The 115343-nt window shown below is 36.7% G+C and carries 101 protein-coding genes, 2 tRNA genes and 1 pseudogene (1 of these 104 running past the window's edge); 52 read left to right on the forward strand and 52 right to left on the reverse strand.

Going from position 1 to position 115343, the window contains the following annotated elements; all coding sequences use genetic code 11:
* Together GZ212_RS15060 and GZ212_RS15065 are read left to right on the forward strand one after the other, a co-directional pair.
* The coding region (locus GZ212_RS15060) for a T9SS type B sorting domain-containing protein (RefSeq protein WP_166959098.1) at positions 1-144 on the forward strand (144 nt) is incomplete at its 5' end.
* Positions 145-148: 4 nt separating this feature from the next.
* Positions 149-1171 carry a type IX secretion system membrane protein PorP/SprF gene (locus GZ212_RS15065; protein ID WP_166962061.1) on the forward strand — a complete coding sequence of 341 codons (1023 nt, stop codon included), beginning with the start codon at positions 149-151 and terminating at the stop codon, positions 1169-1171.
* Between the two features lie 41 nt (positions 1172-1212).
* On the opposite strand, the gene GZ212_RS15070 is transcribed toward GZ212_RS15065, so the two are convergent.
* The gene (locus GZ212_RS15070; protein WP_240923831.1) at positions 1213-2166 is read right to left on the reverse strand and encodes a hypothetical protein; all 954 of its coding nucleotides are present in this window, start codon (positions 2164-2166) and stop codon (positions 1213-1215) included.
* Positions 2167-2572: 406 nt separating this feature from the next.
* Here GZ212_RS15070 and GZ212_RS15075 point away from each other — a divergent pair, with 406 nt between their 5' ends.
* Genes GZ212_RS15075 through GZ212_RS15085 form a run of 3 tightly spaced genes read left to right on the forward strand, consistent with a single transcriptional unit; the run spans position 2573 to position 5987 of the window.
* On the forward strand, positions 2573-4729 hold the full coding sequence (locus GZ212_RS15075; protein WP_166962067.1) for a histidine kinase: 2157 nt from the start codon (positions 2573-2575) through the stop codon (positions 4727-4729).
* Positions 4730-5464 (forward strand): LytTR family DNA-binding domain-containing protein, encoded by a 735-nt coding sequence (locus GZ212_RS15080; RefSeq protein ID WP_166962070.1) that lies wholly within the window; start codon positions 4730-4732, stop codon positions 5462-5464.
* A 4-nt stretch (positions 5465-5468) separates the two neighbouring features.
* Positions 5469-5987: a gamma carbonic anhydrase family protein gene (locus GZ212_RS15085; RefSeq protein ID WP_166962073.1), complete on the forward strand. Its 519-nt coding sequence runs from the start codon at positions 5469-5471 to the stop codon at positions 5985-5987.
* Here GZ212_RS15085 and murI read toward each other — a convergent pair.
* The 8 genes from murI to GZ212_RS15125 all read right to left on the reverse strand — a co-directional run bounded on the left by murI (position 5984) and on the right by GZ212_RS15125 (position 14228).
* On the reverse strand, positions 5984-6763 hold the full coding sequence (gene murI / locus GZ212_RS15090; RefSeq protein ID WP_166962076.1) for a glutamate racemase: 780 nt from the start codon (positions 6761-6763) through the stop codon (positions 5984-5986). The two genes, GZ212_RS15085 and murI, sit on opposite strands and share 4 nt — an antisense overlap.
* A 67-nt stretch (positions 6764-6830) precedes the next feature.
* Positions 6831-7340, reverse strand: a complete 510-nt coding sequence (locus GZ212_RS15095) for an OmpH family outer membrane protein (protein ID WP_053969858.1) — start codon at positions 7338-7340, stop codon at positions 6831-6833.
* A 37-nt stretch (positions 7341-7377) separates the two neighbouring features.
* Positions 7378-8379 (reverse strand): OmpH family outer membrane protein, encoded by a 1002-nt coding sequence (locus tag GZ212_RS15100; RefSeq protein WP_206080465.1) that lies wholly within the window; start codon positions 8377-8379, stop codon positions 7378-7380.
* 158 nt (positions 8380-8537) lie between these two features.
* Positions 8538-11177, reverse strand: a complete 2640-nt coding sequence (locus GZ212_RS15105) for an outer membrane protein assembly factor (protein WP_166962402.1) — start codon at positions 11175-11177, stop codon at positions 8538-8540.
* Complete coding sequence (locus GZ212_RS15110) at positions 11149-11889, reverse strand: isoprenyl transferase (protein ID WP_166962079.1); 741 nt, start codon at positions 11887-11889, stop codon at positions 11149-11151. Before GZ212_RS15110 ends, GZ212_RS15105 begins: the two co-directional genes overlap by 29 nt.
* Before the next feature lie 4 nt (positions 11890-11893).
* On the reverse strand, positions 11894-12583 hold the full coding sequence (locus GZ212_RS15115; RefSeq protein ID WP_053969857.1) for a DUF6089 family protein: 690 nt from the start codon (positions 12581-12583) through the stop codon (positions 11894-11896).
* Positions 12584-12683: 100 nt separating this feature from the next.
* Positions 12684-13568, reverse strand: a complete 885-nt coding sequence (locus GZ212_RS15120) for an NAD kinase (protein WP_166962082.1) — start codon at positions 13566-13568, stop codon at positions 12684-12686.
* The gene (locus GZ212_RS15125) at positions 13569-14228 is read right to left on the reverse strand and encodes a CBS domain-containing protein (protein ID WP_166962085.1); all 660 of its coding nucleotides are present in this window, start codon (positions 14226-14228) and stop codon (positions 13569-13571) included.
* Positions 14229-14314: 86 nt separating this feature from the next.
* Here GZ212_RS15125 and GZ212_RS15130 point away from each other — a divergent pair, with 86 nt between their 5' ends.
* The 6 genes from GZ212_RS15130 to clpX all read left to right on the forward strand — a co-directional run bounded on the left by GZ212_RS15130 (position 14315) and on the right by clpX (position 19640).
* Positions 14315-15028 (forward strand): pyridoxine 5'-phosphate synthase, encoded by a 714-nt coding sequence (locus GZ212_RS15130; RefSeq protein ID WP_166962088.1) that lies wholly within the window; start codon positions 14315-14317, stop codon positions 15026-15028.
* Positions 15029-15793: an alpha/beta fold hydrolase gene (locus GZ212_RS15135; protein ID WP_166962091.1), complete on the forward strand. Its 765-nt coding sequence runs from the start codon at positions 15029-15031 to the stop codon at positions 15791-15793. It abuts the gene before it with no gap.
* A gap of 32 nt (positions 15794-15825) precedes the next feature.
* A complete protein-coding gene (locus GZ212_RS15140; protein ID WP_053969852.1) occupies positions 15826-16173 on the forward strand; it encodes a phage holin family protein in 348 nt (115 codons plus the stop codon).
* A gap of 109 nt (positions 16174-16282) precedes the next feature.
* The gene (gene tig / locus GZ212_RS15145; RefSeq protein ID WP_166962094.1) at positions 16283-17611 is read left to right on the forward strand and encodes a trigger factor; all 1329 of its coding nucleotides are present in this window, start codon (positions 16283-16285) and stop codon (positions 17609-17611) included.
* A gap of 96 nt (positions 17612-17707) precedes the next feature.
* On the forward strand, positions 17708-18382 hold the full coding sequence (clpP, locus tag GZ212_RS15150) for an ATP-dependent Clp endopeptidase proteolytic subunit ClpP (RefSeq protein ID WP_053969850.1): 675 nt from the start codon (positions 17708-17710) through the stop codon (positions 18380-18382).
* Between the two features lie 25 nt (positions 18383-18407).
* A complete protein-coding gene (clpX, locus tag GZ212_RS15155) occupies positions 18408-19640 on the forward strand; it encodes an ATP-dependent Clp protease ATP-binding subunit ClpX (RefSeq protein WP_053969849.1) in 1233 nt (410 codons plus the stop codon).
* Between the two features lie 222 nt (positions 19641-19862).
* Here the strand turns inward: clpX and GZ212_RS15160 are convergent, their stop codons facing one another.
* The gene (locus GZ212_RS15160; protein ID WP_166962097.1) at positions 19863-21377 is read right to left on the reverse strand and encodes a GH3 auxin-responsive promoter family protein; all 1515 of its coding nucleotides are present in this window, start codon (positions 21375-21377) and stop codon (positions 19863-19865) included.
* Positions 21378-21419: 42 nt separating this feature from the next.
* Here GZ212_RS15160 and GZ212_RS15165 point away from each other — a divergent pair, with 42 nt between their 5' ends.
* Both GZ212_RS15165 and GZ212_RS15170 read left to right on the forward strand, forming a co-directional pair.
* A complete protein-coding gene (locus tag GZ212_RS15165; RefSeq protein ID WP_166962100.1) occupies positions 21420-22217 on the forward strand; it encodes a DUF2797 domain-containing protein in 798 nt (265 codons plus the stop codon).
* A gap of 51 nt (positions 22218-22268) precedes the next feature.
* Positions 22269-22490: a hypothetical protein gene (locus GZ212_RS15170; protein ID WP_053969846.1), complete on the forward strand. Its 222-nt coding sequence runs from the start codon at positions 22269-22271 to the stop codon at positions 22488-22490.
* Here GZ212_RS15170 and GZ212_RS15175 read toward each other — a convergent pair.
* The 9 genes from GZ212_RS15175 to GZ212_RS15215 all read right to left on the reverse strand — a co-directional run bounded on the left by GZ212_RS15175 (position 22487) and on the right by GZ212_RS15215 (position 32372).
* Positions 22487-23560, reverse strand: coding sequence for an alanine racemase (locus GZ212_RS15175; protein WP_166962103.1), 1074 nt, complete (start codon positions 23558-23560; stop codon positions 22487-22489). The two genes, GZ212_RS15170 and GZ212_RS15175, sit on opposite strands and share 4 nt — an antisense overlap.
* Before the next feature lie 3 nt (positions 23561-23563).
* Positions 23564-24709 (reverse strand): alanine racemase, encoded by a 1146-nt coding sequence (alr, locus tag GZ212_RS15180; RefSeq protein ID WP_166962106.1) that lies wholly within the window; start codon positions 24707-24709, stop codon positions 23564-23566.
* Positions 24702-25844, reverse strand: a complete 1143-nt coding sequence (locus tag GZ212_RS15185; RefSeq protein ID WP_166962109.1) for an amidohydrolase — start codon at positions 25842-25844, stop codon at positions 24702-24704. Before GZ212_RS15185 ends, alr begins: the two co-directional genes overlap by 8 nt.
* A 4-nt stretch (positions 25845-25848) precedes the next feature.
* Positions 25849-27252, reverse strand: a complete 1404-nt coding sequence (locus GZ212_RS15190) for a sodium:solute symporter (protein ID WP_166962112.1) — start codon at positions 27250-27252, stop codon at positions 25849-25851.
* 6 nt (positions 27253-27258) lie between these two features.
* Positions 27259-27702: a GNAT family N-acetyltransferase gene (locus GZ212_RS15195; RefSeq protein ID WP_166962115.1), complete on the reverse strand. Its 444-nt coding sequence runs from the start codon at positions 27700-27702 to the stop codon at positions 27259-27261.
* Between the two features lie 2 nt (positions 27703-27704).
* The gene (rpsU, locus tag GZ212_RS15200) at positions 27705-27899 is read right to left on the reverse strand and encodes a 30S ribosomal protein S21 (protein ID WP_053969841.1); all 195 of its coding nucleotides are present in this window, start codon (positions 27897-27899) and stop codon (positions 27705-27707) included.
* Positions 27900-27931: 32 nt separating this feature from the next.
* The gene (locus GZ212_RS15205; RefSeq protein ID WP_053969840.1) at positions 27932-28795 is read right to left on the reverse strand and encodes an RNA polymerase sigma factor RpoD/SigA; all 864 of its coding nucleotides are present in this window, start codon (positions 28793-28795) and stop codon (positions 27932-27934) included.
* A 148-nt stretch (positions 28796-28943) separates the two neighbouring features.
* Entirely contained in the window at positions 28944-31580 is a 2637-nt protein-coding gene (locus GZ212_RS15210; protein WP_166962119.1) for an AsmA-like C-terminal region-containing protein, read from the reverse strand.
* A gap of 87 nt (positions 31581-31667) precedes the next feature.
* Complete coding sequence (locus tag GZ212_RS15215) at positions 31668-32372, reverse strand: queuosine precursor transporter (protein ID WP_166962122.1); 705 nt, start codon at positions 32370-32372, stop codon at positions 31668-31670.
* A gap of 69 nt (positions 32373-32441) precedes the next feature.
* On the opposite strand from GZ212_RS15215, the gene folK reads away from it, so the two are divergent.
* Positions 32442-33575, forward strand: a complete 1134-nt coding sequence (folK, locus tag GZ212_RS15220; protein ID WP_166962125.1) for a 2-amino-4-hydroxy-6-hydroxymethyldihydropteridine diphosphokinase — start codon at positions 32442-32444, stop codon at positions 33573-33575.
* Complete coding sequence (locus GZ212_RS15225; protein ID WP_166962128.1) at positions 33565-34053, forward strand: GyrI-like domain-containing protein; 489 nt, start codon at positions 33565-33567, stop codon at positions 34051-34053. Before folK ends, GZ212_RS15225 begins: the two co-directional genes overlap by 11 nt.
* Before the next feature lie 20 nt (positions 34054-34073).
* Here the strand turns inward: GZ212_RS15225 and GZ212_RS15230 are convergent, their stop codons facing one another.
* The 3 genes from GZ212_RS15230 to GZ212_RS15240 are packed head-to-tail and all read right to left on the reverse strand — an operon-like array spanning position 34074 to position 35956.
* Positions 34074-34733 carry a hypothetical protein gene (locus tag GZ212_RS15230; RefSeq protein ID WP_166962131.1) on the reverse strand — a complete coding sequence of 220 codons (660 nt, stop codon included), beginning with the start codon at positions 34731-34733 and terminating at the stop codon, positions 34074-34076.
* Positions 34734-34772: 39 nt separating this feature from the next.
* Entirely contained in the window at positions 34773-35426 is a 654-nt protein-coding gene (locus GZ212_RS15235; RefSeq protein WP_370520500.1) for a class I SAM-dependent methyltransferase, read from the reverse strand.
* A complete protein-coding gene (locus GZ212_RS15240) occupies positions 35426-35956 on the reverse strand; it encodes an RNA methyltransferase (protein WP_166962134.1) in 531 nt (176 codons plus the stop codon). Before GZ212_RS15240 ends, GZ212_RS15235 begins: the two co-directional genes overlap by 1 nt.
* A 120-nt stretch (positions 35957-36076) precedes the next feature.
* Between GZ212_RS15240 and mutS the strand changes: the two genes are divergently transcribed.
* The 3 genes from mutS (at position 36077) to GZ212_RS15255 (ending at position 38960) form a co-directional block, all read left to right on the forward strand.
* On the forward strand, positions 36077-38686 hold the full coding sequence (gene mutS, locus GZ212_RS15245) for a DNA mismatch repair protein MutS (RefSeq protein ID WP_166962136.1): 2610 nt from the start codon (positions 36077-36079) through the stop codon (positions 38684-38686).
* A 95-nt stretch (positions 38687-38781) separates the two neighbouring features.
* Positions 38782-38853, forward strand: a tRNA-Gly gene (locus GZ212_RS15250).
* Between the two features lie 23 nt (positions 38854-38876).
* Positions 38877-38960 (forward strand) — tRNA-Leu (locus GZ212_RS15255).
* 77 nt (positions 38961-39037) lie between these two features.
* Here the strand turns inward: GZ212_RS15255 and GZ212_RS15260 are convergent.
* Both GZ212_RS15260 and GZ212_RS15265 read right to left on the reverse strand, forming a co-directional pair.
* Positions 39038-40060, reverse strand: coding sequence for a YafY family protein (locus GZ212_RS15260; protein WP_166962139.1), 1023 nt, complete (start codon positions 40058-40060; stop codon positions 39038-39040).
* Positions 40060-40677, reverse strand: coding sequence for a hypothetical protein (locus GZ212_RS15265; protein WP_166962142.1), 618 nt, complete (start codon positions 40675-40677; stop codon positions 40060-40062). The genes GZ212_RS15260 and GZ212_RS15265 overlap by 1 nt, the downstream gene beginning before the upstream one ends.
* Before the next feature lie 157 nt (positions 40678-40834).
* Here GZ212_RS15265 and GZ212_RS15270 point away from each other — a divergent pair, with 157 nt between their 5' ends.
* The 16 genes and pseudogenes from GZ212_RS15270 (at position 40835) to GZ212_RS15345 (ending at position 63574) form a co-directional block, all read left to right on the forward strand.
* The gene (locus GZ212_RS15270; RefSeq protein WP_166962145.1) at positions 40835-42220 is read left to right on the forward strand and encodes an RtcB family protein; all 1386 of its coding nucleotides are present in this window, start codon (positions 40835-40837) and stop codon (positions 42218-42220) included.
* Positions 42217-42645: a hypothetical protein gene (locus tag GZ212_RS15275; protein WP_166962149.1), complete on the forward strand. Its 429-nt coding sequence runs from the start codon at positions 42217-42219 to the stop codon at positions 42643-42645. The genes GZ212_RS15270 and GZ212_RS15275 overlap by 4 nt, the downstream gene beginning before the upstream one ends.
* A gap of 321 nt (positions 42646-42966) precedes the next feature.
* Positions 42967-43644, forward strand: a complete 678-nt coding sequence (locus GZ212_RS15280) for an NUDIX domain-containing protein (RefSeq protein WP_166962152.1) — start codon at positions 42967-42969, stop codon at positions 43642-43644.
* A 157-nt stretch (positions 43645-43801) separates the two neighbouring features.
* Positions 43802-44779: an SPFH domain-containing protein gene (locus tag GZ212_RS15285; RefSeq protein ID WP_240923832.1), complete on the forward strand. Its 978-nt coding sequence runs from the start codon at positions 43802-43804 to the stop codon at positions 44777-44779.
* A 6-nt stretch (positions 44780-44785) separates the two neighbouring features.
* The gene (locus GZ212_RS15290) at positions 44786-45709 is read left to right on the forward strand and encodes an NAD(+)/NADH kinase (protein WP_166962158.1); all 924 of its coding nucleotides are present in this window, start codon (positions 44786-44788) and stop codon (positions 45707-45709) included.
* Between the two features lie 20 nt (positions 45710-45729).
* Entirely contained in the window at positions 45730-46272 is a 543-nt protein-coding gene (locus tag GZ212_RS15295) for an RNA 2'-phosphotransferase (RefSeq protein WP_166962161.1), read from the forward strand.
* 3 nt (positions 46273-46275) lie between these two features.
* Positions 46276-47004, forward strand: a pseudogene (locus GZ212_RS15300) (metallophosphoesterase).
* 131 nt (positions 47005-47135) lie between these two features.
* Positions 47136-48134 carry an L-glyceraldehyde 3-phosphate reductase gene (gene mgrA, locus GZ212_RS15305; protein ID WP_166962408.1) on the forward strand — a complete coding sequence of 333 codons (999 nt, stop codon included), beginning with the start codon at positions 47136-47138 and terminating at the stop codon, positions 48132-48134.
* A 57-nt stretch (positions 48135-48191) separates the two neighbouring features.
* Positions 48192-51005, forward strand: coding sequence for a LuxR C-terminal-related transcriptional regulator (locus tag GZ212_RS15310; protein ID WP_240923833.1), 2814 nt, complete (start codon positions 48192-48194; stop codon positions 51003-51005).
* A 243-nt stretch (positions 51006-51248) separates the two neighbouring features.
* Entirely contained in the window at positions 51249-54326 is a 3078-nt protein-coding gene (locus tag GZ212_RS15315; protein WP_166962164.1) for a TonB-dependent receptor, read from the forward strand.
* 14 nt (positions 54327-54340) lie between these two features.
* A complete protein-coding gene (locus tag GZ212_RS15320) occupies positions 54341-55801 on the forward strand; it encodes a RagB/SusD family nutrient uptake outer membrane protein (protein ID WP_053969868.1) in 1461 nt (486 codons plus the stop codon).
* Positions 55802-55812: 11 nt separating this feature from the next.
* A complete protein-coding gene (locus tag GZ212_RS15325) occupies positions 55813-57888 on the forward strand; it encodes a PKD domain-containing protein (RefSeq protein ID WP_166962166.1) in 2076 nt (691 codons plus the stop codon).
* Positions 57889-57899: 11 nt separating this feature from the next.
* Positions 57900-58784 carry a glucan endo-1,3-beta-D-glucosidase gene (locus tag GZ212_RS15330; protein ID WP_166962169.1) on the forward strand — a complete coding sequence of 295 codons (885 nt, stop codon included), beginning with the start codon at positions 57900-57902 and terminating at the stop codon, positions 58782-58784.
* Between the two features lie 56 nt (positions 58785-58840).
* Positions 58841-59959: a family 16 glycosylhydrolase gene (locus GZ212_RS15335; RefSeq protein WP_166962172.1), complete on the forward strand. Its 1119-nt coding sequence runs from the start codon at positions 58841-58843 to the stop codon at positions 59957-59959.
* 6 nt (positions 59960-59965) lie between these two features.
* A complete protein-coding gene (gene bglX, locus GZ212_RS15340; protein WP_166962175.1) occupies positions 59966-62287 on the forward strand; it encodes a beta-glucosidase BglX in 2322 nt (773 codons plus the stop codon).
* 273 nt (positions 62288-62560) lie between these two features.
* Positions 62561-63574, forward strand: coding sequence for a LacI family DNA-binding transcriptional regulator (locus GZ212_RS15345; RefSeq protein ID WP_166962178.1), 1014 nt, complete (start codon positions 62561-62563; stop codon positions 63572-63574).
* Between the two features lie 76 nt (positions 63575-63650).
* Here the strand turns inward: GZ212_RS15345 and GZ212_RS15350 are convergent, their stop codons facing one another.
* Both GZ212_RS15350 and GZ212_RS15355 read right to left on the reverse strand, forming a co-directional pair.
* A complete protein-coding gene (locus GZ212_RS15350) occupies positions 63651-63950 on the reverse strand; it encodes a hypothetical protein (RefSeq protein ID WP_166962181.1) in 300 nt (99 codons plus the stop codon).
* Positions 63951-64347: 397 nt separating this feature from the next.
* Positions 64348-65580 (reverse strand): 3-deoxy-D-manno-octulosonic acid transferase, encoded by a 1233-nt coding sequence (locus tag GZ212_RS15355; protein WP_370520501.1) that lies wholly within the window; start codon positions 65578-65580, stop codon positions 64348-64350.
* Between the two features lie 89 nt (positions 65581-65669).
* On the opposite strand from GZ212_RS15355, the gene GZ212_RS15360 reads away from it, so the two are divergent.
* From GZ212_RS15360 to GZ212_RS15370, 3 genes are all read left to right on the forward strand, one after another.
* Positions 65670-66827 (forward strand): DegT/DnrJ/EryC1/StrS aminotransferase family protein, encoded by a 1158-nt coding sequence (locus tag GZ212_RS15360; RefSeq protein WP_166962187.1) that lies wholly within the window; start codon positions 65670-65672, stop codon positions 66825-66827.
* The gene (galE, locus tag GZ212_RS15365) at positions 66820-67842 is read left to right on the forward strand and encodes a UDP-glucose 4-epimerase GalE (RefSeq protein WP_166962189.1); all 1023 of its coding nucleotides are present in this window, start codon (positions 66820-66822) and stop codon (positions 67840-67842) included. The genes GZ212_RS15360 and galE overlap by 8 nt, the downstream gene beginning before the upstream one ends.
* Before the next feature lie 174 nt (positions 67843-68016).
* A complete protein-coding gene (locus GZ212_RS15370) occupies positions 68017-68208 on the forward strand; it encodes a hypothetical protein (protein WP_166962192.1) in 192 nt (63 codons plus the stop codon).
* Between the two features lie 32 nt (positions 68209-68240).
* Here GZ212_RS15370 and lspA read toward each other — a convergent pair whose 3' ends face one another.
* From lspA to GZ212_RS15390, 4 genes are all read right to left on the reverse strand, one after another.
* Positions 68241-68732, reverse strand: a complete 492-nt coding sequence (gene lspA / locus GZ212_RS15375) for a signal peptidase II (protein ID WP_166962195.1) — start codon at positions 68730-68732, stop codon at positions 68241-68243.
* The gene (gene fabD, locus GZ212_RS15380) at positions 68732-69625 is read right to left on the reverse strand and encodes an ACP S-malonyltransferase (protein WP_166962198.1); all 894 of its coding nucleotides are present in this window, start codon (positions 69623-69625) and stop codon (positions 68732-68734) included. The genes lspA and fabD overlap by 1 nt, the downstream gene beginning before the upstream one ends.
* 68 nt (positions 69626-69693) lie before the next feature.
* Positions 69694-70596 carry an alpha/beta fold hydrolase gene (locus tag GZ212_RS15385; protein WP_240923834.1) on the reverse strand — a complete coding sequence of 301 codons (903 nt, stop codon included), beginning with the start codon at positions 70594-70596 and terminating at the stop codon, positions 69694-69696.
* 4 nt (positions 70597-70600) lie between these two features.
* The gene (locus tag GZ212_RS15390) at positions 70601-71524 is read right to left on the reverse strand and encodes a dihydrofolate reductase (protein WP_166962201.1); all 924 of its coding nucleotides are present in this window, start codon (positions 71522-71524) and stop codon (positions 70601-70603) included.
* Between the two features lie 288 nt (positions 71525-71812).
* On the opposite strand from GZ212_RS15390, the gene GZ212_RS15395 reads away from it, so the two are divergent.
* Complete coding sequence (locus GZ212_RS15395; protein WP_166962204.1) at positions 71813-72115, forward strand: isoamylase early set domain-containing protein; 303 nt, start codon at positions 71813-71815, stop codon at positions 72113-72115.
* 62 nt (positions 72116-72177) lie between these two features.
* On the opposite strand, the gene GZ212_RS15400 is transcribed toward GZ212_RS15395, so the two are convergent.
* The 6 genes from GZ212_RS15400 to GZ212_RS15425 form a co-directional block, all read right to left on the reverse strand.
* Positions 72178-72981 (reverse strand): hypothetical protein, encoded by an 804-nt coding sequence (locus GZ212_RS15400; protein WP_166962207.1) that lies wholly within the window; start codon positions 72979-72981, stop codon positions 72178-72180.
* A 9-nt stretch (positions 72982-72990) separates the two neighbouring features.
* Positions 72991-73815, reverse strand: a complete 825-nt coding sequence (locus GZ212_RS15405) for a thymidylate synthase (RefSeq protein ID WP_166962211.1) — start codon at positions 73813-73815, stop codon at positions 72991-72993.
* Between the two features lie 92 nt (positions 73816-73907).
* Positions 73908-75335, reverse strand: coding sequence for a NupC/NupG family nucleoside CNT transporter (locus GZ212_RS15410; RefSeq protein ID WP_053969790.1), 1428 nt, complete (start codon positions 75333-75335; stop codon positions 73908-73910).
* A gap of 12 nt (positions 75336-75347) precedes the next feature.
* Positions 75348-75959, reverse strand: a complete 612-nt coding sequence (locus GZ212_RS15415; protein ID WP_053969789.1) for a bifunctional nuclease family protein — start codon at positions 75957-75959, stop codon at positions 75348-75350.
* 121 nt (positions 75960-76080) lie between these two features.
* Positions 76081-77040: an electron transfer flavoprotein subunit alpha/FixB family protein gene (locus GZ212_RS15420; RefSeq protein ID WP_166962214.1), complete on the reverse strand. Its 960-nt coding sequence runs from the start codon at positions 77038-77040 to the stop codon at positions 76081-76083.
* 25 nt (positions 77041-77065) lie between these two features.
* A complete protein-coding gene (locus GZ212_RS15425; protein WP_166962217.1) occupies positions 77066-77812 on the reverse strand; it encodes an electron transfer flavoprotein subunit beta/FixA family protein in 747 nt (248 codons plus the stop codon).
* 262 nt (positions 77813-78074) lie between these two features.
* Between GZ212_RS15425 and GZ212_RS15430 the strand changes: the two genes are divergently transcribed.
* The 5 genes from GZ212_RS15430 (at position 78075) to GZ212_RS15450 (ending at position 83755) form a co-directional block, all read left to right on the forward strand.
* On the forward strand, positions 78075-79082 hold the full coding sequence (locus tag GZ212_RS15430; protein ID WP_255349982.1) for a pyruvate dehydrogenase complex E1 component subunit beta: 1008 nt from the start codon (positions 78075-78077) through the stop codon (positions 79080-79082).
* A gap of 71 nt (positions 79083-79153) precedes the next feature.
* Complete coding sequence (locus GZ212_RS15435; protein WP_166962220.1) at positions 79154-81655, forward strand: DUF5686 and carboxypeptidase-like regulatory domain-containing protein; 2502 nt, start codon at positions 79154-79156, stop codon at positions 81653-81655.
* 219 nt (positions 81656-81874) lie between these two features.
* Positions 81875-82471, forward strand: a complete 597-nt coding sequence (locus tag GZ212_RS15440; protein WP_166962222.1) for a DUF6705 family protein — start codon at positions 81875-81877, stop codon at positions 82469-82471.
* Between the two features lie 38 nt (positions 82472-82509).
* Complete coding sequence (locus GZ212_RS15445) at positions 82510-83118, forward strand: DUF6705 family protein (RefSeq protein WP_166962225.1); 609 nt, start codon at positions 82510-82512, stop codon at positions 83116-83118.
* A gap of 40 nt (positions 83119-83158) precedes the next feature.
* Complete coding sequence (locus GZ212_RS15450) at positions 83159-83755, forward strand: DUF6705 family protein (protein WP_166962228.1); 597 nt, start codon at positions 83159-83161, stop codon at positions 83753-83755.
* 39 nt (positions 83756-83794) lie between these two features.
* Here the strand turns inward: GZ212_RS15450 and GZ212_RS15455 are convergent, their stop codons facing one another.
* Positions 83795-86017 (reverse strand): M1 family metallopeptidase, encoded by a 2223-nt coding sequence (locus GZ212_RS15455; RefSeq protein WP_166962231.1) that lies wholly within the window; start codon positions 86015-86017, stop codon positions 83795-83797.
* 219 nt (positions 86018-86236) lie between these two features.
* Here GZ212_RS15455 and GZ212_RS15460 point away from each other — a divergent pair, with 219 nt between their 5' ends.
* From GZ212_RS15460 to GZ212_RS15470, 3 genes are all read left to right on the forward strand, one after another.
* A complete protein-coding gene (locus GZ212_RS15460; RefSeq protein WP_053969780.1) occupies positions 86237-86764 on the forward strand; it encodes an inorganic diphosphatase in 528 nt (175 codons plus the stop codon).
* A 120-nt stretch (positions 86765-86884) separates the two neighbouring features.
* The gene (locus GZ212_RS15465; protein ID WP_166962234.1) at positions 86885-89278 is read left to right on the forward strand and encodes a sodium-translocating pyrophosphatase; all 2394 of its coding nucleotides are present in this window, start codon (positions 86885-86887) and stop codon (positions 89276-89278) included.
* Positions 89279-89341: 63 nt separating this feature from the next.
* Entirely contained in the window at positions 89342-90346 is a 1005-nt protein-coding gene (locus tag GZ212_RS15470) for an App1 family protein (RefSeq protein WP_166962237.1), read from the forward strand.
* On the opposite strand, the gene GZ212_RS15475 is transcribed toward GZ212_RS15470, so the two are convergent.
* The 4 genes from GZ212_RS15475 to GZ212_RS15490 are packed head-to-tail and all read right to left on the reverse strand — an operon-like array spanning position 90347 to position 93940.
* A complete protein-coding gene (locus GZ212_RS15475) occupies positions 90347-90961 on the reverse strand; it encodes a deoxynucleoside kinase (RefSeq protein ID WP_053969777.1) in 615 nt (204 codons plus the stop codon).
* A gap of 2 nt (positions 90962-90963) precedes the next feature.
* On the reverse strand, positions 90964-91743 hold the full coding sequence (locus GZ212_RS15480) for a hypothetical protein (RefSeq protein WP_166962240.1): 780 nt from the start codon (positions 91741-91743) through the stop codon (positions 90964-90966).
* A 33-nt stretch (positions 91744-91776) separates the two neighbouring features.
* Positions 91777-92460, reverse strand: a complete 684-nt coding sequence (locus tag GZ212_RS15485) for a response regulator transcription factor (RefSeq protein WP_166962243.1) — start codon at positions 92458-92460, stop codon at positions 91777-91779.
* Complete coding sequence (locus GZ212_RS15490) at positions 92453-93940, reverse strand: sensor histidine kinase KdpD (RefSeq protein ID WP_166962246.1); 1488 nt, start codon at positions 93938-93940, stop codon at positions 92453-92455. Before GZ212_RS15490 ends, GZ212_RS15485 begins: the two co-directional genes overlap by 8 nt.
* Positions 93941-94068: 128 nt before the next feature.
* Here GZ212_RS15490 and GZ212_RS15495 point away from each other — a divergent pair, with 128 nt between their 5' ends.
* The 3 genes from GZ212_RS15495 (at position 94069) to GZ212_RS15505 (ending at position 98640) form a co-directional block, all read left to right on the forward strand.
* Positions 94069-94911, forward strand: a complete 843-nt coding sequence (locus tag GZ212_RS15495; RefSeq protein WP_166962248.1) for a GLPGLI family protein — start codon at positions 94069-94071, stop codon at positions 94909-94911.
* Positions 94912-95002: 91 nt separating this feature from the next.
* On the forward strand, positions 95003-95878 hold the full coding sequence (locus GZ212_RS15500; RefSeq protein ID WP_166962251.1) for a GLPGLI family protein: 876 nt from the start codon (positions 95003-95005) through the stop codon (positions 95876-95878).
* A gap of 32 nt (positions 95879-95910) precedes the next feature.
* Positions 95911-98640 carry a carboxypeptidase regulatory-like domain-containing protein gene (locus GZ212_RS15505; protein WP_166962254.1) on the forward strand — a complete coding sequence of 910 codons (2730 nt, stop codon included), beginning with the start codon at positions 95911-95913 and terminating at the stop codon, positions 98638-98640.
* Between the two features lie 53 nt (positions 98641-98693).
* Here the strand turns inward: GZ212_RS15505 and metK are convergent, their stop codons facing one another.
* From metK to GZ212_RS15520, 3 genes are all read right to left on the reverse strand, one after another.
* A complete protein-coding gene (gene metK, locus GZ212_RS15510) occupies positions 98694-99947 on the reverse strand; it encodes a methionine adenosyltransferase (protein ID WP_166962257.1) in 1254 nt (417 codons plus the stop codon).
* A 230-nt stretch (positions 99948-100177) separates the two neighbouring features.
* The gene (locus GZ212_RS15515) at positions 100178-101416 is read right to left on the reverse strand and encodes an ammonium transporter (protein WP_053969769.1); all 1239 of its coding nucleotides are present in this window, start codon (positions 101414-101416) and stop codon (positions 100178-100180) included.
* A 9-nt stretch (positions 101417-101425) separates the two neighbouring features.
* Complete coding sequence (locus GZ212_RS15520) at positions 101426-101764, reverse strand: P-II family nitrogen regulator (protein WP_053969768.1); 339 nt, start codon at positions 101762-101764, stop codon at positions 101426-101428.
* A 423-nt stretch (positions 101765-102187) separates the two neighbouring features.
* On the opposite strand from GZ212_RS15520, the gene gltB reads away from it, so the two are divergent.
* Together gltB and GZ212_RS15530 are read left to right on the forward strand one after the other, a co-directional pair.
* Complete coding sequence (gene gltB / locus GZ212_RS15525; protein ID WP_166962417.1) at positions 102188-106693, forward strand: glutamate synthase large subunit; 4506 nt, start codon at positions 102188-102190, stop codon at positions 106691-106693.
* Between the two features lie 7 nt (positions 106694-106700).
* A complete protein-coding gene (locus GZ212_RS15530) occupies positions 106701-108167 on the forward strand; it encodes a glutamate synthase subunit beta (protein WP_166962260.1) in 1467 nt (488 codons plus the stop codon).
* A 133-nt stretch (positions 108168-108300) separates the two neighbouring features.
* Here GZ212_RS15530 and GZ212_RS15535 read toward each other — a convergent pair whose 3' ends face one another.
* The 8 genes from GZ212_RS15535 to GZ212_RS15570 form a co-directional block, all read right to left on the reverse strand.
* Entirely contained in the window at positions 108301-108678 is a 378-nt protein-coding gene (locus GZ212_RS15535) for a hypothetical protein (protein ID WP_240923835.1), read from the reverse strand.
* Positions 108679-108837: 159 nt separating this feature from the next.
* Positions 108838-109695, reverse strand: coding sequence for an alpha/beta hydrolase (locus tag GZ212_RS15540; protein WP_240923836.1), 858 nt, complete (start codon positions 109693-109695; stop codon positions 108838-108840).
* A 118-nt stretch (positions 109696-109813) separates the two neighbouring features.
* The gene (locus GZ212_RS15545; RefSeq protein ID WP_166962263.1) at positions 109814-110989 is read right to left on the reverse strand and encodes a P1 family peptidase; all 1176 of its coding nucleotides are present in this window, start codon (positions 110987-110989) and stop codon (positions 109814-109816) included.
* A 51-nt stretch (positions 110990-111040) separates the two neighbouring features.
* Entirely contained in the window at positions 111041-111481 is a 441-nt protein-coding gene (locus tag GZ212_RS15550) for a VOC family protein (RefSeq protein WP_166962266.1), read from the reverse strand.
* A 182-nt stretch (positions 111482-111663) separates the two neighbouring features.
* The gene (locus GZ212_RS15555) at positions 111664-112302 is read right to left on the reverse strand and encodes a nitroreductase family protein (RefSeq protein WP_166962269.1); all 639 of its coding nucleotides are present in this window, start codon (positions 112300-112302) and stop codon (positions 111664-111666) included.
* 11 nt (positions 112303-112313) lie between these two features.
* A complete protein-coding gene (locus GZ212_RS15560; RefSeq protein WP_166962272.1) occupies positions 112314-112736 on the reverse strand; it encodes an organic hydroperoxide resistance protein in 423 nt (140 codons plus the stop codon).
* A 2-nt stretch (positions 112737-112738) separates the two neighbouring features.
* Positions 112739-113167 carry a MarR family winged helix-turn-helix transcriptional regulator gene (locus tag GZ212_RS15565; protein WP_166962275.1) on the reverse strand — a complete coding sequence of 143 codons (429 nt, stop codon included), beginning with the start codon at positions 113165-113167 and terminating at the stop codon, positions 112739-112741.
* Positions 113168-113356: 189 nt separating this feature from the next.
* A complete protein-coding gene (locus GZ212_RS15570) occupies positions 113357-113824 on the reverse strand; it encodes a GNAT family N-acetyltransferase (RefSeq protein WP_166962278.1) in 468 nt (155 codons plus the stop codon).
* A gap of 344 nt (positions 113825-114168) precedes the next feature.
* Here GZ212_RS15570 and GZ212_RS15575 point away from each other — a divergent pair, with 344 nt between their 5' ends.
* A protein-coding gene (locus GZ212_RS15575; protein ID WP_166962281.1) for an aminotransferase class V-fold PLP-dependent enzyme crosses the window boundary here: on the forward strand, positions 114169-115343 show its 5' portion. It continues 328 nt past the right edge of the window; only the first 1175 of its 1503 coding nucleotides appear in the window; the start codon lies at positions 114169-114171; the stop codon falls past the right edge of the window.

Genomic DNA, 115343 nt, shown 5'->3' on the forward strand with positions numbered 1-115343 from the left:
CCCACTGGCGAGGGATGGGACGGTACCTACAACGGGGAGCTGATGCCATCGAGCGACTACTGGTTCACGGTCGAGTATACCGAACCGGGAGAAAGCAACGGGGAAACAAAGATCTTGAAAGAGCATTTTACCTTGAAACGATAAACCTATGAATATTAAGAAACTTTTATTAGTAGCAGTAACGACTTTTATTACATATTATAGTACCAATGCCCAAGAAGGTCTACCTATTTACTCTGATTATTTAACTGATAATTATTATTTAATACATCCTTCTATGGCGGGGGTTGCTAACTGTGCAAAAGTTAGGGTTACCGGGAGACAGCAATGGTTTGGTCATGAAGATGCTCCGAAGCTTTTGACGGTAAGTGCCAATAGTAGATTAGGGGAGTCACCTTCTGCACTAGGGGCTATATTTTATACAGATGAAAACGGGTACCACTCTCAAACAGGAGGATATTTAACGTATGCTTACCATATTCAATTCTCTAGAAGTGAATTGGATTTAAGTATGTTATCGTTCGGTTTAAGTGCAGGATTTATACAATACCGTTTGAATGAATCTGCTTTTCAAACTGATTTGATTAGCCATCCTGATAGAATTATGTCAGGGGTAGATCAAAGTGCTACCAATTTCAATATTGATTTTGGGTTTTCTTACCACTTTGATGAGCATTATATTCATGCTACTGCAAGAAACATTTTGAGAAATGATGGTATCAATTTTAATGAAAATGGAATTTTTGCTTATGATAATCCAAGACAATTCTTGGTAAGTGCTGGTACTATTTTAGCTAAATATGGTAGTGAGTGGAGTTTTGAGCCATCACTTATGTTTATGTATAAAGACGGAACCAAAGAATCTTCTATAGATATTAATATGAAGGCTTACAAAGAAATGGAATTTGGTAAAGTTTGGGGAGGTTTATCATATAGAAGAAGTTTGGACGGTGCTGAATTTCAAGATGGAACAGGTGTAAGTAGTCAAAAGCTTCAATACATTACTCCGATTTTAGGTATCAACTTCAATCAGTTTATGTTTGCTTACAATTATTCGTATCAAGCAAATTCTGTAGTGTTTAACAATGGTGGTTTTCACCAAATCACATTAGGATTTAATTTCAATTGTCGTAGAGAGCGTTACCATTGTAACTGTCCAGCGATTAACTAAATAAAAAAAAAGAGCCTTGAAATTTTCAAGGCTCTTTTTTTTTATTGATTATTTTCCCACTCGTAATTCTTAAGTGCAGCTTGCTTTTTTATACTGTTAATCATCGCAGATTGTAATTCGGTTGTGTTTTCTTTTTGTTGTGATTTAAGGTATTCCATTCTTTTTTGATTGATTGACTGAATTTCCTTGTTTATCTGTGCTCTCTCTTCAGCTTTTTTATTCAAGTATGTTTCAATTTCAGTTTTAGACTTAGTTTTTAATTCTTTTGGTAAGTCATCCTTGTTTAGATTTTGGAGATCGATAGTTTGATTCTTAATGGCATCAACTAAGTCCCATGTTGAATTGTCATATAAATAAGAGCTTTTACTAATACTTCTTGTGACTGCATTAGTTTTACCTATAGAAGCAGCTTTGTCATCTTGTTCATGTTGCATTAGTTTTTTTTCTTGACCTTTTTGTCCATAGGTGATATAGGTCTCATTAAGTTTTTCATTTAATTTTAAAATGTCATCATCAAATGGGGTTGATGCATAATGGGTTTCATTATTTTGATTTATGGCCATATAGGTGCCATGAGTTAAGTTTGCCCCTTCTTCCCAATAACTATTTATACCTTCCTGATAGTCTCCACAATAAATGGTGTTGATGGTTATTTTTTTCTCCTTAGCATATAAACTTGCCTGTTGAAATGGAATTGGTCCCTGTGTGAAAGGTTCATTTCCTGCAATAAATATTAAATTAAGATCATTATTTTCTTTACCCCAGCCAAGTTCTCTCGTTGATGTTGAGATGACCTGACCACAAAATTCGTTACCTCCATTAGTGGTGAGAGAAAATAGGTTATTTGAAATATCATCGAGATCAGAATTAAAAGGCATCACTTGTCTTATGTAGCCATTTTTTACATCTAATTGGTCATTGCCATACTCATAAATAGCAATTTTTAGGCTGGGTTTTAAATCCTTGAATTTTGCTTGAGATAATTCATTTACCATAGACCAAAGTTGAGCTTTTGCTTGATCTAGTAAGCCATCCATACTATTGCTGGTATCCAAAAGAAGAGCGACGTGAATTGTTGGTTTCTCGAGCAAAGGTTTTATTTGGCTAATCTCGGATTGAGCTAATTGTTTTGTTTGATTGTTTTTTTTGCATCCCATGAGGGCCAAAGTGACTAGAATAAACAGAATTTGTTTCATGATATAAATAAAAAAGATTTCAGAAATGTAAATTGAAAGTATTTTATATAAAAGGGAGAATGAGCCAGATGGGCATTACAATTAGTTAATGTGCATGCTGCTTGAGTAAAACCCTATAAAATACCCTGTAAGTCCTTTGGACTTAATATAAATGGTTTTAGAATAAGATGAAAAGTATGTATGTTTACTATAATATTATTTTTTTATGAAGCGTGAAGCAACATATTATATTATCATCTTCTTTACATTCATGAATTTCTATGGGTTCGCTCAGAATAGAACTGATTTGAACGAGGTCAAACAGTATGAAATTAAAGGGCAGGTAAGGGAAAGTGATAGTAAAAAAGCCATCAAAGATGTTACCGTCGAAATTTTAGCTGGTGCTCGAACCACTACAAACCAATCTGGTAGATTCAAGATAAAAGCTAAGGAAGGTGATCAATTAGTCATTAGTCATGACGATTTCCAAACGGTTTATTACGTTATTTTAAATGATGATGACATTATTGTGGAAGTACAGCCTGAGTTTAACAGGAAACCTAATCAAAGAAAATCATTCGAGCAATATTCAAGATTTTTGGATTCATCCAAAAAATATTTGAAGCTGGATGTTGAAAAAGGGCTTCAATTTGCTACAGATGCTTTAGCAGAAAGCAATTCAAAAGAACAGAATGCTAAGGCCTATGACCTTATAGCCGATATTTATATGCATTGGAAGCAGTATGATCTAGCAGTGTCTAATTACCGTATTAGTTTGCAAAATATGGCTTCTTTAGATGTGAAGCTTAAATTAGGAAGAGCTTATCAATTGAATAAGGATTTGGAAAATAGTATCAAAACTTTCTTGTCTATAAATGAATCCCAATTGTCTAGCTACCAACAAACCCTATTGTTTGAAGGTTTGGGTGATGCTTATATGGATTCAAGAAACTATTCAAAGGCAATTGCAGTATATAAAAAGGGGCTTCAGGTTGCAAAAGCACATTTAATAACGCCGAAAATAATTGATTTAAATTCCAAAATAGCCAATAGTTATAATGAAAGTGGCGAAATAACGATTGCAGAAGATTATTATGACAACTCTTTAAATTTGGCTTCAAAGGAGAATAAAGAAAGGGCTTTAAAGGAAAAGGTTACAGTCGCCGATTTTCAAGGGAGTAACCGAGCTTATGATGAGGAAATTGAGCTTCGCAAAGAAGTGTTGGAAGATATCAAGGAAGTTGAAAGGGATTCTATAATCGACAATGACAGTCCGTATACACCACAAAAACAAAATTATAAGATAGGGAATGCTTTTTACCTTCAGAAGGATTATGACAGTGCTATAAACTACCTAGAGAAAAGTATTAAGCAAGCTGATACTAAATCTGATTTGGTTGTGAAAAAGGATGCAACTAGGAAGCTTTCAGAAGTATATAATAGTTCGGGAGATTCAGAAAAGGCCTTAAAGACGTATCAAGATTATACTGAATTGGTCGAACAATTATATGTGAAAAAGGAACAGGAAATTGTTAGGGCTGCTAAATTTAGCAGGGATATAGCCAACCAGCAGAATCGTATTAAGAGTTTGGAGAGTGAAAGGGAACTTTCTGAAAGTAAATATCAATTGACTACCGAAAGAAACAGAAATCAACAGATTGTTATTTATTCCTTGGTGTTTGGGATGACTTTATTAATTGTTGTGGCTTATTTGATGTATAAGTATATAAAACAACAAAGATTAGCCAATAATTTATTGGCTTTAAAATCGCTTAGAAGTCAGATGAACCCGCATTTTATTTTTAACGCCTTGAATTCAGTCAATAGTTTTATTGCAACTAATGATGAGCGAACTGCCAATAAGTATTTGTCGGATTTCTCTACGCTTATGCGAGCCGTTTTGGAAAACAGTGAAGAAGACTTTATTCCATTAGAGAAGGAAATTGAATTGTTAGAGTTATATACCAAATTAGAGCATTTCAGATTTCAGGATAAGTTTGATTACAACATTGAAGTAGATCCAAAAATTAAGATAGATGAGTTTCAAATCCCTCCTATGCTATTGCAGCCCTATATTGAAAATGCGGTGTGGCATGGGCTTAGGTATAAAGAAGAAAAGGGATGGCTTCAAATAGACATTTCTTATATCAATAGGAATGAAATAGCCATCACAATTTCAGATAATGGAATAGGGAGGGAACGATCAAAGGCCTTAAAAACTCAAAATCAAAAGAAACATAATTCAAAAGGACTGAGTAATATACAAAAGCGGGTGGTCATTTTGAATGATATGTACAAGGACAAAGTAGATGTTCAAATAGAAGATATTAATAAGGGCGAAGAAACGGGAACTAAGGTTGTTGTAACCATTAAAAAAGATTAAATGAATTTAAAAGCAATTATCGTTGAAGACGAACAAGCAAGTAGAGATATTTTAAAAAAGTATTTGGATAAGTATTGTCCTCAGGTTTCGGTAATGGGCGAAGGATCAAATATCAATGAAGGTCTTGAATTGATTAGAAACCATGAGTTGGATTTAGTGTTTTTGGATGTTGAGATGCCTTATGGTAATGCTTTTGATCTTTTGGAAAAAGTAGGAGACAGAACTTTTGAAACCATATTTGTGACCGCCTATAATCATTATGCTATGGAAGCTCTAAATGCGCATGCTTCTTATTATTTAATGAAACCGGTTTCTATAGATGAGTTGATTAAGGCAGTCGATTATGTTGCCGATATAAAGGAAAAGGAAAATGCACTTCAAGATCAGGTATTGGTTCCCAAACAGCCAGGAGTTATTGGAAAAATAACCATTCCGCAACAAGATGGTTTTGAGGTTCTTGAAACTTCAGACATTCTTTTTTGCAAAGCTGATGATAATTACACAGAAATCCATTTAAAAAACCATAAGAAAAAAGTGGTTAGTAAAACCCTAAAGTACTTTGATGAAACCTTGGAAGCTTCTAATTTTGTAAGGGTGCATAAATCCTACCTTGTCAATGTTAACGAAATTGTCAAATACCTGAAAGGAAAAGGGGGAAGTGTTGTATTGAGTAATGGGCAAGAGATTATGGTTTCTGCCTCAAAAAAATCTGGATTATTATCTTATTTTCAATAGAATTATGGCTTTAATAAAAGAAGTGAATGGAAAATCTCCTGAAATAGGAGTCGATTGTTATGTGGCGGAGAATGCAACCATTGTTGGAGAGGTGAGTATGGGAAAACAATGTAGTGTTTGGTTTAATGCGGTGATACGTGGAGATGTGCATTATATAAAAATGGGGGACAAAGTAAATGTTCAGGATGGCGCCGTCATTCATTGTACGTACCAAAAGCATCCTACGACAATTGGGAATAATGTATCCATCGGTCACAATGCACTTGTTCATGGATGTACCATTCATGATAATGTTTTAATAGGTATGGGAAGCATTGTCATGGACAATTGTGTCGTAGAGAGCAATAGTATTGTTGCCGCAGGAGCAGTTGTCACTCAAAATACACGGGTAGAAGCCGGCAGTATTTATGCAGGTGTGCCAGCCAAAAAAGTAAAGGATATCAGTCAGGAATTAATATCAGGTGAAATAGATAGGATAGCCAACAACTATGTGAAATATTCTGGTTGGTTTAAAGAGGACTAAAAGTCCAGATATGTGGCATTGAATTTGTCCCCTATTAACTGGTTCATGACCTCGGGGTTAGAATTACTATAAAATTCTAATTTTGGGTTTGTAGGTAGTGAGTTGAGAAGGTTATTTTTTTCAAGAATAGCCTTGGTCTGTTTGGCTACAGCCTCTCCTGAATCAATGATTTTTACGTGTTTTGGAAGTATTTTCAAAAGCTGAGGAATGAGATAAGGGTAATGGGTGCATCCTAGCACCAAATAGTCAATATCGGCCTCAATCATGGGTTTTAAATAGGTGTTTAATAATTGATGCATTTCTTTGGAATCCAATTTCCCATGTTCTATCAGTGGTACAATACCATCACCATCCTGCTCCAGAACTTTAATCCCTCGCGCAAACAAATCAGAAGTTTGATTGAAAAGTTCACTTGCCAAAGTGCCTTTAGTGGCTAAGATGCCCACTGTTTTGGTTTTAGTATTTAAGGCGGCAGGTTTAATGGCGGGTTCGATTCCAATAAAGGGGACATCAAATGTACTTCTCAGTACTTTTATCGCATTGGTGGTTGCAGTATTACACGCCACAACAATGAGTTTGGCTCCTTTATTAAGCAATAACTTGGTATTCTTAATACTCAGGTCAATAATCTCTTGTTTGGTTTTATTTCCGTATGGAGCATATCTACTGTCAGCAAGGTAAATAGTGCTCTCGTTGGGCAACATGGCATGTATTTCTTTCCAAATAGAAGTGCCTCCCACGCCAGAATCAAAAATACCTATAGGTTGTGTGCTCATTGTTACAAAAATAAAAAAGCTGCCTTGTTGAAGGCAGCTTTTGTAATTATTTTATGAAAGGAAATAATTAAATTCCCAATTCTTTTTTTACGTCATCTAATAGGTTTTTACCGTCGGCCATGATAACACCTCCACCTTGGGTTGAATCTAAAACGTAATCAAAACCTTGTGCTCTGGCAACTTTTAAGATAGCAGCTTTGGCTTTTTCAGTAATTGGCTTTAAAAGGTCAATTTCTTTTTTCTGCATTTCTTGTTGTGCAGTTGCTCTATATTGCTGAATGTTTTGTTGCATAGTCATAAGCTCATTAGAACGCTTTTGGTTCTCTTCATCAGTCTTGGTTTGAGCTTCTGCCTCATATTGCTTAGCCTTATTTTGGTATTCAGTAATAGAGGCTTGGATGTCTGCTTCGTAAGTTTTTGCTAATTTATCCAACTCACTTTGGGCATTTTTCATATCAGGCATAGCTTCTATCAAACTTTGAGTGTTGATATGAGCAACTTTGCTTTGAGCCTGAGAGAAATTGATAGCTCCAAAAAATAATGCGGTTGCAAATAAAATGGTTTTCAATTGTTTCATTTTTACTAGTATTAATGTGTGTTATAAATTAAAATTGTTAATTATCTTCATTGTCCTCTTTCGGACTCTCTTCTTGTTCTTGCGCCTTTTGGCGTTCTTCTAATATTCTTTGTTTTCTAGCCTCAAGTTCTTGCTTTCTTCTTTCTCTATCTTCTAGTTTCTTTTGACGTCTTTCTTCTAGAATTTCCTCTCTTGTTTTTGTTTCTGTAGCTTCTCCATTGGCTTGTGTTTTACTTTCTGTATCCTCCGTAATGTTGTCAGATTCATCTGTATTTTCCGCTTCACGAGCATCAATTTTATCTTGTCTCGCTTTTTCACGTGCCGCAATAATACTATCTCTTCTCTGTTGAATTTCTAGTTTTCTTTGTTCCCGAGCATTCATAATGCTATCTCTCCTTTGATCCTGAGCATTTTCTCTTGCTTCTAATTCTTCGTTTATTTCGGGTAAAAGTTCTTCTTCATCGGCTGCTTTTCTTTCGGCTCTTGAAGTAGCTTGTTGACGCTTGTTACTTCTGGTGATACTTCTTATAACTTCATCACTAAAATCAAATCTATCTGCGGAATAGAGCATGACTACATCAGCGGCTTTGTCAAAAACAAAGTCATACTTTCTTTTTTCAGCCATATCTTGAACAGCGGCAAAAATTTGATCTTGTATGGGTTGGATTAATTGCTTCTTTTGAATCATTAAATCACCATTAGGACCAAAACGCTTTTGTTGGTAATCAAGGATCTCTTTCTCTTCAAAGGCTATGTCTTCTTCTCGTTCCTCAATCAATTCTTTAGTTAAAAGCACTTTCTCGTTGCTCAGATCTTTTCTTTTTTGTTCAATCTCACTTAGTTTGGTTTCAATTTCTTGCTTCCATTGCAATACTTTCTTGTCTAATTGTGAGGTAGCTTGTTGATATTCTGGGACGTTTTGGAGAATATATTCGGTATCAATGTAACCAATTCTTACGCCTCGTTGAGCGTAAGAGGATACACCAATGGTGGAAATCACTATCAGTAAAAAAAGAACTTTTAATTTGATCTGCTTCATGTTTAATGATTTATGGTTTCATAAATTCTAAAAACAACAGATGCAGAAACTCCTGCTTTCTTTAGAATTAACGTTTTCAAAATTAACGAAATTTAACTTTAAAAATTTTAATTCCCAATGTAAATAATCTATTTGGTATTAGAAAATATCGTGCCAAACTAAAATTGTTGTCCAATAATGAAATGCGTTTGCCATCTACTAGGATTAAACTCACCAGGTACCGGATCAAATCCATACCCGAAATCAATACCTAACAGACCAAAGGCGGGCATAAAGATTCTTACACCTACACCTGCAGATCTTTTAAGATCAAAAGGATTGTAGTCATGAAAATCATTGTAGGTGACACCTCCTTCTAAGAAGGTTAATCCGTAAATTTTAGCTGTTTGACTTAAAGTAATAGGGTATCGTAATTCTAAAGAGAATTTATTATAAATCGTTCCTCCATCATTTGTTGGGTTTCCATTTTCATCTAAAGGTTGAATGGATTGGTTAGGATAACCTCTTAGGGCAATGGTTTCCCTTCCATCCAAGGTGTAATTGGCTAAACCATCACCTCCAAGGAAAAATCTTTCAAATGGTATTACACCTCTATTTGGATTATATGCCCCTAAGAAACCAAATTCTAAACTAGGTTTTAAAACGAGCTTTTTTGCTAGTTCTGAATACCAGTCTACTCTAAATTTAATTTTGTAGAATTCTAACCATTTAAAACGTTCTTGATCTATCTCAGCAATTCTGTCTACAGCTTCTACACGATCTGCTTCAGGATTGTTGGTGTCTGAAACAAACTCATCTAATTCGTTTCTTTCATCTCTCAAAGCTCTATAATCTACACCATTTACCAAAGAGTAAGGGAAGGTAACTTTAGCACTTACTGTAAAGTTAGATCCTCCTGTAGGGTAAATAGGATCGTTATAAGTATTATTTCTACTTAAACCTATGGTATATGCCAAGTTATTTGAATACCCATCTCCAAAAGTAAATAAGCTCGTATTATAATTGTTTAAGTTATAATGTTGAAAAGTCAAGGCATGTGAAATTGAGAAATAATCATCTGGGATGGTTAATCTTTTTGCCAGTCCTAGGGTTACACCAGTGACATTGAAACTTCTACTTCTGTCAGGTCTTCCAGTTCTGTAATCATATGAAAATTGCTTGGAATGAGAGAATGACGTTGAAAATTGAACTGGTTTTTTTCCTCCCATCCAAGGTTCTGTAAATGAAAAACTATAGGTCTGGAAGAATTGACTGGCTTGCAATCTTAAAGCTAGTTTCTGTCCGTCACCTCTTGGAACAGGTGTATATGCATCCTTATTAAGGATATTCTTTAGTGAAAAGTTGTTAAAGGAAAGGCCCAGTGTTCCAATGAAACCGCCACCACCGTAACCACCTTGTAATTCTACTTGGCTTGAACCTGTTTCAACCACAGAGTATTCCAAATCGATGGTTCCTTCATTAGGTTTTGGGTTTTTAAAATTAGTTCCAATTTGTTCGGCATCAAAGAATCCTAATTGACTTAATTCCCTGATGGTTCTTATTACATTAGACTTTTTGTAAAGTTGACCTGGTCTTGTATAAAGCTCTCTGTAAATTACCTTATCATTGGTAACTTCATTTCCAACAATGGTGATATCATTAAAATGAACAGGTTTACCTTCTGAAATTCTAATCTCTAAATCAATGACGTTGCCTTCAGCACTAACTTCAACTGGATTAATGGTAGAAAAAAGATACCCGTTGTTTTGATACATGTTTGTGATATCCAATGCATCAGGAGATGTATTATCTGCAATACGTTTTTCTAGCATAACACCATTGTATTCATCACCTTTTTCTATCCTTAAAACACGTTTAAGTTGTTCATCTGAATAAACGGTATTACCAATGAAAGAAATATCTCCAAAAGTGTATAATTCTCCTTCTTCAATATGAATACCAATGGCTACATTTTTATCATCAACAACCGTAATAGAATCTGCCACTATTCGCGCATCTCGATAACCATTTTCTTTATACTTGTCGATGACAGCTTTTAAGTCTTCCTTATAATCGGCTTCTATATATTTAGACCGCTTGTACACGCGAATGAAATTCTTTTGTTTCGTCTTTTTCATCGCAGCTTTCAATTTATTGTCGGTAAAAACTTCATTACCAGTAAAATCGATGTCTTTGACTTTTACCTTACTGCCTTTATCAATCCTGACAACCATATTGACTCTTGCCTTTTGAATTGAATCTTGAACTTCAATTGTATTAATGGCTACTTTAGAATTATAGTAACCATCTTTTTTATACGTATTAATAAGGTAGTTTTTTGTAGTAGTAATAAGGTTTTCGGTCACCTTTACACCTTTATCAAGTTTATTTTCCTTGATGATTTTTTCCCTCTTTGATTTTTTAACACCTGTAATTTTAACCTCATTCAGTTCTGGTAAATCAGTTAATCTAATTTCCAAATAAGCCTGGTTGCCATTTTTAACATCCTTAAGGTAAATTTCTATGTTGTTGAAAAGATTGGAATTCCAAAGCTTGGTAATGGCTTTGCTAATTTTTTCTCCAGGAATAGCAATTTCTTCTCCTTTTCTTAATCCCGAATAAGCAATAATGGTTTGTTCACTAAAGGAGGTTTCACCATTTACAGTAATCTCAGCAATTGTATATGTTTTACTGTCTTGAACCATTAATTCTTGGGCGACAGCCGATGGAATACTTAAAATTAAGGTAAGTAATAATGTAAAAAGTAATTGTGTTTTCAATAGCTTGCTATCAATTAATTTGTTCACTTGTTTTCCCAAATCTTCTCTCTCTATTTTGATAATCAATGATGGCCTTAAATAAATCCTCCTTGGTGAAATCTGGCCAAAGAACTTCCGTAAAATATAATTCAGCATAAGCAATTTGCCACAAAAGGAAATTGCTTATCCTGCGTTCTCCGCTCGTTCTAATAAGCAAATCCACATCGTGTAAATTTTGCGTGTAAAGATGCTTATTAATAACCGATTCGTCAATATTTTCGGGAGAAATTATGTTATTTTTAACTTTATGGCATAAATCCTTGATAACCTGAGTGATTTCATCCCTAGAGCCATAACTTAAGGCAAGGGTTAGTATCATTCGGTTATTGTTTTTGGTTTTTTCCATGACCTCCAAAAGCTCTTTATTTATTTTTTTTGGAAGCGCATCTAAGTTGCCTATGGCATTTAATTGGATGTTATTCTTCTGGAGTGTTTCCAGTTCGTTCTTCAAGGAAGATACTAATAACCTCATAAGGGCCTGAACCTCTGGTTTTGGTCTGTTCCAGTTTTCTGTAGAAAATGCATACAAGGTTAGGTTTTTAATGCCTAATTCTGCTGAGGCTTCTACCACTTGTCTTACCGATTTGGTGCCATTTTCATGCCCTATGGCTCTTATCAAACCTTTCTGTTTGGCCCATCTGCCGTTACCATCCATGATAATGGCAATGTGATTTGGTAACTTTTCGGTATGTATTTGATCTTTTAAGTCCACTTGCCTAAAAATTGCAGTAACATGGTTTTCGGCCAAAGGTATAGGTAATGGTTAAACCAGAAAACACATACCAGTCATTGTTATTAACATTTCCAATGCTCATAGTGTCTTTAATTTGATGGGAATCTGGTTCACTTCCATCTATTTCATCTGAAAAAGTATATCGTGCTCCAATTTCAAAAGACAAAATAATATGCTCGGTTAGTCTTCCTTTTACTCCTAGTGCCATCGGAATCCCGAAGGCTAAGCTTTCAGTGTCTTCATCAATAATTCTGTCGTTTCTATAGTAGAAGTTATCGTGGTAGGCAACTGCAATACCTGAAAAAAGATATGGGGTGAAATTACGTCGGCCATCGTGTAAACTGTAATCGAAAAAGGTAAATTCCAAACCAGCGGCCAATTCCACAACGCCATTTTTAAAACTATAATTTCTTTCTTGTCGTCTGGGATCATCAGACTCACTGTCTCTTCCTTCTAATTCAGAAAAAATTGCAGAAAACCTGAAGGAGTGTCTATTGCTACGATTCCATTTCCAAACGGCTCCAATAGCCGGTTTGTTAGGGGCGATGTATTTGGTCGAGCCAATATCTCCTATAAAGTTGCTACCCCCCAAAAAGACACCCAACTCATGGGTTTGCGAATGGCAAATTTGGACGGTAAAAAATAATATGATTAAAGTGGTTAAATACCTCATAAACACTTAAAAGTTTGCAAATATAATAAATCTAAATTCCCAATAACAAATTGTAGGGGTTTGTGTTAGGTTTAAAACAAGATTTATTCACTTTTATTGTTTAATTACGCTTATCTTCTCCCCAAAGAAGTTTTTTTCTAAGGGTGTCTAGAAAACTTTCATCTAAGAGCTCTATCATTTTTATTTTGAAAGGTGCTTTGGAGATGGTTATGAGTGTTTCATTATCTAAAGTTGCTATTCTAGAGTCTAGGGAGATTAAATGTTGGTGTTCTCTTCCGGATACTTTCAATTGAATTTCTGTAGTGTCTTTAATAACAAGAGGTCTTGCGTTTAAATTGTGTGGCGCAATAGGGGTGAGCACAAAACTTTCAGCATGGGGGTCAATTACTGGGCCACCGCAACTTAGAGAATATCCTGTAGAGCCCGTGGGGGTAGAAACAATCAAGCCATCACTCCAGTATGATGTAAGGTATTCTCCATTTAAATGAGTGTCGACTGTAATCATGGAAGTGGTGTTTTTTCGACTTACCGTAATTTCGTTTAATGCGAAATTTAGGTTCTCCATATTTTTATTGGAGGGTGTTGTTTTGACTTCCAATAGACTACGTTCTGAAATCTTGTATCTCCCTTCAAAAATGTGGTCCATCGCAGTTTCAATGCGATTGTTTTGAATGGTTGCTAAAAAACCTAATCGTCCTGTATTGATTCCAACAATGGGAATGGATTTATCTTTTACAAAGGTAATTGCTCTTAAAATGGTGCCGTCGCCACCGATACTTATTAATAAATCAAAACTGTCATCTAATGTTTTGAAGGTATTAAAATGGTAAGCATTTTCATCGGGATTGATTTGACTGTTGATGATTTGCAAGAAAGTTTCTTCAATGAAGAAATCCCCATTTTTCTTTTCGAGATAATCAAAAAGAATCTTTATAGCCTCCTCGGCATTTTGGTGGTAAAATTGCCCAAAAATTGCTACCTTCATCTATATATTCAGGTATTTATTGAGGTAATCAGAACGTTCTTTGAGGCTTTCCATATAACTGTCCTCCTCATGTCCAGAAATAATATTGTAGCTATATCTTCTAAAGGTTTGCATAATGTCGTTAAGTCCTGTATTGCCCACTTTCAGGGTGATTTGAACTAGGTCATTTTCAATTTTTGAAATAAAAGCTCCTAAAAGTTTCCCGTTGTTTGATTCTACAATTTGACTCAACTCACTAAAGGAATAGTCATTAATACCCTTTTCTATGATTAAAATACCACCAGCTTCAGCAAAAAATGGAGTTTCGTTAAATAAGGTGATAATATCATTGAGCTCGTAGTAACCTAAATAGGTGTTTTTGACATCAAGGACAGGCATGATATTGGTCGAGTTTTGAGCAAAAGATTCCAAAACATCAAGCCATACTGTGGTATCTCTAACGAAAAATCCTTCAATAGTATGTCCGTAATCGGAAATAAGTTTTTTACCATCAAGGCAATGAGCGTCATTTTCAGAAATACAGCCTAGATACTGGTTCAAGTCATTTACAACTGGAATGTGAGAGTAAGTCAGCTGATTGAACATAACCTGAACATCGCCAATATGGTCCTTGATGTTCAAGGGTTTGATGTCGTTTATGATAAATTCAGCAATGTTCATACACTTTCTTTTATCTGCAAATTAATCAAAAAAATGCTACAATAAGCCTGATTCAGTTTGTATTTTTGTTCAAAGAAACGTTAAAAATGACCAAGCTAAGTGTTAATATAAATAAGATCGCCACTCTAAGAAATTCAAGAGGAGGGGATGTTCCAAATGTAGTTCAATTCGCAAGAGATGTTCAAAGATTTGGTGCTGAGGGTGTCACTGTTCACCCAAGGCCAGATGAACGCCACATTACCTATCGAGATGTTTATGATTTAAAATCAGAAGTCTATACCGAGTTTAATATTGAAGGGAATCCTATAGATAAGTTCAATAAAATGGTGCTTGAGGTAAAGCCCACTCAAGTAACCTTAGTTCCCGATGCAGAGGACGCTATTACAAGTAACGCAGGTTGGGATACCATTAAGCATAAGAGCTTTCTTCAGGATGTCATCGCCCAATTTAAAGAAAGTGGGATTAGAACTTCCATTTTTGTTGATCCAGTTGAGGCTCAAATTGAAGGTGCTAAAGAGACTGGTACAGATAGAATTGAATTATATACCGAAGCCTTTGCGCATCAATACGGTTTGGGTAATAAGAATGGAATTAAACCTTATTCGGCATGTGCAGAACTGGCCAATCAATTAGGGTTGGGAATCAATGCTGGACACGATTTATCCTTGGATAACATCCAATTTTTTAAAGAACACATTCCTGGGTTATTGGAAGTCTCAATAGGGCATGCTTTAATTTCTGAAAGTCTTTATTTGGGTATTGAGAATGTGGTTCAAATGTATTTAAACAAGTTGAAGTAAATGGAATTATATTCAAATGTTATTGGTGAAGGTCGCCCGTTTATCATTCTACATGGGTTTTTGGGTATGAGTGATAACTGGAAAACCCTTGGAAAGGCTTTTGGCGAGCAAGGATTTGAAGTACATCTTTTAGACCAAAGAAACCATGGACGAAGTTTTCATGATGAGGCCTTTAATTATGAAGTGTTGGTAGCAGACCTCAAACATTATTGTGAAATCAATAATTTGCGAGATATTATCCTTTTAGGGCACTCCATGGGTGGTAAAACAGCCATGTTGTTTGCCACAGAGTATCCAGAATTGGTTTCTAAATTGATGGTGGCAGATATCTCTCCTAGGTTTTATCCAGTACATCATGATCGAATACTAGAAGGCCTAAGTAGTTTGGATTTTTCAGAATTAGGGTCAAGAGGAGAGGCAGATGATCAATTGGCCAAATATGTTTCCGATTTTGGTACAAGACAGTTTTTATTGAAGAATCTTTATTGGGTAGAAAAAGGGCAGCTAGGTTTGAGAATGAACTTACCGGTCTTAAAAGCGCAGGTTGAAGAAGTAGGTGAGGCTTTGCCGATGCATGCGAAATTTGATGGTGACACCTTGTTTTTAAGAGGTGATAAAAGTGAGTATATTTCCCTTGAGGATGAGTCAATCATCCAAAGACACTTCCCAAAAGCTAAAATTGAAACAGTAAGTAATGCGGGACATTGGTTGCATGCCGAGAATCCGGAGGAATTTTATAATTACGTCATAGATTTTATCAAGTAGTTTTTTGTACTTTTAAGAAAAACGATTACGATATGAATCTTATCCTCAAAATTTTATTAAATGCCGTGGCCGTCATTATTTTGGCCTACATCCTTCCGGGAGTATCTGTAAGCGGCTTTGGAACAGCCATTTTGGTGGCTTTGGTTCTTGGAATTTTAAACCTTTTGGTCAAGCCTTTATTGGTTATCTTGACCTTGCCCATTACCATTTTAACCTTGGGGTTATTTTTATTGGTGGTTAATGCGATTATTATTTTGATTGCCAGGGAAATGATAGGCGGTTTTGATGTTAGTAGCATCTGGACAGCCATACTTTTTAGCATTCTTTTATCCATTCTAGAATCTATTCTACATTCGCTTTTGGATAAGGATAAAAAGTAAGTGAATTTCAGACCGTTAAAAACTTTGTGGGGTTGCGAAAAAGTTATACTTTTGCAACCCTTTTTAATTACAATAAGTTTTATTACCCTTAGGGTTTATTACATTCCATATGAATATTACAAGAGAAAACATTGATGAGTTAAATGCTGTAGTAAAGGTAGATATCGAGAAATCGGATTACAGCGACAAAGTTGAAAAGATCTTATCGGATTACCGTAAAACTGCTTCTGTACCTGGATTTAGAAAAGGTCACGTACCTATGGGGATGGTTAAAAAGCAGTATGGTAAAGCAGTTTTGGTTGATGAAGTGAACAAGCTTTTACAGGATGCACTTAACAAATATTTGACTGAGGAAAAATTGGATGTTTTAGGTCATCCACTTCCAAAGCCACAAGATAACCTTGATTGGGATGCAGAGCAATTGTCTTTTGAATTTGAATTAGGATTAGCTCCTGAATTTTCAGTTGATTTAAGTCCTAAAAAAGCAATTACCCATTATACTATCATAGCGGATGACAAAATGATCAACGAACAAGTTGAAAGCATCCAAAAGCAATATGGTAAATTAGTTTCTCAAGAAGAAGTCTCTAAAGACAGCGAGGTTACTGGTGTTTACAGTAACGAGGAGAAAGGTATCGAAAATAGAGTTACTTTAACCCTAGATAAATTCAAAGGAAAAGCGACTGAAAAGAAATTTATTGGTGCAAAAGTTGGTGATGTTATTACTTTAAAAACTAAAGGTTTGTATAGCGATGACCACGAATTAATGCATGCCTTGAAGGTAAGTCATGATGAAGTTCATGATTTGGATATTGAAGTGAGCTTTACAATTTCTGAAATTAACAACCGTGAATTGGCAGATTTAGATCAAGACTTGTTTGATAAATTATTTGGTAAAGACGTAGTGAAGTCAGTAACTGATTTGAAAGAAAAAATCAAAGAAGATGCTGAGAAACAATTTAAGCAACAAGCTGATCAAAAATTGTTGAATGACGTAACTGAATATTTAGTTGACAGTACCAAATTTGAATTACCAGCAGAATTCCTTCAAAAATGGATTCAAACATCTGGAGAGCAACCTTTGGATGAAGTACAAGCTAAAGAAGAGTATGAAAAGTCTGAGAAAGGATTGCGTTATCAATTGATTGAAGGAAAGTTGGTGGGTGATAATAACATCCAGGTGACTATGGAAGATGTGACTGGTCATACTAAAGAAATGATCAAAGCACAAATGGCTCAATTTGGTCAAATGAATCCTTCTGAAGAGGAATTAGATGGAATCGCTTCAAGAGTTTTGACTAACCAAGAAGAAGTTCGTAGAATTTCTGAGCAAATCATTAGTCAAAAATTACTATCCTTTTATAAGGAAAATGTAAAGCTTAAAGAGAAGGAAGTGACTTACGAGAACTTTGTGAAAGAAGTTTACGGAGACAAGTAATTAAGATTCTTTTAAAGAATAAATGCTTATATTTAGGCGTTGGAAATTAAGCTTTCAACGCCTTTTTAATTGGTTAATTTTTATTAGAATATATTTATGGATTACGCTAAAGAATTTGAAAAATTCGCTATAAAAGATCAAGGGATTAGCAGTACTTACTACAACAAGATAATGAGTAGTATGTATCCTGTTGGTTTAACTCCCAATATTATTGAAGAACGTCAAATGAACATTGCGATTTTTGATGTGTTTTCACGTCTAATGATGGACCGAATTATCTTCTTGGGAACGGCAATTAATGATCAAGTTGCCAATATCATTCAGGCCCAATTGTTGTTTTTGGAAAGTACAGACTCTTCTAAAGACATTCAGATTTATATAAATTCTCCAGGTGGGGGTGTATATGCTGGTTTGGGTATTTATGACACCATGCAGTTTATTAAGCCAGATGTGGCTACTATTTGTACTGGTATGGCAGCATCAATGGGAGCAGTATTGTTATGTGCTGGTAAAGAAGGTAAACGTAGTGGATTGCCACACTCAAGGGTAATGATTCATCAGCCTTTAGGTGGCGCTCAAGGTCAGGCTAGTGATATTGAAATTACGGCTAGGGAGATTTTAAAATTAAAAGAAGAATTATATCAAATTATCAGTAAGCACTCGGGTCAACCTTACGACAAGGTATATGATGACAGTGATCGTGATTACTGGATGAAAGCTGAACAAGCTAAAGAATATGGAATGATTGACGAAGTATTGATGCGCAGTTAATCATAGAAGTAAGTAAAAGTAAAGTATGGCAAAAGAAGAATTAGAATGCTCGTTTTGTGGTAGAAAAAAGCCAGAAACTAATTTATTGATTGCAGGTTTAGATGCTCACATTTGTGATCGTTGTATCGAACAGGCCCATGGTATTGTATTGGAAGAATCCAAGCAAAGCCATAACACCGAGTTGTCGGCCGAATTGATGTTGCGTAAGCCTCAAAAAATCAAACAATTTCTTGATGAATATATTATAGGTCAAGAAGCTACTAAAAAAGTGATGTCTGTGGCTGTTTATAACCACTACAAAAGGTTATTGCAATCACCTACTGATGATGATATTGAAATTCAAAAAAGTAATATCGTTATGGTGGGGCAGACTGGTACTGGTAAAACCTTAATGGCGAAAACCATTGCCCGTATGCTTAATGTGCCGTTGGCTATTGTTGATGCCACTGTTTTAACAGAGGCAGGCTATGTGGGTGAAGATGTGGAAAGTATTTTAACCCGATTGTTGCAAGCGGCTGATTACAATTTGGAAAAGGCAGAAAAAGGAATCGTTTTTATCGATGAGATAGATAAGATTGCGCGTAAAAGTGATAATCCATCCATTACAAGAGACGTATCTGGAGAGGGAGTACAACAGGCCTTGTTGAAATTATTGGAAGGTACAGTGGTTAATGTACCGCCCAAGGGAGGTAGAAAGCACCCTGATCAAAAATTCATAGAAGTCAATACCGAAAACATTTTGTTCATTGCAGGAGGAGCTTTTGATGGTATCGAAAAAATCATCTCCAAGCGTTTAAATATGAAAGCTGTTGGGTATAGTGCTTCCATGTCTGATGACCAAATTGACAATGATAATTTATTGCAATATATCATTCCGAAAGATTTAAAGGACTTTGGATTGATTCCTGAAATTATTGGACGTTTGCCGGTTCTTACGTATATGAATCCGTTGGATGATAAAACGTTGAGAGCTATTTTGACAGAGCCGAAAAACGCTATCATCAAGCAATATAAAAAGTTGTTTGAAATGGATGATATCGATTTCAGTATCACCGATGGCGCTTTAGACTTTATTGTTGAAAAAGCCGTAGAATACAAACTTGGAGCACGTGGACTACGTTCTTTATGCGAGGAGATTTTAACGGATGCTATGTTTGAAATGCCAGGTACAAATGACAAAGAGCTTAAGGTCACTAAGGCCTATGCCGAAGATAAATTGACAAAAACTACATTAAAGAAACTGAAAGCGGTTTCCTAATTAGCTTTACTGCATAAAAAAAGCCTCCTAAGTTTAGGAGGCTTTTTTATTTCTATGGATTGAAGTAATTAATAATGCAATATTATAATTCGTTTTCTTCTAATATTGAGGTAAATCTAATAGAATTATCCTTTTTAAAAAAGGAGATAAAATGCCTTTTAGACCAACCTTAAAAAATACTCGATAAAAATTTTCTTACAGTCAATTTCTCCGATTAAGTACCTATTGGTTCATGCCTAACAAATCGTCAAGGTACATTCTTGTATTTGAGAGCCTAGGGACCTTGTGTTGACCTCCCAATTTACCATGTTGTTTTAACCAATCATAAAACAGTTTGGGTCTAGCCATGTGAATTTTGGGCTTATTCAGAGTCATATTGTTGTACCTTTTGGCTTCATAGTCTGAATTTAAGGCCTTCAGGGCATTGTCAAACAATTCGTTAAAATAATCAATGTCTTGAGGTGGTATTTTAAATTCAATGAGCCACTCGTGGGCCCCTTTTTCCTTGCCTTCCATGAAAATAGGAGCTGCCGTATAATCTACAATTTGTGCTCCTGTTTTTTGACATACCTTTCTTAGGGCATCTTCAGCATTTTCAATGATCAATTCTTCACCAAACACATTAATATGATGCTTGGTTCTACCAGAAACTTTGATCCGGTAAGGTTTTATGGAGGTGAATTTTACCGTATCACCAATTTTATAACGCCATAGACCTGCATTTGTTGTAATGACTATGGCATAGTTTTTACCCAGCTCTACCTGATTAAGAGGAATGACGTGTTCAGATTCTGTTCCGTAGCTATCCATTGGAATGAATTCGTAGAAAATCCCATAGTCCAACATGAGCAATAATTCACTGGATTTGTTCCTGTCTTGAATAGCAAAAAAACCTTCCGAAGCATTATAGATTTCATAATACCTGAAATCTTTTTTGGGAAGGATTGATTTGTATTGGTTTTTATATGGAGTGAAACTAACGCCACCATGGAAGTAAACTTCCAAGTTGGGCCAAATATCCAATAAACTATCCTTATTAGTATAGTCTAAAACATTGTTCAATAACACCAACATCCATGAAGGAACGCCAGCTAAACTTGTCACATTCTCTTCAACGGTCTCTTCTACAATGGCCTGCATTTTTTCTTCCCAATTGCTCATCAATGAAACACGGTTACTCGGCGTGCTGCTGAACTCTGCCCAAAAGGGCATATTATCAATTAGAATGGCTGATAAATCGCCAAAAATGGTTCCATTTTCTCTATACAGTTCTTTGCTTCCTCCCAGTCTTAAACTCTTTCCAGTAAAAAGTTGGGAATCTTCATTATTGTTTAAGTACATACACAGTAGATCCTTGCTTGCCGCATAATGGCAATCTTCCAAGGAATCTCCACTTACAGGAATGAATTTACTTTTACTGTTTGTGGTACCACTTGATTTGGCAAACCATTTAATAGGTTCTGGCCAGAATATATTGGTTTCGCCTTGACGAGAACGTTCAATGTCTGGGCTTAAATCTTCGTAGTGGGAAATAGGAATGCGTTGTGCAAAAGTTTCATAATCCCCAATGGATTGGAAATCATAGCGTCTACCAATTTCTGTGTCTTTGGCTTTCTCCAATAAATGGGAAAGCAGTTCCATCTGCACTTCATTGGGGTACTTTAAGAAAAGTTCTATCTGGTGAAATCGTTTCTTTAAAAACCAAGAAGCAATAGAATTTACTATTGGAAATGGCATATTTGCATTATCTTTAAAAAACTAAAAATAATACTTTTTTTTATGACCTACCAAGGTGTCTTGACAAAAATGGAGACTGAGTTTTTAAACCCGATTCAATACTATTTGGTGTTTGAAAATGACTTTATCAATCTGAATCAATTGTTGGGTAAAACAATCACTATGCAATTTGTTAAATACCAGTGTTTAAACTGTGGTTTAGATAAGCCCATCTACCGCCAGGGATTTTGTAAAAGCTGCTTTTTTGAAGTTCCTCAAGCAGCAGATTGGGTGATGAAGCCTGAATTGAGTAAGGCACATTTGGATCAGGAAGAACGTGATTTAGTATATGAAAAGAAAGTACAATTACAGCCCCATATCGTTTATTTGGCGAATTCCAGTAGCGTGAAAGTTGGGGTCACTAGAAAAACTCAAGTGCCAACTAGGTGGATTGATCAAGGCGCACATGAAGCTATTGAAATTGTTGAGGTTCCCAATAGATATTTGGCAGGGATTACCGAAGTAGCTCTAAAGGAGCATGTGAGTGATAAGACCAATTGGAGAACCATGCTCAAGAATGATGTGGTTGATGAAAATCTGGTCGAGTGGCGTGAACGATTAAAAGAGTTTATTCCTGAGGAAGCAAAGGAATATTATATCGAAAACAACACTGAAACCGAGCTTGATTTTCCTGTTTCAAAATATCCTGCAAAACCCAGTAGTTTGAATATTGAAAAGCAAAAAAGTTTTGAAGGTAAATTAGTTGGGGTTAAGGGGCAATACCTGATTTTTGAAGATGATACAGTCTTTAATGTCCGGTCCAACGAAGGGCTTGTTGTGGCCATCGAAATTAAAGTTTAACAGCTCTTTAATAGAGGTACGTTTTCTTTTTGAGTACTTTAAGAAGAAAACATGAAAATCCCAGTAATGTTCTATGTGGTGTTTACCACCTTATGTCTAGTAGCTTTAACTGTTATGGTAGGTATGGGGTTGCCATTCCATTGGGTTTATTATGTGATGATTTTTGGGCAGCTAATGATGTTGATTATGGTGTATAAAGTTTTAAGGGATAACTACAGGACCAATAAAACCTTTAAAGACTTTTATGAAGACCATCCTATCACAAATGATTAAATCAGTCTTTTTTCAATATATTCTGAATTCATAATTCTCAAAGCTCCCATATAATCTGTTCTAAAGCTAATGATGTCACCTATCTTGTAATCAATTTCAGTTTGTGAAATATCAAGGACCAACATGTCTGAGCTCGCGCCTACAAAATTGACGGACTCATCCAAACATCTTAAAAAATCAATTTTAGAAACATCCAGTAAACCGACGTCTAGAATGGCTCGTTTCTGTATTTCTGTCCATTTTGACTCATCTACTTCAAACATGTCGCCCGAAGGGTTTTTTTCCAATTCGCCATATGGAACGCTTGGTTTTTCTGTAATTTCTATGATTTCACAATGCAGGGTGAAAACATCATCTTTCATGCCCTCTATGGTGGTGTTTTCAAAAAGATCGCTCCCGAAGAATAGGGTTTCACCCACTCTAAAATGATTGATCCCTTTCGGAACAATGCCTTTTAATAGTAAGGGGACCATTACAGATGATCCACCAGAAACACCATCTATTTTTTGATCAAATTTGGCTTCAATAAGTTGTTCGTAAAGACAAAGCTGAATGAGTTTGTCCTTACTAGGCATGACACCACTTAGGCAATTCAAGTTGGTGCCTATACCAGCAACTTGTATGTTTGGAAGCTCAAAAATAGCCTTATAGAAATCCATCAAATGATCTCCCATGATCCCTTCCCTTAAGTCTCCTAATTCAATCATGATGACAACTCGGTGTACTTTATTTTGTCTTTTGGCTTCCTCAGATAGCCATTTAATCGTGGTGAATTCGGTATTAAAACTTACATCAGCAAAGGTGACAATGTCCTTAATGATATGCTTGGAAGGTGGCTTGATATAAATAGTGCCTACTTCAGGTTTTATTTTCCTAATGGTTTTGAGGTTTGTCAACCGCGCATCGCAAACTTGTTCATCACCTAAACTCAAAACAAATTCCAGAAAAAGTTCATTGCCGCAAAGCATTTTTAGAACTGGAGCCCATTCTACTTGGTGGCTATCAAACAGATTCTTTAAAAATTGGTAATTATGAACAAGCGAAGCTTTGTTTAAAGTAAAATAGGCCATGGTTTAGTTTATAATTCTTGGTATGTCTTTATCGATTCTTGAAAGGACTTCATAATTAAGTTGATCGGTCATATTTCCGAAGGAAGATACTGTAATTTCCAGGTCACCTTGTTTGCCTATCAAAATGACCTCATCATTTATTTTAATGGTTGGGTCACTTGTAATATCGATTAGAAGCATGTTCATGTTTACAATACCAGTGACACCATATCTTTGATTGTTAATGATAACACGGCCTTGGTTGCTTAGACTCCTGCTATAGCCATAACCGTATCCTATAGGAACAGATGCTATAGTCATATCCTGTTCTGCAAGGTACGAATTTCCGTAACCAATATATTGACCTTTAGGAACCTCTTTGATGTCCATGACATAGGATTTCCAACTTAAAATAGGTTTTAGAGGATCTTTATGCACATGTTTCTGGGTAATATGTGAGATGAAATTTTCTCTACTTGGCCAAAGGCCGTATTGAAGAATTCCGACACGCACCATGTCATAATTATCCTTAGGAAATGATAGAACTGCAGCGCTACAAGAGGCATGTATTCTTTCAGGTTTAATACCCTTTTTCTTAAAAAACTTGATGGCTTTTTTAAAGATTTGTCTCTGATTTTTTACTCTTAGATAGTTGCTGATGCTCTCTGCCCCCGCGTAATGGGTGCAAATTCCCTGTATGCCTAAATGTTCGTTATTCAGTAGGAGGGTATCCGCTAAGTTTTTCCATTCATTCTGATTAAACCCCGTTCGATTCATACCAGTTTCAATTTCTAAATGAACACGAGCTTTTCGGTTCATGGTTTTTGCTAATTGAACCATGTAATCCAATCGTTGGATATTAAACACATAAAACTCAATGTTATTCTCCAATACCCATGAAGCATGCTCCTCGCTGATATCTCCCATAATCATTATGGAAAAATCGCCTTTTGCTTTTTCAAAAACTTGTTTGGCTTCTAGGGAGCTAAACACTGCAAAATGATTGATACCCAATTCTTGTAGTAAGGGAACCATAATGGAGATTCCATGCCCATAAGCATTCCCTTTTAAAACCGAAGAAATAATGGTTCCTTCATCCAACAAGGTTTGTATGTATGTGATGTTTTTAGCTAATGCTTTTTTATTTATTTCAAGAATCGAATTAGGCATGTATTTGTTTTATTATTTGATGGAACATGTTTATTCCGTTAGTTATGATTTCATCTGGGAAATCATAATCGGGGTTATGTAAAGCTGGAGCATTTTGTCCTGCACCAAGCCCAAACATGGCGCCTTTGAATTTTTGGGTAAATAGACCAAAATCCTCTCCCCATTTAAAAGGGAACTGTTTGTTGACGTATGAAAATCCAAGAGTATTAGCAGCTTCTTTAATGTGAGAAACTGCTTCTGGATGGTTGTTGTTTGAAAGGAATTCATCAAACCATTGAATGGTATAGTTGAGTTTGTAAATATGACAGGTCTTTTTGACTATCGTTATGACATCCTTTTTTAAGTATTCCAATTGAGTGGCGGTCCAACATCTCAAAGTAAAATGAACTTCCCCATCTCCCGCAGAAATACCGTAGTCTTTTGATCCTATTCTGCTGTAAACTGTTGCAATCGTTGAAAAATTGGGATTCGTTTCTTCAGGATTTGATAGTCCTTTGATTCGCTGGATTAATTCTGAAATAGCTAAGTCAGGGTTGATGCCCTTGTCTGGTTCAGCGGCATGCGATGTTTTACCAGTCAAAGTAATCGCAAGACTAATGACCGAAGGGGTAAAGGTATTTTCTCTACATATAATCTGTCCTATATCAAACCCAGGAACATTGTGAAGAGCGAATGCAAAATCAGGCTTCTTTTCTAAAAGGAGCGGTTCATTCAGTATGGCTTTAGCTCCGGTACCAATTTCTTCAGCCGGTTGGAAGAGTAGAATCACTTTTCCAGATGAAATGGGATGGTTGTATATTTCTCTTGCTAGTCCTATCAAAATAGTGCTATGTCCATCATGGCCACATTTATGGGAAATGTTGTCATATTCAGAAGCATGATCAAATGTATTTATTTCTTTAATTGGAAGAGCGTCAAGTTCAGCTCGATATAAGCTAGTTGGACCTTCTTTGTCGGCTTCAAAAATAGCAGCTACGCCAAATCCGCCTAGTTGGGTTATGATTTGTGACGGATTGAAATATTTTAGGGTTTCAGAAATTTTTTTGGCTGTTTTTACTTCATAGCCTGAAAGTTCTGGATGTTTGTGTAGCTCTTTTCGAAACGCAATCAAATCTTTCAATCCATGTATTCCCATAAGGTTAGTTTTTCACTAATATATAAATAGTTAATGATAAGGTGATTCCTATCAAAATAGGATCAAAACCATAAGGGATTTGCACCTCCAAGAACATAAGAATGAGGGTAGAAAAACCTCCAAATAACATAGAAAGAAGTGCAGCCAAAGGTTTTTGCTTTTTAGAATAGAGCATTCCTAGGACTGGAATTAAAAGCCCAGAAACCATAAAAGCATAGGAGCTTAACATCAAATCTAAGACACTTGTCATGGCCGTTGCTATTAAAATAGCTACAAATCCTATTATAAAGGTAATAATTTGTGAGATACGGATAGTTCTAGGATTTTTATCATTGAGACCTAGAATATCTGTAGTAAAGTTACCCGAAGCAGCTAGTAGACAACTATCTGCTGTGGACATAATGGCTGAAAAATAGGCAGATAACATCAACCCCATGAGTCCCACTGGTAGGATATTTTTTAACAACATGGGAAGGCCTATTTCTGGATCCAATCCAACCTCAGATGTAAAACCATCGGCAGAAAATAAACCTTGAGCGGCAGCTACTCGTGCCATCAAGCCTAAGGCAACTCCCATAAACGCCATGATGGGGTATTCAAAGAGACCAGCAATATACCAAGCCTTTTTGGCGGTTTTTTCATTCTTACATGCGTAAATTCTCTGGTATAGGGTCATGCCTACAAACCAAATAGGAATGATTGTGATGGCCCAGTTAGCTAGTTCTACCCAAGAGAGATTTGATAAACTAAAAAATTCAGCTGGTAACGTTTTACTGATGGTTTCATAACCTCCTAAGGTAATGTAAGAAATGGGTATGCCTATGAAAATAAGACCAACCATCAGTATAATCCATTGAAAAGTGTCTGTATATATAACAGCCTTTATTCCTCCAAAAACGGTATAAATCATAGCGATACTTCCCATAATAATCAATGCTTTGGTTAAGCCTAATTCAGGGAATGTTCCTACAGCTAGTTTGGCTCCTGCTAGAAGCTGTGAGGAGGTAAAACCTAAGTAGCCAATAAAGGAAATAATTCCAGCTACTAGGGCTACCTGTTTTCCATAATGTCTTTTAAGAAGTTCAGGGAAGGTAAGAAGATGAAATTGGTGTCCATCTTTAATCACTTTTGGAATAAGAAGAACAGCACTCAACCAAGCTCCTACTAATCCAGTGAATAACATCCATGAGCCGGAAAGTCCCATCACAAATCCAAGACCTCCAAGTCCGATGGAGAATCCGCCTCCTACATCTGTGGCTACAACTGAAAGCCCTACGTGCCAGCTATTCATACTGTTGCCACCTACATAATAATCCTTCGCACTGTTATTTTTTCTGTAATAATAGAAACCAATGCCCAAAACAATAATCATGTAGACGGCAAAAACAAGAATGTCTATAACGTTCATGGATTGCTACTTTTGAAGTCGCATTTCAAGATATTTGTTCTCGAAACCCAATTTTTCGTAAAGAAGTTTGGCAGGATTGTCTGGTTCGACATGCAACGCTATACTGCCTTGTGCCAATTCTATGGCTTTTTCCATGAGTTGCTTGCCAATTCCTTGGCCTCTGGCATCATGATGAACAGCAATATATACCAAAATGTTCTCAGGAATATAACCTTGCATCCCAGTTTCATTGATGATGGTGATGCCCTTGATACCTTCTTTATCTTTGATTACCAAAACAAAACCACCCTGTGCCGAGATATTGTCTTTTACTGCATAATCTAGGCATTTGGCAATATCTTCCTTTTTATCCCCATATTGTTCAAGATGGGTATGTAAAAAGCCAATGATGGTTTCTTTTTCTTCGTCTGTTGGTTTGGTATTGGGGTTATATAATTTGAATACATTCATAATTATACCGCTTCCTCATCCCTAATCTGCTGAATGTAAGCAGCCTTTTGGATTTCTCTGCGTCGTCTTACCGATTTTTTGGTGTAGTATTGATTTTCTCTTAAGTTTTGCATAATTTTTACGTTACGGTGTTTCCTCTTGTAACGTTTTAATGCTCTTTCAATTTTTTCTCCTTCTTTTACTTCGATTTTAATCATGTATAGATTTTAATTGTTTATGAATCTTAGGTCTATCCCAAGTAAGTTTTTAATATTTTGTTTTTTGAGGTATGTCTTAATCTTCTGATACCTTTTTCTTTGATCTGTCTAACTCGTTCCCTTGTAAGCCCAAAGGTTTCTCCAATTTCTTCCAAACTCATAGGTTGTTCATTGCTGATGCCATAATAAAGTCTAATGACGTCTGCTTCTCTTTGAGATAAGGTGTCTAATGCTCGGTTGATTTCCACATTTAAGGAATCTCTCATTAAATCTTTATCTGGGTTGGGCGATTCTCCAGATTTTACAACATCATATAGGCTGGAATCTTCACCTTCTTTAAGCGGCGCGTCCATAGATAAATGGCGCCCCGAGTTTTTGATGGATTGCTTAACGTCTGTAACAGTCATATCCAGCTCCTTGGCAATCTCCTCAGCGCTTGGAGGTCTTTCATGCACTTGCTCTAAGGTAGAGAAGGCTTTATTGATTTTGTTGATGGAGCCGATTTTATTTAATGGCAATCTAACGATTCTCGCTTGTTCGGCAAGAGCTTGAAGAATCGATTGCCTAATCCACCACACAGCATAAGAAATGAATTTAAATCCGCGAGTTTCATCAAAACGCTTCGCTGCTTTTACAAGTCCTGCGTTTCCTTCATTAATTAAATCTGGGAGTTTAAGTCCTTGGTTTTGATACTGTTTGGCTACTGAAACTACAAATCGCAAGTTGGCTGTGGTTAATTTTTCCAAAGCAATCTGGTCTCCTTCTTTTATTCTTTGGGCCAGTTCTACTTCTTCTTCGGCGGTAATCATTGGGATTTTGCTAATATCCTGAAGATATTTATCCAATGATTTTGATTCCCTGTTTGTAACTTGCTTGGTAATTTTTAATTGCCTCATGTAAAAGATTTAGATATTTAAATGTTTCTCTAGCTTTACATGATAACCTTTTTATTGAAATATCCAAAGAAAAAGGCAATTCTTTAATAAAAATGACCAAAATTCATGCTAAATCAATTGAGTTTTGGTCATTTTCATGAATTTTATCCTATTTTATAGAGTCAGATTCTTTTTTCTGTTTGTTTAAGAGACCACCTAAGACATTTTTGATTCCTTGTTGAACGGTGTTCGAATTATTTGTTGTTGTCTCCGTACTGTCGGCAGCACTTTCTTGATGTGCAGATTCTTGTGCCTGACCAATTCCTGATAATAAATCTTTAATGGCGCCCGCACCTTCATTCAATAGTTTTTCTTTTTGAATCTCAATAAGCTGTTGTGTCAATTTAGAAACTGAAGCATTGAGATCTGTCGAAATAGCTGGATTGGAAATGGCTCCTGTTATGTTAGCGGTAACTGGGATACTGATGTTGTTTACCTCATTATCATTGATTTTACCAATAAGTCTGTTGACTTCACTTCCTAAATATTTGGCTGGAACGTCTAATACTGCCTTATAATTCATGTTTTGATCAAAACCATGGGAACCTGAAATTTCAATATCAATATCCTTATAAGCTAGTTTAAATGGTTTCACATTTACCTGTCCGTTGTCAAATACCAAATCAGTCTTTAAGTCTTTGTCTGATAGTGCATCAAAATCTATAAAGTTGAAAGTGTTGTCCAATTGATTTAATAAAGGACTATTACTGGTATTGATTTCCCTTGTCAATAATTCGGCAAAGGCAGATCCAGAGATTGAATTTAAACTCGGTGTCATTTGTTCGTCTAGATTCCCGTTTAAGCTAATCGTTGTGTTCAATTGCCCTTCTAGAAATTTGGCAATAGGAGCAAGAGCTTGCAGTAATTCTAAATCCTTAAATGATTTAGAGATATCAAAATCTTCAGCACCTAAGTTCATATTAAACGTAGGGGTGTCATTTTTGGTGGAAACCGTTCCCATTAATGCCAGAGTACCATCAAAGATATTAGCTGTCATATTTTGTAGATTGGCTTCTTGATCTTTAATGCTAAGCGTCCCGTTCAGATTTTTTAATTCAAGATTGTCGTAGACCACGGTATTGGCTTTGGCTTGAATGGTGCAATCCAGAAAATCAGGAATTTTGGTCGGGGAGCTTTCTGCATTGTTTGCTGAGGTCTCTTCTTCATTTTCAACTTCCGAAGTCATAAAATCACTAACTACCAAATTGTTTGAATTTAAGTTGAAGTTTCCTTGTAGTTTATTTTTACCGAAAATAAAGCCCATGAAGTTTTTCAATGATCCGTTCATTTGTAGATCAGATTGTCCAGTTCTTGCTTTAAAGTTGGTAACGTTGACAATACTTGGATTGAAGTCGAGGCTTGCTGTTTCTATTTGAATAGGATTTTGAAATCCTTCAGAAGAATAAACGAGATTGGTCAAAGTTAAATTACCACTAGTTTTAATTCTTTCATATCGGTTGTTTTCAACGGCATCCATATCAAAAGAAGTATTGATATTTCCTTTTAGTATACCGCTCAATTCATTATCTAAAGTTATTGGGTAGGCCTTTGTTAAATTACTTAGGTTTAAAACACCATCCACAAATGCTTGCACCTGCATATTTGAAGTGAGGTTTCTGATAGTGGCTGATGACTTAAATTTATCTTGATCAATTGCAAAATTTAAAGTTTTAATATCAACATAGGTGTCATCTTTTTCCCCGGTTTCATTTTTGATGATTGTATTAATAGTAATGTCATTGATGCCTTTGGGAAGGTCTGGATATTTAAATGCCGCATTATTTGAGGTGATAGCTATATCAAAGGTTGGGATGGTTTCTTCTGAAAGCAAACCTTTGACGGCACCCGAGATTTTAAAATCACCATTAGTTTCTACCTTATCAAGATCTTTGGAATAGGTCTCTGGGATGAGCGCTAAAAAGTCTTTAAACGAAGATCCAGGATTTTGGAACGTTAAATCAATGTCCTGTCCTTCATCCATTAATTGCACGTAACCATCAAACTCCAGTGGCAATTGATTAATAAGAGCTTTATTTTCTTTAAAGGTGTATTTGCTGTTTTCCAAATCCAACGCCAAGAGAGCATCCAATTTGAAATGGTTATTGGTTAAATAGTTGGTGCTATCCATGCTAAAACTTACATTGGTCTCAGTTTCAGTATCCAGTTCTGACGTTTCTGCAGAGAAAACACCTTTGCCCGAATGGTTCAATTCCGTTATATAAACCTCCATATTTGAGGTCTCATCCAAATAGGTAATAGCACTGTTGCTGATGCTGTAATCTTCAATTTCAAACGCAAAACCATTTTCAGTAGAATCCTCTGTAGTTGGAGTTTCTGGACTTTCTTTGGTAATGTCATAATTGTGGTTCCCTAACTTATCTGTTTTTAAAGTGACCATCGCTTCATTCACATGAATGCTATTGATAACCATAGGTCCTTCACTAGTGTTTTTAAAAAGTTCAGGGAGTGGCATAGAAAAGGAAATAGACTTAACTGTGGCAAAGGTTTCATCTTTAAAAGGCGCATTATTAGTGATGACTAAATTGTCTACACTCACATGAGCTTTAGGGAAGTTTTGTATGAGACTTAAATCAACATCTGTAAATTCTACCTTGGCATTCAGATTATCATTGATATAGTTTTTTACTAAATCTTTGATTTGCGATTGAAATGCAAATGGGGCAATAAGTAAAATAAGAAAAAGGGTAATGATTATTCCACCTAGTATTTTTAGTGCTTTTTTCATGAAATGGTTTTTGGTTGTGTAGGTATGTACGTATTAAAATAACGGGCTAGTTGGCGGTTTGCAAAAGTTTAATAAAACTTTAATATTCTATAACAGACTGATTTCTTCGTTTTCTTTGAGTTTAAATTTCCTTTTAAAAAGATAGACGCCTAAATATAGAAACGGGGTGTCGAGGACTGCAATAATTATTTTGAAAATAAAACCGCTTACTAAAAGGCCGAAGAATAAATCCCATGAAATTTTGCCAAACGAACACAATAAAATGAGTACTGTGCTGGTGTCTACAAATTGAGAGGTGAAGGTTGAGAAGTTATTGCGCAACCACAGGTGTTTTCCTTTGGTCAGACGTTTCCAGAAGTGATAAATTTGGATGTCAATAAATTGGGCGAATAAATAGGCTAACATACTTGCAAAGACAGCAATGGCAGTACTTCCGAAGACCTTTGAAAATAAGTCGTTTTGAACGGGCGACCAATCGGTTGCCGGTACAGCGTTTGAAACATATACAATCAATAAGGAAAAGAAAGAAGCAAATATTCCAGCAATAACCACATGGTTTGCTCTTTTCTTTCCGTAGATCTCACTGATTAAATCGGTGATAAGGAAGGTGACGGGATAGGGCAAAATTCCAACCGAAATTTCAAATAATTTGGTGTCAAAAATTTTAACTTCCAATGGGTGCCAATAGAAAAACTTTTGAAATATGAGGTTGGAAACCACTAGTGAAGTGATAAATAAAGCTGCTAAAAATAAATAGGTGTTTTGGGCTGCTAGCTTGTCTTTTGACGTCATATAATTTGTGGATAAATAGGTTTTGTAAATATAAAGTATTAAAATTTCTTTTAGTTATTTTGCCTGACTATGATCCATGCAATAAACGTCTACATAACATTAGGAAGTAACAAAGGCCATAAGTTTGAAAATTTACAGCAAGCCATAGATTTGATCTTTGAGAAGGTAGGGGCTGTAAAAGCTATTTCCAAAGTTTATCAAACCGAAGCGGTTGGTTTTGATGGTGATGATTTTTATAATGCATGCGTGAAGGTAGAGACTAATTTATCAGCACAAAAGGTTTTAACCGAATTGATGGCCATCGAGAATCGGTTGGGTCGAGAGCGGTCTGAAGGAGCGGGCTATGAATCTCGGACCATTGACTTGGATTTGTTGTTTTATGGCGAGACGGAAATTAATGACAATAACTTGATAGTTCCGCATCCCGAGATTCAAAACCGCCAATTTGTTTTAAAGCCACTTATGGATTTATCTGCAGAAATGGTGCATCCTAAACTTAAAAAAACAGTCAAGGAATTGCAGCAGGAAAGTGTGGACCAGTCTCCTTTGGAACCTGTCAATATTTGGCTTAAGAATCCTAAAAGTAGGTTTGAGTTCAACCAATACAATTACATTGCTATAGAGGGCAATATTGGAGCAGGAAAAACCAGTTTGGCAACCCAGATTTCAAAAGATTTTAATGCAAAATTGGTTTTAGAGCGTTTTGCTGATAATCCCTTTTTGCCCAAATTTTATGAGGATGCCAAACGATATGCTTTTACTTTAGAAATGTCATTCTTGGCAGATCGCTATCAGCAAATATCCGACGATCTCTCTCAGTTTGATTTGTTTAAAGATTTTATCGTTAGTGATTATGATATATTCAAATCGTTGATTTTTTCCAAGATTACACTTCCCGAAGATGAATTTAATCTATATAGAAAGCTGTTTTATCTGATGTATAAAGACATTGCTAAACCCGATCTTTATGTGTATTTGTATCAAAACACCCAGCGTTTACAGCAAAACATCAAACATCGCGGACGTGATTATGAGCAGAACATTCAAGATGAGTATTTAGAAAAAATCAATGCGGGTTATTTGGAGTTTTTGAAAAATCAAAACGAGCTAAAGGTAAAAATCATAGATATTTCTGAAAGAGATTTTGTTCACAATAGGGAAGACTATTTGTGGCTGTTAAAGGAGATTTGTCATGTCGTATAAACATCAAGTTGTTCAAGTGGAAGATATCAAAGTTGTGGGTGTTCATGCTCCAGCAACCTTTCAAACCATAGCTCATGTAACAGGGAATTTGGCAAGAGCATTTATGCCGAGGCGTAAAGAGATTGAGAACCGCATAGGGACCCATTCCTTTTCTATTCAAGACTATGATGCGGTGCTTAACAATATCTCACCTCAAACCTCTTTTGAAAAATGGGTAGGTGTGGAAGTTTCAGATTTTGAAAATGTACCCGAGGGGATGAATCCTCTGGTTTTGCAAGGAGGAGCCTATTTGGTTATAGATTTTGAAGGCTCTCCGTCTGATTTTCCTAAACTTTGGCAATTTATTTTGCAAGAATGGTTGCCATCCTCCAACTATAAGCTGGATAAAAGACCCCATTTTGAAAAACTCCCGGAAACTTACAATCCGCTAAATCCCATTAATAAAGAGGAGGTATGGGTGCCTTTGGAATTGGAGTGAACAGGTTGAGTTTTTATTTTTTATTCAAATTTCACTAATTCAGGTTGAATTATTATCGTCTCATTTTTTCTTGGGAATTGTCCGTGTTCAAATAGAAGTTTAACTCTATTGTTTTCTTCTTCAAGAGCTTTGAGTTTAACGTGGTAAAAATCAGAAATGATAAAGGATTTATTTTCATAACCTAATTCAGTAGGTTGAATAAGTATGTGGATATCGGTTTTTGTGTTTTCGGTTTCTAGCGGAAGGCTTTGTCCATTATAAAAAGTCATTACCCTCACAAAAAAGTCATTAGCAAATATTGATTTTTCTTCGTCATAATCATGAAGAATAGCTTCAAATTTAGATTCTGACGTTTGGATGATTTTAGATGTATGTTTGTAAATGAAAAAATTGTCTGAAATATCAAGTGTATCTGTAAATTCCTTCTTATCAATTAATATTTGTTCTCCCTTATTTAATTTTTCGGGAACGTTGATTTCAGTTTGAGAAGTCTTCAGGAATCTATAGTAATTTGAGTTTTGACTATTCTCTAAATTTTCAACTTGTTTTTTTAATTCCAAAATCAGTTGATCTTTTTGTTGAATCTCCTCTTTCAATTTTTTCTCCTCAGAAGATAATCTATTTGGATTACAACTTGAATGTAAAATTGAAATGAGAATTAGTATTGAGATTTGTTTCATTATGATGAAGATTTTTAAAAAAAATAGCAGTTAAATTATTTATGAGTAAAGTGTCGTCACAATCCACCCTTTCTGATTGTCCAGCGTTATTTCATTTAAGATTTGCTGGGTTTTAGGGGTGAAATTAAAGGGTGGTTGTAAAAGATCCACCCCGCTTTTTTGTTTCAGTCTAATGCCTTGACCTGAGATTATATCCTTGTTTGGAGTAAAATCTCCCATAGGAAGGTGCTCCGTGAGTATGATGTATTTATATGAAACTATTTTGTTTAGAATACGCTGTATTTCTGCGTTGGAAAGGTGCTGAAGAACTTGACGTAGAATGACGCAATCAGCGGGAGGGAGGTCGTCTTTGGAAATATCCAATGTGTAAAATTCCAGGTCTTTTTCCGTGAATAGCGTTTTGTTTCTTTCAATCAAGGATGCTACAATATCAATACCGATATATTTTTGAGTGAATGGAGCTAATTGCCTACCTATATTAAAATCGCCACAGCCCAAATCACAAACAATCAATGAGGGGTCAAAGTTTTTTAGAAAAGCCGAAACAGAATCGACATAAGGCTCGACTATATGTGGGTCGTGAGACCCTTCGCCCGAATAGAAATCATGTGGGTGTCCACCCCAAAGGTGTTGGTCATAAATTTGTTCCATGGCCGCCTTAGTAGGCCAAGGTTGTTTGGGTCTTTTGGACACTAATGGTTTATTTTACTGAATAGATCCCATATCACCACGCCGCAACTTACAGAGATATTTAAGGAGTGTTTGGTTCCAAATTGTGGAATTTCCAACACCAAATCACTATGACTAACTACTTCTTGTGATACCCCTTTTACTTCATTTCCAAATACCAGAGCATAGGTGGTTCCTGGGTCTGGTTGAAAATCATTTAGCATGGTAGCGTTTTCAGCCTGTTCTATGGAAGCTATTTGAACGCCCTCCGCTTGTAGTTTTTTGACCAATTCCAGGGTGTTTTCCACATATTCCCAAGCCACAGTCTCTGTACTGCCCAAAGCTGTTTTGTGAATGTCTTTGTGTGGTGGTTTGGCAGTGATACCGCACAAGTATATTTTTTCTATTAAAAAAGCGTCACTTGTCCTAAAAACCGAACCGATATTATTCAGACTTCTGATATTGTCCAGAATGACAATAATGGGTGTCTTTTCAGAAGATTTGAATTCTTCAATGCTTAATCGTTCTAACTCACTGTTTTTTAATTTACGCATGCGACCTTTGTGGATAAATGTAGATAACTTATAGGTTATCAGTTTCAAAAACCTTGAAAATATAGTTACTTTAGCAGCTATACTTATTGGCAAAAATAATAGAATAAAATCATTTAACCATTGGCTAAAAAAGCAAAAAAAGTAACCCCGTTAATGCAACAATACAATACTATTAAGGCAAAGTATCCTGATGCGTTATTGCTTTTCCGGGTTGGGGATTTTTATGAGACGTTTGGAGAAGACGCCGTTAAGGCAGCCAAGATTTTGGATATTGTTTTGACCAATAGAAATAATGGTGGAGAAAGAACCGAATTGGCTGGTTTCCCACATCATTCTTTAAACACTTATTTGCCAAAATTGGTAAAGGCTGGTGAACGGGTAGCCATTTGTGATCAATTGGAAGACCCCAAGCAAACTAAGACCATTGTCAAAAGAGGGGTGACAGAATTAGTAACCCCAGGTGTGGCCTTGAATGATGAGGTGCTAAGGTCCAAATCCAATAACTTTCTCTGTGCTGTACATTTTGATAAAAAGTATATCGGAATTAGCTTTTTGGATATTTCTACTGGTGAGTTTTTAACCTCTCAGGGAGACGAAGAATATATCGATAAGTTGCTTCAGAATTTTGGACCAAGTGAAGTGCTGGTTTCCAAACAAAAAAGAAGGGAGTTTGCAGAGGCTTTTGGTGACGATCACCATACATTTTATATGGAAGATTGGGTGTATCAGCCTGATTATGCCAATGAAACCCTAACAAGGCATTTTGACACGAAGTCTCTCAAAGGCTTTGGAATTGATAATTTATATGAGGGGATTATTGCTTCAGGAGCAGTCCTGCATTATTTAGGGGAGACGCAGCATCATAAACTAGAGCATATTACTTCGATAAGTAGGATTGCAGAGGATGAATACGTTTGGATGGATCGCTTTACTATTAGAAATTTAGAGTTATACCATTCCAATAACCATGCGGCGGTGACCTTACTGAATATTATCGATAGAACGATAACACCCATGGGAGGACGTATGCTTAAAAGATGGTTGGCACTTCCCTTAAAAAACTTAGAAAAAATCAACCAGCGACACCAAGTTGTTCAGTATTTAAAGGACAATCAAACGGTCTTGCAGAAGTTACAGGGCCAGATAAAGCATATAGGCGATATTGAACGTTTGATTTCAAAGGTGGCTACGGCTAAGGTAAGTCCGCGAGAGGTGATTCAACTCAAAAATTCCTTGGAAGCCATCGTGCCTATAAAGGCTATGGCTTCTAATAGTGAAAATGAATCGCTTCGTGCCATTGGCGATATGTTGCAGAGTTGTGATGCCCTAAGGCAGAAAATCAAGGAGATGCTCAATGAGGATGCTCCGGTCAATGTGTTAAAAGGGCATACCATTGCAGAAGGCTATTCGGCAGAGTTGGATGATTTAAGAAAGCTTTCCAGTTCTGGGAAACAGTATTTGGATGAGATGCTGGATCGTGAAAGCGAACGTACGGGGATTCCGTCGCTTAAAATTGCTTCCAACAATGTATTTGGATATTATATAGAAGTTAGAAATACACATAAGGATAAGGTGCCTCAAGAATGGATCAGAAAGCAAACATTGGTAAATGCCGAACGCTATATAACCGAAGAGCTTAAAGAATATGAATCCAAGATACTAGGTGCCGAAGAGCGTATTTTGACGATCGAGCAACAATTGTTTGGGGAACTGGTTTCCTGGATGAGTCAATATATCAAGCCCGTGCAGCAAAACGCCTTTTTAATAGGACAGTTAGATTGTCTTTCAGGGTTTACCCAATTGGCTCAAGAAAGTAATTATACCTATCCCATCATTGATGAATCGCATGATTTGGATATCAAAAATGGTAGACATCCGGTTATTGAAAAACAATTGCCGCCAAGTGAGGCCTATATTGCCAATGATGTACTCTTAACAAGAGATGACCAGCAAATCATAATGATAACAGGTCCTAATATGTCTGGTAAATCGGCCATCTTACGTCAAACTGCTTTAATTGTTTTGATGGCGCAAATAGGAAGTTTTGTTCCAGCCGAATCGGCCAAATTGGGATTGGTTGACAAGATTTTTACTAGGGTAGGAGCCAGTGATAATATTTCTATGGGCGAGTCTACTTTCATGGTTGAGATGAATGAAACGGCGTCTATTTTGAATAACATCTCGGATAGGAGTTTGGTGTTATTGGATGAAATAGGTCGTGGAACAAGCACCTATGATGGAATTTCCATTGCATGGGCCATCACCGAGTATTTACATGAGCATCCAGCCAAACCAAAAACGTTGTTTGCGACCCATTATCACGAGTTGAATGAGATGAGTGAAACGTTTGGTCGTATCAAGAATTTCAATGTATCCGTAAAAGAGTTGAAAGATAACGTACTATTTTTAAGGAAGCTGGTAGAAGGAGGTAGTGAGCATAGTTTTGGAATCCATGTGGCGAAAATGGCAGGGATGCCACAACAGGTCATTCGTAGAGCAAATAAAATCTTGGAAAAACTTGAAAAGTCCCATTCCAGTGAAGAGTTGACCGATAAAGTAAAGACTTTAACAGATGATTTGCAATTGAGTTTCTTTAATTTGGATGATCCCTTATTAGAACAAATTAAGGAGGAGATTTTGCATACAGATATTGATACGTTGACACCAGTTGAGGCTCTAATGAAGCTCAATGAAATCAAAAGGATGCTAGTGAAAAAGAAGCAGGCTTAAATAATTTGTATTATTTTTTAAAAAAGGCTTTGCTTTTCATTTAAAAATTTTAAATTTGCATCCGCATTTAGATAAATGCACGTTCTTAAAATACTGCGAAAGTAGCTCAGGGGTAGAGCATCACCTTGCCAAGGTGAGGGTCGCGGGTTCAAATCCCGTCTTTCGCTCTGGGTTTACCACAAAATACGATGCAGAAGTGGTGGAATTGGTAGACACGTTGGACTTAAAATCCAATGAACATTAGTTCGTGCGGGTTCAAGTCCCGCCTTCTGTACTAAAAAGATCCGTAACAGGCTTGGTTGACAAGTAGTTGCGGATTTTTTGTTTTAATTATGGTGTGTTTTTATTGATTTAGGTTGGATTATTATACAGTTTTACTGCTTCTACCAACTTGTCTTTCATTCGTTTTCTGAGTTTATTAGGTTTTAAAACTTCTATAGAATTCCCGAAACCTAAAATCATCCGCTCTAATTCAAAATTGATTTGAACAAAAATGTTGAAAACAACCCCGTCATCTCTTCTTTCAATAAGCCTTTGTGAACTGTGAAATGGTTTGGTGATCACATAGGGAGCATTTTTTTTGTCAACCCAAAACTGGATACGCTCTGCCCTTGTATTTGAAACCGTTACCCCAATAACATCTTTGTAATACTTGTCTCCATCAAAATTATCGTTTTTATATGCAATAGTTGTATCGTAATCTATACCCACAATCCTATCTAAAGCAAAAGTAACTATAGAGTTTTTTTTTGCTTCTACTTCTGGCTTTCCAATTAGGAACCATCTATTGTTAAATTCTTTTAATATATAAGGGTGGAAAATAATTTCAGATGCTTTTCTAGCTTGAAAAGATTGGTATTTAATTTTCAAAACCATTTTTTTAATGATGGCTTGATACAAGGCGTCTAAGTGTTCAAGACCTTTTAATTTTTCATTTTTGTCTAAATGAATCACTGCAGATTGATGATTTTTTTCAGTATAAACTTTGTCCTCCAATCTCTGAATGATTCCTCCTAATTCAGAAAATAATGAAAAATCCTTAAATTGTTTTAGCATTTCAACAGTTTCCGAAAGTACATTCATATCATTTTCCGTCAGAGGGATGTCTGTTATGGAGTATTCATCATCGGCATAACGATAATATTTTTTGTCATAAACTTCTATAGGTGCATTATATCCTAATTTATTACTACGAAGCATTTGTATGTCTAACTGAACAGTTCGTTTACTTACATTAATATCCCTTCCTTCAAATTCATAAAGTGCATTTGAACATGCCTCAATCAAATCATCTAATGTCCATTGTCGATAATGATTTTGAAGACATTTGTCAATTGTTTTGTAACGTATTAAAGCATTCTTATTTAAGGCCATTATAATATTTCAAGTTCTTTGTTAAGGTTGTTTCTAGCTTCTAATTCATATAGTTTAAAAAAGATTTCTGTTTGGTAGATTCTTTTTTTGTTAAGAAAATGTACTAGGACTTTTCGTCTCCCTTGTTTATACATCAATTTTGGAACCGATGCATATTCTTCTCTAATATGTTTTGTATATTGAAGGTAATCTTCCCAAGGCTGTCCAAGGATTGCAATATCAAAATCTACCATCCATTTTTCATCAACGTTATCCTTTGGTTCATGGTTTTTAGTGACAAGGATTAAATTAAAAATACGATTTATGGCACTATCATCCAGTTTGGTTGCTTTTAAGTATTTCTGAGCTAGTTTGGCGCTTTTTATTTCATTCTTATTGCTCCAAATATTGTAAATGATATCATGATAGAAAATTGCAAAAGCGACTTCTTTAGGTTGTTTCAACTCTTCACAATAAGTGTCGTAATATTTAAAAAGCTCCAAAAGGTGATTGGAATTATGATATTTCCTGAAGGTCTCTGAATAGTTTTCTGAAAGCTCGTTCCAATATTGCTCTAATAGAGCTTTATCTTTAAACCATTGGGTAGCTATATGGTAGAATCTTTCCTTTAAGGTCATATTATTTTTTTGAAATTTAGTGATTTATTTAATCTACGCAAAAAGAATGCGTAGTTAGGTAAAATATTTGTCTCGGAATCATGAAAGAGTCTATGGAAGACTTTATCAGTGGTGCTCCGTCAGACGAGGAGCTGACGGAGCTTAAAAATAATTTAATATGGAAAATAGACAAAGCATTACAGGAGATACTTTAATAGAAATGGGATTTAAATCTGGGAAATGGTTTAAAGAAGCTTTAGAGCATATTAACGAAAATAGATTAGAGGGTGATGCCTTACAGGAATATCTAGAGCAATTTAAATCTCCAGATCCTATAAGGTTACATAAAAGTAACATTCCTTTTTCTATAAACATTAAAGCGGAAAATGAGTTAGAGGTAACGAACGTAAACTCTGTTGTTGAAACCATGGAAGTGTTAATGAAAACACCCACTTTGGTAGATGGTGCTATCATGCCAGATGCTTGTCCAACGGGTTCTATAGGAACCATACCTGTTGGTGGTGTTGCGGTTGCAAAAAATGCCATTCACCCAGGTATGCATAGTGCCGATATATGTTGTTCTGTAATGTTGACAGATTTTGGAACAGCCGATCCCAAAGATGTTTTAGATGCAGCTCAAAGCATCACTCATTTTGGGCCAGGTGGAAGAGATAGGAATACGCAGTTTCGTTTTCCGATGGATTTATTGGTTGAGATTGAAGCAAACTATTTTTTAAATGACCAGAAATGTATTTCTGCTGCCAGATCGCATTTAGGAACCCAAGGCGATGGAAACCACTTTCTGTTTGTTGGGACATCTAAAAAGACAGGTAACACCATGCTGGTAACGCATCATGGAAGTCGAGGGTTTGGAGCTAATTTATATGCTAAAGGAATGAAAGTGGCAGAACGTTTTAGAAAGGAATTGTCACCTGAAACCTTAAAGCAAAATGCATGGATTCCATTTGAAACAGAAGAAGGAGCGCAATATTGGGAAGCTTTGCAGATTGTAAGAAGATGGACCAAGAAAAATCATGAAGTATTGCATGATGCGATTTTGGAAATGTTGGGAATTGAAAATGAAAACAGGTTTTGGAACGAGCATAATTTTGTTTTTAGGGATGGTGATTTGTTTTACCATGCTAAAGGTGCAACACCGCTGGATAAAAAGTTTATGCCTGATATTACGGGGCCAAGATTGATACCGTTGAACATGTCTGAACCCGTTTTAATTGTTAAAGGCGAAACAACAAATTCTAATTTAGGTTTTGCACCACATGGTGCAGGAAGAAATGTAAGTAGGACGGAACATAGAAAAAGAAAAACAGGAACCTTTCAAGAGATTTTTAAAGAAGAAACAGAAGGTTTGGATGTTCGGTTTTTCTCAAATGAGATTGATATCACTGAATTGCCCAGTGCTTATAAAAATGCAGAAACTGTAAGAAACCAAATGAAAGATTTTGGATTAGGGGAAGTAATAGACGAAGTGTTACCTTATGGGTGCATAATGGCAGGAGACTGGAAGAAAAATGCACCTTGGAAGAAAAGAAGAAGGGACAGATGATAAAAACAGTAAATCAAACGATTATTGATCAAATAATACAAGGAAATTCTAGTGAAAGAGCTTATTTCGGTTTCTTTCAATATGGAGGTGGTATGGACGAAAGTTGCATCAAAGCTAATAAAGAGGGTTTATTTCTTTATGCCGCTTCCCTAATTGAAGCGGGATTAGCGATTGAAGAAAGAGGTTTTATTGAGAATAGCACTCAAACTTTTGGTTTGTCTGCGGATTTTATTTCTGAGAACTCAGATTTTGATTTCCCTTTTATAGAGTTAATTAATAAACCTAGATTAGAAATGGAACCTTTTCAGGAATATAAGCAAAGTTGGAAAGTGAAATTAATGGGCTATGTTTTTGGTGGTATTCTATTATTCATTCTTTTATTAACCTTGATAGGTTTTATAACCTTTTTAAAGTGGATATTTTAAAAATATATATAATAGATAAATATTGGAACTCAAACAATTTTAACAGTTAGGTGATTTTAATTTTTCTCAAACATAAAAGGGTCGCTAAAAACCAGTTCTGTGATATTTGGTATCAATAATAATTCAACTTTTATTTATAAATAAAAAGGCGTTTAAGAAATTTGACGCTTTTTTTATAATTTTTAATAAAATGTTTTTAAACTAGAGGAAGTTAAAATAGAAGATTGAGGCGGAAAACAGTTAGGAGAAAATCAGAACTTTAAAAATTAACAGTCAGAAAGTTAATTTGAAAAACAGTATTTTCGTGTATAAATTACGCATATGGTAAAGCAGTCAATAAGATTAACGGTTGATGCTGTTGTATTTGGATATGAAGAGGGTAATATTTCAGTGTTACTTATTAAGCGAAAATACGAACCCTATAAAGGAGCGTGGGCTATTCCTGGGGGATTTGTACTTGATGAAGAATCTTTAGAAGAGGCAGTTGAGAGAGAGCTGAATGAAGAAACAGGAGTGAAGATTAACTATCTTGAGCAGTTATATACATTTGGTAAACCAGAAAGAGATCCAAGAGGGCGAGTGGTATCTGTAGCATATTTTGCTTTGGTTAGGCCTAACGCATTCAAATTATTTGCATCAACTGATGCAGTAGAGGTGAAATGGTTTAATATTAAGAATCTGCCCAAACTTTCCTTTGATCACAAAAGTATTCTCGACCTGGCTATCAAAAGATTACAGGGTAAAATAACTTATGAACCATTAGGCTTTGAGCTACTTGATAGAAAATTCCCTTTTTCAGATTTAGAAAAACTCTACACCACTCTTTTAGGGAGGGATATTGACAGGCGAAATTTTAGAAAGAAAATATTGAGTTTAAATATCCTAGATGAACTAGAAGAAAAGACATCGAAAGGGTCAGGAAGGCCTGCAAATTTATTCCAATTTAATCAGAAACTTTACTTCCAACTGAAAAAAGAAGGAATAATTTTCGAGATTTAAAACGCTTATATATAGTCACTTGTAATATTTGTGTAAAAATAACGCAAAATATACTTCGTAAAATCATCTTTCTTAATTACATTTGTGTATATAATACGCAAATAAATATTTAATACTCAAAGTTATGTTAGGAATAAATTATATAAAATTCGATTCAATGAATTATGTAATTCATTACGAGGCAGGGAAAATTAAAAAAGAAGGAAGAGGATTGTCATTCTTTTATTTTTCGCCTAATTCATCTATTGTTTCAATTCCCGTACAAAGTGATGATTTTCAATTTGTATTTAATGAAACCACAAAAGATTATCAAGAGGTTACATTGCAAGGTCAAGTTACTTATAAGATTTTGAATCCAAAACAATTGGCAGAGAATTTGGACTTTACTGTAAACAACAAAAAGCAATACTTAAAAAACGATTATGAAAAGATTCAACAGCGTATTATAAATGAAGCCCAAACAGCCAGTGCGTCTGTTATTCAACGTTTGAGTTTAAAAGAAGCTTTGAGAAAGCTTGATGAGATAGAGGCTGAAATATTCACCAGTATTCAGAAATCCAAAACGGTTCAAATGCTAGGTCTGGAAATTTTAAGCGTAAATGTATTAGCTGTTACTCCTAATCCCGAAATGGCAAGGGCATTGGAGGCACAAATGAGAGAATCTTTGCAAAAGGAAGCTGACCAGGCCATTTACGAGCGTAGAAATTTTGCTGTTGAACAAGAGCGAATGATAAGGGAAAGTGAATTGAATACTGAAATTGCTGTAGAAGAAAAGCAAAAACAGATTGTAGAAAAGAAAATGGAAACAGATGTGGTGAAACAGCAAAATGAACAAAAGCTAAAAGAAATGGAAATGAGCTCCAACATTTCTCTAGAAGAAAAGAAAAAAGGGTTGATTGATATTCAAGTTGCCAATGAGAAAAAAGAAGCTGATATGAAGGAGTATGTTTTAAATGCGAATTTAAAACCATATAAAGAGATGGATTGGAAAACTTTAATGGCTATAAGCAACTCTGGAAATAATCCAACTAATAATATAGCATTGGCTTTTAGAGAACTTGCTGAAAATGCCGATAAAATAGGGAACTTAAATATTTCTCCAGAATTGCTGGATTCAATTCTAGCCAATAAATAATTAAGTATGAATTTCGAACGAGCTATAATAATTAGAGAAAAAACAAGGCTTGAGCAGCTAATCGAAAGATTTAACTCAAAGGCTCAAGCCAAGTTTTATATTGAAAGGTCTGGAGGTGATTTCAATTTTTATGAAATAGAAAATGAAAAGTTCTATGAATCATTGAATGAAGTTCAAAAAAGTATTTCCAAACATTTAAAGCTCAAGATTATTTATCGTTCGTTTTTGCCAACTTACATTTTTACTGAAAATGATTTGATCGTAGTTTTAGGGCAGGATGGATTGGTAGCCAATACAGCAAAGTATGTAAATGGATTTCCAATTTTAGGAGTAAATCCAGACACAGAGCGTTATGATGGTATCCTGTTAAAACATACTCCAAGTGATATGAATAATCTAATTAAGGAAGTGGTTAAAGGAGTTTTTGAGACAAAGAAAGTCACTATGGCTAAAGCAGAATTGAATGATGGGCAAACCTTATTGGCATTTAATGACTTTTACATAGGAGCAGATTCACATATCTCTTCTAGATATGAAATAGAATTTAAAGGGAAAAAAGAAAAGCAATCATCCAGTGGAATTATTGTTTCCACAGGGGCCGGTTCAACGGGTTGGTTGAGTTCCATTTTCAATATGTCACATAATATCTATGGATTTAACACAATTGGGGAAAATGAGCATCAATCTCAAATTAATTGGGAAGATGAAAAACTAATTTTTGTAGTTAGAGAACCTTTTTTGAGTAAAGTTACTCAAACAGATATAGGCTTTGGGGTTATCACAAAAAGACAAACGTTAAAAATCGAATCTAATATGCCAAGGAAAGGTATTATTTTTAGTGACGGTATTGAATCTGATTTTTTGAATTTTAATTCAGGAAGTAAAGTAGAAATAGGTATTGCTGAAGAAAAAGCTAATTTGATAATATAAATGATTTTAAACAGAGGAAGATGAACGAAAAGGATAAAAAACAAATTAGTAAGTTTTTAAGTTTAGTATTGAGACATAAACCTGATAGTATTGACCTCTCATTAGATGAACAAGGGTGGGCTTCTGTAGGTGAAATTTTAGAGAAATCTAAATTGCGATTTACATTTAAAGAATTAGAAGAGGTTGTTGTAACAAACGATAAACAACGATTTTCATTTAATTCAGACCAGACTAAAATTAGAGCAAATCAAGGGCATTCATTAAAGGAGGTAGATTTAAACTTAAAGCCATTAACGCCTCCATTTCTTTTATATCATGGTACAGTTGAAAAGTTTTTGCCGCAAATAAAGATATATGGACTAAAAAAAATGAGTCGCCAATATGTGCATTTAAGTAAGGATAAAGACACGGCAACAAATGTTGGGTTACGAAGGGGAAAGCCATTAATTCTAAGTGTTAGAGCTTTGGAAATGTGCAACAAAGGCTATCAATTTTTTAAATCAGAAAATGGAGTTTGGTTAACTGATGAGGTGCCAACAGCATTTATAGACTTTAATTCATGAAAAATGAAAAGAACATTAGTGATTGGGGATATACATGGAGGGTTGAGAGCTTTGATTCAAGTTATTGAAAGAGCTAGAGTAACTGCCATTGATGTTTTAATTTTCTTAGGTGATTATGTTGATGGGTGGAGCGAATCTGCACAAACCATTAAATACCTAATTGATTTATCAGAAAAGCAAGAATGCATTTTCATTAAAGGTAATCATGACGTTTGGTGTGAAAAATATTTGAAGACAGAGGAGGCTAGCACAACTTGGCTGTTTCACGGCGGGAGCTTGACGGTTGAGAGCTACGAGAAATTAACAGAAGAAGAGAAAAAAGAGCATTTATTCTTTTTTGAAAGAATGAAATTATATCACATTTACGATAAAAATAGGCTCTTCATTCATGCAGGTTTCACCTCTATGAAAGGGCCAGAGCAAGAATTTTATGAATCTAATTATAATTGGGACAGAACACTTTGGGAAATGGCTCTTGTAATGGATAAAAGAGTTAAAAAGCAATCAAGCCTTTATCCTAAGCGATTAAAACTTTATAATGAAATTTATATAGGTCATACTCCAACATTGTATTATGATGTTGAACTTCCAATGCAAGCTATCAATGTTTGAAATGTAGATACAGGAGCAGCTTTTACAGGAAGGCTTACCATTTTAGACATAGATACTAATGAGTTTTGGCAGAGTGATCCATTACCCGAATTATATCCTGATGAAAAAGGAAGGAATTGATCAATGAAATTGGACAAAACCTAGTTGTTGTAAAAATATGATCTTGGATTAAGTCCATTGCTTTTAATATAACTCATCATGTTTGATTAAGGCTTTTTTTATGCCTAAATTTGAGATATAATATGTCTATTATGTCTTACACACCTTCCGAAACAAGATACCAAAACATGACCTACAGACGCTGTGGGAAAAGTGGTTTGCTATTACCCGAGATTTCTTTGGGTCTTTGGCACAACTTTGGGCATGTCGATGATCTATCCAATGCCAAAAGAATTTTGCATACGGCCTTTGATTACGGTATCACTCACTTTGATTTAGCCAATAATTATGGTCCGCCTCCGGGTTCGGCAGAAGCGAATTTTGGTAAGATACTTAAGCAAAGCTTTCAGGGGTATAGGGATGAAATGGTGATTTCTACCAAGGCAGGATACTATATGTGGCCCGGACCTTATGGCGATTGGGGTTCCAAAAAATATTTGGTTGCTAGTTTGGATCAAAGTTTAAAACGGATGGGATTGGATTATGTGGATATTTTTTACAGCCATCGCCCAGATCCCAATACGCCTTTAGAAGAAACCATGGCCGCGTTAGATTTAATTGTAAGACAAGGTAAGGCTCTATATGTGGGGATTTCTTCTTACAGTGCCGAAGATACCAAAAAGGCAGTTGCTATATTGAAAGACCTGGGAACTCCTTGTTTGATTCATCAACCTAGATATAATATGATGGATCGCTGGGTAGAGAATGGTTTGATGGACGTTTTGGAAGATGAAGGTATCGGATGTATTCCATTTTCGCCTTTAGAACAAGGGATATTGACTTCCAAATATCTTAAAGGCATCCCAGAGGATTCCCGAGCTGCAAAAACCACTGGGTTTTTACAAAAGGATCAAGTGACTCATGAAAAAATAGCTCAGGCCATGGAATTAAACAAAGTGGCTGAAGAACGAAATCAATCCCTGGCCCAAATGGCCGTGGCTTGGTTGCTCAAAGATAAACGAGTGACTTCCGTATTGGTTGGGGTGAGTAGTGAAAAGCAACTGTTGGATAATTTGGGAGCTCTCGACAATAAAGATTTTTCAAAACAAGAACTGGAGATTATTGAGAACATCTTGACAACAGATTTATAACGACAATCTTCATTTAATCGGTTCAATTCGAAGATAGTTTGTATTATTGTTATACAGATGAAATCACTTTTTCTTAATCGAATATACTTCACAACTCTAGTCGTCATTTTAACTATGATGGTTCAGGGGGTATGCCAAGAATTGCCGCCTATTGAAGTATATACCCCAAAGGATTATGGGGCAGAAAATCAAAATTGGTCAATTTCTCAATCCGATAATCAGTATATATATGTAGGAAATAACAAAGGGTTGCTGGAGTTCAATGGAGCTCAATGGAATCTTTATCCCTCACCCAATGAAACCATTATAAGATCGGTTTATGCCTTGGATGATATGATTTTTACGGGTTGTTACATGGAATTCGGGGTGTGGCGTAGAAATGACGTGGGAAGGTTGAAATATGATTCATTATCGGCACAACTTAACAAGGCGTTGATTGATGATGAGCAATTCTGGAAGATTTTTTCCATAGATGAGTATGTCCTATTTCAATCCTTGAACCGCATCTATATTTATAGTTTAAAGGATGAAACTTTTAATATCATCGATTCTGAAATTGGTATCACCAAAATGTACGAGGTAGACGGTAAGGTCTATTTTCAAAGCATAGGTGAGGGGCTTTTTCAGATTGATAATGGGAGAGCAATTTTGGTTTCCAATCATTTGATATTGAGGGATGCAAATATTATTAATGTTTACAATAAAGGAGGTAACTTACTTGTGCAAACCATGGAAAGTGGTTTTTATGTCTTAGAAGGTTCAGTAATTGAAAAGTGGCAAATTCCTGCAAATGAATTGTTGTCAAAAGTAGGGGTGTATTGCAGTATTCAACTTCATGATGGAAGTTTTGCTTTGGGGACTATTTCAAAGGGCCTAATTCATCTAACTACAGATGGAGAAGCTAATTATGAAATAAATCAAGCAAAGGGGTTGAGTAATAATACGGTTTTGGCCTTATTTGAAGATCAAGAGAATAATATTTGGTTGGGTCTGGATAACGGAATCAATTCTGTAAATATTACCTCTCCTTATAGGATTTACACAGATGATAAGGGTACACTAGGTACAGTATATGCTTCAATCATCTATCAAGGAAACCTCTATATAGGAACAAATCAAGGCTTATTTTATAAACCCTTTCTTTCCAAAGAATCCTTTAAATTTATTGAGGGAACCAAAGGACAGGTTTGGTGTTTAAAGGAAATAAACAACCAATTGTTTTGCGGACACAATCTCGGGACTTTTATAGTCAGTGGTAGTCAGGTTACAGAAATTTCCTCGATTGATGGAACTTGGGATATCAAGCCTATTCCTAAAACAAATTTATTGCTGCAAGGGAATTATAATGGATTGAATGTTTTGGAAAACCTTGGGGGTGAATGGAGATTCAGAAATAGGATAGAGGGATTTCAAAATTCTTCGAAGTATTTTGAACTTTTGGATGAACATAATGTGTTTGTAAGTCATGAATACAAAGGTGTGTATAGAATTGAAGTGAATAACGATTATAGAAAAGCACTTCAAGTTGAAAAGGATTCAATCAATAAGGGATTAAATTCTAGTATTGTTAAATACCAAGATAAAATACTATATGCATACAGGCAGGGTGTTTTTTCATATGATAAACAATCAAATGTTTTTAAAAGAGATAGCGTTTTAAGTCAACTATTTCCTAATAATAAATACACTTCGGGTAAGTTGGTGGTTACTGATGATCAAATGTTATGGGGGTTCTCAAAGAAGAATTTAAGCTTTGTCGCTAAAGGTAAACTAACTAATGATTTGGAGGTTTACCATATTTCATTTCCCAGTGAGCTACGAAAGGGAATGACCGGATATGAAAGTATTTCAAGTCTTGGAGATTCAAAGTATTTGTTTGGTTCATCTACAGGTTATACGATTATTGATCTTAACAACATTGTAGAAAAGGAATATGAAATTACTATCAATACTATCAAAAATTACAAGTTAAATGAATCACCAAAATTGATTGGTTCTCATGATAATGCAGAATTTGAAACTAAGTCCAATAATTTTGAATTCACCTTCAGTATCCCTGAGTTTGATAAATTTCAAGAGCCTGAGTATCAATATCGTTTAGAGGGCTTTAATAATGAGTGGAGCGCTTGGTCAAATTCACCATCAGAATTGTTTGAAAATTTACCATTTGGAACCTATACATTTAAGGTGCGGGGAAGAGTGGGAGATAGTTTGACTACAAATACTTCAGAATATTCCTTTGTAATTAATCGTCCTTGGTACTTGTCCACAATTGCCATTATATTATATGTTATAGGCTTTATTATGTTGGCGTTACTTACTCATTTTATCTATAATAGATACTATAAGAATCAACAAGCAAAACTTCTTTTGGAAACTGAGCGGGAGATGGAAATGAAGGAGATGGCTAGTAAGCAACAGTTCATGAAGCTTAAAAATGAAAAACTGGAGCAGGATGTTGATAACAAGAATAGGGAATTGGCTATTTCTACAATGAGTTTGATTAAGAAAAACGAATTCTTACACACCATTAAAAATGAACTCAAAAAATCTAAGGAGGATAAGAATGTGAAATCAGTCATTCGAATCATTGATCGCAATTTGAATAATACAGATGACTGGACCTTCTTTGAAGAAGCCTTTAACAATGCTGATAAGGACTTTTTAAGGAAAATGAAAGCCAAACATCCTGCTTTGACACCCAATGATTTGAAATTATGTGCCTATTTAAGGCTGAATTTGTCTTCAAAAGAGATTGCCCCATTATTGAATATTTCTCCTAAAAGCGTGGAAGTTAAACGCTATCGTTTGCGAAAAAAGATGGATTTACCGCATGATGCTAGCTTAACAAATTACATTCTTGAAATTTAAGACCTTAACAGTTTTAAAAAACACCCATACATTACCACTACATTAACATATTTTAAGCCAACTAAAACGTTTTAGGTTAATTTTTTTAACTTTTCTCAAACCGCAGTTTTAAAGGGTTTGTATTGTTATATTCTTAAAAAAAACACTAAAATATACATTGTATGTTTTTTGTTGTGTATGTTTTTGAATAATTCGCAATGTATTGTTCTAATTTTAAACAACTAATAAAAGTTCAGACTAATTATGAATTCAAAAATTTTAACATTTACATTATTCTTATTAATGTCGATGTTGTCTGTCGCACAGGAAGTCAACATCACAGGTACAGTATTGGATGCAGATTCCGATATGCCTTTACCTGGTGTTAATGTCATTATTAAAAACACCACAAAAGGGGTGGCTACAGATTTTGATGGAAATTTTTCATTGGAAGGTGTACCGCTAAGTTCTACTCTGGTATTTTCTTATGTAGGTTTTGTCACTAAAGAAGTCCAGGTCATTAATTCAAATCCAATAACGGTTCAGCTTATGCCTGATAGCCAATCATTGGATGAGGTTGTTATTGTTGGATATGGGCAACAAAAGGTAACTAATGTTTCTGGTTCCATTTCAACAGTTAAGAGTGAAGCTTTGGAGCAACTCAAACCTGTAAGGGTTGAAGAGGCTCTGCAAAGTCAAGCTACAGGGGTTAATATTGTTTCAACAGGTTCGCCTGGTGCAGCTCCTGCTATTGCGATTCGTGGAATTGTTTCCAATGCTGGAAGTAGTCCATTAGTAGTGATCGATGGTATTCAACAATCCATAGCTGATTTGAATGCCTTAAATCCATCAGATGTTGAATCCATGAACGTTTTGAAAGACGCAGCCACAGCTGCAATTTATGGAGTTAAAGGTGGTAACGGGGTTATTTTAGTGACAACCAAATCAGGAAACAAGAGTGGGAAAACTACTTTTAATTTTGATTCAAGTTATGGAATTCAAGAGGTTACTCGCACTATTGATGTTCTTAATGCCAGTGAATATGCCGCTATTTTAAATGAAGCTAGTTCCAATGCAGGACAAGGTCTTGTTTTTGATAATATAGGCAACTTAGGTGTTGGAACTAATTGGCAGGATGAGGTGCTTAAAGATGCGCCAATTCAAAGTCATAATGTAAGTGCAGCAGGTGGTTCAGATAATATGACCTATTTTATCTCTGGAGGATATCTAGGGCAAGATGGTGTCGTTGGTGGTGGTGATAAGTCTTATTTCGATAGAATTACCTTGGCTGAAAGATTAAACATTGACCTATCTGATAAGTTTAAAGTGTTGGTCAACAATAATTATGCTAATATTAAAGGTAAAGCCTTGGCAGAAAATAGTATTACAAGTGTGCTTTCCAATGCCTTGAACTTTGATCCTACGTTACCAGTTTATGATGAAAATGGTAATTATAGTATTAGTGATAACATTACTCAGGAAATCGTTAATCCTTTAGCATTAATTGATAACACCTATAATAATAACAATACCAACAAATGGTTTGGTAAGCTGGAGCTTCAATATGAGCCTATTGAGGATTTGAGAATTTCTTCAAGATTCAGTTATACTTATGTAGATGTGTACAATAAAAGTTTCTCTCCATTAGTATTTTATGGTGTAGGTCATACCGCTACAAACGCCAATCCAGATCTTTCACCAATAGTGACAGTCGATCCTGAAACAGGAGAAGAGACTTCTACTCATAACAGGGTAAATGAGTCTAAAACAACTTATTTTACTTATACCTATGAACTATTTGGTAACTACGATTTCAGTATAAATGAAGCTCATAACTTCCAGACTGTAGCGGGGATGTCCCTTCAAAGATATAAGGGAGAAGGCTTAAGTGGATCAGCACAAGATATTCCATTTAACTCTTGGGAATATGCAGATATAGCATCAGCAACTGGAGATTTAGCATCTCAACAAACGGGATCTTGGTCTGATGTGAAAAGGAACATTTCCTATTTTGGAAGAGTTAATTACGACTATAAAGACAGATATTTATTGTCATTTACAGGAAGAGTAGATGGTTCAACTGTTTTTGGAACAGATAATAAATATGGTTTCTTCCCTTCAGGTTCTTTAGGTTGGGTGCTTTCTAATGAAGAATTTTTTGATGTTAATGGCATTGATTTTCTAAAACTAAGAGGAAGTTATGGTAATGTTGGTAATGACAATATCTCTAACCAATTTTCAAGTATTTCAACCTTTCCTAAATATACTTTCGATGGCAATATAATTGCGGGTTCTACACTAGGAACCATACCAGATGAAACGGTGTCATGGGAAAGCCAAATTCAAATGAATGCTGGTCTAGACATCAGATTGCTTGATAATTCCTTATCTTTTACAGGAGACTATTATCAAAAAACAACTGAGGATTTATTGTTCGCTCCAGTATTACCTCCTTCAGCAGGAACAGTAACTTCACCTCCTACAAATATTGGTACTTCAAAAACAAACGGTTTTGATTTATCATTAACTTATAATAAAACAGTTTCTGAGGATTTTTCTATCAATACAAGTTTAAATGTAACTACGGTTAATACCGAGGTAACTGAGGTAAATAATGATAGTAAAAGACAAGATGGTGCTGGATACGGAATTCCTTTTACCGTTATCAATCGCTTTGAAGAAGGTTACTCTCCATGGTATTTCTATGGGTACAAAACCGATGGTATTTTCCAAAGTCAATCAGAGATTGATGGTCACGCTACACAAAACGGAGCGCAACCAGGAGATATCAGATTTGTGGATGTTAATGGAGACGGTGTTATAGATGATTTGGACAGAACCGAAATTGGGAATCCATTTCCAGATTTCACCTTGGGATGGAACTTAAGTATCAACTACAAGAGTTTTGATTTCAACGTTTCCACATTTGCTTCAGTTGGTAATGATATTTACAGAGCTTATGAGAGAAATTCGGCGTTCACCAACCGTTCAGCTAGAACTTTAGATAGATGGACAGGTCCAGGAACTAGTAACTCAGAACCTAGAGTCACTTTTGTGGACAACAATAACAATACCCGAGCTTCAGATAGATATATTGAGGACGGAAGTTATTTCAGGTTCAAGAACATACAATTGGGCTATACCTTGCCAAAATCACTTTATGATGCAACAGGTTTAAACAATGTTAGAATTTATGCTCAAGTTAAAAATGCCTTCACTTTTACCAAGTATTCTGGTTATGACCCAGAAGTTACAGCTGGAAGTTTTGTAGATACTGGTATTGATAGAGGTGCATATCCAATTCCAAGAATTTGGATGATGGGTATCAATGTTAAATTTTAAAAAAAATGAGATCTATGAAATATTTTAAACACACTTTAATGATTTGCGGTATGCTGCTGACTTTTCAGGCCTGTTCAGATTATGTAGACCTTGAAGCTTCAGAAGTGTATCAGATTGATGCAGATTCTTACTTCCAATCCGAAGCCAATTATCAGGCAGCACTTATAGGAAGTTATGATCCATTACAATGGTTGTACTTAAATACCTTGATAGGAGATATTGCGTCTGACAATTCTTTTTGTGGGGGCGAAAGCGCCACAGACGTTATAGGGTTGCAACAAATTGACGATATGACCCACTACCCTCAAAATGATAATTTAACCTCTATCTGGAGATGGTGTTTTGAAGGCGTGAATAGGGTTAATTATATGGAAGAAAACAAAAACAAAATTGATTTTGATGGCAAAGCAGCACTTTATGGTGAAGCCTATTTTTTAAGATCATATTATTATTTTGAATTAGTCAAATTCTTTGGTGGCGTTCCATTGATCACAGACAGACGTTTAGATGCCTCTGATACTGGAACGCTTCAAAGAGCTTCAAAAGAGGAAGTTTATGCTCAGATTGAAGCCGATTTGCTAAATGCTATTGACGTGTTGCCTGCATCTCAAAACCAAGCAGGACGCGTAACCAAGTCTGCGGCTCAAGCTTTGCTAGGAAAAGTTTACTTATATCAAGATAAATTTTCTGAAGCTGCGTCCATGTTACAAAATGTAATTGGTCTTTACAGTTTGGTGCCCGATTATGGCAGTCAATTCTTGAAGTCTGGTGAGAATGGTCCAGAATCTGTATTTGAAATTCAATATTCTAATGAATCTGAATGGTGGGATTGGGGTTGCCCAACCTGTGGTGAGGGTAATTTTGGAATTATCCATAATGGGCCAAGAGCTTATTCAGGTCCTGAATTTGCAACAGGGTGGAGCTTTAATTTGCCAACTCCTAATCTTTATAATTCTTTTGATGAAGCCGATTCCCGTCGAGATGCTTCCATCTTGGATATTGAGGCATGGGCAGCTGAAACTGGTGCAAGTTATGCTGAAGGTTATGAACATACAGGATATTATAATAGAAAATATATCCCAAGAGCCGGAGAAAGTGGAGCTCAGACTGAATTAAATTATTTGAATAATTACAGAGCTATTAGATATGCCGATGTGTTACTAATGGCTGCTGAAGCTAATGCTCGTGGTGGAATCAATGAGGATTTGGCAAGAAATTACTTGAACCAAGTACGCCAACGTGCTTTTGGAAACAGTGACCATAATATCAGCACTTCAGGGCAAGCCTTAGTTCAAGCTATTTGGAATGAGAGAAATTTAGAACTTTCCATGGAAGGTCATAGATTCTTTGATTTGGTAAGAACTGGTCAAGCGGCTTCAGTTATTGATGGATTTGTGACAGGCAAACATGAATTATTCCCAGTTCCTCAGTTAGAAGTGGATATATCTGGATTAAACCAAAACCCTCAATACTAAAACAAATGATAATGAAACAATTAAAATATATATTCCAACTGTTTTTGATAGCTACTTTGGCACTTACTTGTGCTGAAGACGATGACAATGCCGATTTTGTCCAAACTGCAAAAGCACCTTCAAATGTGGAGATTACATTTGATGTTACCCAAGACAATAGTGGAATGGTAACTATTATTCCGACGGCGGAAGGAGCGGTTTCTTTTGATGTAGTTTTTGGAGATGCTTCAGAAAATGAGGAGCTTCCCAATGGCGAGTTTGCAGAACATATTTACGAAGAAGGAACTTATAATGTGAGTGTCATTGCCAAAGGAATTACCGGATTAACCACAGAAGCTAGTCAGCAATTGGTGGTTTCCTTTACAGCACCACAAAATTTAGAAGTAACCATAGAAAATGACCAAGCAGTTTCAAAACAAGTTAATGTAACTGCTACAGCAGAGTATGCTATTACTTATGATGTGTACTTTGGAGAGGCAGGAAATGATGATCCTGTATCTGGAGACATTGGAGAGACGGTTTCTTATACCTACCAAGAGCCAGGTATTTATACCATAACTGTGGTAGCCATGGGTGCAGCTATTGAGACTACAACTTATACCGAAGAGTTTGAAGTGACTGAAATCCTTCAGCCAATAAATCCTGCTCCTACCCAACCTGCAAGGTACGAGTCAGATTATATTTCAATTTTTGCCGGCGCTTATAACGATGTGCCTGGAACGGATTATAATCCAGACTGGGGGCAATCTGGTCAGGGAAGTAGTTATGCTATGTTCAATTTGAATGGCGATGAGATGCTTCAGTATATCAACTTAAGTTATCAGGGTGTTCAATTTGGGGAAACTGTTGATGCTTCAGCCATGGAATATCTGCACCTAGATGTATGGACGGCAGATGTGGATCAAATCCAAGTGTTCCCTATCAGTTTGGCGACGGGTGAGCAACAGGTAACTCAAGATTTAACCGCTGGAGAATGGAATAGTTTTGATATTCCCCTTTCAGCGTTTACCGATCAAGGTTTATCCATGGCAGATTTGCACCAATTTAAGTTTGTTGGTGAACCATGGGCAGCTGGAACGGTCTTTATTGATAATTTATATTTCTGGAAAGCACCAGCTGCTGCTTCAGGATTAGAGGGTGTATGGCAATTAGCGCCAGAGGCCGGTGCACTTATGGTAGGACCAAGCCCAGGTAGTGGTGAGTGGTGGACCAGTGATGCCCAGGTGGTAGCTGATAGAGCTTGTTATTTTGATGATTATTATGTGTTTAATATGGATGGTAGTTTCCAAAATGAACTTCAAGGCGAAACTTGGCTTGAAACTTGGCAAGGTGTAGCAGCAGAACAATGCGGCGTGCCTGTTGCGCCTCATGACGGATCAGCAAATGCCACATTTATTTATGATGAGGGCGCTGGTACTTTAACCGTGAATGGCACCGGGGCTTATATTGGGTTACCCAAGGCAAACAATGAAGGGGAGTTGCCCAATGTGGCTGTACCAAGTTCTATCACATACAACGTTACCTTAATGGATAATAACAATACCATGATTGTAAGTGTTGAAGCCGGTGCCGGAGTTTTCTGGACCTATAAATTGGTAAGATACATATCGCCAATTGTTGGAACATGGCAGTTGGCACCCGAGGCTGGATCCTTGATGGTAGGTCCTTCTCCTGGTAGTGGTGAGTGGTGGTCTATCGATGAGCAATCTGTCTCTGATAGAGCATGTTACTATGACGATTCTTATGTATTTATGTCAGATGGATCTTTCAGTAACGTTTTAGGAGATGAAACATGGTTAGAAGCTTGGCAAGGTGTTGAGTCTGATCAATGTGGAGCTCCTGTTGCGCCGCATGACGGATCTGGTTCAGCAAGTTTCAGTTTTGATGAAACATCAGGAAGCTTGACTTTAAGTGGTTCTGGAGCTTATCTAGGATTGCCTAAGGTGAATAATGAAGGAGAATTACCTGGTGTTGCCGTACCTAATAGTATTACTTATGAGACCACATGGATTGACAATAATACAATTACAGTATCCATTGAATCAGGATCTGGAGTGTTCTGGACTTATAAGCTTATTAAAATTTAAAAAAGGAAAAGATGAAGTATTTAAAATATATCTATAAAGTATGTCTCTTATCTGTGCTCATTGTTATTAGTGGTTGTGAAAAAGATGAGTATGAATTTGGAGAGATAGTAAACCCTTCTAATTTAACAATCTCAGCTGAGATTGTAGGGCAAGATACCGATAATCCTTATGGAGATGGAAGTGGTGAAGTGCATTTCAATGCCTCGGCAGATAATGCGATCACCTACAAGTATATTTACAACGGCTCGGAATCTATGACTCCAAATGGGACAAAGTCCTACAGTTTTGGAGTAACAGGAGTTCATACCTATACGGTTACGGTTTTAGCCATAGGTACAGCAGGTGTGACATCAAGCGCAACGATAGATGTAGAGGTATTGGCATTGTACAATCCACCAGCAGATCTTATCACAATGTTGACTGCTGATGGTACGAGAACTTGGCGAATCAAAGCGGAGACTGCAGGCCATTTTGGTGTTGGTCCAGCTGATGAGACAAGTCCTATTTGGTGGGCAGCAGCGCCTTACGATAAAGATGGTAAAGGCGCTTATGATGATACTTGGGAATTTAATGTGGATGGTACTTTTACCCATATCACAAACGGTACTGGTTATGGACAGGCGGGAGCTTTGGATGCTGATTTTGGTGTTGGTGGACAAACGCCCAATGGTGATAATGAGTATGAAAATTATCCGTTGGAAAACTATTCTGGAAACTGGACGCTTAGTGCTCCAGGAGGACAGGAAACTTTAAGTTTTTCAAATTTAGGATATCATGGATTCTATGTAGGCGGTGATCACAGTTACCAAATATTATCTCGATCTGATAATGAAATGACAATGAAAACAGTCGGTTCAGATGGTAATGGATGGTTTGTGATTTTTATCGCAGATTAAATAAGTTAGGGGGTAAGTGATTTCATTTGCCCCTTTAAAAAGTATGTAATTGAACAATGAAAAATAGTAACAAATTGATAGCACATATTCTAATTAGTTTAATGACGGTTTGGAGTATATCTTGCTCCAGTGGAGATGATCCTTCTGATAATACTAATAATGGAAATCCAACAGAGGAGCCCATTTTCCCCTCTGGATTAACGCTTCAAATAAGTAAGGTGGGATCTGATTCAGAAAATCCTAATGGGGATGGTTCAGGAACGATACAATGTGTTGCCTCTGCAGATGATGCTGTAAAATATGGCTTCCGATTCGGAAATGGAACCGAGATGGAAAGTTTGGATGGCACCATGGAATTTACCTATACCTCTCCTGGGACTAATCAATATACAGTATATGTGTATGCTTACTCTAGCACCGATCATAGTGTGAATACGTCGCAAACCATTACACTATATGTTGATGATACTTATGAGTTGGTTTGGTCAGATGAGTTTGATGTGGATGGTGCTCCAGATTCCAGTAAATGGGGGTACAATATTGGAACAGGTCAAAATGGATGGGGTAACAATGAATCTCAGTATTATACCAACCGTCCAGAGAATGCGATAGTAGAAAATGGGATGTTAAAAATCACTGCAAAACGTGAGAACTATTTGGGCTCAGAATTTACTTCAGCAAGAATGTTAACAAAAGATAAGTATGAGTTCACTTATGGCAAACTTGAAATCAGAGCCAAATTACCGTCTGGAGGAGGTACTTGGCCTGCATTATGGTTGCTAGGGGCCAATATAGATGAAGTAAGCTGGCCTGCCTGCGGTGAAACCGATATTATGGAGCATGTAGGAAATAATGAAGGTTTTGTTCAAAGTGCGATACATACACCATCAAGTTTTGGTAACACCACTAACCTTGGTGGCCAAACGATAGGGGATGTGACCAGCCAATTTCATGTTTATGAGTTGGAATGGACTCCCGAAAAAATGGTGTTTTCAGTCGATGGAAACGTGCATTATACCTATCAACCAGCAAATAAAAATGACCAGACCTGGCCGTTTGACTTAGACCAATTTATCATTATGAATGTGGCAATTGGTGGCAATCTGGGAGGTACAATAGATCCCGAATTCATGGAGGGAACTATGGAAGTAGACTATGTAAGGGTATATCAATAATTTATCATGAAAAGATTATCAATTTATTTAGGGACAATTTGTCTCCTAGGAACGCTATGTTCTTGTACTAACTTTTCTCAGGGTCAAGAAATAGGATCTGTTTCAATGAAATCAGGAACTACGGAACTTGATTCGGAAATTGAAGGAAAGGTAGATTCGTTACTTTCTTTGATGACTTTGGAGGAGAAAATCGGTCAAATGAATCAGTATAGCGGTTTTTGGGATGTCACTGGACCTAAACCAGAAGGTGGGTCGGAGGCCAAAAAATATGAGGATTTAAGAAAGGGATTAGTTGGCTCTATGCTTAACGTTACTGGGGCCAAAGAGGTTCTTGAGGTTCAGAAAATAGCAGTGGAGGAGACCCGATTGGGGATTCCATTGCTTATTGGATTTGACGTGGTTCATGGGTTTAAAACTGTTAGTCCTATTCCATTGGCAGAGTCGGCCAGTTGGGATATGGAAGCCATAAAAAGATCTGCAGAGGTGGCTGCGAAAGAAGCTGCTGTAAGTGGAATCAATTGGACTTTTGCTCCGATGGTTGATATTACAAGAGATGCCAGATGGGGAAGAGTTATGGAAGGCGCTGGTGAAGATCCTTTTTTGGGAAGTGCCATTGCGAAAGCAAGAGTGACAGGTTTTCAAGGGGATGATTTGACTTCTCCTTATACGATTGCTGCATGCGCCAAACATTTCGCTGCTTATGGTTTTGCTGAATCGGGAAGAGATTACAATACAGTAGATGTAGGTACCTCTACCTTGTACAATATTGTTTTTCCACCATTCTTGGCTGCAAAAGAAGCAGGAGTCAGGACCTTTATGAATTCATTCAATGAAATAAATGGTGTGCCAGCTACGGGAAATGCTTGGTTGCAAAGAGATATTTTGAAAGGAAAATGGGATTTCAATGGCTTTATGGTTTCTGATTGGGGGTCTATCAATGAAATGATTTCCCATGGACAAGCTGAAAACGGAAAATATGCAGCTGAAAGAGCTGTAATCGCTGGGTCAGATATGGATATGGAATCCTACCATTATCTTAATTACTTGGCAGAATTGGTAGAAGAAGGTAAGGTGAGTGAAGACTTAATAAATGATGCCGTGAGGAGAATTCTCAGAGTGAAATTTGAATTGGGACTTTTTGAAAATCCTTATCAGTACAGTGATCCATCAGTCGAAAATGAAGTTGTGGGAAGTCAAGAAATTCAGGATGCCGTTTTGGATATGGCTAAGAAGTCTATTGTGCTTTTAAAAAATGAAAAGAGCCTGCTTCCACTTAAAAGATCGGGACAAAACATTGTAGTAATTGGTGCATTGGCTAGTGATAAAACAAGTCCTTTGGGGAATTGGCGAACTGGGGCCGAGAATGGTACGGCGGTTTCATTACTTGAAGGATTGCAACAATATCAGGGAAACACTATTACCTATGTTAAAGGACCAGCCTTTGTGGATGGCGAGATATCTTTTCCAAAACAATTGCAAATAAATCAAACAAAAACTTCAGGTATGATAGAGGCAGTGAACGCTGCCAAAAAAGCAGATATTGTGCTTGTTGCTTTGGGTGAGCATGGTATGCAAACAGGAGAAGGTAGAAGTCAAGTAGATATTGGGTTGCCAAAATTACAACAACAACTGCTAGAAGAAGTTTACAAGGCGAATCCCAACGTAGTTTTAGTGCTGCACAATGGAAGACCAGTAGCTATTCCATGGGCTGCCGAACATATTCCTTCCATTTTAGAGGTTTGGCAGTTAGGAACGCAAAGTGGACATGCCATAGCCCAAGTGTTATATGGAGATTATAACCCTAGCGGAAAATTACCGATGACTTTTCCGAAGGCCGTTGGTCAAGTGCCTATTTACTATAATCATAAAAGTACAGGTAGACCTAATGAGCCCGCTCCAGGAGAGGTTTTTTGGTCTCATTATACAGATATGGATAACGATCCTTTATTTCCATTTGGACATGGCCTAAGTTATACCCAATTTGAATATCAAGATTTAAAAGTGGAGGTTGACCCTAGTCAAGTGTTGGTTTCATTCGAATTGAAGAATATTGGAGATTTGGATGGAAAAGAAGTGGTTCAGGTATACATACAAGATGTTTTTGCGAGTATTACGCGACCAGTTAAGGAGTTAAAGGGATTTGAGTTGGTCAGTCTAAAAGCTGGAGAGTCTAAAACCCTAAACTTTATTTTGACCGATAAGGAATTGGGATTTTATAATAATCAGGGTGAATTTTTAGTGGAGCCTGGTGACTTTAAAGTATTTGTAGGGGGTAGCTCAAATACAGTATTAGAGTCAGAATTTAACTTGGCACAACAGCTTCGTTGAACTGAGGTTTGATGTTAAGTTTTAGGTGATGCTTGTTGCCTTGATTTTTTAAAAAAGGTTCTGAATTGTCAGAACCTTTTTTGATTTTAGGTCTTATTAGGAATTGCAGATTTTAGCTCCTTTAAGGTTGTTGGAAAATTTACAAAACATTAAGCCTATAAATTTGGTAATTCAATTAAAAGGTAAAATATTCGCAGTTGGAAATATTTTCATTAGGGTATTAACAATTTTATTGCATAAAAAGTAAAAAATATCTATCTTAGAATATAGATTATGCCATCCAAGACGACATTAAAAGATTTAGCGAATTTAGCTGGGGTATCTGTTTCAACAGTATCTAAAGCATTGAATGACAGTCCTGAAATTGGGCTGAAAACAAGAGTTCGCATTAAAGAAATTGCAGAGTCCTGCAACTACATACCCAATAACATTGCTAGAAGCTTAAAGTCAAAATCCACCAAAACGATTGGGGTTGTGATTCCGGCTATTTTATTGGAATTTTTCAGTAAAGTGCTTTATGGGATTGAGATTGAAGCCACCAAAAGAGGCTACAAACTAATTATCTGTCTTAGTAATGAAAAGCAGAAAAAGGAGAGTGAGAGTATAGATACTTTTATCAATGGAAGTGTTGACGGTATTATATTGTCTCTGGCAGAAGAAACACAACGTTTAAAAAGTTACGCGCATCTCGATAAAGTTTCAAAGTACAATGTACCCATGGTTATGTTTGATAGGGTGACAAAAGATGTATTTTGTGATACGGTAACTATAGATGACTTTGAATGTTCTTATGAAGCAACTGCTTTTTTAGCAGATCATGGTTCCAAACATATTGCCTTTGTCAATCCAATTAGTAATATTAGTGTGGGGCAACTGCGTTGTGAAGGGTATTTAAAGGCTTTGAAAGATAGAAATTTAAAACCTTTAATAATTGATGTAGATCATTACAATCAAATCGAAAAGGACTTAACTAGAACCTTGAAGGAGCAAAAGATAGATGGAGTGGTTTGTGCAGATGAATACTCCGCTATTTTGACCATAAATGTGGCTCGATTAAATGGGTTTGATGTTCCAAATGACATAGCTGTTATTGGATTTACTAATGGATTAATGTCTGAACATTCTATACCTTCACTAACGGTCGTTAGCCAGCATGCTGAAAATATTGGTAAGAAAGCTGTCGAATTGTTAATTGATAGATTAGAAGGGAAATTGGTGAGTGATCCTGTTCACGAAGTTATACATACTCATATTATTGAGCGAAATTCCACCAAGAAACTTAATTAGTATGTTCTAATAATAAAAAAGAAAAAGTCTTACCGTTTGGTAAGACTTTTTTCTATCTATCAAAAGTAAATCTTTCTTAGTGACCGTCTGTAGCTTCTTCAACAGCATCACCAACAGCTTCTCCAGCTTCTTTGGTTTCTTCAACAGCGGTATCGATTGCCTCACCAACTTCTTCCAAAGCACCTTCAGTTGCCTCTTCAGTGTCTTGAGCAGCCTCTTCAATAGCATCACCAGTGTCTTCTGCTGCTTCTTCGATAGCATCACCTGTGTTTTCCATTGATTCTTCTACGCTTTCTTCATTTTTTGTATCTCTACAAGAAGAGATTGTAAATCCTAAAGTTAGTAATAGAGCTACGCTTAAAAATAGTCTTTTCATTAGTGTAAAGTTTTTAGTGTTTAATAAAATTAATATATAGAATTACCTCTCAGTAATTTTATGTTAAATATTGTTTTTAGGATCATTAATTTTTTGCAGTTTCATTGTCTTTGTCTCTGTTTTAAACTAGGTTTAAACATGTTTAAAGAATGCCAGCTACAATTTTGTGAACAATTTATTTAAAGAGTTCTAAACATCGTTGATTTATTTTTGCTTTTGCTCCTTACATGAAGTTGAGGTAAGGCTTCATATTTTAAAATATGATTTAGGAGTTGCTATTAATAATTTCATTGGTGTTAGTTAATAAACAAATTGGTCATCACGAAATTAACATTTAATTAATGAATATTACAAATGATTTTAATTATTTTTTTTGATTCGTAAAATATCCATGTTGTTAATACTTACGTATATAGTCCATGATTTGGATTACGGCACCTTTGTTTTTTTCAATATAGCGCTTATTAATGGCTCCTGAATTATTCCGAAGTGACTCATTTTCGATTAAATTTTTAAGCTGATTCGAAAATTCTTCTTGTGTTTTAATGCTGAACATACCTCCTAAATCAACCATATCATGGGCTTCTGGAAATTTATCATAATGAGAACCTATTATAATTGGAATTCCAAATACAGCTGGTTCTAAAGTGTTGTGAAGCCCTGTGGTTCCCACGGCTCCTCCAACATAAGCAATGTCTCCAACACTATAAATCTTAGAAAGGATCCCAATTGTGTCTACAATAAAGACTTGTTGGTTAGAAAGGGAGGATTCCTCCATCTCCGAAAACAGCATGGTAGGCTTATGGATGCTTGCTTTTAATTTCTGAATTTGCTCAGATTTGATATTGTGGGGAGCAATGATATAGGAAACATACTCATTGGAATAACTGTTGATAAATTCCGCCAAGAAAGCTTCACCTTCTGGCCAAGTACTGCCTGCTACCACGCATAACCTATTGTTTTTGAATGTTTCAATATAGGGAAGATGATTGTCAATGTTTAGTTGCTGACTCACTCGGTCAAAGCGAGTATCTCCAGAAATAGTGGCCTGCTCATAGCCTATTTTCTTTAATAGATCTTTGGAATTGGCATCCTGGGTAAAAATGTGCTCAAAAGCAAATAATGCCTCTTTTATAACGTTTCCATACCATTTGAAGTATGCCTGGTTTGGCCTGAATAAGGCAGAAATTAGAAGGGCTCTTTTGCCTCTTGTTTTTAATTCCTTTAAGTAGTTTGGCCAGATGTCATACTTAACAAAGAGGGTTAAGTCTGGATTTACTAGCTCTATAAATGTTTTGGCATTATAAGGAGTGTCCCAAGGTAAATAAACGACCACGTCAGCAATAGGTGAGTTTTTCCTGATTTCATAACCCGATGGCGAAAAAAAGGTAAGTACGGCTTTATGGTTGGGATAAGTTTTTTTTATTTCCTGAAAAACGGGAAGGCCCTGTTCATATTCACCCAAGGAAGCGCAGTGAAACCATAATGTTTGATCTTCTGGTTTCAATTTGTCTTTTAAAATTTGAAAAGTTTCTGCTCGACCTTGAACTCCCAATTGCAGTTTATGATTAAATCGGGAAGCTAATTTTAAAAGAAATGAAGCCCAACGAATACCAAGATTATAGATCACTTTCAAGATAAAAAAACTTTTATGCTAAAATACATTGTTTAGAATAAATCCATTGGGGTAGGCAAGCTATTTTTGTAACTTTGTATCATATGAAACAAATACAAATGGTTGACCTTAAAGGTCAATATGCCGATATCAAAGAGGTGGTTAATGCCTCCATACAAGAAGTCATTGATACGACTTCTTTTATAAATGGACCCAAGGTTCATGAATTTCAGAAGAATTTAGAATCTTATTTGGGCGTCAAACATGTCATTCCTTGTGCCAATGGTACAGATGCATTACAGATTGCCATGATGGGACTTGGCTTAAAGCCAGGTGATGAAGTAATTACAGCCGATTTTACGTTTGCAGCTACTGTTGAGGTTATAGCGCTTTTGCAATTAACTCCAGTATTGGTAGATGTAGATCCTGATACTTTTAATATTGATGTAGAGGCTATTAGAAAAGCAATTACACCTAAAACCAAAGCCATTGTTCCTGTGCATTTGTTTGGGCAAGCTGCGCCTATGGAAGAAATTATGGCACTTGCCAAAGAACATAATCTTTATGTTATCGAAGATAATGCGCAAGGTATTGGAGGGAATTACACCTATAAAGATGGAACCAAGGCCAAAACCGGTACCATAGGTAATGTTTCCTCTACTTCCTTTTTTCCTTCCAAGAATTTAGGTTGTTATGGAGACGGTGGCGCCATCTTTACTAATGATGATGATTTGGCTCATATCATAAGAGGTATAGTTAATCATGGGATGTACGTGAGATATCACCATGATGTAGTAGGGGTTAATTCTAGATTGGATTCTATCCAAGCTGCTGTTTTGGATGCCAAACTTCCCAAACTAGATGCTTATAACAAGGCGAGACAAGAAGCAGCAGCTAAATATGATGAAGCATTTAAAAATGTTTCACAAGTACAAACGCCAGTGAGAAAAAGCAACGCTTGTTCTGGTAATTGCAATAATTGTGATTGCCATGTGTTTCATCAGTATACTTTAAAATTGACAGGTGTTGATAGAGATGGTTTAGCAAAATATTTAAATGAAAATGGTATTCCTTGTGGAGTTTATTATCCAATTCCTTTACATAAGCAAAAGGCCTATATGGATGACCGATATAATGAAGCCGATTTTCAAGTGACTAATGCTTTGGTAGAGCAAGTAATCTCCTTACCAATGCATACCGAATTAGACGACGAACAAATAGAATTTATAACCGAAAAAGTAAAAGCATATATTAATGGCTAAAGTACTGGTGACGGGTGGCTTAGGATTTATTGGCTCCCATACTGTTGTAGAACTTCAAAATCGAGGCTTTGAGGTTGTAATAATTGATAATTTGTCTAACTCTTCCATCAACGTTTTGGATGGAATCACAGCGATTACAGGCATTAAACCTGTTTTTGAAAAGTTGGATTTAAGAGAGAAGGAGAAAGTGCAGGATTTTTTTAACCGTCACTCTGACTTACAGGGAATTATTCATTTTGCTGCAAGTAAAGCAGTAGGTGAAAGTGTCCAAAATCCGTTATTATATTATGAGAATAATATCAATACACTAGTATATGTGTTGCAGGAACTGCAAAAATTAGAGAGTGCCAATTTTATATTCAGTTCGTCATGCACAGTTTATGGTCAGGCAGATGAATTGCCCATTCATGAAAATGCTCCCGTCAAGCCGGCGGAATCACCCTATGGGAACACCAAACAAATTGGTGAAGAAATCATTAAAGATGTTTGTAAAATCAATGAGCATTTGAAAGCCATTGCTTTGAGATATTTTAATCCGATTGGCGCTCATGAAACGGTTGAAATTGGGGAGCTGCCTATAGGAGTGCCACAAAATCTAGTGCCTTTTATTACGCAAACGGCTATTGGAATAAGAGAGCAGCTATCTGTTTTTGGTGATGATTATCCAACGAAAGATGGGACCTGTGTACGAGATTATATTCATGTGGTTGATTTGGCCAAAGCTCATGTAGTAGCTTTGGAAAGATTGATGGAATCCAAAAACGAAGGTAATTACGAAGTCTTTAACTTAGGTACGGGAACCGGAAGTTCTGTTTTGGAAGTTGTTCAATCTTTTGAAAAAGTTTCTGGTGAAAAATTGAATTATAAGATAGCCCCTAGAAGAGAAGGAGATGTTACGGCTGCTTATGCAGATACCCATAAAGCAAACGATGTCTTGGGGTGGAAATCGGAGTTGACCTTAGACGATGCCATGTTGTCTGCCTGGAAATGGGAACAAAAATTGGCAAATTCGTAAAAAACAACGATATCAAATTGTCAATGATAGTGTCATTTGGTTAAGGAATCCTAAGTCGATAACTTGTTCGATTGTGGATATTTTAATATCTTTTTGATTAACAAGGTTTTAAGGCTTTGTTTTTGGGATTGGTTTAAATGATTTGTTTCTTTGTATGGTAATGCAAAGGAAATTATGAGACTGATAACAATAAAAAGAGAAACCAAAGACGAACAAAGGCATACCCCAAAAATGGGTGCCTTATCAACCAAAGTAACCTATATCAAAAAGCAATTTTTGAATATTCCGTTTAAAACGATTCACAAGTACAGAGAAACCTATTACGGGAAAATTAAGGATTGTGAACAATGCAATTTGGCCAGATAAACAGAAAATATTGAAGTAAAAAAAAGCCTCTATTAATTAGAGGCTTTTTTGTTTTTAAAATTGCTGTAAAGCAACAGACCAAGGCCAAACATGACCGACATGTCTGCTATATTAAAAATACCGGTTCTAAAGACTCCTCCTAAATCTATATGAAAAAAGTCGGTTACCGAGCCATACATAACTCTGTCATAGACATTGGCAATACCGCCACCCACAATACATGAAAATCCAATGACTGAGGCTTTGTCCAAGTTTTTGTTTGTTATAATGTAGTACATCACATATCCCAAAACGGCCAGAGGTAATATAAGTAATAGAATCAGACGCAAGGTGTCATTCAGTTCACTTCCCATACCCAAGAAAGCGCCTTTATTTTCTACATTATGCAACGTGAAATAATCTCCAATAATTGGGGTTTCACTGTAAGGATCTACCTTAGCTCTCACTATAAATTTCGAAATTTGATCTAAGGCAATATTGAAAATCACCAATAGAATGATGCCTACATTTCTAGTGAACTTCATTAAAGGTTGGTTTCAAAGGTTGCAGAAGCTGTTTGGGCTTCTCTATTAATTTTTTTAACCAACCCTTGCAATACATTTCCAGGTCCCACTTCCGTAAATAAGGTAGCACCATCTGAGATCATATTCTGAACAGACTGTGTCCATTTTACAGGAGCAGTTAATTGAGAGATTAAGTTAGCCTTGATATCGTTTTCATTAGTCACAGCAAAAGTTGTGACATTTTGATAAATAGGACAAGACGGTGTGTTGAATTGGGTATTTTCTATTGCTGCTGCTAATTCTTCTCTTGCGGGTTCCATAAGAGGAGAATGGAAAGCACCACCAACTGGAAGCACTAAGGCTCTTCTTGCACCTGCTTCTTTCAAGGACTCACAGGCTTTATTTATGGCTTCTACTTCCCCAGAAATAACTAATTGCCCAGGACAATTATAGTTTGCCGCTACAACAATACCTTCGGTTTGAGAGCAAATATCTTCTACCAACTTATCTTCCAGTCCTAAAACGGCTGCCATCGTGCTTGGATTCATTTCACAAGCCTTTTGCATTGCCAGAGCTCTTTGAGAAACTAATTTAAGTCCGTCTTCAAAAGTTAAGGTGCCATTGGCAACCAAAGCAGAAAATTCACCTAAGGAATGGCCTGCAACCATATCGGGTTTAAAACTATCTCCAAGGGTTTTTGCCAAAATAACAGAATGTAAAAAGATGGCGGGTTGAGTTACCTTGGTTTGTTTTAGGTCTTCAGCAGAACCTTCAAACATAATATCAGTAATGACAAATCCTAAAATATCGTTTGCCTTTTCAAATAATTCTTGTGCTAGAGGGGAGTTTTCATATAGGTCTAATCCCATTCCAGAAAATTGCGCCCCTTGTCCAGGGAAAATGTATGCGTTCATTCTCTTTATATTTAATTGGTGCAAAAATAGTGAATTCTATATAAGTGAATAAGTGTAAGGGAATAATATCAGTTATTAAACTGTTTGAGAAATCTGTCAAGTGCACCAAAATAGATATTGGGTTGCTCCAACCAACCGTAATGGGCACAATGATCTATGTAAACTAGTTCTGAGTTGTTGAATATTTGATGAGCTTCCTCAGCAATGGAGGGATCCAAAATGTCTTGCTTTCCTTGAATGAGGAGCACAGGTTTTTTAAAGGACTTCAAATCAGGTTTACAATCAAAGGAAATGGCTCGCATATCACGCCACAGAAGACTATTTATTTGCATGTTACTTTGGGTTAATCTATGAGCTATTTGTTCAATGAATTCTTTGTTGTATAAATAAGCAGGAGCAAGATTCCTTCCTCTCCCTAATCTTGCTTGATAGCTAGTGTCGCCTTGTGAGATTCTTTGATTCCAATAATTAAGTGAATCTCTTTGAATGGAAGATAGATGGGATCTAATGTCTAAGTTATCCAAAAGTGATAAATCCAATCCGCCAGAGGAGGAAAGTATTAAGCCTTGAATTCGATCTGGGAATAATGTAGCATAATAGGAAGCTAGCATACCGCCAAAAGAATGCCCTAGCACAACCCATGATTCAATTTTCAAGTGTTTTCTGAGGGCTTCAATATCGTCTACCATCAATGTCATTGTTATTGTTTTTGATGAGATGTCCTGCAGTTGGGATTGGCCAGTTCCTCTTTGGTCATATATGATGGTCTGATTGGTTTCTGCCAATCTTTTGGCTAATGATTCAAAGCCTTGGCTATTCATTCCCGGACCTCCATTAATAATCAAAACCGGTGTCCCTTTACCAAAAGTCTTAAAAAATAGTTGCCCGTTTTCTATGCCAATTTTTCCTGAGGTTTGTCCGGAAATTTGGTAACAGATAAATAGGAAAATGATTCTGAAAACAGGCTTCAATTGATTATTTTTTCACATAAGTAATAAAAGAAAAATCGTAGGGATGATTCGCGTCCTTGTTATGGTAACTGCGAGCAGTTTCTTGCCATTGGGATTCGTTAATTTCAGGGAAATGTGTGTCTGCATCTTCAAAAGTACCGTGTACTCGTGTTAGCTCAATTTTATCTGCTAATGGCATTGCTTGACGATAAATTTCACCTCCACCAATGATAAAGGGTTGGGTATCGTTTTTAGAAGCATCAAGAGCATCTTTTAAATTATGAACAACAATAACGCCAGATGGGACGGTATAATTCTGTTGTCTTGTAATGACAATGTGTGTTCGGTTGGGTAAAGGTTTTGGGAAACTTTCAAATGTTTTGCGCCCCATGATGATGTGATGACCATTGGTGAGGTTTTTAAATCGCTTAAGATCGTCACTTAAATGCCAAATCAAATCGTTGTCCTTACCCAAAGCTTGATCTTCTCCGGCGGCAGCGATAATGGTTAAGTTAGAACGCTTTTCAGATGTCCTGTTTTTTTCGGTTTCTTCTTGAATTTCCTTTTTAGCTATAGCTAATTCTTCGTTGTAAAGTTTTGCTTTGATAGTTTCAATACGTTCTTGTTGTTGGGAAACCAATCTTTCTAACTGCGATTTTTCCCATGATTCTCCCAAAAACTTGTTGGTTACAAATACGTTGATAAAGTGATATAGAAATAAGACAAACCAAAGAACAACGGCAAATACAAACCAATCAATACCAAGAATTTTAAAGTTTTCACCTATTTTCAATACCAGGTTTGCGACAATTAATAGGATAGCGCCTATAAGGAATAAAATAAAATGGGAGTATAATCTTTTTTTCTGTTTGATGCGTTTTTGGGCATGCTTAAAAAACGCTAATTGTTCTTGATCTACTTGAGGTATTTCTTTCTTTTTTCCGAACATTATGATTGATTTGCTATGGGTAAATTTACGGCATTTTTTAGGAAAATGTTATCGTAAATGGAATTTGACTAAAAGGGGTGAAAAACGAAATCGATATCGTTGAAAATCAGCTCGTAAACATGAATTTATGCCGTTGTCAATCTCGTAATTTCAAGCTTGTTTTTTTTTGGAGTTTATGCTAATGTTAGCTAAATTTTGCCAAAACAACAATTCTTTCTGTAAACAACCTAAAGGAGTTGCATACCTAAAATAGATTTGCTTCTTTTGACCCAGAAAAACACTTGAATTATGGCTATTAAAAAACAATACTTAAAAAGCAAGCCTCTTTGTAAGGTAACTTTTTCAGTACCTGCAGAGGAGGCTAAAAAGGTGGAAGTTCTAGGAACTTTTAACGATTGGAAGGAGAAGAAAGCTGTAAAACTTAAGAAGTTAAAAAACGGGACTTTTAAAGGAACCGTTGATTTGGAAACCGAAAAAACGTACGAATTTAAATATGTTGTCGATGGCGAAGCTTGGTTGAATGATGATCAAGCGGATGCTTATGCATGGAGTGACTATGCAGGATCTGATAATAGTGTTTTAAATTTATAATTAGTTAAATTAGTTTGTGTGAAAAAACGCTCTCAATTGGTTTTGGGAGCGTTTTTTGTTTGTTAAAATCTTTCCAAAGTGGCTTTTTGAGTTAAAAATCGTTTTTCTAAGAACCTTTTATAGTACTTATTATCCCTGAAAGGATAGATATTTACTTCAAGTTGGTAATTAGTGTTTTTTTCCAACTTCACAGATCCTTCTCGAAACAAAAGATTTCCCTGTCTGAATTCTTCTATAGCTTTTTCAGAAAATAGATCATTCTCAGCGTAAGCTCTAATATTGAAACAATCCATGTTTTCATTAGTAGAAAAGTATAGAAAGACGATGATTAATTCCTTGTACTCATCTCCCGCGGCTTCTACTGCTTTCAAAAATTCTTTATTCTTCGGTTTAATTGGATAGTGGGCCTCATATTCTATCAATTTACGGTATACGGGAATAAATTGGTAGGATGAATCCACTCTAAATTCCGGTCTGAATTCTACTTTAAAATCGTACCCTTTATTATTGTATATGGCAATAGCAGGGGTGAAAAGGGGTAACTTTTTTAAAGCTGATTTTATCTTCAGATTGAAAAGTTCAAATTGTGTATTTACTTTAATATCTTTCTCATTGACCTCTCCTTTTAAATTTATAACGTAACTAAGATCAAATTCAATAGAATCATTAATTCGGAAGTGGTTTTTAATAAATTCAGCATCAATTTGTTTCCCAATGAAATCTTGAGTCTGGAATCTAATAAATTCCATTTTATTAGGAGGAGAATCATTTAAATCTCCATTGTGGAATGTTGGATAACCTTTAGAAAGGTTGGTCTGTGAAAATATGATACAGGGGAAAAGTAATAAAAATAAAACTAATCTCATATCAAAAAATTACACTGCTACAACACCTTTAATATGTGGGTGTGGATCATAATCCACTAGGGTAAAGTCTTCAAAAGTGAAATCAAAAATATCTGTGATTTCTGGGTTTAAAATCATTTTTGGCAATGGTCTAGGGTCTCTTGATAATTGAAGCTCCAATTGTTCGTAATGATTGCTATAAATATGAGCATCACCAAAGGTATGAATGAATTCTCCTGGTTGGTATCCGCAAACTTGTGCCATCATCAATGTAAACAAGGCATAAGATGCTATATTAAAAGGAACTCCTAGAAAGATGTCTGCACTTCGTTGGTATAACTGACAAGATAATTTGCCGTCTGCTACATAGAATTGAAAAAAGGCATGACACGGAGGTAAGGCTGCCTTTCCGTTAGCAACATTTTCAGCGAAACTTTTAGAGGTGTCTGGCAGTACAGAAGGATTCCATGCCGAAACCAACATACGTCGACTGTTTGGATTGGTCTTTAGAGTCTCGATGACTTCCTTGATTTGGTCAATTTCATCACTGTTCCAATTACGCCATTGATGTCCGTAAACAGGACCCAAATCACCATTGTCATCAGCCCATTCGTTCCAAATTCGCACGCCATTTTCTGTAAGGTATTGAATATTTGTGTCACCTTTTAAAAACCATAACAATTCATATATGATGGATTTTAAATGCAGTTTTTTGGTGGTTACCATTGGGAACCCTTCATTCAAATCAAACCGCATTTGATATCCAAAAACACTTTTGGTTCCAGTACCTGTGCGGTCTCCCTTTTCGTTCCCGTTTTCTAAAACATGTTTGACGAGGTCTAAATATTGCTTCATAAGTCTCTCAATTCTATCTGGATAAAAATAGAAAAAAGACCAAGTAGAAACATCGCATATTTCTAATTAGATATGAAAAGTTATTAACGAAATTATCCGATAATCATTCCAGCAATAGTAGCTGAAAGGAGTGAGGCTACTGTTCCTCCAATTAAGGCTTTAATTCCGAATTCAGATAAGGTTTTCCTTTTGCCTGGAGCTAAAGATCCAATACCTCCAATTTGGATTCCTATAGAAGCAAAATTGGCAAAGCCACAAAGCATGTAGGTGGCCATGATGACCGATTTCTCATATTTTAAATGAAGCAAATTCCCGATATCTTTCAATTCTGCCAGTTGGATATAGCCAACAAATTCGCTAGCAACCAATTTAATCCCTAGAAGTTGTCCCATAAGAGCCATATCTTCTTGTGCTACCCCAATCAACCACATAATGGGCGCCAATAGGTAACCGAGAAGGAATTCAAGGGATAATTTTTCATAGATGGTATTATCAGCTACCAAGGTGTTTAGGGTAGTGACATCTCCAAACCAACCTAAAATACCATTGATCATGGCTATAAAGGCTAAGAAAACCAATAGCATCGCCCCAACATTAACTGCCAATTTGAGTCCTTCGGAAGTACCATTGGCAATGGCATCTAAAATATTGGAGCCTATTTGATCGTGAGTCACATTGATTTCTGAATCAATAGCTTCGGTTTGTGGATATAGTATTTTTGAAATGACTACAGCTCCTGGTGCAGCCATGACGGACGCGGCTAATAAATGTTTGGCATAAAACAGCTCCATAGCAGGGTCACCAGCTCCAAGGAATCTAATGTAGGCAGCTAAAACACCACCGGCTACGGTAGCCATCCCACCTATCATAACCAATAATATTTCAGAACGAGTCATTTTCTCCAAATAGGCCTTGATCATAAGAGGTGATTCTGTTTGTCCCAAGAAAATATTTCCGGCGACACTTAAACTTTCAGCTCCTGATATTTGTAGTACCTTGGTGAGTAACCAAGCCAAACCTTTCACAACCTTTTGAATGATGCCCAAATAAAACAATACCGAGGTTAAGGCCGAGAAAAAGATAATAGTAGGTAATATAGAAACGGCAAAGGTGGTTAAGGAATCTTCAATTTTATTGGTGATAAATGATTTGAATAGGAATTCAGTTCCAGCGAGCGTGAAATCTAAAATAGCAACAAAAAGACCTCCAACCCATTCAAAAACAGATTGTACAAAGGGTATTTTTAAAACGCCAATGGCTAACAGCAATTGCGCCAAAAGTCCAAAGCCTACAGTTCGCCAATTGATAGCTTTTCTGTTTTTGCTTAATAGAAAGGCAATGGCTAGAAGAACCACCATTCCTAAGGCGCCTCTTAAAAGACTGTTTATGGAAAATCCCGCACTACTTATGATGGGGTTACTAGTTGTCTGCTGGGTGATACTTTCAATGGTCGTGGTAGAATCTTGTGAAAACGCAACGGTTGTAAAAAGAACCAATAACAGAACAAAAAGTTTCTTCATATGTGGTGTGGTTTAGTTTCTTTTGGAAATTTCATCCCTGATTTTGGCTGCCTTTTCATAATCTTCATTGGCTACAGCCTCGTCCAGCAAGGTGTGGAGTTCTGTTAGGGATTTGTTTTTGTAGTTGGTTTGTGAATCTGATTCAATTTCTTCCGCTATCATGTCATCTACCAATACGCTGTCTTCAGATTCATCTGGAGAGTCTGGATTGATTTTTAGATAGATCCCTGCTTTGTCCAAAATATTTTTGTACGTGAAGATTGGGGCATCAAACCTTAAGGCTAAAGCAATAGCATCACTAGTTCTGGCATCGATGATTTCTTCAATGCCATCACGCTCACAAATAAGACTGGAATAGAAAACACCATCAACCAATTTGTGAATGATTACCTGTTTGACTACCACATCAAATCGGTCAGCAAAATTCTTAAAAAGATCATGAGTTAAAGGTCTAGGCGGACGAATTTCTTTTTCTAGGGCAATGGCAATGGATTGAGCCTCAAAAGCCCCAATTACTATGGGTAACTTTCTATCGCCGTCTACTTCGTTTAATATCAGTGCGTAAGCGCCATTTTGAGTCTGGCTGTAAGAAATTCCTTTAATGTTAAGTCTAACTAAACTCATAAATCATTCAAAAACACAAAGAACTGTTTAAATTAGGACTTTACCAAACCAAAAGAATAGATTTCGATTTTAGACCAAATTCAAACAGTCCTTTTAGACTTTACAATTTAATAAAAATATTTTATTGCTGAGCTTTAAACTCCTTTAATTTCTCTATTAATTGAGGAACCACTTCAAAGGCATCCCCTACAATCCCATAGTCTGCTGCTTTAAAGAAAGGAGCTTCTGGATCTGTATTGATAACCACCTTCACTTTAGAGGCATTAATTCCTGCTAAGTGCTGAATAGCTCCTGAAATACCAACGGCAATATAAAGATTGGCCGCAACGGGTTTTCCGGTTTGTCCTACGTGTTCGCTATGTGGTCTCCATCCTAAATCACTAACGGGTTTGGAGCATGCAGTTGCCGCACCTAAAACATCGGCTAGTTCTTCAATCATACCCCAGTTTTCAGGTCCTTTAAGACCGCGTCCACCAGACACAACGATTTCAGCATCGGCAATCGTTACTTTGCCAGTTACTTTATCAACAGATTCTACGGTGATTCCTAATTCAGGAATAGACGGAGAAAACGTCTCGGCTGTAGCGCTGGCTGAATTTTCTTTTAAACCAAAGGCATTTTTTGAAAGTCCTATCAATTTGACTTCCGTTTCAATAGCTGTATTGGCGAATGCTTTGTTTGTAAAGGTGTTTCTTTTAACTGTAAAGGGTTCTGTGTTAGAAGGAGCAGCTACTACATTTGGCACATAACCCGCATTCAAGTTGATGGATAAAATAGGAGCCAAATATTTACTATCGGCACTTGAGCTTACAATCACTACTTTGGCGCTTTCATTTTCAGCAGCCTGGGCAATGACACTAGCGTAAGCTTTGGCATTAAATGTATCAAGGGCATTATTGGTTACTTGTAAAACCTTATCCACACCATAGTTTCCTAAAACAGAGGTGTCATCTGCATTGATGGTAACAGCGGTTACGGTAGTGCCTAACTGGTCTGCAACTGTTTTGGCATAAGAAGCAACTTCCAATGCTATTTTCTTAAAGGTTCCTTTATCTGATTCGGTATATACTAAAACTGACATGTTTTGAATTTTTCTTTTTGGGTTATTAAATAACTTTAGCGTCGTTGTGAAGTAATTCAACCAATTCCCCGACATTATCTGCAGAAACAAGTTTCACTTGTCCTTTAGGAGCTGGTTTTTCAAATGAAACTGAAGCAGTTTCAGCTGAAGCATCTACGGCATCAACTACGCTCAATGGTTTGGAACGTGCTGTCATGATTCCTCTCATATTAGGAATTCTTAAATCACTTTCTTCTACCAATCCTTTTTGGCCTCCAATAACCAAAGGTAAAGTGGTACTAACAGATTCTTTTCCTCCGTCAATTTCTCTTACGGCTTTAACCGCATTTCCATCTATCTCTAAACTGATACAATTGTTTACAAAATTGGCATCTAAAAGCGTAGCTAACATACCTGGAACCATCCCTCCATTGTAATCAATGGATTCACGACCTGCAATGACTAAATCATATCCGCCATTAGAAACTACTTGAGCTAGGTTTTTGGCTACTTGAAAGCCATCTTTAGCTTCTGTGTTAACTCTAATAGCCGTATCTGCACCAATAGCCAAAGCTTTTCTTAAAGTTGGTTCGGTTTCTGGTCCTCCTACATTAACAACGTCAACAGAAGCACCTTGTTTTTCTTTAAACCACATGGCTCTGGTTAAACCAAATTCATCATTTGGATTGATGACAAATTGAACCCCATTGGTGTCAAACTTGGTGTCACCATCCGTAAAATTAATTTTAGAGGTCGTATCAGGAACGTGACTAATACATACTAATATTTTCATATCTTCAGTTTAATTGTTTTGATTGTACTTTAAAGTGGCCACGAAGTTAAATAATTTCATTTGAATATTTGCTATGCATGCATAGCAAAATTTGAGATTTTAAGAAAAAACCTTCCTTTTTTAACAGAATACTGAATTGAAAAAGGGTTTTTTTAGGAATAATCTAAGTATTGGTGCATTTTAATTTTTCAGGATCGGAATTGCCTTGATAAGGGAACAAATCACCTTTTTAAGCCTATTATTTTCTGATTTATTATTATTTTTGCTATCCGATTTTAAAGTTAAGATATCAATGAAAACAATTCAATTTAGAGAAGCTGTCTGCGAAGCCATGAGCGAGGAAATGCGTCGTGACGAAAGCATTTACCTAATGGGTGAGGAAGTAGCAGAATATAACGGAGCCTATAAGGCTTCCAAAGGTATGTTGGATGAATTTGGTCCCAAGCGTGTTATTGATACCCCGATTGCCGAGTTAGGTTTTGCTGGAGTAGGTGTGGGGTCGACTATGACTGGTTGTAGGCCGATAATCGAATTTATGACCTTTAACTTCTCTTTAGTTGGAATTGATCAAATTATAAACAACGCGGCTAAAATTCGTCAAATGTCTGGTGGCCAATTTAAATGTCCTATTGTATTCCGTGGTCCAACGGCTTCTGCAGGTCAATTGGCAGCAACTCACTCCCAAGCGTTTGAAAGCTGGTATGCAAACACACCAGGATTAAAAGTAATTGTACCTTCCAATCCATATGATGCTAAAGGATTATTGAAATCTGCAATTCGTGATGATGATCCAGTAATCTTTATGGAAAGTGAGCAAATGTATGGAGATAAAGGGGAAGTGCCAGAAGGGGAATACCTAATTCCAATTGGTGTTGCCGATATTAAGCGTGAAGGAACCGATGTCACCATCGTATCTTTTGGTAAGATTATCAAAGAGGCTTTCAAGGCAGCTGAAGAATTAGAAAAAGAAGGGATTTCTTGTGAGATTATCGACTTGAGAACCGTTCGCCCTATGGACCATGAGACCATTTTGAATTCTGTTAAGAAAACCAACCGTTTGGTTATTTTGGAAGAGGCCTGGCCATTTGGTAACGTAGCGACAGAGATTACCTATCAAGTGCAATCACAAGCCTTTGATTATTTGGATGCACCAATCGTTAAATTAAACACAGCAGATACACCAGCTCCTTACTCGCCAGTACTATTGGAAGCATGGTTGCCAAACAGCAACGATGTGGTTAAGGCCGTAAAGAAGGTGATGTATAAGTAACATATCAATATTTTTTACGTTATTTAAACTTCATTAGCATTTTTTGTTGATGAAGTTTTTTTTGTAAATACATGAAATACAATCTACTTGCTTTTTTATGCCTACTTGGAATAACTTTCGGATTTGCCCAATCCAAAGTTAGCGGTTATGTTATGGATGAAAAAGATGAGCCCATTGCTTATGCCAATGTGTTCTTTAAATCGTCATCAGAAGGAACCATAACCGATGAGAATGGGAAGTTTTATCTGCAATCCGATAACACCTGGGAAACACTAGTGGTTAGCTTTGTTGGCTATGAAACCATCGAATTACCTTTAGAAAAAAAAGTCAACTACAATCTGAAGTTTACCTTAATTGAGGAGGCGGCAGCTCTTAACGAGGTCGTTATTTATACAGGGAAGCAATCCAAAAAGGAAGAAGAGAATCCTGCTATTGCCATATTGAAGAAAATTTGGGCTAGAAAGCGTTTCAATGGGCTCAAACAATTCAAGCAATATGAATACGATAAGTATGAAAAGATTGAATTTGACCTAAACACCATTGATAGTGCCTTGATGAAAAGTAAACTCTTCAAAGGCATGGAATTTGTTTTTGAACAAACAGACACATCTTCGGTGACTGGGAAGACCTATCTCCCTATGTTCATCAACGAGGCGGTTAGCAAGGTTTACGGAGATAACACTACCAATAAAGTAAAGGAACAACTTAAAGGGAATAAAAACTCTGGATTTGATAACAACCAGATTGTTATTGATTTCATAGATGACCTGTATTCCGATTACAACATTTACGACAATTACCTTAAATTCTTTGACAAGAGTTTTGTAAGTCCTATTTCCAGGACAGGAATCAACACCTACAATTATGTGTTGATTGATAGTGCTTTTGTAGATAATAAATGGTGCTATAACATCGTGTATTATCCAAGACGGAAGAATGAACTGACTTTTAAAGGAGATTTTTGGGTAAACGATACCACGTTTGCCATTAAGAATATCAACATGCACGCCTCAAAAAGTGCCAATATCAATTGGGTCAAGGATATTTATATTGAGCAGGATTTTGAGGTATTGAATGATTCGGTGTTTTTGATTAAGCGCGATTATTTCATGTCTGATTTTTCGTTTCAGAAAAAGGAAAAGGCACGAGGGGTTTACGGTAAAAGAACCACCTTGTATGATAACTATGTGTTTAATTTTAAAAGGCCCGAATCCTTTTATAAAGAAGAAGTCTATAATCCCAATGACCAAGCCTTTGAACGGGACTCAACTTTCTGGCAAAAGCACCGTCTAGAGGAATTGAACAAGGATGAAAAAGGGATCTATACCATGTTGGATACCTTGCGGACGGTCAAGAAGTTTAAACGGCTTTACAGTATTGGTGAAATATTGGCGTCCGGCTACATTGAATTGGATGAAATCAATATGGATTACGGACCAATTTTTTCAACGTTCGGATTTAATGAAGTAGAAGGCATGAGAATACGTACGGGGGGAAGAACTTATTTCACACCTCATGACCCGTGGCGTATTGAAGGTTTTGCGGCCTATGGCTTTAAGGACCAAAAATTCAAATATGGGATTTCTCTCAAAGCCATGATTGAGAAAAAAAACCGGTTGATTATTTCAGGAGGGTACCGAAAGGATGTCGAACAAATAGGTGTGAATCTTACTTCTTCACAGGACGTTTTGGGCCGAAGTTTGGCTTCTTCCTCTTTAGTAACTACCAGTCCCAATGATAAATTGACCAAAATAGAATTGGGTGGATTGGCTGTAGATTTTGAGCCTATAAAAAACTTAGAATTCAGAATTACGGGGAACTACCGGGTTTTAGAATCGGCTTCACCTACCTTTAGTTTGGCCTACCGTGATCCAGAAGCACCCAATGGGGTGAATGATGTGGTCAAGCAATATGAAAGTACAGTGTCTTTGTCTTATTATCCTAACCGACGAATGACGGGTTACGGCGTGGAACGCTATGTGGTAAATGATTATTTCGCCCGCTTGTTTGTGCAGGTGGCAAGAGGAGATAAAGGTTTGCTCAATAGTGATTTTGACTATACCAAGCTGCAATTTTCCTATATGCAACCATGGCGAATTGGTGGGCTAGGTGTGTTAAATACGACTTTAGAAGCAGGAAAAACGTTTGGCGATGTACCTCTAGGATTGTTGAGTGTTATTCCTGGAAACCAATCCTATTTTTCTATCTATAATACGTTTTCCCAATTAGACTTTTACGAGTTTGTAACGGATACTTATGCGTCTTTACATGCTGAGCACAACTTTAACGGTCGCATTTTTTCCAGAATTCCGTTTTTGAGAAAATTGAATCTACGTGAAATAGTTGGGTTTAGAGCCGCTTGGGGAGACATATCAGATGCCAATATTTACTTGAATGAGCCCAACGGCATTCCGTTGATAGCGCCAACTGATAAGATTTATTATGAATACAGTTTTGGGGTTGGTAACATTTTTAGGGTATTTCGTATCGACTTTAACTTTAGAGGAAATTACAAAGATGCGCCCAACGCTCGAGATTTTGGGGTGACCGGTACTTTTGGGTTTAATTTTTAAGGGGTGCTACTTTAATAGTAAGTATTTTATTTCTAAATAATTACGGTAAAACCGTAACTTCTTCCATGTTGTTTTTCTTACATTTGGATCAATAGCCAAGTTCCCTAATAGTTTTCACTTGCTAAACTAGATGGTTTACGAGTTAAGAGAACACATTCCCTCAAGAACTGTTTTTAATAGCACTAAAGATGTTTAATTTAATGGAGGAATAATCTATTTATGAAAGTATTGCTTCTGTTCTTAGGAATCTTAATCTGTTTATCATGTAAAGCACAAACCATTATTGTGCCCATTGGTAGTGGAGCTGATTTTGAGGATAATCAAGATTATTATATTAAGGACGTAAATAATGAATTTGAAAAATTTGTAGGAACCTGGCAATACCAAAATGGTAATTCTTACATAACCTCCAAGCTAAAAGAGAATGAACATTATCAAATTTCAAATAATAAAAAGTATGTAGACCTTTTAGTTGGTGAGTACCAATATGTTGAAAATGGTGTGGAAAAAGTCAATACACTTTTAGATTTTGATGACCCAGCAATAATGGGTTATAAGCATTCAATAAATGGTCGTGTAATTGTACATCAACTACCCAATTATTGCCTGGACAACAGTGACCCCTCTGAGGTTAAAATAGAATTAATAATACACCATCCAACAGATGAATATGCCCAAGGTCGGTTGATTTTACGTTACTTAAATGATAATGGGGTAGAAAAACTGGAAGCCTGTATTTATGATTATAGCATTTTAGGTGATGGCTCTGTTAGCCTTGATATTCCAGATGGGAATTATGTCTTTATAAAACATTAAAACCAAAGGCCAGGCCAAAAAGTCTGGTTTCTAAAAAGATGAAAAATATTCTATGCTTAATAACCTGCATAATAGGTTTGGCTTCATGTAGTGCGCAAACTCCCATAGTTTCAAGGGATTCTCAAATTCAAGGAAAAAGTGAAGGTACTTATTTTAAAGACCTAAATAACGATTTTGATAAATTTGTTGGCATCTGGGTTTATATTAATGGAGGAACAACTTTTACCATACAGTTACTTCAGAAGGAAATGGTTTATGATGGATCGGAATATTATTTTGATGAACTTTTTGGAGAATATAATTATTTACAAAATGGAACTGAAATTATTAATACACTACCCAGTTTAAGCCAATCACCAAATAATTTTGATATAAGAAATATAGGAGGCGGCCATATTATTACTAATGAATATTATCCGGAGTGTTATGATTGCTCGTCTAATGAGCGTAGGGTGATGCTTTATTTTAATGACCCCGAAAGGGGATATTTGACAACTAAAATGGTATTACGTTATGATACAAACTCCTCAAATCCCGAGAAAATGACGGTTACTATTTTTGAGAGTAGTAGCTCGATGCTACCTTATGAAGGTGCTCCAGATGAACATAGGGTGCCTTACGGTGAATATGAGATGATTAAACAGTAAAACAAAAGGGACGTACTAAAAAGTCTCGTTTTTACAACTTATGAAAGCCATAAAACAAATTATAATATTTAGTGTAGTAATATTGGGAACTCAATGTATGTCGCAAAACCCAATCATCAATCTAGAAGATTGGCAAGAAAGTATAGACAATGCCTACTATAAAGACGGTAGCCAACTGCTTAATCCATTTGTAGGAACATGGGTGTTAGATAATGGCTCTCAATATTTAAAAATAGTATTTGAAAAAAAAGAGATGATTTATAATGGTAATTACTATGAAGACCTTTTAATTGGTGAATTTGCATATAAGGAGAATGGTATAGAATTAGCAAATACGCTTTATAAATTAACTAGCCTGTTGCCAGACACCTATAAACATAGCATTGAGGGCAATCACATACCTTTTACTCAACATAGTCCATTTGAAGCATTCACTACAGATATCTTTAGACTGAGTTTAATCATGAGTGAACCTAATGGAGCATCGAGCAATCTTTACTTAAGGACTGCTGAGGTAAATGGTCAAGAAGCAATTCAAATTTTTAAAAGAGGAGGGACAATTACCAAAATGGGAGAAGATCCTGGGTCACTAGAAGGAATCATTCCTGGAGGATATTATTATTTGATTAAACTGTAAAATCAAAAAAGGCAAGAGCTTTTGCCCTTGCCTTTAATTTTAATTTTTTTTCTCCTTAAACTTGTCAAACTGTGAAGCTTCTTCCGTTTTAGGGAAGCTGTTGTTAGCCGTTTCCACATCGGCAAATTCAAAATTAGGATCCAAGATCACCTGTTTTACTTCCTTATCTTTGACAAAGGTTTTGGTAATCTCATATTCATTATAGCGCCATACTTCAGCAGGCAAACGGTCTGTTTCGCTGCTTCCATCAGTATATTGCCATTCTATGGTTACTGGCATAACGAGTCCGCCCACATTTTTAATGGTTACTTCATAAATGTTTTTTCCAGACAGGTTGTTGCGTATTTGAGTTTCATCTAATCGGGATAAAAAACCACCGTAATTGTTATCTGGTGTTTCGGTCATGGTAATCATTTCAGGTCCGCCAGAGAAATCGGTAGCAACCGTTTTGGTATCCTGTCCTTCCACCTGTATCTTGGTCTTTTTTTGTTGGTCTTCAATATTTTGGTCTTTTTCCTCTACCCTAAACCATTTTACCTGACTTAATTCCATGTCGGTTTTGTCGGTAGTAAAAAACCATCCGCGCCAAAACCAATCCAAATCGGTAGCAGTAGCATCTTCTAGGGTTCTAAATAAATCAGCTGGGTTGGGATGTTTGTATTTCCATCGGTTGGCATACTCTTTAAAAGCCTGGTCAAAGAGTTCTTTTCCGATGACTGAGTTTCTTAAAATTTGCAATCCAACTGTTGGTTTTTGATAAAAATTGGCTCCAAACTGTGTCAGCAATTCATTGTCTGAAGAGGTCATGATAGGTCTCATGATATCTTGGTTTCCATTCATAAAGGGAACGATGGATTTGGGAGTGGTATGGCTAAATTGCGGGTATTTTTCAGCAACCGTTCTTTGGTGTAAAAAGGTGTTAAGACCTTCATCCATCCACATCCATTGGCGCTCATCTGAGCTTACAATCATAGGGAACCAATTGTGGCCCACTTCATGAATGATGGTTCCAATCATACCAGCTTTGGCCATATCGCTTATTTTTCCATTTTTTGGACGACCACCATTAAAACTAATCATGGGAAATTCCATACCAATATTCGATGTGTTTACCGAAATGGCAACCGGATAAGGGTATTCAAAAGTGGCTTCCGAATACACTTCCAAAGCAGCAACTACGGCTTTGGTTGATTCTTCTTCCCATACCGGAAGTCCCTCATTGGGATAAAAAGACATAGCCATGGTGACGTGGTCTGAAAACTGATGCGCTTGTGCATCCCAAATAAATTTTCTGGAGGTGGCCCAAGCAAAATCCCGAACATTTTCAGCCTTAAATTTCCAGGTTTTCATCTTACTGGATTTGCTCTGCTCATTTTTTAAGGCCTCTTCTGGAGTAATAATTAAGACTGGCGCGCCAAAAGACTTTTTCGCCTCGTCCAAACGTTTGCGTTGTTGCTTGGAAAGCACTTGCTCCTCATTTTGAAGTGAACCTGTCGAGGCGACCACATGATCTTCGGGAACCGTGATTTCAACGTTGTAATTTCCAAACTCTAGCGCAAATTCACCCAGTCTTCTAAATTGTTTATTTTGCCAACCTTCGGTATCATTATAAACGCACATCCTAGGAAACCAGTGGGCAATTAGAAATACAGCGTTGTCATCTTTTGGGAAATATTCGTAACCTTCACGGGAAAGCATAAACATGCTTCGGTCTGTAATCGGGTAGGACCAAGATATTTGGAATTGAGTGGTTTCCCCAGATTTTAAAGGCGAATCCAAAAACACTTTCATCATGGTCTGGTTGACTAAAGTTTTAAGGTCTTTGCCAGACGCATTTTTCACATATTTGATGGTGTGACCAGCAGGGAACTCAATGGCGCGGGTTAAGTATTGCATGTTCAAACTGCTAATGGAGTCCCTAACACCACCAAAGGCATCACCAAAACTTTCGCCTTCTTTTTTGTTGACATTCTGCTCAAGTTGCATCCATACATAGGTCAATTCGTCTGGGGAATTGTTGTAGTAAGTAATAGTTTCTTCACCAGACAAGACTTTCGTTTTTTCGTCAAGGGATGCTTTAATGTTGTAATCGGCGCGTTGTTGCCAGTAATCTCTGCCCGGAGCACCGCTAGCAGTTCTGTAGGTGCTAGGAGGTGTGATGAGGTTGTCAATGGGTTCAAACTTTCCTTGCCATGGTTGCTTTTGTGCATTAATTAATAAAGGAAGGAATAATAAGTTTAATACAAGAAAAATACGTTTCATGAGGATGAAAAATTAAAGATGCAATTAAGGTACTAAATTTCCTTCGTACAATAACCGTATGGAAATGGAATATTAAATAGGAGTATTTTAAGATTTATTAAGAAAACTATATTTAATTAACAAACTGTATTTGATTTTTTGTTGTTCAAAGTGTTTGGCTTCCATATCTTTGCATGCCCAGTATTATTATAAATTCGACATTCAATAATTAGTAAAATAATGACAGCTAAAAAAGATTTAACCTTTGATGTGTTAATAGAAATTCCAAAAGGTAGTAGAAATAAATACGAGTACGATTTTGATTTAAAGAAAATTAGATTTGATCGTATGTTGTTTTCTTCAATGATGTACCCAGGAGATTATGGATTCATTCCTGAAACGTTAGCATTAGATGGAGACCCATTAGACGTATTGATCATGGGGCATCAGCCAACATTCCCAATGTGTGTGATGGAGGTGAAACCAATTGGAGTTTTCCATATGACAGATGAAAAAGGGCCAGATGAGAAATTGATTTGTGTTCCTGTTTCAGACCCTATCTGGAGTAGCAAGAGTGATATCAGTGAATTGAACCAACACCGTTTGAAAGAAATCGAACACTTCTTTGAAGTTTATAAAGATTTGGAAGAAAAGAAAGTTGATGTTGGTGGATGGGGAAATGCCCAAGAAGCTTTGGATATTTACCACGATTGTTCTGAAAGATACGAGAACAGTGACCATAAAGAAACAGGTGATTTCACAATCTAAAAGATTTTAAATTAACGAATTCTCAAAAACCTCTTAATATTATTAAGGGGTTTTTTATTATCATTGTTTTTCCTACATTTAAACCAACAATATTTCAATTACTAATTTTAATTCAATTTTATGGAAAAGAATATGATTTTTGTGCCAATGGCATTGGCAATTCTTGGCCTGCTTTTCATGTTTGTAAAAATGGCATGGGTGAAAAAGCAAGCTCCGGGAAATGAGAGGATGCAGGAGATTTCAACTTCAATAAAGGAAGGTGCTCTCGCCTTTTTAAATGCCGAGTATAAATTATTGGCAGTCTTTGTGTTGATTGCTTCGGTTGCCTTGTTTGCCATTTCGTATTTTGTTCCAACAACCCACTGGATTATTATTGTAGCTTTTATTTTTGGAGCTATTTTTTCTGCTTTGGCAGGTAATATAGGTATGCGTGTTGCTACCGAGGCCAATGCTAGAACAGCAGAAGCCGCTAAGACCAGTCTACCACAGGCATTAAAAGTGTCTTTTGGAGGTGGAACCGTCATGGGATTGGGAGTAGCTGGATTGGCTGTATTGGGTCTTAGCTTGTTCTTCTTCCTTTTTGTCAAAATGTTTATAACGGGTGAAGGTGTTTTCTATGAAGAAATGACCGTGGCTTTGGAAGCTTTGGCTGGTTTCTCTCTTGGAGCTGAGTCTATTGCCTTATTTGCACGTGTTGGAGGTGGTATATATACCAAAGCGGCTGATGTTGGCGCGGACTTGGTTGGTAAAGTAGAGGCTGGAATCCCAGAAGATGATCCAAGAAACCCGGCAACCATTGCAGATAATGTGGGTGATAATGTGGGAGATGTGGCTGGTATGGGTGCTGATTTGTTTGGTTCCTATGTGGCAACAGTTTTAGCATCCATGGTGTTAGGAAACTATATGATTCGTGATATTGCTGATATCTCAGGAGTTCCTTTTGCAGATAACTTTAGCAATATGGGGCCTATTTTGTTGCCTATCGTAATTGCTGGAGTTGGAATCGTTGCTTCTATTATAGGAACCCTATTGGTAAAAGTTTCCAGTAATGATGCTAAAGAGCCTCAAGTACAACGTGCATTGGACGTTGGAAACTGGACGGCAATTATTTTAACCTTGATTTCTAGTTATTTTCTGATTAAATGGATGCTGCCATCTGTAATCGATATGAAGTTCTTTGGGGAAGCCAATCCGGTTCAAATTTCATCAATGAATGTGTTTTGGGCGACCCTAATCGGACTTTGTGTGGGTGCTTTGATAGCAACAGTGACAGAACACTATACCGCCCTGGGTAAAAAACCCGTATTTAGTATTGTACAGAATAGTTCAACAGGATCGGCAACCAATATTATAGCCGGACTTGCCATAGGGATGAAATCTACTTTCTTTTCGGTGATATTATTTGCTGCAGCAATTTTTGGTTCTTATGAATTGGCTGGTTTTTATGGAGTTGCCATTGCAGCTTCAGCGATGATGGCTACCACAGCGATGCAATTGGCTATTGACGCTTTTGGACCTATCGCTGATAATGCTGGTGGAGTAGCAGAAATGAGTGAGTTGGATCCTGAAGTAAGAGAACGCACTGATATTTTGGATTCTGTTGGAAATACTACAGCTGCCATTGGAAAAGGATTTGCTATCGCTTCAGCGGCTTTGACGGCCTTGGCATTGTTTGCGGCTTATGTGACCTTTACTGGAATTGAAGGAATCAATATTTTTAAAGCGGATGTATTGGCCATGTTATTTGTAGGCGGTATGATACCCGTTATATTTTCAGCTTTGGCTATGGAATCCGTTGGGAAAGCGGCCATGGAAATGGTAAAAGAGGTGAGAAGACAGTTTCGTGAGATTCCTGGGATTATGGAAGGGACTGGCAAACCAGAATATGCCAAATGTGTGGATATCTCAACCAAAGCGGCTTTAAGACAAATGATTTTACCTGGATTGATTACCATTATTACACCTATTATTGTTGGCTTTGTTTTTGGTGCAGAACCATTGGGAGGTTACATGGCAGGAGTTTGTGTGAGTGGTGTTATGTGGGCCATCTTTCAAAATAATGCTGGAGGCGCATGGGATAATGCTAAAAAATCCTTTGAGGCCGGGGTAGAAATTGATGGGAAAATGACATACAAAGGAAGTGATGCTCATAAAGCAGCTGTAACAGGTGATACTGTGGGAGACCCATTTAAAGATACTTCTGGACCTTCCATGAATATTTTGATTAAATTGACTTGCTTGGTAGGTTTGGTGATAGCTCCAATATTGGGTGGACATTCTGAAGAAGGTGTTGCTCAAATGGATAAGCCACAAATAACCAAAGAAGTGAAAGTTGAAATGTCTGTTTTGGATGATAATTTGGCTAGGGCCATTGTTGAGACAACTACCGTTGAAAATGGGCAAGTAGTGGTAGACGAACGTGTTATCAGTGGTACAAAAGAAGAAGTTCAAGCTAAGTTGGAATCCTTGAAGGATGGAGCTTCCAATATTGAAATTGAAACTGAAGTGAACTAAACCTAGTTTAAAATATATAAGAACCACATCTGATTTGATGTGGTTTTTTTATTACTTTATATTATGACTTGGTTCAAAAAAGATCCCCTTCAGATTATTGTTTTCCAAACGTATGGAACAGATTCCCATTTTTATGCTCGGGGAAGAGCGCTTGAGGACGAATCCATTGACTTGGAAGATCAAAGCTTTTTCACCTTGTTGGTCAACTCTTGGAAGCGCTTTGAAACAGATGAGCTTAAAAGAGCACCGTTAAAAATACGTTTGCCAAATGGGAAAGTATATGAAGTATTAACAGATGACGGTGGTTATTTTCTATTGGACGAAAAGGTTCAGGGTTTAACCGCCTATACTAATGAGGAATGTTGGTTGAAATTTGAAGTGTCTTACGGCGATTTTAAGCATAAGCATCCCATACAATCTGAGAACAGATTTCCAGGTGAGTTGTTGGTGCCGGATCTAGATTCCGATTTTGGGATTGTTTCAGATATTGATGATACCATCATTCATACGGGAGTGGCGTCTAAACTCAAGTGGCGTGTTTTATACAATACGTTTTTAAAGCATGCTGGGAATCGGATTCCTTTAAAGGGGGCTCCCGAGTTTTATCATTTATTGCATCGCGGCACTACAGGAAAAAAAAGTAATCCCATCTTTTATGTAAGCCATAGTCCGTGGAATTTATACAGGTATTTGGAGTATTTTCTAAAGAAGAACAATTTTCCAAAAGGCCCCATTGTTTTGCGGACATTCCCTAGATTGTTCCGATTTAAAAAACGGGATGAAAAACCACACAAACAGAAGGAGATTGTCAATATTCTAAAAGCCTATCCCGATCTGAAATTTATCTTAATAGGGGATAGCGGCGAACATGATCCCGATATTTATATTGAAATAGCTGAATCACATCCAGATAGAATTCTTGCCATTTATTTGCGATCTGTATCCCACAAAAAGAAATTAATACGAGTGAAAAGTCTAATAAAAGATTATGTCAGAACGCCTGTTTTGCTGGTCAAAGACAGTGAACAAGCTATTCTTCACGCTAGGGAAAATGGGTTTGTAAAATGATTAGAATAATCCGTTGATTTCGGCGTCAATTCTATTGATGATGCTACCTAAATCTTCTGGGTTGTCTACAAAGTCTAGCTTGTCTACATCAATAATCAGTAGATTACCCTTGTTGTAATTATGAATCCAGGCTTCATAGCGTTCATTGAGCCTACTTAAATAATCAATGCTGATAGAATTTTCATAATCTCTACCGCGTTTATGAATTTGAGCCACCAAATTAGGGATAGTGCTTCTCAAATAGATTAGCAAATCGGGACCTTGAACCATCGTTTCCATCAAATCAAATAGGGAATGGTAGTTTTCAAAATCTCTATTGGTCATCAATCCCATGGCATGAAGGTTGGGCGCAAAAATATAGGCGTCCTCATAAATGGTTCTGTCTTGAATGATGCTTTTACCACTTTCTCTAATCTGAAGTACTTGCCTAAAGCGACTGTTCAAAAAGTAAACTTGCAAATTGAAGCTCCAGCGCTCCATTTGATTGTAAAAATCATCCAGGTAAGGGTTGTCTACCACATCTTCCAGTTGGGCTTCCCATTTAAAATGTTTGGCTAATAATTTGGTTAAGGTAGTTTTTCCGGCGCCTATGTTTCCTGCAACAGCAATATGCATCTCTAGTTAGATTTTAAGTGGATTTGGTTAAGAAATTTGGAATCGTAAATATACAAGGTTTCGTTGGTTACAAAAAACTGATTTATTAACAAATCGCCCAATACAAGAGGGGTGAAGGTTTCAAAATTTTTATCCAATTGAACCAGTGCTTGGTCCTTAAGAAGGTAGGTGGTTTCATTGAACATGGAAATTTTTGAATAGCCGTCATTTGGTATTTTTTGAACCATACTTCCAAAATAATTGTATTTGTACAAGAAGTTTTGAGTCAAGAGCCAACAAAAATTATAATTACTTGTTATATCCAATACTTGGGAGCTTACCGGTACTGTTGTGGCTCGCACTTTTTTGGTTTTGTAATCATAGAGCTCCAACTTTTGGTTGTCCATATTAAAAAGCCATAGGGTATTGTCATTTCCCGTGGAAATATGACTCACATTTTTATAAGGATTGGAGGTGTTAAAATCAATTTTAAAAATTTCAGCCAAACGATTATCCAATATGATTACCGTATTGAAATCCTTATAGAATAAAAGCATTTTCAATGGGTTGAAGGTATTGGTGGATGTAACATTACCCAATTGAACGTTGCTGTAATTTATTTCCGAAGTATTCGATTTTTTATAAAATATATTATTCTTGGTGTAATATAAGGTCCCAAAATTATCAACGCCTTCTATGCGATCTACATCCAATGGCACTTTTTGAACCAATTCTCCACGGATGGTAGTTTGTCCTATCAGGAACAAGGGAAAAAGTAGGAGGGCAAATTGAATCCATTTCATACGGGATTGAAATTACAAAAATTGAAGCAGAAATCAGCAAACTAATTTGTAACCATATCCTCTAACATTGATAATTTGAATGTTACTATCCTGAATCAATTTTTTTCTCAATTTGGTGATAAACACATCCATGCTTCGGGCATTGAAAAAATCATCATTGCCCCAAAGTTTGTTCAGAATTAAAGAGCGATCTAATACCTGATTTTTGTTTTTTACAAGATGGAACAATAAATGCGCTTCGCGATGCGTTAATTGCTGAGGTTCTTCATGTTGGAATGTTAAGGTCTGTTTGGGGAAATCAAACTGGTAGTGGCCTATTTTCAAAACCTCCGAGTTTTTTTGTAAATTAACTCTATTCAAGAGATTATTTATTCTAACGATGAGTTCCTCCATGCTGAAGGGTTTCTTGAGATAGTCGTTACCTCCTATGGTAAAGCCTTCCACCACATCTTGTGTTTGGGATTTGGCGGTTAAAAAGATAATGGGTATAGAGTCATTCATTGTCCTGATATCCTTAGCCAACGAAAAGCCATCTTTTTTGGGCATCATGACGTCCAAAACCAATAAATGGGGTTCCTGTTTTTGAAAGTTTTCCCAGGCAGCCTGTCCATCAAGGCAGTGGGTCACCTTAAAATTTCTGGTTTCCAAGCTCTCCTTGATGATCATCCCTAAAGCGGGTTCATCTTCGGCCAAAAGTATATGGATATCTTTATCCATGGGGAATGCTTATTGTAAAAGTGGTTTGTTTGGTGTTAGAATCCAAAAAGATGCTTCCATGGTGTTTTTCAATGATGGTTTTGGTGTAAAAGAGACCAATTCCAAAGCCTTTAACATCGTGGGTGTTTCCTTGTGGAACTCGGTAAAATTTATCAAAAATATGTTCTTTATGCAATTTGGAAATGCCATTGCCATCATCAGAAATGGAAAGTAAAACCCGTTTATTTTCTTTACTGAGGGTCATCTTGATGATGTCACCGCCATATTTAATAGCATTATCAAGAACATTATTTATGGCATTTTCAAAATGGAAAGCATCCAAAAGAGCGAAAATGTGTTCATCTGGGTGTGAAAAATGAATGGTTTTGTTCGTTTGTAATTGATGTTTCTGTTTTAATTGCAACAGGAGGTCATTGATATTGTTGGATTCCAGTTTGAGTTCCAAATCATGGCTGTCCAAAGTGGCGGTTTCCAGCAATTTTTCCACCATCATATGTAATTTAGTTAATTGCTGGTTGGAAATATTGAGATACGATTCGGTTCGTTTTTGGTCGCTGAGTGCATTGAAATCTTTTAAACTTTCCAGGGCAACCCCAATTGTGGCGATAGGCGTTTTGAATTCATGAGTCATGTTACTAATCAAGTCATTTTTGACCTCGGCCAATTGCTTTTGGTTGCGAATGACTTTCAATAGAAAAATAAGACAAGCAATAACACCCAAAATCAAGGTTAAGGATATCAAGATGCCCAAGACCATTCTTTTCAGCAAAATGCTGGAAATGTTGGAAAATTGAATGGTCAATTGGCTGCCCTTGGGCAGAAAATTTGATTTTGATTGAGTTTCAAGATAAGGCGGTTCTAGGGTGTTGGGATTCCAAACATGGGCTTTTTTGGTTTCTTCATTCTTTGCTTTGAAACTTAGCTGGTAGGTGATGTCCAATTGCTTTCGGCTCAATTCCTTATTTACCAAATGAGAAAGATTATCTAACGAAATGGAATCTGAATTGATAGAAATCATCACCTTGGAAGTCAATTTTTTAATGTCTAAATACTGAACATTGTTTTTGATGTTAGATTGAATTAAAGAGTCCTTTTTTCTCTCTAAATCGCTTTGGGCAAGTTCCATAATGGAATCGGCACTATATCCCGTGTAAATTTTCACTCCCTTGATGGAATCTTTTGAAAAATCCAGTAACGATTTAGTGGAGTCGAAATGTTTTAAAACTGAGGAAATTTCAGAATGTTCATGATCTGCGGAGCTTATGGTATCATTTACAAAGGAGAAAGCAAAAGTTGTTTTCTCTGCCAATTGGGTGTAGTAATCATCAACGGCTTTGTCTAGACTAGTTTGTACATCATTTACCAATTGGCGTCTGTGGCTTTGGTAGTTTTTGTAATTCCAATACCCTTGGATGCCTATGGTGCTAATTATAACCAAGACAATGACGTAAAGAATGATTTGATATTTGGAATGATTCATAAATCAAAAGTAGATGGAAATGAGAAACTAAACTAATCGGTTAACACACGTTAACACAGGTTAACTTTTTAAAAATTAAGCTTTTCCCATTTTTGTAAGGTCAAAATAACAAATCAAAAAACAACAGTATGAAATCAATAAGTAAAATTTTAGTCTTTGGGCTCCTGTTAATGGGGTCATGGGTATCCGCGCAAAATTTTGTTGGAGAGGCAACTTATAAAACCAAAAGAAAACTGAACATTCAGTTGGATAGCACCAAAGTGAATGGGGAAATGAGAACGCAACTTATGGAAATGCTCAAAAAACAATTTGAGAAAACTTACAAATTGACTTTCAATCAAGAGGCTTCTATCTATAAAGAGGAAGAAAGTTTGGGGTTGCCAAACCCAACGGGAGCTCAAATTATGATGGTTCGGGCCGATGGAGGTGATGGTGAGCTTTATAAGAATACAAAAGAAGGCCGATATGTGAATCAATCGGAACTCATGGGGAAAATATTTTTAATTAAGGATTCCCTAGAACCTCACGATTGGAAGCTGGAGAAAGAAACCAAGAATATTGGGGACTATACCTGTTTTAAGGCTACCAAAACAATCGAGCGCGAAAAAAGGGAAGACAGTATGAAGGTAAATGAAGATCCTGATTTTGAAATCAAGAATCCTGAAACCGAAACGATTACTGTTACGGCTTGGTACACGCCACAAATCCCGGTAAATAGTGGTCCTGCATTGTACTTTGGATTGCCAGGTTTGATCTTGGAAGTGAATGATGGGGAGGAAACCACAATATGCTCGAAGATTGTATTAAATAGTAAAAAGGCAGATCAAATTGTTGAGCCAACAAGCGGGAAAGAAGTAACTCAAAAGGAATTTGAAACCATCGCTGAAGAGAAATTAAAAGAGTTTCAAGAGCGCAATAGTTATAATCGTAAAAAGGATGGGAACAACATAGAAATTAGAATTGGGGGATAATTTTTTAAGTTTTTTTTAACATTTGAGGATTTAACTATTTGGGTTTAAATGAGTCCTATAGCTAACTTAAGTTAATTAAAAACAATCATCGATGAATTCTAGTACTACTCAGAGACTTCTGGTCATTCTATTATTTTTTTCAACTTTTATTCAAGCTCAAGACTTTCAAGGAAAGGCATTTTATGAATCCAAAACAACCATGGATATGGGTAATTTTGGAGGTAGAGAGATGTCTGAAGCTCAGAAGAAGATGATTCAAGAGCGCATGAAAAGTTTTCTTGAAAAGACCTATGAACTAAGCTTTAATAGATTTGAGTCCATTTACAAGGAGCAGGAAAAATTGGATGCACCTGGTCAAGGAGGTGGTTTCAGAATGATGGGGAGTTTTACTGCCGGCCCGCAATACAAGAATGTAAAAGATCAACAATTGTTGCAAGAACAAGAGTTTTTTGGAAAGAAATTTTTAATTAACGATTCCTTACCACAACTTAAATGGACTATGGGTTCAGAGACCAAGCAGATTGGTCAATACACATGTTTTAAGGCTACTGCCATAAAACCTGTCGATGAAATGGATTTTAGAAGTATGAGACGCCGTCGTGATAATGATGAAAAGAAAGAGGCAGAAAAGGAATCGGACTCAACGAAAGTAAAAGATCCTATGGATGAGATCGAGGTGCCTAAGGAAATAGAAGTAGTAGCTTGGTACACACCTCAAATACCAGTAAACCAAGGGCCTGGTGAATACTGGGGGCTACCAGGTTTAATTTTAGAGGTTAATGCAGATAGAACTACCATTCTTTGCTCCAAAATAGTTTTAAATCCAGAAGAAAAAGAAGAAATCAAAAAACCTACTAAAGGCCAAGAGGTGACTCGCAAAGAGTATAACCAAATCATGAAAGATAAAATGGAAGAAATGCGCGAAATGTATGGTGGAAGACGTGGCGGAGGTGGTCATCGACGCTAATTTTAATATTACTTACCAATCAAAAAAATCAAATGAAACAAATAATAATTGTGCTATGCCTTATTATTAGCGGGCAAGCTTTTTCACAAATTACCCTTCAGGGTGTTGTAAAGGATAGTGTTGGAAATCCGTTGGAATTGGCTAATGTCATCGCCATAAACAAAGTAACCAATGCCTTGGAGTCTTATGGGATTACAAATGACAAAGGAAAATTCAAATTGGATTTGGAAACCAATTCCATGTATTCTATTCAAGTGAGTTATGTAGGTATGAAAACCTATAACGAAGAGGTGACCACGGGAGAGTCTAATGTCATCAAGGATTTCACTTTATCATCAGATAATACTTTGGATGAGGTTGAATTGGTTTATGAGATGCCAGTAACGGTTAAAGGAGATACGCTTGTTTATAACGCCGATTCCTTTAAGTCTGGTACCGAACGTAAGCTTGAAGATGTTCTCAAAAAGTTGCCAGGAGTGGAAATTGATGACGATGGTCAAATAAAGGTGGAAGGAAAGACGGTTTCTAAAGTCATGGTCGAGGGTAAGGATTTCTTTGATGGGGATTCCAAATTGGCAACCAAAAATATTCCTTCAGATGCTGTTGACAAGGTTCAGGTTTTAAAAAACTTTGCTGAGGTAGGACAGCTTAGCGGTGTCCAAAACAATCAGGATAACATCGCGATCAACATCAAGCTGAAAGAAGGAAAGGATAACTTTTGGTTTGGTACCGTAACGGCTGGTGCTGGTCTGGCTAGTGAAGATGGTTTGTATTTGGTGCAGCCTAAGGTATTTTATTATAACCCGAAATACAGTATTAACTTCATTGGTGACTTAAATAATATCGGCGAGGTGGCTTTTACGCGTAGAGACTATTTTAATTTTTCTGGAGGATTCAGGATGCCTAGTCGTCAAAGTGGGACCAACATAAGCTTGGGGAATAATAATCTTGGTTTTTTAACTATGCAAAATAACCGAGCCAAGGAGATTAATTCAAAGTTCGCAGCTCTTAATTTTAGTTATTCTCCTAAAAAGACGTTAGACTTAAGTGGTTTTGCCATTTTTACCAGCAACCGAACTAGGATGCAGGAAAACAATTCCATACAGTATACTAATAGCAATCTGGGTATTCCAGATGAAGATACCCAAACCAATACCAACCAGAAAAGTGATTTGGGAATGGTCAAGTTAAGTGCTAAATACAAACCGAATTCTAGCAATCAATTGGATTACGATATTTTAGCAAGAACGTCAAAGGAGTCTCAGGACCAATATGTGGTGTCCTCTGTTTTGGGGAATACCGATCAATCGGAAAACTCAGATCCATATAGTATCAATCAGAATTTGAACTATTACTATACCCTAAACGATAAAAATATATTTGCCTTGGAGATACAGCATTTGTTGCAGGATGAGGATCCCTTCTACAATGCAGTCTTGGAGAATATGGATGGACCTGATGATGCAGATAACTATTATTCAACCGCAGATGGCTTGGGGCTGGATTTAAATCAATCAGTTTATAATATCAATCAAGAAAAACGTGTCAAGACGAATCAGTTGGATGCTAAATTGGACTATTGGTATGTCTTGAATCAAAAAAGCAATTTAAACTTGACCTTAGGAACCATTTATAGCAATCAAAAATTCAACTCCAATATATTTCAATTGTTGGATAGTAATGAAACATTAGATCCTGCTCCCTCAATAAACGACGGACTCATAGGAAATGATATCAATTACACATTTTCTGATTTATATATGGGGTTACACTACCAATTAAAGGCAGGTATATTTACCTTTACTCCTGGTTTTTCGGTGCATTCTTATAGTTCAAAAAATGAACAATTCAACATTGATTATACCAATAATTTCTTCCAGTTTTTACCCGATTTTGACACGCGTATCCAATTGAAAAAAAGTGAGCATATCAACATAAACTACCGAATGCAAACACAATTTACCGATGTCAATCAGTTGGCAGAAGGTATTGTCATGAACAATTACAATTCCTTTTTTACGGGTAATTATGCTTTGGAAAATTCGTTGTCACATAATGTGAGTTTGACTTATTTCAGCTTTAATATGTTCAACTATACCAATGTGTTTGCCAACATCAATTATAACAAAAACATTGATCAAATACGTAATCAATCCATTTTTGAAGATGGTAGCGTGATTCGTTTGTCATCCCCTTTTAATTCTAATTTTTCTGATGAAAGTTTAAGTGCCAATGGTCGTTTTCAGCGTACTTTTAAAAAGTTGAGAGCCACGGCAAGTGCCAATTTTAGTTATACCAAGTTTAACCAGTTCATTAATGGACTTCGTTCTATCAATGAGAATTACAATCAAAACTACAGAATGCAATTGGGGTCCAATTTTAGGGAGGCTCCTAATTTTGAAGTGGGATACCGTTTTGGGATACAGGACTCCGATTTAGGAACTACTTATAACAAGACCTTTACCAATGCGCCAAGTGTCGAGTTTGATGCTTTAATTTGGAAGCGATTTACCTTTAGAACAGAGTATGCTTATACGCGTGTCAGCCCTCAAGATCGAGAGGCGCAGGTGTTTGATTTTTGGGATGCCAGCTTAAATTACCGTAAGGATCAAGATGCTAAGTGGGAGTTTGAATTGAAGGCAACCAACTTGTTAAATACCCAGTCGCAGTCACAAACCAATGTGTCAGACTTTTCTATAAGTATCAACGATTACTACATACAGCCACGATTTATTACGTTGAGAGCGGTTTATAATTTATAAAACAAAAAAGCCTTCCAACTTGGAAGGCTTTTTTGTTTTTAAAGGTATTCGGCTTATAAACCAAACGCTTCTTTTACTTGATCTACATAATCCAATTTTTCCCAAGTAAACAATTCCACATCTAGGGTAACGGTTTCCCCGTTAGGTTGTGAAAAAGTTTTGGTTACAATTTCGTTATCTCTTCCCATATGGCCATATGCAGCGGTTTCACTATAGATGGGTTGTCTTAGTTTTAGGCGCTCTTCAATAGCTGCTGGTCTCATGTCAAAAATTTCAGAAACCTTTTTTGCAATCTCACCATCAGACAGGGTCACATTTTTAGTGCCGTAGGTATCTACAAAAATTCCCATTGGTTCTACGACTCCAATAGCATAACTTACCTGTACCAATACCTCGTCACATACACCAGCAGCTACTAAGTTTTTAGCAATGTGTCTTGTGGCGTAAGCAGCACTTCGGTCTACCTTACTTGGGTCTTTACCTGAAAACGCTCCACCACCGTGGGCGCCTTTACCACCGTAAGTATCCACGATTATTTTTCTACCAGTTAAACCAGTATCACCATGAGGTCCTCCAATGACAAACTTGCCAGTAGGATTGATGTGGTATTTGATATCGTCATTAAAAAGTTCTTGGTTGCGTTTAGGTAATTGAGCTACCACTCTTGGAATCAAGATGTTCTTAATGTCGGTTCTTATTTTTTCTAACATGGCCTCGTCCTCGTCAAACTCATCATGTTGCGTAGATACCACAATTGCTTCAATCCGTTGTGGAATATTGTCGTCGCTATATTCAATAGTTACCTGTGCTTTTGAATCGGGGCGTAAATAGGTAATGTCTTTATTTTCTCTTCTTAAAACAGCCAGTTCCTTCAAAATAACATGAGAAAGGTCTAATGCTAAAGGCATATAATTATTGGTCTCTTTGGTGGCGTATCCGAACATCATTCCCTGGTCACCGGCACCTTGCTCTTCCTTGCTAGCTCTATCAACTCCACGATTGATATCGTCAGATTGCTCGTGGATGGCAGAAAGTACCCCGCAGGAATTTCCGTCAAACATATACTCGCCTTTGGTGTAACCGATTTTATTGATAACGTCCCTGGCAATTTTTTGAACGTCTAAATAAGTATGTGATTTAACCTCGCCAGCCAAAATAACCTGTCCTGTAGTTACTAGCGTTTCGCAGGCAACTTTGGAATCCTTGTCAAAGGCCAAAAAGTTATCAATTAATGCATCGCTTATCTGATCTGCAATTTTATCTGGATGTCCTTCAGAAACACTTTCCGAAGTAAATAAATATGACATATTACTTTAATTTTTCCGAGAAAAGGAGAGGGATTGCAAGAGAATACTTGTAGCAAGTACTGCTTTAGCATTGTTTTATAGAGGTTGCAATCAGTTCAAATCTTTCCTCGTTATTAATATCGTGGGCAAAACTACGAATTTAATCTGTATTGAAAAACTAAAGTAAGTTAAAATGAAAAAGGGCCATTTGAAAAAAAATGACCCTTAAAATATCTGATATTAAATGCTTTCTAATGTTCGTTCAAACGAAAGTCAGGATAGGCATCCATGCCGTGTTCGTGAGCATCCAATCCTTCCAATTCCTCCCTTTCTGATACGCGAATACCCATGGTTTTTTTGAGGGTGAAAATGATGAGAAAAGCACAGGTGGAACAAAAAATACCATAGCATGCAATCCCGATTAACTGACTTAAGAATTGATCCATTCCTGCCAAGTTTCCAAAGATTCCAACGGCAAGCGTTCCCCAGATTCCACATATTAAATGTACTGCAATAGCACCCACAGGGTCATCAAGTTTTAATTTATCAATCAAAGCAACACCTAAAACGATTATAATTCCGGCAACAACCCCAATAAATATGGCGTCAGATGGACTCATTTGGTCAGCTCCTGCTGTTATACCAACTAAACCGCCTAAAATACCATTCAGCAACATGGTTAAATCCATGTTTTTATACATCAAAGTTGAAAATATAGAGGCAGACATACCTCCCGCTGCTGCGGCTAAACATGTGGTAACTAAAGTAATTGAAGTGGCGCTTGGGTCGGCTGATAATACTGATCCGCCATTGAATCCAAACCAACCTAACCATAAGATTAGGACCCCAGCTGTAGCTAGAGGAATGTTATGACCTGGAATGGCTTGTGGTTTGCCATTTTTGAATTTCCCAATTCTGGGGCCCAATAGGCAAACAGCAACCAAAGCTGCCCAACCCCCAACGGAGTGTACAAGGGTAGATCCTGCAAAATCATAAAAAGGAGTATCCATTTGGTCCAAAAAACCCGTTCCCCATTTCCAAGAGCCCGCAATAGGATAAACCAAGCCAACGTAGATGATGGTGAAAATCATAAACGGGCCTATTTTTATACGTTCGGCAACGGCACCAGAAACGATAGTTGCTGCTGTGGCTGCAAACATACCTTGAAACAGGAAGTCGGTCCAATAAGTGTAACCGCCATCTGCATATTCGGCTGTCAAACCATTTTCAGGAAGGGAGAGTCCAAAAAGGTCAATGAAGTAATCTGGTAAAACACCTCCAAGACAAAAACTTCCGGGATACATCAGGTTGAAACCAATAATGTAGTAAAGAAGCAGTCCAGAAGTGATGATGAACATATTTTTAAATAGGATGTTGATGGTGTTTTTCTGTCTGGTTAAACCGATCTCCAAAAAACCAAAGCCTAGGTGCATAAAAAAAACCAAGGCGGTACAAATCATCATCCAAACATTGTTGATAGTTAATTCCATAGCTATTAATTATTTTAAAGTATCTCCTCCTTTTTCTCCTGTTCGTATTCTGTAAACTTCATTGATGTCGCTTACAAAAATTTTTCCATCACCAACGTCACCCGTAGCAGCCGATTTTAAAATGGTCTTTATGGTGATTTCCTCAAAATCATCATTAACTACAATAGATAAATGGCGTCTTTGAATGTCGCTGGTACTATAGGATACACCACGATAAACATGGCCCTCTTTTTCATTGCCTACTCCGGTGACATCCCAATAGGAAAAGAACATGACCCCAACCTCGTGTAAGGCTTCTTTGACTTCGCTGAATTTTGATTTTCTGATGATGGCTTCGATTTTTTTCATTTCAAAAAAATTAGAACAAATTTTTCGGGTGTAAATCTATAAAAAAAGACATTATACCCTAAAAAAATGATGGTTAAAACTTAATAATTGATAAAAATGAGCATTCAACCCCTTTTAAAAATAGGGTTGAACTTAAAATATGTTTAAATTCTGTAATCGTAGGCCTATAGCCGGTTTGCGGGCTTTTATTTCTGATTAAAATTGATAAAAGTTGATGATTTTAACAAATTAACATCGTAAAATTTCTGTTTTTTATTTTAAAGTCGATAATAATGAGGTTGATTATTTTTTTTATTAAAAAAATGATAAGGGTATTTTAAGAAATTCGTAATAATGATTGGATTTTAAGGATAGGGCTTCTTTATTCCGTAACTTAGAAATCCTTTTCCCCCAATTTTAATAGTTAAAAATGAAAGAACAATGATGAAGAAACAAGGATTGTATTTGCCCGAATTTGAACACGATAATTGCGGTGCCGGTTTTATTTGTAGTCTTACAGGTAAGCGTTCCAATGATATCATTCACAAGGCGCTCGAAATTTTGGTAAAACTTGAGCATAGAGGAGCCGTAAGTGCTGATGGAAGAACTGGTGATGGCGCTGGTATTTTGATTGATATTCCACATGACTTTTTTGTGAAGAATTGTGGCTTTGAATTGCCCGAACGCGGACAATATGCAGTGAGTAATGTGTTTCTTCCCAAGAAAATTAATCAAACAGATTATTGTGTCACTGTTTTTGAAGAGGCCATTAAGGAGCAAGGTCTCAAGCTTCTGGGGTGGAGAAATGTGCCTGTTGACAACTCAAATATTGGTAGAATAGCTAAGGTTTCCGAACCTACCATAAGACAAGTTTTTATAGGTAAAGAAAATGATGAGCAAACCGATTTTGATTTTACAGTAAAGTTATACACAGCTAGAAAAATAGCAGAACATACCATTTATAATTCTAGGGTTTCTGAGGCCAGTTTTTTCTATTTACCCAGTTTGTCAACCAAGACCATTATATATAAAGGACTTTTGATGCCTGAGGATATTAGTGTCTATTACAAGGATCTACAAGATCCTTTATTGGATGCCAAATTAGCCTTGGTACATCAACGGTTTTCTACCAATACCTTCCCAACTTGGGATTTGGCTCAGCCCTTTAGATACATGTGTCATAATGGAGAGATAAATACTTTAAGAGGAAATGTGTCTCGAATGTTTTCCCGTGAAGAGCTAATGAAAAGTGACTTATTCGGAAAGAATTTGAAGCGGGTGCTTCCTACTGTTCTTAAGGGAAAATCGGATTCTGCCCAAATGGATATGGTGGTTGAAATGTTGTTGATGACTGGCAGAAGTTTGCCAGAAGTCATGATGATGTTGGTTCCTGAGGCTTGGGAGAAAAACCCTGAAATGTCTGAAACCAAAAAGGCATTTTATGAATTTAACTCCTGTTTAATGGAGCCATGGGATGGTCCGGCCTCTATTCCTTTTACCGATGGAACATACATTGGTGCGCTATTGGATAGGAATGGCTTGAGACCATCAAGGTATACGGTTACCAAGGATGACTATGTCATCATGTCTTCAGAAACGGGTGTTTTAGAAATCGATCCAAAAAATGTCAAATTCCATGGCCGATTGGAACCGGGTAAAATGTTCTTGGTGAACATGGATGAAGGACGAATTGTGAACGATGAGGAAATTAAGGAATTAGTCGCCTCCAAGCATCCTTATCAGCAATGGTTGAAGAATAATTTAATACACCTTAGGGATATTCCTTATGGTGACGGACCCATCATTCATCTGGAAGAAGGTCTTCATAAAAGACAAACTGTTTTCGGTTATACCCAGGAAGACTTGAATACCATTATTAAACCAATGGCTCAAGGAGGTAAAGAACCGATCGGTTCTATGGGGAGTGATACCCCCATAGCGGTATTGTCTGAAAGGCCACAACTCTTATACAATTATTTTAAACAACTGTTTGCTCAAGTAACCAATCCGCCATTGGATGGTATTAGGGAGGAGTTGATTACAGATATCAGTTTGACCTTAGGTAGTGATACCAATATTTTTAAGATAAACGAGAAGCATTGTAGGAAGCTGAAAATTCAAAATCCAGTAATTTCCAAACAGGATTTAGATAAGATCAAACACTATGATAAAAGCCCTAATTACCAAGTAACATCCATTTCCATGTTGTATGAAGTGGGCAAGGGTGTTAATGGTTTGGAAGAACGGCTCGAAGCTTTGGTTAAAACAGCTTCGGAGGCTATCGATAGTGGCACAAATATTATTATTTTAAGTGATCGTGGCGTCAATGATAAGAAAGCACCTATTCCAGCTTTATTGGCTTGTTCTTATGTGAACAACGGACTTTATGCTTTAGGGAAACGCTCCAAAATAAGTATCATCATAGAATCTGCAGAACCAAGGGAAGTTCATCATTTTGCCCTATTGTTTGGTTATGGCGCTAGTGCCATTAATCCGTATATGGTTAATGAAATTATCAAAGAGCAATTAAAAGAAAAGGAAATTGTAGATGTTGATTTTATAACGGCCATTCAGAATTACAACAAGGCAGTCGGTAAAGGGATTTTAAAGGTCATGAACAAGATTGGGATTTCAACCCTTAACTCCTATAGGGGTGCCCAGTTGTTTGAATGTATTGGGATCAACACCAAAACAGTGGAAAAGTATTTTCCAAATACGGTGACAAGGATTCAAGGTATTGGTTTGCATGAAATTGAAAAGGAAATAAGGAAAAGACATAAAGCGGCCTACAAGGCCAAGGATATTGAGGCTAATTTGGATTTGGAAATTGGGGGACAATACAGATGGAGGAGAAATGGAGAAAAACATATGTTCAATCCCTTGTCTGTTGCCAAATTGCAAGAAGCGGTTCGTCAAAACAACCCGAAAACCTATAAGGAATATTCGCAGTTGGTCAATGACCAGTCAAAGGCATTGATGACACTCAGAGGTATGTTTGAGTTTACAAATTTTGACCCGATACCTATTGATGAGGTAGAACCTTGGACAGATATTGTTAAACGCTTTAAAACGGGTGCCATGTCTTATGGTTCCATAAGTAAAGAGGCGCATGAGAATTTGGCCATTGCCATGAACCGTATTGGAGGAAAAAGCAATTCGGGAGAAGGAGGAGAAGATCAAGAGCGGTTTTATAAGAGTCCGGATGGTGATTGGCGAAACAGTGCCATCAAGCAGGTGGCTTCGGGTCGTTTTGGGGTGACTTCAAATTACCTGACTAGCGCTCAAGAAATTCAAATTAAAATGGCTCAAGGAGCCAAACCGGGAGAGGGTGGCCAATTGCCAGGTCCTAAAGTGAATAAATTTATTGCCAAAACGAGAAACTCGACCCCTTATGTGGGATTGATTTCGCCACCTCCTCATCACGATATTTACTCCATTGAGGATTTATCCCAATTGATTTACGATTTAAAATCAGCCAATAGAGAGGCCCGTATCAATGTGAAATTGGTCTCCGAGGTGGGAGTGGGTACGGTTGCTGCTGGTGTGGCCAAAGCCAAGGCAGATGTGATTTTAATCTCTGGTCATGATGGCGGTACAGGGGCTTCACCGCTTACTTCCTTAAAACATGCCGGATTGCCATGGGAATTGGGTGTTGCTGAGGCGCAACAAACGTTGGTGATGAATGATTTAAGAAGTCGTGTGGTTTTAGAGTGTGACGGACAATTAAAAACTGGAAGAGATGTAGCCGTTGCCTGCTTGTTGGGAGCTGAAGAATTTGGATTTGCTACGGCACCATTGGTGGCATCTGGATGTATCATGATGCGGGTATGTCATTTAAATACCTGTCCTGTAGGTATCGCAACCCAAAATCCGGAGTTGCGTAAAAAGTTTGAAGGAAAACCAGAGCATGTTGTTAATTACATGTATTTCGTGGCTCAGGAATTGCGAGAGATTATGGCCCAGTTAGGATTTAAGACGGTTGATGAAATGGTCGGGCAAGTTCAAAAATTGGATCGTAATCGAGCTATTGAGCACTTCAAGTCTTCAGGAATCGATTTGTCACCCATTCTGCATGTAATTCGTACACCGAAGCATGTCAAAATTCACCATGCTGAGAACCAAGAACATCATTTGGAAACGCACCTTGATTTTAAAATTTTAGAAATGGCTCATCCTGCCATTTTTAGGAAGGAAAAAACCTATCTCGATTTCAAAATCACCAATATAGACCGGGCGGTAGGGGCTATTTTAAGCAATGAAATTTCAAAAATATATGGGGCCCAGGGCTTACCCGAAAACACCTTGAATTTGAATTTTACAGGTTCGGCAGGTCAAAGTTTTGGAGCTTTTGGAACCAAAGGACTTACCATGATTGTTAACGGAAATACCAACGACTATTTGGGGAAAGGTCTTTCAGGAGCTAAACTAATAATAAAAGTTCCCGAAGAATCGGATATTATTCCGCAAGATAATGTCATAACTGGCAATGTGACTCTTTACGGAGCGACCTCTGGTGAAGTTTATATCAATGGAAAAGCTGGAGAGCGTTTCTGTGTTAGAAATTCGGGTGCCAAGGCCGTTGTAGAAGGAATTGGCGACCATGGTTGCGAATACATGACAGGTGGTGTAGCTATCATTCTTGGAAAAGTAGGTAGGAATTTTGGTGCTGGTATGAGTGGTGGTATTGCCTTTGTTTTAGATGATTCCAAAACCTTTAAGGCGCATTGCAATTCAGAACACTTGAATCTATTGCCCGTTGAGGAGGAGCAGGATATCTTACTTCTGAAGGAGTTGGTAGAAAACCATTACAATGCGACCTTGAGCCCTTTGGCTCAAAAAGTATTGGAAGAATGGGAAACGTATTTGCCTCAATTTATTAAGGTATTACCTGAAGAATACCGTCAGGCATTAATTAAGTTGGAAGAGGAAGAAAAAATGGTTACGCAATAAACGCATTATGGGAAAGATAACAGGATTTTTAGAATATCAAAGAGAAGTGGAGCCTTACCAACCAGTTAAGGATCGTCTCAAAAATTATAAAGAGTTTACAGAAAAACTACCAGAAGAAAATTTAAAGCATCAAGGAGCCAGATGTATGGACTGTGGTATTCCTTTTTGTCATAGCGGTTGTCCCTTAGGAAACCTTATTCCAGATTTCAATGATAAGGTTTATAAAGGAAAGTGGAAAGAAGCGGCAGAAATTCTGCATGCTACCAATAATTTTCCTGAATTTACGGGACGATTATGTCCGGCTCCTTGCGAAGAGGCTTGTGTTCTGGGGATTAATGAAGACCCAGTGACCATTGAAAATATCGAAAAAAATATAGTAGAAGAAGCCTTTAAAAATGGTTGGGTAAAACCCAAGCCGCCCAAGGTGAGAACGGGTAAAAAAGTAGCTGTTATTGGTTCGGGGCCAGCTGGTTTGGCAGCCGCACAACAATTAAATAGAGCAGGTCATCATGTGACTGTGTATGAACGGGATCAAAAAGTGGGAGGCCTTTTGCGTTATGGTATTCCAGATTTTAAATTGGAAAAGCATATCATAGACAGAAGAGTAGAGGTTATGGAGGCCGAGGGAATCCAGTTTCAAACCAATAGCCACGTGGGCGAAAACATCCTGGTTAAAGATTTGAAGAAAGAGTATGATGCCATTGTATTGTGTGGAGGCGCTACCAAACGCCGGGGGCTTCCAATTGAAGGGGCTGATGCCAAGGGAATTTATCAGGCCATGGATTTTTTAAAACAAAATAATCAGCGGGTTTCGGGAGAAGTATTTGAGGAGGAAGCGCTTTTAGCCAAAGGTAAAAAAGTGATTGTGATTGGGGGAGGTGATACAGGATCCGATTGCATCGGAACGAGTAACCGTCATGGAGCAAAATCGGTAACAAATTTTGAAATCATGCACAAACCTACAATTGAGAGACCGGTAGATCAACCGTGGCCTTATTGGCCCATGAGGTTAAGAACCAGTTCGTCTCATAAAGAGGGGGTGGAGCGTGTTTTTAGTATTTCTACCAAACGATTCAAAAAGGATAAAAAAGGAAATTTGACAGGCTTGGTTACCTGTGAGGTGGAATGGATAAATAAACCAGGACAAAGACCTGTATTACAGGAAGTGCCGAATACCGAAAAGGAATGGGAATGTGATATGGTGCTTTTGGCACTAGGGTTTGTGGGATCAGAAGATACTTTGGTGGATAAGTTTGGTTTGGAAACCGATATGAGAACCAACGTGAAGGCAGGTGAAAAAAACTACCAAACCAATGTAGCCAAAGTGTTTGCCGCTGGTGATATGAGAAGGGGGCAGTCCTTAATTGTGTGGGCTATTTCCGAAGGCCGACAAGCTGCTCACCATGTAGATGCCTTTTTAATGGGAACATCCTATTTGCCTTTAAAGGGTGACGGGGATTTGCCTAGGGTGTAAAAATTACTTTTTTGTATCTAAATATAAATGGGAAGGGCGGATTTGTAGTTCGTCCTTTTTCTATTTTTAGCAGCTTTTATTTACTACCTAATGTCTTTAACAACTTAATTCTTCCAAGTTAGCTTTTATTGGTTTATGATAAGGTTTTGTGATGAAATGATTTCGGATTTCTGATGTAGGTCGTCATTATGGTTGCAATGACAATCAAAATGGTGACCTCATAAGGCTTTCCTTTGTACATATGAATATATACAATAATAGTCATATAAAGAGCCAAAAGAAAGGTTCCGATGAGCATGGTTTTACGGTATAGAAACAAAGCGGTGGAAATTAAAAGAAAAACACCAGTAGCAATCATGATATTGCTATTGGCTAAAATTTTATCAGTTTGATTGGAGTTCAATAGTTTATCTAAAGCTTTTGGAATGTAGAACAGGGTTATGATTAATGAAGGAAGCCATGTCAATATTTTGCGTATTGGTTGTTCAAGTCCTTTACTAATTCTATACATACGCTATTCGGTATTTGTAAGATTGTTTAGAATATTTGCCTACTGGTTGTTTCAAACTGAAACTTCTTTTAATACAAGATAGTAAAATTGTGTTTTTTTTCAGAAGATAAATCAGACAGATAAAATCAAAAGCCCTTACTGGCCTTTTAATGAGATAATTCAATCTTCCTGATTCAAATATTTAAGCCCTTCATATAAAGCTATTAAAGGAACGGATCTATGGTCTTCCTTATCAAAATACGCAACTTTAATTTTTAAATCTGGCCCGAACCTATCACTTATTAAACTATAAAAAGCGTCATGTCTTTTTTTGTTTCTTTCAAAATTAGCTTCTCCTTGGTTCGCAGATGCGATGTAAAGTTTTTTATTCAGGCCTGAAAGAGAGGTGGAGTCAATTCTGTTTTTCATTATTTCCTCATCCCACCATATGCTTGGGTCTATGGCGATGTAGCTATCAAATAATCTGTTTTCATCCAAATAAGAATTTAAAACTAGAAGTCCTCCTAAAGAATGCCCTATAAGTGTTCTGGTTTGTTCTGTCCGGTAGGTTTTATCAAGAAATGGCACTAATTCTTTTTCAATAAAGTTTAAAAACTTTAGGCCTCCTCCCATTGTATTTGGTCGTTTGGTTTTGATTTTAGTGGTTGTAAAATCTCGTTCGCGGTCAACATTTTCAATGGCCACAATGATACTTTCTGGCATCAAATGATTACGGTTTCTTGCTGAACTCATAAAATGAACTACTCCAATAGTGGTTTTAAAGAAGGTGTATCCATCTAATAGTATAATGACAGGGTATTTTTGGTCTAATAAAGATGTTTCTTCATAGGAATCGGGAAGACTAATAAGACATGTCCTTTTTTCATTTAGAATATTGGACTGTATAACCAATTGATTGGTTATTGTTCTCCCTTCTATATTTTGGCTCTCGGTAATTTGTGTCCATCCTAAAAAAACGAATAGGAATAACAATTTTAAATAATTCATTTGAAGGAGGCGAGGGATTTGTTTATTCATGTATGTAAAGATAGGAACAGGTAGGTGCCTGTAAGCGACTTTTCTTAAGAAATCTAAGAGGTGCATGTGATTTTTTGCCCTATTGAATTGATCCTGTTTTAATTTAATTCTAACTTATTTAGTCTTCTATTCTGTTGTATTTTTTCAAGGTCTCAATAAGTAAATCATGTGGAAGGGCGTGTGCTTTATTGCCATTGATACCCTCCATGGTTTCTGCAGCTACCATGGCATTGATTATAGCTTCTTCAACAACTTGAACGGTAGCCTCAAAAACAGGCATGAGAAGATCATTAGACATGGTTTGAACGGTAGTCATCTCTCCTCGATTAAAGGCTTTCTCATTAGCGGTTGAAAATGCTAAAAAGATATCGCCCGAACCGTTGCTTCCACGGCCTCCTACGATACCAACCCCTAACGGTATTCTTTGTGCAATTCTTTTTAACTGATGAGGCAGAAGCGGGACATCTGTGGCTACTATGACAATGATTGATCCGTCACCTTCTTGTCTACTCGATTTGGGAGGTGCCTTATATTCATAATTTAGGGTGTCTTTTAGTTCTATTCCCACTGGAACACCTGCAATAGAAAGATTTCTTTTAGCCCCAAAATTAGATTGTACCAAAGCCCCAACTGTATACTGGGTGTCATTAATCTCAAAGACCCTAGAAGAAGTGCCAGTGCCACCTTTAAAACCCAAACACATCATGCCAGTACCGCCACCAACATTGCCTTCAGCTATTTTGCCGCTACTTGCATTTTTAATAGCTTCCAAAACATGGTTTTCTTTAACGTGAAAACCGTAAATATCATTTAAAAAACCATCATAGGTTTCGGCTACAACGGGGTAAGTATACCACCAATTCTCTCCACGGTACCAATCGGTGTCAACAAACCATTTCAATACGGCTTGCCTCACTTCTCCAACGCTGTTGGTATTGGTAATCATGATTGGTGTTTCTAGAAATCCAGATTCGGTTACCCATGTTGTACCCGTCATTTCTCCATTCCCATTTAGACTATACCAATTGGCGTAAACTGGACTGAATTTTTTAGCTTTTCCACGAGGAAAAATGGCGGTGACACCAGTTCGAATAGGTCCTTTACCAATAACATTCTCACCCTCACCAGAAATGATGGTGCTGTAACCTACTTCAACACCTTTTACGTCAGTAATGGCATTGTTCAATCCTGGCACTCCAACAAAAGGAACTCCTAAATCCCTAGCTCTTGGTTTTTGGGCATGGGAATAAAAACATAGCAATAGGGTTATTATGAATATCGAAATTCTTTTCATAGGAATGGATTCAGTTATTAATGATTGGTTTTTTCTAATAAATAAGGATTTTCAGGGATTACCACTGTATTTTGAATCATAGTCCACCATCCATTCAATACCATATTTGTCCCGAAGCATTCCAAAATAGGAGCCCCAAGGGCTATCTGAAATGGGTACTTCTATAGTGCCTCCAACTGAAAGCCCATTAAATAACTGGTCTGCTTCCTCTTTGGAATCGGCACTAATGGAGATTTTACTTCGTGTTTCATTTTCATTATGCTTCCCCATAAATTCAGGCGTGTCACTGGCCATTAATAAATCTGTTTCGCCTATAGGTAATGCAATATGCATGATTTTTTCAGCTTCGCTTTCAGGAATGGGGTGTTCAGAATTTGGAAGGTCTTTAAAACGGATGACCATGGCAAAGTCTCCACCAAAAACAGATTTGTAAAAGGTAAATGCTTCTTCAGCGTTACCATTAAAATGGATGTAAGGATTTATTTGAGCCATATCTTTTTGTTATTGGTTTTCAGTTAAATAAGTTCAATATATTTTCTCAAATAAAAAAGTAATGTCCCTAAAAAAGGAATATCTTTTGCTAAAAAATAAAAAACCAGACATTTTCAAGCTCCTTATCGCTTTTAAATATCTGGTCTTTCAATACTTTTAACTTCCTAAAAGGAAATAGGAGTTTATGAATGCATATCTATCACAAACTCTTCTCTGGGGATTCTTACTTTTTTCAAAGGTTTCACCCAATCTTTTTCTTCATCAGAATACCCAATGTAAATTAATGACACACTTTTAAGTCCCATCTCTTGCAATCCAAGTACTTCATCCACAACTTGGTTGTCAAAACCTTCAGCTGGACAGGTGTCAATTTTTAATTCGGCAGCTTGCGCTAGGGCTAGACCTAATGCAATGTAGGTCTGTCTCGAAGTGTGGGCAAAATTAACTTCAGCCGGAAGATCTAAATAGATTTCTTTCAATTTGTCAGTGTAACTACTAAATCTTCCACGAGGTAATTCACGTTCATCAGTGGTGTAGTCATAAACTTTATCAATTCTTTCAGCCGTGTAATTGTCCCATGCTGCAAAAACCAAGATATGGGAACAATCTCTCATAGAATCTGGATTTAAAGCTCCTGGTACTAACTTTTCTTTAATTTCTTGATCTGATACTAAAATAAGTCTGAATTGTTGCAGACCAGAAGAAGTTGGAGCTAGTCTGGCGGCTTCAATTATTTTTTCAATATCGGCTTTACTTACTTTTTTGTTTGGGTCAAATGCCTTTACCGCATGTCTCCATTCAAGATTCTCTATTAATGACATTTCTTATTATTTTAATGATTTGTTGTGTTTAATGTAACTTCAATGTTGTTTCTGGTGGCATTGGAATAAGGACAGATCTCATGTGCCTTGTCAGATAGAGATTTAGCTTCTTCCATGGAAACGCCAGGGATGTTTATATCGAGTGTTACGGCTAGCGCATATCCGCCATTAGTTACCATGCCAATGCTGACATGGGCATTAACAGTGGTCGTGCCAGCATCAACTCCCTTTTTACTTATGATAAGATTTAAGGCACTGTCAAAACAAGCGGCATAACCTGCGGCAAATAACATCTCAGGATTTGGGTAGTTATCCGATTCTCCTCCCATGGCTTTTGGAAGGCGAACTTCTAGATCTAGTATACCGTTGTCGCTTTTTACATGTCCATTTCTTCCACCAGTTACTTTGGCAGCTGTTGTATAGATTGTTTTCATTCTTATTTATTAATCTGGATTAAAATTTGTTCAATGATTTCTTTTAGTTCTTGCAATTGATTGATTGGAATATTAAATGATGACGCCATTTGATCAGGAATACATTCGGCCTTTTCATACATTTTTTTACCCGAAGGCGTCAAACTAATTTGAACAATGCGTTCATCATTCTTATTTCTTTTCCTTTCTATTAGCTTTTTCTGTTCCAGCCTTTTCAGCAATGGGGTTAGCGTACCACTGTCTAAATGCAACTTGCAGCCTATTTCAGAAACATGCTGCTCACCACTTTCCCACAGAACAAGCATGACCAAATATTGAGGGTAGGTGAGGTCTAAGTCCTTTAATATGGGTCTGTAGAGGTTAATCACTTCTTTGGCTAACGTATAAACAGGAAAGCACACTTGATTACTTAATTTTAAATTTTCTGACATGACTTTTAAAACAGAATGCAAAAGTAAAGCACAATTAAATTGTGCGCAATTTAATTGTGCTAAATATTTGTGAAAATGGCCTGACTACTTTTATGAAATTAACTTATGTGAAGTATAAAAATGAAAGGACTATTGTTTCCTTAAACTTTGAAATCTCTTTATATGTAGGCTTTTTAAAAAATATAATTCTTAGGATTTCATATGATTTTGGCTATCTATTGAAGCGTTTCGAATCCATAACCAAGCATCTCCTATATCATCATCTTGAACAATTTTGGAAAACATAAAACCATTTTTTTCCAATATTTTTGTGGAAGCATTATGTTCCGGAGCAGTTTTGGCAATGACCTTTAAATCAGGATTCTCTTTTTCTACAATAGATATAAGAGCTGCACAAGCAAAGGATGCCACGCCTTGTCCTTCAAATTTTTTGAATGTCCAATAGGCAATTTCAACAGCTCCATCTTTTGGACTTCCAGTGAAACTGCAAGTTCCTACTACCTTGTCGTCCTTCAAGATCAGGTAGGCAATCCAAGGAGGGATAAATCCTATTTTTGGATAGTAACTTTCATAAATGCCCAACAATTGCTGGCTTTCCGGAGAATCAAAAATGGGGTTTAATTTGTTCTCGTTTAATTCTAGAGCTCTTAATCTCACTTTAAATTATTTTTGGTCGTTACTTAACAAATGTATGGTCCAACAAATCATTGCGATGTAATGTTTTAAGGATTAAGTTAAAGCTACATATTAAATTCAAAAGTTGTAGAATATTATCTGAAAGTTTGATGTTCAAGATTACTACTTGGTTGAGGATATGGCTAATTTTAAAGGCAGGAATTTAAGAAATTGGATTCTCAATTCAATTTCTTCACTACCTTTGCAAAGTCATGAAACCATTAAGAAATTATGATGATTTATGAGGCGGCAACCTTGTTTTGCAGCTCTTTTGTGAATGGTTTTAAGGACAAGAAATACAGACAAATTTAATTAGCTTAGTGAAAATGATGGATTCGGATGTTAAACAAATAACGGAGCTTGAAGCTTATTTTTCAAAGTTTAGGGAGCATATTGTAGGCAATGATCAGGAATTTGAATCACCTTATGGCAAGAAAAAAATCTTGTATGCCGATTGGACAGCCAGTGGCCGCTTATATCGACCAATAGAGGATAAACTGCTCAATAACATTGGTCCATTTGTGGCTAATACACATACCGAGACATCCATCACAGGTTCGGCCATGACTTTGGCCTACCATCAGGCCAGGACGATTATCAAAAGGCATGTCAATGCCTCTGCAGATGACGTTTTGATAACGACAGGAACGGGCATGACTGGAGCTATCAATAAATTTCAGCGTATTTTGGGAATAAAGCTCAATGAGAACCTGAAAGATCACACAAATGTTCCAACAGAGAAAAGACCAGTTATTTTTGTTTCTCACATGGAACATCATTCCAACCAGACTTCTTGGCTGGAAACCATTGCCAAGGTAGAAGTTATTCCTTCGGATGAAAGAGGGTTGCCTTGTTTGGAGAACTTGAATGCACTGTTGAAAAAGCATCAATCGGTTCCATTAAAAATAGCTGCTATAACAGGTTGTTCTAATGTGACCGGAATTAGAACCAATTATCATGATATTGCCAAATTGATGCATCAGAACAATGGGCTATGTTTTGTTGATTTTGCCTGTTCAGCACCTTATGTTGCTATTGATATGCATCCTGAGGATGAAGAACAATATTTGGATGCCATTACATTTTCACCACATAAATTTTTGGGTGGTCCTGGGTCTTCAGGTGTATTGATTTTCAATAAGAAACTCTATAAAAATCTTGTGCCCGATAATCCGGGAGGCGGAACAGTTTCCTATACAAACCCATGGGGAGATCATGATTACATCGATGACATAGAAACCCGTGAAGACGGGGGTACTCCAGGCTTTTTACAGGCTATAAGAATAGCATTGTCCATTCAGCTTAAAGAAGAAATGGGTGTTGAAAACATTTTGAAAAGAGAGCACGAACTCAATAAAATTGTTTTTGATAGACTTTCAAAAATTGACAATCTAACAATCTTAGCAGAAGAGCACACCGACAGATTGGGTGTATTTTCATTTTATATTGAAAATGCGCACTACAATTTGGTTGTCAAGTTACTTAATGATCGCTTTGGGAT

The organism is Mangrovimonas sp. CR14 (assembly GCF_011764015.1).
Classification (GTDB): domain Bacteria; phylum Bacteroidota; class Bacteroidia; order Flavobacteriales; family Flavobacteriaceae; genus Mangrovimonas; species Mangrovimonas futianensis.

Excerpts from the sequence above, each read along its gene's own strand:
- GZ212_RS15500 (WP_166962251.1), top strand. The coding sequence starts at position 95,003 with ATGAATTCTAGTACTACTCAGAGACTTCTGGTCATTCTATTATTTTTT.
- GZ212_RS15490 (WP_166962246.1), bottom strand. The coding sequence starts at position 93,940 with ATGAATCATTCCAAATATCAAATCATTCTTTACGTCATTGTCTTGGTT.
- GZ212_RS15370 (WP_166962192.1), top strand. The coding sequence starts at position 68,017 with ATGAGACTGATAACAATAAAAAGAGAAACCAAAGACGAACAAAGGCAT.
- GZ212_RS15100 (WP_206080465.1), bottom strand. The coding sequence starts at position 8,379 with ATGAAGCAGATCAAATTAAAAGTTCTTTTTTTACTGATAGTGATTTCC.
- GZ212_RS15435 (WP_166962220.1), top strand. The coding sequence starts at position 79,154 with ATGAAATACAATCTACTTGCTTTTTTATGCCTACTTGGAATAACTTTC.
- GZ212_RS15275 (WP_166962149.1), top strand. The coding sequence starts at position 42,217 with ATGATAAAAACAGTAAATCAAACGATTATTGATCAAATAATACAAGGA.
- GZ212_RS15440 (WP_166962222.1), top strand. The coding sequence starts at position 81,875 with ATGAAAGTATTGCTTCTGTTCTTAGGAATCTTAATCTGTTTATCATGT.
- GZ212_RS15070 (WP_240923831.1), bottom strand. The coding sequence starts at position 2,166 with ATGGTAAATGAATTATCTCAAGCAAAATTCAAGGATTTAAAACCCAGC.
- GZ212_RS15535 (WP_240923835.1), bottom strand. The coding sequence starts at position 108,678 with ATGTATAGAATTAGTAAAGGACTTGAACAACCAATACGCAAAATATTG.
- GZ212_RS15260 (WP_166962139.1), bottom strand. The coding sequence starts at position 40,060 with ATGGCCTTAAATAAGAATGCTTTAATACGTTACAAAACAATTGACAAA.
- GZ212_RS15325 (WP_166962166.1), top strand. The coding sequence starts at position 55,813 with ATGAAACAATTAAAATATATATTCCAACTGTTTTTGATAGCTACTTTG.
- murI (WP_166962076.1), bottom strand. The coding sequence starts at position 6,763 with ATGAGCACACAACCTATAGGTATTTTTGATTCTGGCGTGGGAGGCACT.
- GZ212_RS15415 (WP_053969789.1), bottom strand. The coding sequence starts at position 75,959 with ATGAGTTTAGTTAGACTTAACATTAAAGGAATTTCTTACAGCCAGACT.
- GZ212_RS15465 (WP_166962234.1), top strand. The coding sequence starts at position 86,885 with ATGGAAAAGAATATGATTTTTGTGCCAATGGCATTGGCAATTCTTGGC.
- GZ212_RS15065 (WP_166962061.1), top strand. The coding sequence starts at position 149 with ATGAATATTAAGAAACTTTTATTAGTAGCAGTAACGACTTTTATTACA.
- metK (WP_166962257.1), bottom strand. The coding sequence starts at position 99,947 with ATGTCATATTTATTTACTTCGGAAAGTGTTTCTGAAGGACATCCAGAT.
- GZ212_RS15505 (WP_166962254.1), top strand. The coding sequence starts at position 95,911 with ATGAAACAAATAATAATTGTGCTATGCCTTATTATTAGCGGGCAAGCT.
- GZ212_RS15080 (WP_166962070.1), top strand. The coding sequence starts at position 4,730 with ATGAATTTAAAAGCAATTATCGTTGAAGACGAACAAGCAAGTAGAGAT.
- gltB (WP_166962417.1), top strand. The coding sequence starts at position 102,188 with ATGAAGAAACAAGGATTGTATTTGCCCGAATTTGAACACGATAATTGC.
- GZ212_RS15540 (WP_240923836.1), bottom strand. The coding sequence starts at position 109,695 with ATGAATAAACAAATCCCTCGCCTCCTTCAAATGAATTATTTAAAATTG.
- alr (WP_166962106.1), bottom strand. The coding sequence starts at position 24,709 with ATGCCTAATTCGATTCTTGAAATAAATAAAAAAGCATTAGCTAAAAAC.
- GZ212_RS15445 (WP_166962225.1), top strand. The coding sequence starts at position 82,510 with ATGAAAAATATTCTATGCTTAATAACCTGCATAATAGGTTTGGCTTCA.
- GZ212_RS15400 (WP_166962207.1), bottom strand. The coding sequence starts at position 72,981 with ATGAGATTAGTTTTATTTTTATTACTTTTCCCCTGTATCATATTTTCA.
- GZ212_RS15450 (WP_166962228.1), top strand. The coding sequence starts at position 83,159 with ATGAAAGCCATAAAACAAATTATAATATTTAGTGTAGTAATATTGGGA.
- GZ212_RS15280 (WP_166962152.1), top strand. The coding sequence starts at position 42,967 with ATGGTAAAGCAGTCAATAAGATTAACGGTTGATGCTGTTGTATTTGGA.
- GZ212_RS15160 (WP_166962097.1), bottom strand. The coding sequence starts at position 21,377 with ATGCCATTTCCAATAGTAAATTCTATTGCTTCTTGGTTTTTAAAGAAA.
- GZ212_RS15185 (WP_166962109.1), bottom strand. The coding sequence starts at position 25,844 with ATGGGAATACATGGATTGAAAGATTTGATTGCGTTTCGAAAAGAGCTA.
- GZ212_RS15360 (WP_166962187.1), top strand. The coding sequence starts at position 65,670 with ATGAAACAAATACAAATGGTTGACCTTAAAGGTCAATATGCCGATATC.
- GZ212_RS15295 (WP_166962161.1), top strand. The coding sequence starts at position 45,730 with ATGAACGAAAAGGATAAAAAACAAATTAGTAAGTTTTTAAGTTTAGTA.
- GZ212_RS15405 (WP_166962211.1), bottom strand. The coding sequence starts at position 73,815 with ATGAAGCAATATTTAGACCTCGTCAAACATGTTTTAGAAAACGGGAAC.
- GZ212_RS15345 (WP_166962178.1), top strand. The coding sequence starts at position 62,561 with ATGCCATCCAAGACGACATTAAAAGATTTAGCGAATTTAGCTGGGGTA.
- GZ212_RS15495 (WP_166962248.1), top strand. The coding sequence starts at position 94,069 with ATGAAATCAATAAGTAAAATTTTAGTCTTTGGGCTCCTGTTAATGGGG.
- bglX (WP_166962175.1), top strand. The coding sequence starts at position 59,966 with ATGAAAAGATTATCAATTTATTTAGGGACAATTTGTCTCCTAGGAACG.
- GZ212_RS15215 (WP_166962122.1), bottom strand. The coding sequence starts at position 32,372 with ATGACGTCAAAAGACAAGCTAGCAGCCCAAAACACCTATTTATTTTTA.
- GZ212_RS15115 (WP_053969857.1), bottom strand. The coding sequence starts at position 12,583 with ATGAGGTATTTAACCACTTTAATCATATTATTTTTTACCGTCCAAATT.
- GZ212_RS15285 (WP_240923832.1), top strand. The coding sequence starts at position 43,802 with ATGAATTATGTAATTCATTACGAGGCAGGGAAAATTAAAAAAGAAGGA.
- GZ212_RS15425 (WP_166962217.1), bottom strand. The coding sequence starts at position 77,812 with ATGAAAATATTAGTATGTATTAGTCACGTTCCTGATACGACCTCTAAA.
- GZ212_RS15335 (WP_166962172.1), top strand. The coding sequence starts at position 58,841 with ATGAAAAATAGTAACAAATTGATAGCACATATTCTAATTAGTTTAATG.
- GZ212_RS15270 (WP_166962145.1), top strand. The coding sequence starts at position 40,835 with ATGGAAAATAGACAAAGCATTACAGGAGATACTTTAATAGAAATGGGA.
- tig (WP_166962094.1), top strand. The coding sequence starts at position 16,283 with ATGAATATTACAAGAGAAAACATTGATGAGTTAAATGCTGTAGTAAAG.
- GZ212_RS15395 (WP_166962204.1), top strand. The coding sequence starts at position 71,813 with ATGGCTATTAAAAAACAATACTTAAAAAGCAAGCCTCTTTGTAAGGTA.
- GZ212_RS15125 (WP_166962085.1), bottom strand. The coding sequence starts at position 14,228 with ATGAACATTGCTGAATTTATCATAAACGACATCAAACCCTTGAACATC.
- GZ212_RS15140 (WP_053969852.1), top strand. The coding sequence starts at position 15,826 with ATGAATCTTATCCTCAAAATTTTATTAAATGCCGTGGCCGTCATTATT.
- GZ212_RS15485 (WP_166962243.1), bottom strand. The coding sequence starts at position 92,460 with ATGGATAAAGATATCCATATACTTTTGGCCGAAGATGAACCCGCTTTA.
- GZ212_RS15545 (WP_166962263.1), bottom strand. The coding sequence starts at position 110,989 with ATGAAAAGAATTTCGATATTCATAATAACCCTATTGCTATGTTTTTAT.
- GZ212_RS15460 (WP_053969780.1), top strand. The coding sequence starts at position 86,237 with ATGACAGCTAAAAAAGATTTAACCTTTGATGTGTTAATAGAAATTCCA.
- rpsU (WP_053969841.1), bottom strand. The coding sequence starts at position 27,899 with ATGATTAAAATCGAAGTAAAAGAAGGAGAAAAAATTGAAAGAGCATTA.
- GZ212_RS15095 (WP_053969858.1), bottom strand. The coding sequence starts at position 7,340 with ATGAAACAATTGAAAACCATTTTATTTGCAACCGCATTATTTTTTGGA.
- GZ212_RS15455 (WP_166962231.1), bottom strand. The coding sequence starts at position 86,017 with ATGAAACGTATTTTTCTTGTATTAAACTTATTATTCCTTCCTTTATTA.
- GZ212_RS15420 (WP_166962214.1), bottom strand. The coding sequence starts at position 77,040 with ATGTCAGTTTTAGTATATACCGAATCAGATAAAGGAACCTTTAAGAAA.
- GZ212_RS15265 (WP_166962142.1), bottom strand. The coding sequence starts at position 40,677 with ATGACCTTAAAGGAAAGATTCTACCATATAGCTACCCAATGGTTTAAA.
- clpP (WP_053969850.1), top strand. The coding sequence starts at position 17,708 with ATGGATTACGCTAAAGAATTTGAAAAATTCGCTATAAAAGATCAAGGG.
- galE (WP_166962189.1), top strand. The coding sequence starts at position 66,820 with ATGGCTAAAGTACTGGTGACGGGTGGCTTAGGATTTATTGGCTCCCAT.
- GZ212_RS15175 (WP_166962103.1), bottom strand. The coding sequence starts at position 23,560 with ATGGCCTATTTTACTTTAAACAAAGCTTCGCTTGTTCATAATTACCAA.
- GZ212_RS15130 (WP_166962088.1), top strand. The coding sequence starts at position 14,315 with ATGACCAAGCTAAGTGTTAATATAAATAAGATCGCCACTCTAAGAAAT.
- GZ212_RS15530 (WP_166962260.1), top strand. The coding sequence starts at position 106,701 with ATGGGAAAGATAACAGGATTTTTAGAATATCAAAGAGAAGTGGAGCCT.
- GZ212_RS15230 (WP_166962131.1), bottom strand. The coding sequence starts at position 34,733 with ATGAAACAAATCTCAATACTAATTCTCATTTCAATTTTACATTCAAGT.
- GZ212_RS15520 (WP_053969768.1), bottom strand. The coding sequence starts at position 101,764 with ATGAAAAAAATCGAAGCCATCATCAGAAAATCAAAATTCAGCGAAGTC.
- fabD (WP_166962198.1), bottom strand. The coding sequence starts at position 69,625 with ATGAACGCATACATTTTCCCTGGACAAGGGGCGCAATTTTCTGGAATG.
- GZ212_RS15075 (WP_166962067.1), top strand. The coding sequence starts at position 2,573 with ATGAAGCGTGAAGCAACATATTATATTATCATCTTCTTTACATTCATG.
- GZ212_RS15225 (WP_166962128.1), top strand. The coding sequence starts at position 33,565 with ATGTCGTATAAACATCAAGTTGTTCAAGTGGAAGATATCAAAGTTGTG.
- GZ212_RS15410 (WP_053969790.1), bottom strand. The coding sequence starts at position 75,335 with ATGAAGAAACTTTTTGTTCTGTTATTGGTTCTTTTTACAACCGTTGCG.
- GZ212_RS15320 (WP_053969868.1), top strand. The coding sequence starts at position 54,341 with ATGAAATATTTTAAACACACTTTAATGATTTGCGGTATGCTGCTGACT.
- GZ212_RS15290 (WP_166962158.1), top strand. The coding sequence starts at position 44,786 with ATGAATTTCGAACGAGCTATAATAATTAGAGAAAAAACAAGGCTTGAG.
- GZ212_RS15085 (WP_166962073.1), top strand. The coding sequence starts at position 5,469 with ATGGCTTTAATAAAAGAAGTGAATGGAAAATCTCCTGAAATAGGAGTC.
- GZ212_RS15310 (WP_240923833.1), top strand. The coding sequence starts at position 48,192 with ATGAAATCACTTTTTCTTAATCGAATATACTTCACAACTCTAGTCGTC.
- GZ212_RS15195 (WP_166962115.1), bottom strand. The coding sequence starts at position 27,702 with ATGAATGTATTCAAATTATATAACCCCAATACCAAACCAACAGACGAA.
- GZ212_RS15170 (WP_053969846.1), top strand. The coding sequence starts at position 22,269 with ATGAAAATCCCAGTAATGTTCTATGTGGTGTTTACCACCTTATGTCTA.
- GZ212_RS15350 (WP_166962181.1), bottom strand. The coding sequence starts at position 63,950 with ATGAAAAGACTATTTTTAAGCGTAGCTCTATTACTAACTTTAGGATTT.
- GZ212_RS15555 (WP_166962269.1), bottom strand. The coding sequence starts at position 112,302 with ATGTCATTAATAGAGAATCTTGAATGGAGACATGCGGTAAAGGCATTT.
- GZ212_RS15475 (WP_053969777.1), bottom strand. The coding sequence starts at position 90,961 with ATGCATATTGCTGTTGCAGGAAACATAGGCGCCGGAAAAACTACCTTA.
- GZ212_RS15470 (WP_166962237.1), top strand. The coding sequence starts at position 89,342 with ATGACTTGGTTCAAAAAAGATCCCCTTCAGATTATTGTTTTCCAAACG.
- GZ212_RS15560 (WP_166962272.1), bottom strand. The coding sequence starts at position 112,736 with ATGAAAACAATCTATACAACAGCTGCCAAAGTAACTGGTGGAAGAAAT.
- GZ212_RS15550 (WP_166962266.1), bottom strand. The coding sequence starts at position 111,481 with ATGGCTCAAATAAATCCTTACATCCATTTTAATGGTAACGCTGAAGAA.
- GZ212_RS15315 (WP_166962164.1), top strand. The coding sequence starts at position 51,249 with ATGAATTCAAAAATTTTAACATTTACATTATTCTTATTAATGTCGATG.
- GZ212_RS15390 (WP_166962201.1), bottom strand. The coding sequence starts at position 71,524 with ATGTTCGGAAAAAAGAAAGAAATACCTCAAGTAGATCAAGAACAATTA.
- GZ212_RS15210 (WP_166962119.1), bottom strand. The coding sequence starts at position 31,580 with ATGAAAAAAGCACTAAAAATACTAGGTGGAATAATCATTACCCTTTTT.
- folK (WP_166962125.1), top strand. The coding sequence starts at position 32,442 with ATGATCCATGCAATAAACGTCTACATAACATTAGGAAGTAACAAAGGC.
- GZ212_RS15120 (WP_166962082.1), bottom strand. The coding sequence starts at position 13,568 with ATGAAGGTAGCAATTTTTGGGCAATTTTACCACCAAAATGCCGAGGAG.
- GZ212_RS15330 (WP_166962169.1), top strand. The coding sequence starts at position 57,900 with ATGAAGTATTTAAAATATATCTATAAAGTATGTCTCTTATCTGTGCTC.
- GZ212_RS15515 (WP_053969769.1), bottom strand. The coding sequence starts at position 101,416 with ATGGAATTAACTATCAACAATGTTTGGATGATGATTTGTACCGCCTTG.
- lspA (WP_166962195.1), bottom strand. The coding sequence starts at position 68,732 with ATGAAGTTCACTAGAAATGTAGGCATCATTCTATTGGTGATTTTCAAT.
- GZ212_RS15135 (WP_166962091.1), top strand. The coding sequence starts at position 15,029 with ATGGAATTATATTCAAATGTTATTGGTGAAGGTCGCCCGTTTATCATT.
- GZ212_RS15205 (WP_053969840.1), bottom strand. The coding sequence starts at position 28,795 with ATGAGGCAATTAAAAATTACCAAGCAAGTTACAAACAGGGAATCAAAA.
- clpX (WP_053969849.1), top strand. The coding sequence starts at position 18,408 with ATGGCAAAAGAAGAATTAGAATGCTCGTTTTGTGGTAGAAAAAAGCCA.
- GZ212_RS15480 (WP_166962240.1), bottom strand. The coding sequence starts at position 91,743 with ATGAAATGGATTCAATTTGCCCTCCTACTTTTTCCCTTGTTCCTGATA.
- GZ212_RS15565 (WP_166962275.1), bottom strand. The coding sequence starts at position 113,167 with ATGTCAGAAAATTTAAAATTAAGTAATCAAGTGTGCTTTCCTGTTTAT.
- GZ212_RS15165 (WP_166962100.1), top strand. The coding sequence starts at position 21,420 with ATGACCTACCAAGGTGTCTTGACAAAAATGGAGACTGAGTTTTTAAAC.
- GZ212_RS15240 (WP_166962134.1), bottom strand. The coding sequence starts at position 35,956 with ATGCGTAAATTAAAAAACAGTGAGTTAGAACGATTAAGCATTGAAGAA.
- mgrA (WP_166962408.1), top strand. The coding sequence starts at position 47,136 with ATGTCTTACACACCTTCCGAAACAAGATACCAAAACATGACCTACAGA.
- GZ212_RS15190 (WP_166962112.1), bottom strand. The coding sequence starts at position 27,252 with ATGAACGTTATAGACATTCTTGTTTTTGCCGTCTACATGATTATTGTT.